Here is a 112,277-nt window from a genome sequence, read left to right as displayed (position 1 = left end):
TCTCCGAAAGGCCGGTGCGCCCCTGCGTCTTGAGGCGCCACCAGGCGTTCAGCCGGGGGCGGCGCGGAAGCCAGGCCGGCACGCTGTCCTCCTCGAAGATCTTGAGCAGGCGCGTCAGCAGCGAAGAGTCCGGCGGCAGCCGGAGGATCGCCGTGTTGATGATGCCGACATCCTCGAAGCCGAACAGGAAGCTGCGGTTCTCGGTGATCGGGCGCAGCAGGTAGATGTCCGAATCGATCCAGATCCCGGCGCCCTGGCGCTGGAGTTCGTAGCGGAACCAGTTCGAGAATAGCGACACGCTGCCGGTCCGATGCCGGATGATGCTTTCGCGCGGCAGGATCGTTGCCGCATCGCGTACTTCCACGCCCTCCGGAATTCCCGCCGGCTCGTCATAGCAATACAGGATCAGCGGATGTCCGGCGCGCATCACCGACCGGAAGCACGCCCTTTCCAGCGGGGAAAGGGAGGGGCCTATCCAGAGCGTGGTACAGGCCGTCATGCTTCTATGTGATCCTCCGGCGACACCGCCACCCTGGCCGTGCATCACGACACGGGCCTTAGCGTTGGCCATCCTTGATGTCTAAGTTGAACGCGGCGGTGAAGTGCCATTCGGTAGCAATGACGCACGGCGTTGGTTGAAAACCCGTGAAGCGACACTGCCGCCGCCAAGATCCCGGATGCGGGATCGCGCCGGCGCGTCGAATCGTTCGCGCGCGTCGCGATCGCATGTCCGGCTTCATCAAGCGCAACGTGCAAAGGGGCCCCGCCAGCGATCGTCGCTGCCAATAATGTGAGAATATACTGAGAGACAACGCGCCCGAACGCCACCCTGGTCGCCGACAGACTCAGAATGGTGACCCCTACGGGAATCGAACCCGTGTTTCAGCCGTGAAAGGGCCGCGTCCTAACCGCTAGACGAAGGGGCCATGCCGAAGCGTGGAGGCGGCCAGTTAGGGAAGGATCGGCACGCGGTCAAGCGCTTCATCGCACCATTTCCCGATTATTTGCTCAATCCGCCCAGGCCGCATCCTCGACATGCAATTCGGCGGCGGGACGCGAGCCCCAGTCGTCGATCCTGGCCCGCCCGGCGAGCCACAGCTTGCGGTGCCGCGGGGCGGAAAGCAGGGCCTGGCCGAGCTCGGTATCGGCCTGGCGGAAGGCTACCGCCTTGATGCTGCGCCCGTCCGGCCCAGCCACGATCAGGCGGACATGGCCGCCGCTGCCCACCACATCGGCCTTGATCACCGTAACCGGCCCGGCCGCCACGCGCGGGGCGGGCCAGCCCATGCCATAGGGGCCGCCGGCCTCCATCGCATTGACCAGGTCGGGGCAGACGCCGCCGGGCGCCACCACGGCGTCGAGCAGCAGCGCGCGCTCGCCCATCGCCTGGGTCACGCGTTCCGAGAGCCGCTCCTCGAGGAACTCGGCGAATGCGTCGAGCTTGTCCGCCTCGATCGTCACGCCGCACGCCATGGCATGGCCGCCGCCCGCCTTGAGCAGGCCGGCATCCTTGGCCGCGAGCACCGCCGCGCCCAGGTCGACGCCCGGGATCGAGCGGCCCGATCCCTTGCCGATGCCGTCCTCATCGAGCGCGATCACGATCGCCGGCCGGCCGAGCTTTTCCTTGAGCCGCCCGGCGACGATCCCGATCACGCCCGCATGCCAGCCCTTGCTGGCGATCACCGCGACCGAATGATTGGCCTTGAGCAGGCTGATTTCCTCGGCCTCGGCCTGCACGCTCGCCTCGATCGCGCGGCGCTCCTCGTTGAGGAGATTGAGCTCCTCGGCGATCTCGCGCGCCTCCTGCGGATCACGCGTCGTGAGCAGGCGCACGCCCAGGTCCGAACGCCCGACGCGGCCGCCGGCATTGATTCGCGGCCCCAGCGCGAAGCCGAGATCGGTGCAGGTCGGCGCCCGGGTGAGGCGCGAGGCCTTGATCAGTGCGTTGAGCCCGATGTTCCGGCGCTGGGCCATCACCTTGAGCCCCTGGGCAACGAACGCCCGGTTGAGCCCGCGCAGCGCCGCGACATCGGCCACGGTGCCGAGCGCGACGATGTCGAGCAGGTCGAGCAGCTTGGGTTCCGGCCGGCTGGCGAACCAGCCGCGCGCGCGCAGCACGCGGACCAGTGCCGCGCCGAGCAGCCAGGCGACGCCGACCGCAGCCAGATGGCCGTGCGCCGCGCCTTCGTCCTCGTCGAGCCGGTTGGGGTTCACCAGGGCGAGGGCGACCGGCAGCTCGGTGGTGCATTTATGGTGGTCGACCACGATCACTTCGGCGCCGGCGTCGCGCGCCATCTCCAGCGCCTCGAATGCCTGTGCGCCGCAATCGACGGTTACGATCAGGCTGGCGCCTTCGCCCTTCAATCGCACCAGTGCCTCGCCCGAGGGGCCATAGCCTTCCATCAGGCGATCGGGGATATAGGGCCGCGCCTCGAGGCCCAGGTCGCGCAGCAGCAGGATCAGCAGCGCGGCGGAAGTGGCGCCGTCGACGTCATAATCGCCGAAGATCGCGACCTGTTCGCGCTTCTCCACGGCGTCGGCGAGGCGCTCGGCCGCCTTGTCCATGTCGCGGAAGATCGAGGGATCGGGCATGAAGGCGCGGATGCTCGGCGCCTTGTGCATGTCGAGATCCTCGCGCGCCACGCCGCGCGCCAGCAGCAGCTGCGTCACCAGGTCGTCGGGCACCAGCCCGCCGCGCGAGTCGCCGGCAAGGCCCCGCCAGTGCCAGGGCTGGCCGGTGATCGAACGCTGGATATTGAGTACGACGGACATCGGAACAGCTATGGAACAGGGCAGGGGCCCTGTCCATCGCGTGCCGGGCGCTATTCGGCCAGCGGCGTCGCCTGCTGGGCGAGCCGGCGGGCATAGGCCGCGGCGAATTCGCCATGGATGCGGGCAATGCCCGGGTCGCTTGCGGTACGCGCCTTTTCCTCGCTCATGCGCTGGCGGCGTTCGAGATATTCTCGGTCATTCGGCGGGGGCATGGTAAAGCTCCGGCTTCAAGCGGCAGCTCTCCAGTTGCTGTCATTCGGCGCCATGCTCGGTTCCGGGGACGCCAATGCATTGTTTATACGCCAATCTGCAGATTTCGGCGACAACCTGCATCAAGAGCGCTGCTCGCTTCACCGCATTTCCGGCACGCCGTCGCTTCGTGCCGGACCGGGCTGGCGCTTCGTGCGTTCCGCGCCTACATCGCGCCTCTTATGGCCCGCCCACGTCCCGCCCAGGAAAAAGTGAAGACCGTCGCCGAGAACCGGCGCGCGCGGTTCGATTACTTCATCGAGCACACCTATGAGGCCGGCATCGCGCTGACCGGCACCGAGGTGAAGTCGTTGCGTTTCGGCGAGGGATCGATAGCCGAAGCCTATGCCGAAGTGACGGACAGCGGCGTCTGGCTGGTCAATTCGAACATCCCCGAATTCAGCCATGGCAACCGCTTCAACCACGAGCCCAAGCGCCCCCGTAAATTGCTCCTTCATGAGCGGGAGATAAACAAGCTCCATGGCGCGGTGGCGCGCGAGGGCATGACCCTGGTGCCGCTGTCCATCTATTTCAACGGACGGGGCTGCGCGAAGGTCGAGCTCGCGCTGGCGAAGGGCAAGAAGACGCATGACAAGCGCGAGTCGATCAAGGAACGGGACTGGAAGCGCGAGCAGGGACGCCTGCTCCGCGGCGGCCGTGACTGATCCCGCGCCCGTGCCCACGGCGCACACGTCGCGTTTCCGCCGCTGGCTCGACAAGGCGATGCCCAGCCGCGAGTCGGTCGAGACCAATCGCTGGCTCCGCCCGGTGGCGAACCGGGTGATGCATTCGTCGCTATGGCGCTTCACCCGCCGCTCGGTGCCGCGCGGCGTCGCGCTCGGCATGGTGACCGGGGTGCTGGTGCCGATGGGGCAGATCCCGGCCTCGGCCGTGCTCGCGCTGCCACTGCGCGCCAATATCCCGGCGGCTGCCGCGACCACCTTCGTCACCAATCCCTTCACCACGCCGCCCTTGTGGGTCGCGGCCTATTGGCTCGGCAGCTGGATGATCGGCCCGGGCGAAGTAGTGGCCAAGGCGCAGGTGATCGAGCAGAGCTGGAGCGACTGGCTGGTCCACCAGGCTGGCCCGGCGACGCTGACCGGGCTGATCACGATCACCTTCATCCTCGCGCTGGTCGGCTATTTCGGCACCGCGCTGGCATGGCGGCTGTGGATCGCGCGCAAATGGAAGCGGCGCCAGGCGGCGCGGGCAGGGGCTGCAGCCTGACAGGAAACTATTCCCCTCCCTGCAAGGGAGGGGTTAGGGGTGGGTTAGAAAAGGTTCGGGCTCGATGCCCGGCCTTTTCTTTTATCCCCGGCCAGTGGCTGAGCTCGCTGCGCTCGCAACCCACCCCCAGCCCCTCCCTTGCAGGGAGGGGAGGAGAAAGGGGAGAAACACAATCAGTCGCCAAAGCGTAACAATGTTGCGCCCAGTCGATTGACGAGGCGTATCGACGGTATAAGACAGCGCGCATTCAACCGACCCAGAGGTTTCCCATGCGCCTGTCGCTCCTGACCACTACCTTCCTTGCCGTGCCCGTGCTGCTCGCCGGCTGCGCGCACAACCAGCCGCTGCCGACCGCCCCGGTCGAAGCCGCGCCGGTCACCGAGGCCGAGGTGGCGCCGCCCGAAAAGCCCAAGCCCGTCTATGGCAGCTACGGCTTCGACATCGCCGGCATGGATAGCGCGATCAAGCCGGGCGACGATTTCTACAGCTACGCCAACGGCACCTGGGCGAAGAACACGCCGATCCCGTCGGACAAGTCGAACTACGGCGCGTTCAACATCCTCGCCGACAATGCCCAGAAGCAGACCCAGGAAATCCTCGAGGGCGTGAAGAACGATCCGTCGTCGAAGATCGGCACCGCCTATTCGACCTATCTCGATACCGCGGCGATCGACGCCAAGGGGCTGGCACCCGCCCAGGCCTGGATCGGCCAGATCAAGGGCCTGAGCACCAAGGCCGGCTATCCGGCGCTCACCGCCGCCGCCCGCCGCAACGGCGTCGGCGGCCCGTTCGCCGCCTTTATCGGCCAGGACGACAAGAACCCCGAAGTCTATGCGGTGAACCTGTCCCAGTCGGGCCTCGGCATGCCGGATCGCGACTATTACCTCTCGAAGGACGCCAAGTTCGTCGAGACCAAGGCCGCGTACGAGAAGCATCTCGCTACCCAGCTGACCAATGCCGGCGAGCCCAATGCCGCCGCCCGCGCCAAGGCGATCGTCGAGTTCGAGACCAGGATCGCCGCGGTCCAGTGGACCCGGGTCGAGAGCCGCGACAGCAACAAGACCTATAACAAGATGACCGTCGCCCAGCTGCAGAAGCTGGCGCCGGGCTTCGACTTCAAGGCGATGCTCGCCGCCGGCAAGATGAACGTCGACACCGTCATCGTCGCCCAGCCCAGCGCCTTCACCGGCATCGCGAAGGCGATCCAGCAGGCGCCGCTCGCGGTGCTCAAGGACCAGCTGCTCGTCCGCACGCTCGACGGTTTCGCCGATGTGCTGCCCAGCGCCTTCGACAAGGAGCAGTTCGCCTTCTACGGCACCACCCTGTCGGGCACGCCCGAGCAGGAAGCCCGCTGGAAGCGCGCGACCGACTTCACCACCGGCGCGCTGTCCGACGACCTGTCGCAGCTCTATGTCGCCAAGTATTTCCCGCCCGAGACCAAGGCGGCGGCGGACCAGCTGGTCAAGAACGTCATCGCCGCGATGGACCGCCGCATCGATCAGCTCGACTGGATGGCGCCCGAGACCAAGGTCAAGGCGCATGCCAAGCTCGCCGCCTTCACCCCGAAGATCGGCTATCCGGACCGCTGGCAGGACTATTCGGCGCTGACGATCACCGCTGGCGACGCGTTCGGCAACAATGTCCGCGCCAACAACTGGCAGTATGACGACAATGTCTCGAAGCTCGGCCAGCCGATCCGCCGCTGGGAGTGGGGGATGACCCCGATGACGGTGAACGCCTATGCCAATTTCGGCATGGTCGAGATCGTCTTCCCGGCCGCGATCCTGCAGCCGCCCTTCTTCGATCCCAACGCCGATCCGGCGGTCAACTATGGCGGCATCGGCGCGGTGATCGGCCACGAGCTGAGCCACCATTTCGACGACCAGGGCGCCAAGTACGACAAGGAAGGCCGCCTGACCGACTGGTGGACGCCGGCGGACGTCAAGGCGTTCAAGGACCGCACCGACGCGCTCGTCGCCCAGTATGACCAGTATGAGCCGCTGCCGGGCATGCATGTGAAGGGCGCGCTGACGCTCGGCGAGAATGTCGCCGACCTGGCCGGCCTCACCGTCGCCTATGACGCCTACAAGCACTCGCTGAACGGCCAGGCCGCGCCGGTGCTCGACGGCTTCACCGGCGACCAGCGCTTCTACCAGGGCTGGGCCCAGGTGTGGCGCCGCAACTATCGCGAGGCCAATCTGCGCCAGCGCCTGCTCACCGACCCGCACTCGCCGTCGCAGCAGCGCGCCTGGGTCGTGCGCAACCTCGATCCCTGGTACGGCGCCTACAACCCCGATCCGACCACCAAGCTGTTCCTGACGCCCGAAAAGCGCGTCCGGATCTGGTAAAGTGACGTACGGCGCCGCTTGACCCGCAAGCGGCGCCGCCTCACACGGGCGCATGGCCACGCTGCCCGTTCACACCCCCGTATCGCCGTCCCGCCGCTGGCTGCCCTATGCCGGCGCGATCCTGGCCGGCATCCTCGCGGGCGCGGTGATCCTGCTGACGCTGAACGACCGCGCCGTCGCGGTGGGTTTCGTCGCGGCGGGCGTACTTGCCGCCGGCGTCCTGCTCGGCGCGCGCAGGCTCTTCCATAGCGACACCGCCGCCGAGCAGCCGGTCGACTGGTCGGTCGCCCAGGCGCTCGCCGCCGCCAGCGACGATGCGCTTGCGGTCACCGACCGCGCCGGCCGCCTGGTCTGCGCCAACAACCGGTTCGAGGCGCTGTTTGCCGGCTGGCCGACCCCGCCCAATCTGCCGATCAGCGACGCCGCGGTCGCTGCGCTCGGCACCGCCGCGCGCACCGCCTGGCGCGATGGCGAGGCGCGCGAGGACGGCATCCAGGTGTTCGGCGCCCCCGTCTCCGTCCGCGTCCAGCGTGTCGGCGACGAGTCGCTGGTCTGGCGCTTCATCGGCGTCCAGGCGCTCGACCTCGCCAGCCAGGTCCGGGCGCTGATCGACGGCCATACCGGCGACCGGCTCGGATCCTCCGGCATCATGACCGCGATGGTCTCGCCCGAGGGGCGGGTCCGCGCCGCCAACCGCGTGTTCCGCCTGCGCGCCATGGGCAGCGGCGAAGCGGCGGTGGAGGGCAGGGACTTCGCCCGCTTCCTGATCACCGACAGCCTCGGCCTGGTCCGCTTCGAGCGCGAGGGGCTGGAGGGCAATCCGCTCCGCGTCCTGCAGATCCCGTTCCTCGACGGCGAGGATGCGCCCTTGCTCGTCGCCCTGCTCGACGAGGAGGAGCAGGGCCATGCGCCGACGCCCGCGATCGGCGCCAGCGCCGGCGCGCATGTCCGCTCGCTGATCGCGCTGCTGCCGCTCGGCCTCGCGCTGGTCGACCGCGACGGCCGCTTCGTCAGCATGAACGACGCGTTCGTCCGCGCCACCCGGGTCAACGCCGCCGCCCCGCCGCTCTACCCGGGCGATCTGGTCGTCCGCGAGGACAAGTCCGCCCTCGCCGACGCGGTCCGCCGCTTCGCCGGCGGCGCGCCGCAATCGGCCGAGATGACCGTCCGCATGGCCGATGCGCCCGAGGAGCCCGTCTCGATCGGCATCGCCGGGGCGCGCGGCCTCGGCGACGCCGCGGTCCTGATCAGCCTCAAGGATTCGGGCGAGGAGTCCAAGCTCAAGCGCCAGGTCGCCCAGGCGACCAAGATGCAGGCGGTCGGCCAGCTCGCCGGCGGTGTCGCGCACGACTTCAACAACATCCTCACCGCGATCATCGGGCATTGCGACCTGATGCTGATGCGTCATTCGCCCGGCGACAGCGATTATGACGACATCCAGCAGATCCGCGCCAACTCCAACCGCGCCGCCTCGCTGACCCGCCAGCTGCTCGCCTTCTCGCGCCAGCAGACGCTGCGCCCGCAGCTGCTCCAGCTGCCCGACGTGATCTCCGAAGTCTCCAACCTCTTGAAGCGCCTGCTCGGCGAGACGGTCCGGCTCGAGGTCAAGCACGGCCGCAACCTCGGCCCGGTCCGCGCCGATCCCGGCCAGCTCGAGCAGGTCGTGGTCAACCTCGCGGTCAATGCCCGCGACGCGATGCTCTCGAAGAGCCCCAATGGCGGCGGCACGCTCACCATCGAGACGATGGCGGTGCCCGCATCCGAAGTCCGCCAGATGGACGACGATGTCCTGCCCGTCGGCGACTATACCGCCGTGCGCGTCTCCGACACCGGCACCGGCATCCCGCCCGAGATCCTCGCCAAGATCTGGGAGCCCTTCTTCACCACCAAGGAAGTCGGCAAGGGCACCGGCCTCGGCCTCTCCACCGTCTACGGCATCATCAAGCAGTCGGGCGGCTTCATCTTCGCCGACAATGGCCGCCACGGCGGCGCCGAGTTCACCATCTACCTCCCGGTCCATGCCGCGACCGAGGCGCCGGTGACCGCGCTGGTGCCGGGCATCAAGGAAAAGCCCGCCGACACCTGGGGCACCGGCACGATCCTGGTCGTCGAGGACGAGGACATGGTCCGCGCCATCGCCGAGCGCGCGCTCACCCGCCAGGGCTATACCGTGGTCACCGCCGACAATGGCGAGGCGGCGCTCGAGCTGATCGAGACGATCGACCGGCCCGACCTGCTGATCTCCGACGTGGTCATGCCGGTGATGGACGGGCCGAGCATGGCGCGCCGCATCCGCGCCAAATATCCGGACCTGCCGATCCTGTTCATGTCGGGCTATGCCGAAGAACAGCTCCGCAAGTCGATTGATCTGGAGCAAGTTGCATTCCTGCCGAAACCCTTTTCGGTCCAGCAACTTGCCGAAGCCGCCCGCGATGTGCTTGGTCCGAAATAAGCTCTTGGCGTCCCGGAACTTTTTTGCGATTGAACGCGCATATGTCGGGGCCCCAGAAAGTATTGATCGTCGAAGACGAGCCGCTCATCGCGATGATGCTCGAGGATTTCCTCGACGCGCTCGACCGCGTCGTCGCGGGCACCGCGGACAGCGTCGCCTCGGGCCTGGCGCTGGTCGAGGCCGGCGGCATCGACGCGGCGATCATGGACGTCAACCTGCGCGGCGGCGAGACCAGCTGGCCGATCGCCGACGCGCTCGCCGCGCGCGGCATCCCCTTCGTCCTCGCCACCGGCGGGGCAGGGGACATGATCCACGAGAGCTACCGCAACCGCCCGATCCTCTCCAAGCCCTTCACGATGGACAGCGTCGAAAAGGTCCTCGACAGCCTCGTCGCGGCGGACTGAGCTTCTTTCCAGCCTTTCCTGGCGCCATTACCGTTCCTGTTGCCATTCAAGTTCCCCGGCGAAGGCTGGGGCCCAGTCTCGGCGCAGGAGGTGAGGCGGGTAAACTTCTCTAACGGCATGGTAACTGGACCCCGGCCTTCGCCGGGGAACCGCAGAGATTGCCGGCATTCGGCAACGCCGCTTCCGTAAGGGGCATGCGGCTCTTCCCCGCGGCTTCACCTGAGATCCCGGCGTTCGCCGGGATGACGACATGGGGAAGCGCCGCTCCCATCCGGCTCCCCGGCGAAAGCCGGGGCCCAGGGTTTCCCTGCCGGATCGCTTGTAACCCACGCCCCTGGCTTCCGCCGGGGAACCATCGAACCAACCACCGTCGCCGAGAATGCCGATACGCACGGGGCATGCCGCAAACCGGGCATTAGCCTCATGAAAGCGGACTGTCGGCTAACGCCCCACTTGCGGACAATAACGGCGCTCTGCCATTACGCGCATTGAAGGGGCGCGCATGGAAGATCATCATCTGAGCCAAACCATTGTGACGACGCTCGGCGATCTGGAACGAGAAGGCGAGTTGGTAGATACCTCCTCAAGCATCGAGCGTGTCGCTGATCGCATAGCGGAAGCCGTCCTCGGCGTGGTCCCAAATACCTCATTGTCGCTCGAAGAACTCTACGGCGTTCGTAGCCTCATTTTACACGCCGTAGAGAGCAAGTCGTTTTTCGATTGGGAAATGCCGACACTCACTGGCTTTACTGCGGAAGAGTTCAAACGGATCGCTGACAAGCTACCGCGCTAACGGCAGCTAACCACCCATTGTCGGTCATTCAGCCCGTTTGCATCCGATCGGAAAGCAGCCTGTCGGCTCACGCCCCAATAGCGGTCGTTGCGTCCGACTGATAACGTAGGCCTATGAAGCTCGGCATTGGCCCCTACGAAGAAGTGCGCGGCATGCTCCGAACGGGATCGTCGCGGCATGCGGCGGAGCTCGTCCGCCTTGGATGGACGTTTGTCAGCCAGTATCCCGAAGATGAACCTGCCGAAATTAGGTTGCGCTGGACAGGCGACGGCGAACCCGCACAACCGCATCCTGATCCGAGCGCTTGGGGAACGCCGCCGGGCGAATACGATCTTCGCCACGTGAGCCCGCCTGATCCCGGCGGCGACCTTACGACCTGGACCTTCTCTTTGAAGGAGACGTCGCCGGGTTGCTATCAGGCGGTGGGGATTGGACCTCGGCGCATGACTGTCGAGCATAACAGCACGGACCACGAGGAAGCACTGGAACGTGCCCGAGAATACGCTGCCGAGATGTCGCGGCGTATCCGGAACGACAGGTAACCACCCAATAGCGGCCGCTCGGCGGAAACGGCCGATCCGAAAACGGTCTGGCAGCAAACGCCCCCAGTGGCGGACGCGCGAGCCTTGTGGCAGAATCGCCTCATGGATGGCTTCAAGGACAGGTTCGGCCGTTTTATACCTCCGCGCGCGTGGGAGCTCTGCCTGTTCGGCCTGGCGCTGTTCACTCTCGCAAGTGTGCCGATAGCGTGGCTTTTGCATGGATTCAGTGGGGTGAACGGCGCTTGGAACGTAATTCCGCTAGCTGCCTTCCTGATTGGCGCTGGATGGTGGCTCAGGCGCAAGCGCGGGAGGTGCAGCAGGCCATTCCCGGGCAGCATTGACGACCGCTAACCACCCAATGTCTGCCATTCAGCCCTTGCGCTGAAAGCGAGCGTTCAGGCCTCCACGCCTAATCCACCACCCGCACAACATCCCCAACCCGGATCAACCCGGGCCGCGCCGGCCCCGCATAGATACCGTAACAAGCCCCGAAATCCCGCGCGACCGTGCGCAGCACCCGCGGCTCCTTCGCGCCGGTCACCGGGTCGATCGTCACGATCACGCAGCGCTGGATCGGGTCGGCGCATTGCATCACCGCGCCGTCCTCGTCCTTGCCGAACGCCAGCTGGCGGCCCTGCCACTCGGTCGCGGGCAGGTCGCTCTCCACGATCACGTTGATCCGGAACCGGTCGATGGCGAGCGCGCAGCCATGCGCCGCTTCCAGCGCGGCATGGCCGGCGCTGGTCTGGATCGATACCGGCATCGAATCATAGCAGCCGCGCGCCACCTGGATCAGCGATGCCGGCTCGCCCGCGGCGGCCTCCAGATGCGCCTTGAGCAGCGGATCGTGGAGCGAAGTGACCGCGCCGTCCGGCGTCTCCACCAGGATCGCGCTGGTCTTGGGTCGCGCCGGGTCCTCGAACCGCGCATGGTGCAGCACCATCGCCGGCACTTCGCGCGCGGTCAGCCAGGGGAAGCGCGTGCCGTTGGCGGCGCGGACGAAGGCATATTGCCGGTCGCCTTCGATGCCCTGCCAGTCGAGCTCGGCCGTGGTCAGCCGCTCCCCGGCCATCGACTTGACCGGGAAGCGGTTGAGCGCGCTGACATGGCCGACGATGCGGGTCATGGCGCGGCGCTAGCGGCTGTCCGCTTCCATCGCAATCGCCTCGCCGAACAGTCGCTCCAGCTCGCGCGTCGCCGCCTTGCCCCAGAAATCGCCCGGCATCGCCTCGCACAGATTGACCAGGCAGCTCTCGAGATCGGAGGCGCCGTCGCTGGCAGCCACCACCACACGGCTTTCCTCCAGCGCCATCCGGGCAAAGGGCGCGGGCTCGATCACGCCGGGCGCCGCCGCGAACAGGCCATGCCAGCGCTTCTCATAGGAAACCGTCTGCCATTGCTGGAGGAAGAACCACAGGCCGAAGCGCAGCGCCTCGGGCGTCGCAAAGCGCGTGCGCCGCGCGAGGATCGGAAACAGCTTTTCCGAGGCGATCTGGTCATGTTCCTGATCGAGCGCGGCGATCCATTCGCGCAGATACAGGAAGGCATTTTCGTCCAGCTCGGCCAGTGCCAGCGCGGCTTCGGCAAGCGCGCCGGGGGCAGTGTCCGAACTGCCCGAGGAGAGCCAGGACGAGCCCGCCGCCCTGCCATAGCTGGTCAGCAAGGCCCGCAGGGCCGGCAGCAGCGGCGCCTGTTCGCTGGCGGGCAGGTCGCGCACCGCCTGGAACAGCGCCTTCTCGCCGATCGACTTGCCCCCCGTCTTGAAGCGGAAGGCAAGCACCCCGGCAAAGGACAGCGCCTCCGGCCCCTGCGTCTCGATCCGCTGGCGCATCTCGTCCAGCGCGGCCGCGATGGCGGGGCCGCTCAGGTCGGCCAGCGCCACCTGCTGGCTCGATCGTCCCTGCACGATCGGCTTGCCGGCCTTGCGCGCGTAATCCGCGGACAGGGACGGCAGCTTGTTCCGATTGCGCCAGTCCGTCACCGGCTCGAGCGGGCCGATCTCGCCGTCGATCGTCACATGGCGCTGCACTTGGGCGAAGAACACCGTGAACCCCTGGCTGTCCGCGTCCCATGCCACGTCATGCAGATGGTGCAGCAGGTGCAGCAACAGCTTGTCTTCTATCGGCTCCTCGCTGCCTTCGCGCAGCGGAAGCAGGGGGGCGCCGCTGCTGGCCAGCGCATCCAGCACTTCGCCAAAGCTGGGCAGTCCCTTGAACTCCGCGAGCGACATATAGCGGATGACGATGGTGCGTTTTGCTCCCTCGGGATCGAGCGGGATCAGGTCCAGCGCGATCCCGAAGCGCCGCTCGCCATCGCTCAGGTCCGGGTGGCGCGCCTTGTCGGCGGGGGCGCTGCGCAGGAAACGGGAAAGCAGGCCGGTGCGCCCGCTGGCGCGGGGCAGGGTGTCGAGATGGTTGCGCAGCGCCCAGCGCCCGTCGGGGCTCAGCCAGCGCAGACGGGTTTCGGGTTGGCTCCCCTGCGGCGGGTGCGGGAGATGGGTCAGTCGCACTTCGCCGGTCGCGGGATCGAGGATCGCTATCCGGTCCTCGTGCAGGCCTTGTTCCACGCAGACGATCGTACCGTCGTCGCGGGCCCCGAATTCGCTGATCCGGAAGCCATCGATACGATGTTTCCGATCGATCTCCCCGTCGATCGATCGCTCGTAAAGGCTGTGGCAGAGCCAGTCTTTCTCGCGCTGGGCGAAGAAGAACGCGCGCTGCGCCGGCGAATAACACCAACGATGCGAGGAAAGCCGCTTTCTGCGAATCTCGAAGACGCGTCGGCGCTCCACCAGGTCGAACACGGCAACCGGATCCACCTCGGGCGCGGCGCGGCAGCCGAGCACGAGCAGGTAGCGCGCATCCAGCCGGATGATTTCCTGCGCCTCGACATCCTCGAACGCCAGGAAATGCCACGGGTCGGCGCCGGGCTCGCCCGCTTCGACAAGCGTGAGCGATTTCCTGCCGAACAGCGTTCCCGTCGCCACGCGCATTGCATTCCCCCCTGTATTCGGGCCCAGCCTATTGAAGCGAAGGGGGCAGGGAAAGCTCGGCGCGGCCCCGTTGCCGGGCAGGTGGAACGATTATGGAACAAAAATTTCCGTTCCGCTCTTGTTCTTGTGGAACAAAGGCGATACACGGCGTTCCAACACAGGTTGATGCAGCGTGCTAAACCTTCTAGCGACGGGGACTTCCAATGGCAGCTTCGCTCAAGGTGATTGACGGCAACATGGCGATTTCTTCGGACAAGCAGAAGGCGCTCGACGCCGCAATGGCGCAGATCGACCGCGCCTTCGGCAAGGGCTCGGCAATGAAGCTCGGCTCCAAGGAGGCGATGCAGGTCGAGGCGATCTCGACCGGTTCGCTCGGGCTCGACATCGCGCTCGGCGTCGGCGGCCTGCCGCGCGGTCGCGTGATCGAAGTCTATGGGCCGGAAAGCTCGGGCAAGACCACGCTGGCGCTCCATGTGATCGCCGAGGCGCAGAAGACCGGCGGCGTCGCCGCGTTCGTCGATGCGGAGCATGCGCTCGATCCGGTCTATGCCAAGAAGCTCGGGGTCAATATCGACGAGCTGATCGTCTCGCAGCCGGATACCGGCGAGCAGGCGCTCGAGATCGTCGATACTTTGGTCCGCTCGAACGCGATCGACGTGCTGGTGGTCGATTCGGTCGCCGCGCTGGTGCCGCGCGCCGAGATCGAGGGCGAGATGGGCGACAGCCATGTCGGCCTCCAGGCCCGTCTGATGTCGCAGTCGCTGCGCAAGCTCACCGGCTCGATCAGCCGCTCGCGCTGCATGGTGATCTTCATCAACCAGCTGCGCATGAAGATCGGCGTGATGTACGGCAATCCGGAGACGACGACCGGCGGCAACGCGCTGAAGTTCTACGCTTCGGTCCGTCTCGACATCCGCCGCACCGGCCAGATCAAGGACCGCGAGGACATCATCGGCAACACCACCCGCGTGAAGGTGGTGAAGAACAAGGTGGCGCCGCCGTTCAAGCAGGTCGAGTTCGACATCATGTATGGCGAGGGTATCTCGAAGATCGGCGAGATCCTCGATCTCGGCGTCAAGGCCGGGCTGGTCGAGAAGTCGGGCGCTTGGTTCAGCTATGACAGCGTCCGCATCGGCCAGGGCCGCGAGAATTCGAAGAACTTCCTGCGCGACAATCCCGAGCTGCGCGAGCGTCTCGAAAAGGCGATCCGCGCGCGCACCGAGAAGGTCGCCGAGGGACTTATGGCGGGTCCCGACGCCGAGGACGGCGACGACGATCTATAATGGAATATCAGGCCGCGCCCGCGTGCGACGCGTGTGGCAGCGGTCACGGGCTCAGCCCCATCGGAAGACCCGGCGCGTTGCCCCGCGCCGGGTCTTTCCCGTTTCCGGGGAGGGCGGTTCGAATCCCTCGCCTGTCGCGCCGAGCGGCGAATTTTGAGAACTGTGCACCGGCGCCGGGCGCGCTAAGGTGCGGGCATGAAGGCCGTTCTCGATCCCGATTGCGTGCTGGCCCATGGCCTTGCCGCGATTCGCAGCCAGTATCAGGTTCCGCCTGCCTTTCCGCAGCCGGTACTCGAAGCCGCCGAAATCGCCGCCAGGCGGATACCAGGCGAGCATGTCGACCGAACCGATATTCCCTTCGTCACCCTGGACCCCGCCAGCGCCACCGACCTCGACCAGGCACTGGCGATCGAGACCAGCGGCAATGACCTGCTGCTGCGCTACGCCATCGCCGACGTGGCCTGGTTCGTCACGGACGGCGATCCGGTCGACGCCGAGGCCTGGCGCCGGGGCACGACGCTCTACCTGCCCGACGGCAAGGCCAGCCTCTATCCGCCGGTGCTGAGCGAAGGCGCGGCCAGCCTCCTCCCCGATGGCCCCCGTCCCGCCGTGATCTTCACCGTCCGCGTCGCTCCCGATGGTGCGGTGAAGCTCGAGGAAGCAGAGCGCGCGCTGGTCCGCAGCCGCGCCAAGCTCGCCTATGAAACAGTGGCTGACAGCGAGCTGCCACCCCAGTTCGCCGAACTGGCACGCCGTATCGCGCTGGCCGAAGCAGCGCGCGGCGCGTCGCGGGTCGATCCGCCGGAGCAGGAAGTCGCCCGCCGCTCTAATGGCGGCTATGCGCTGGCCTTCCGCGCGCGGCATCCGTCCGAGGACCAGAATGCTGCCTTGTCCCTCGCGGCGAACCTGGCGATCGCGGAGGTGCTGCAGGCGCATCACACGGGCCTGTTCCGGGTAATGGCCGAGCCCGATGCCGCGGCGGTCGCCAGGTTGCGCAACAGCGCCCGGGCGTTCGGCATCGCATGGCCCGAGGCTCTGCCGCTCGAGCGCTTCCGCGACGGTCTGGATGCGGCCGATCCGCATCAGGCGGCGCTGATGCTTGCGATCCGCCGGGCAGGGCAGGGCGCGAGCTATGCGCCATGGAGCGCCGATGCGGCGCCATGGCATGCCGCGGTCGCCGCGCCCTATGTTCATGCCACCGCGCCGCTTCGCCGGCTCGCCGATCGCTATGTGATCCGTGCCACGCTCGCGGTGATGAACGGCCAGCCGGTGCCCGGGGCCGTCAGCGACGCCTTTGCACGCCTGCCCAAGGTGATGGGCCGGGCCGATGCCCTGGGCGGCCAGATCGACCGCGCGGTGATCGACCTTGCCGAAGCCGTGATCCTTGATGGCCGCGAAGGGGAGACCTTTGCCGCCGTTGTCACCGATGTCGACATGCGCGGCGCGCGGATGCAGCTCTCCGACCTGCCGGTGGTCACGCGGATCGATGCGCCCGGCGCGGCGCCCGGCACCGCGTTGCAGGTGAAGCTGGTCGATGCCGATCCGGCGAAGCGCGCGCTCCAGTTCGAAGCAGTCGGGGGTGGGGCATGACACCCGCCGATCCTGGGGATTCCGCGGCGACTGCGGCCCAGGTGGAGGTCTTCATCGATCGCTTCACATCGGAGATTGCCGACCGTGTTCGCGCCGCCCGGACGGTGTTGCGGAGCCGGCTGCCCGGCGCCACCGAACTCGTCTACGATAATTACAACGCGCTGGCGATCGGCTACGGCCCCGGCGATAAGACGTCGGAGGCCGTGTTCAGCCTCGCCATCTATCCCCGAAACATCCTGCTCTATTTCCTCCCAGGCGTCGGCCTGCCCGATCCGGAAGGGTTGCTGCAGGGCGAAGGCAAGGTGGGACGCTATGTCTGCCTCAAGAATGTGGCGCTGCTCGACGAACCGGCGGTGATCGCGTTGATCGACGCAGCGCTCGATCGCGCGAAGCGCCCCTTGCCGCCACAGGGCGGGCGGACCATCGTCAAGTCGATCTCGGCCCGGCAACGCCCGCGCCGTCCAGGGGAAGCTGCATGACCGTAATCGTCCACCATCTCGAGAATTCCCGTTCGCAGCGCGTGCTCTGGCTGCTTGAGGAACTCGGCCTGCCCTATGAGGTGCGGCGCTACGAGCGGAACAAGGCGACGATGCTGGCGCCGCCCGAGCTCAGGCACGTGCACCCGCTCGGCAAGTCGCCGGTGATCGAACATGGCGGGCAGGCGATTGCGGAGACCGGGGCGATCGTCGAATATCTGGTCGCGCTGGGCGACGGGAAGCTGGGCGCGCCGGGACACCGCGAAGACGCGCTGCGCTGGCAGCATTTCCTGCACTATGCCGAGGGCTCGCTCATGCCCCCGCTCTTCACCAAGCTGGTGCTGAGCCGGGTGCCGCTGTTCGGCAAGATGGCGCAGAAGAAGTTCCAGCCGATGATCGACGTCCATCTCGACTATGTCGAGGGCGAGCTGGGCGCGCGGCCCTGGTTCGCCGGGGCCGAATTCACCGCTGCGGACGTGATGATGAGCTTCCCGCTGGAAGCCGCGGTCAGCCGTGCCAATGCCACCGAAGGCCGCCCGCACATCGCTGGCTGGATCGCGAAGATCCACGCCCGCCCGGCCTATCAGGCGGCGCTGACCGCCGGCGGGCCCTATGCCTATGCGTGATCCCGGAAGGCCAGATCGTCACAGGCAGGGCAGGGCGTATCCTCACAGGCGATGAGGCCCTGGCAGCGTGGGCAGAGGCTGCGGTTGCGTGGCTGCAGCGCATGATCGACGGTGATGCGCTGGTCGAACACGAAGCACTCGCCCTGCCAGCGGCTCTGCTCGGGTGGGACCTGCTCCAGATAGGCCAGGATGCCGCCCTTGAGGTGATAGACCTCGTCGATGCCCTCCGCCTTGAGGAAGGCGGTCGACTTCTCGCAGCGTATGCCGCCGGTGCAGAACATCGCGACGCGCGGCATCGGACCGTCCGCCTCGCGCGCGGCGCGGAACTTGCGGAACCACTCGGGAAACTCGCGGAAGCTGCGCGTCTCCGGATCGATCGCGCCCTCGAACGTTCCCAGCGCGACTTCATAGGCGTTGCGCGTATCGATCACGATGGTGTCCGGCGCGTCGATCAGCGCGTTCCAGTCCGCGGGCGCGACATAATGGCCGACATCGGTGAGCGGATCGATGTCCGGCTCGCCCATCGTCACGATCTCGCGCTTGAGCCGGACCTTCATCCGGTCGAACGGCATCGCCGCCGCGCGCGAATATTTTACGTCGAGCCCAGCGCAGCCGGGCAGGGCGCGGACATGGTCGAGCAGTTGCGCGATCGCGTCGTCGCTGCCGGCAATGGTGCCGTTCAGCCCTTCATTGGCGAGCAGCAGCGTGCCCTTGATGCCCAGCCCCTCGCACAAGGCGAGGAGCGGAGCCTTCAGGCTCTCGACATCGGGAAAGCGCGTGAACTGGTAGAGGGCCGCGACGCGGACGGGCAGGTCCGCGCCGGGCACTGCCGCGGGATCAGGACTGGCCATAATCCTCGAAGCTGTCGGTCTTGGTGGTGGTGCCGTGCATCGGCAGGACAGCCGGCTCGGGATCGCCCGGCGCGTCGAGCTTGCCTTCCCAGCGGGCGACGACGACGCTGGCGACGGCATTGCCGATCACGTTGGTCGCGGTGCGGCCCATGTCGAGGAAATGATCGACGGCGAGGATCAGCAGGATGCCGGCCTCTGGGATGTTGAAGTGGCTGAGCGTGCCGGTGATGACGACCAGGCTGGCGCGCGGCACGCCGGCGATGCCCTTGCTGGTGACCATGAGGATCAGCAGCATCTGGATCATCGTCATCCAGTCGAGGTGGATACCGTACGCCTGGGCGATGAAGATCGACGCGAACGTCATGTACATCATCGAGCCGTCGAGATTGAACGAATAGCCGAGCGGCAGCACGAAGCTGGCGATGCGCGGGGGCACGCCGAACCGGTCGAGCGCGTCGAGCGTGCGCGGATAGGCGGCTTCCGACGAAGCGGTGGAGAAGCCGAGCAGGATCGGGTCGCGCAGATAGCGCAGCAGCGTGCCGGTACGCGGGCCGACGATCAGGAAGCAGGCGCCGAGCAGCACCGCCCAGAGCGCAAACAGGCCGAGGTAGAAGCTGCCCATGAAGAAGGCGAGGTCGCCCACCACGCCGATGCCCTTGGTCGCCAGCGCCTTGGCCACCGCGCAGAACACCGCGACCGGAGCGAACAGCATGACATAGCCGGTGACGGTGAGCATCACCTGGACGAGCGCTTCGAGGCCCTTGACCAGCGGCTCGCCCTTTTCGCCGATCGCCGCGAGGCCGACGCCGAAGAACAGCGAGAAGATCACGAGCTGGAGGATGTCGTTGCTTGCCATCGCATCGATCCCGCTGGTGGGGATGATGTGGATGAAGAATTTGGCGACATCGAAGCTCGAGCGATCGACGCCGCTGGACGTCGAGGCCGCCGGGATCGGCAGGTTGAGGCCGACGCCGGGCTGGAGCAGGTTGACGAAGATCAGGCCGAGGGTGAGCGAGACGAGGCTGGCGCAGACGAACCAGAAGAATGCCTTCAGGCCGACGCGGCCGATGGCGCCGCCGCCGCCCATATGCGCGATGCCCACCACCAGGGTGGAAACCACCAGCGGCGCGATGATCATCTTGATGAGGTGGAGGAACATCTGGGTCGGAATGTCGAGCCCATATGCCCAGTTCTCGATCGCCTTCGCCCCTTCCGGCGTGCCCGAGAGCGAGATGTTGAGCACATAGCCCAATATGCCGCCGAGCAGCAGTGCTGCCAGAATGAACCAGGTAAGTCGCTTGCCCAAAACAGGGTCCCCCTAAAATCCTTTGGCGCAGGCAAAGGGGATTGCGGGCCCCGGGTCAAGCCCTGCGCGGCCAGCCGATGCGCGCTGCCCTATGCACAGGGGGTATTGCAGCGACCTTGGAAGCGGCCCTATCGCATGCGCCGTCCTGTCCGGAGAATGCCGATGCGCCTCGACCGCCGTACCCTCGTCCGCGCCGCCGCCGCCGCGCCTTTGCTGGCCCTGCCGGGCGTGCTGCGTGCCGCCGAGCCGGACCTTTCGGCGCTGCAGGACATCACCAAGGGGGCGGTGCCGATCGGCAATGAAGAGCGCGCCGCGCGGCTTGCCCGGGCGCAGAAGCTGATGCAGGCGAACGGCATCGGCGCGGTGCTGATCGAGGGCGGATCGTCGCTGGTCTATTTCACCGGGTTGCGCTGGGGGCGGAGCGAGCGGCTGACCGCGGTCGTGCTGCCGGCCGAGGGCGAGCCGTGCATCGTCACCCCATTCTTCGAGGAGGCACGCACCCGCGAGGGGCTGGCGATCCCGGCCGAGGTGCGGGTGTGGAACGAGGATGAGGACCCACTCAAGACCGTTGCCGGGTTCCTCAAGGACCGCAAGCTCGCGCATCTGCCCGTCGGCATCGAGGAAACCGTTCGATATTTTGCAGTCGGGGGGCTGCAGAAGGAGGGATTCGAAGTGGTCTCCGCCAATCCCGTGGTTCGGGGCTGCCGGATGATCAAGACGGCCCCGGAAATCGCACTGATGCAGCTCGCGACCGACGTGACCATCGCCGCCTATCGCTGGGTCCAGCCGCGCGTCGAGAAGGGGATGAGCCAGCGCGACGTCTCCGCGCTGATGGACGCCGCCACGAAGAAGCTGGGCGGCAGCCCCGAGTTCAGCATGGTGCTGGTCGGCGAGGGCGCGGCCTATCCGCACGGCACCAAGACCCCGTCGCCGGTTGCCGATGGACGAATCATCCTGATGGACTGCGGGTGCACGGTGCAGGGCTACCAGTCCGACGTGTCGCGTACCTGGGTGCATGGCAGCGCCAATGCCGAGCAGCGCAAGGTCTGGGACCAGGTCGCCAAGGGCCAGCAGACCGCCTTTGCCGCCGCCAGGCTCGGCGCGACCGCAGGCAGCGTCGATGACGCGGTGCGCCGCTACTATGCCTCGCTCGGCTGGGGACCGGACTACAAGCTGCCGGGCCTGTCGCATCGCACCGGCCACGGCATCGGCCTGGACGGGCACGAGCCGGTCAACCTGGTACGCGGCGAGGCGACGAAGCTGGCGCCGGGCATGTGCTTCTCGAACGAGCCGGGCATCTACATCCCGGGCAGCTTCGGCGTGCGGCTGGAAGACTGTTTCCACATGACCGAGAACGGGCCGAAATGGTTCAGCGAGCCGCCCCGCTCGATCGACGCGCCGATGGGCTGAGTTTCCCGCGCCGGCGAGAACCTGTTCTCCTTCCTACGGATCAAAGAGCGGCGGGAATGAAACCCGGCGGCGCGAGCGAAGCAGGTGAAATCCTACATTGCAATCCGGGCCGGTGCTGACAGGGTACCTGCAGCAGGGGACGGGACGATGCGGGCGCTGGCGATAGTGATCTTCTTCCTCACCGCCTTTGGCGTGATGGGGGTGCTGAGCGAGCATTTCCGGGGCGATGCCGGACTGCCCGCGCGGTTGATCGTCGACGCGCTGCTCTGCCTCATCGCGGTGCTGGTGCACGAGCTGGGCCATGCCGCCGCGGCGCACCGGCTGGGCGCCGATATCCGTTCGATCGTGGTGCTGCCCTTCGAATACAGCATGCGGCAGCGCCGGCTGCGGCTGAAATGGCGGGCCGGGATGGGCGACCTGGGCGGCTATGTGTCGTATGTGCTCGACCGGATCGATGCGCGCCGCAAGCACATGATGATCGCCGCCGCCGGGCCGATCGCGAACCTGCTGCTCGCGCTGCTGGCCGGCACCGGCGCCACCCTGATCGGCAGCGCGACTCTGGCCGGCGCGCTGCTCGGCGCGCTCGCCTTGCTCTCGGCGGGGATGGGAATCGCCAATCTCGTGCCGTTCAGGGGCAGTGACGGCCACCATATCCTGCAAGGCCTGCGCGCCGGCGCCCGCAACAAATCGGTGAGATAGCGGACCTTTTACCCTGATCGAAGTGTTTCGCTTGAGCGAAAGCCTGTCCGCAACTAAGTCGGCGGCTTATGACTTCGACCAACGATATCCGCCGTTCGTTCCTCGACTATTTCGAGGGCCAGGGACATGCCCGCGTTCCCAGCGCTCCGCTGGTGCCGCACAACGACCCGACCCTGATGTTCGTGAACGCGGGCATGGTGCCGTTCAAGAACGTGTTCACCGGCCTGGAGAATCGCCCTTACTCGACCGCGACCAGCTCGCAGAAGTGCGTCCGCGCCGGCGGCAAGCATAACGACCTGGACAATGTCGGCTATACCGCGCGCCACCACACCTTCTTCGAGATGCTCGGCAACTTCTCGTTTGGCGACTATTTCAAGGAGCAGGCGATCACGCATGCGTGGACGCTGCTGACCAAGGAATGGGGCATCCCGGCGTCGAAGCTGACCGCCACCGTCTATCACACCGACGACCAGGCGTTCGAGCTGTGGAAGAAGATCGCGGGGCTCCCCGAGGAGCGGATCATCCGCATCCCGACCAAGGACAATTTCTGGGCGATGGGCTCGGACGGTCCGTGCGGGCCGTGCTCGGAGATCTTCTACGACCATGGCGACCATATCTGGGGCGGCCCGCCGGGATCGCCGGAAGAGGATGGCGACCGCTTCGTCGAGATCTGGAACCTCGTCTTCATGCAGTTCCTGCAGGAGAATGACGAGATCATCGGCGACCTGCCGCGTCCCTCGATCGATACCGGCATGGGCCTGGAGCGCGTCGCGGCGGTGCTGCAGGGCGTCCATGACAATTACGATACCGACACGTTCAAGGCGCTGATCGCCGCCTCGGGCGCGCTGACCGGCGCCTCGACCACCGGCGAGAACCAGGCGAGCCACCGCGTGATCGCCGATCACCTGCGCTCGGCCGGTTTCCTCGTCGCCGACGGCGTGCTGCCGGCCAATGAAGGCCGCGGCTATGTGCTCCGCCGCATCATGCGCCGCGCGATGCGCCACGCGCACCTGCTCGGCGCCAAGGATCCGCTGATGCACCGCATGGTGCCGTCGCTGGTCGCCGAGATGGGCGCCGCGTTCCCCGAGCTGGTCCGCGCGCAGCCGCTGATCGAAGCGACGCTGCTGCAGGAAGAGACGCGCTTCCGCCAGACGCTGGCCAATGGCCTGCGGCTGCTCGACGAGGCGACTGTCGGCATGGCGGCGGGCGACACGCTGCCCGGCGAGACCGCGTTCAAGCTCTACGACACGTTCGGCTTCCCCTATGACCTGACCGAGGACGCCCTGCGCGCGCAGGAGATCAACGTCGATCGCGCCGGCTTCGACACCGCGATGGCCGCGCAGAAGGCCGCAGCGCGCGCGGCCTGGAAGGGCTCGGGCGAGAAGGCTTCGGAAGAGCTGTGGTACGACCTGGCCGACGAGCTGGGCGGCACCGAGTTCACCGGCTATGCCGGCACCCAGGGCGAAGGCCAGGTGGTGGCGATCGTCAAGGACGGCGCCAAGGTCGACAAGGCAGTTGCCGGCGACAGCGTGACGATCCTGACCAACCAGACCCCCTTCTACGCCGAGAGCGGCGGCCAGATGGGCGATGTCGGCGTGATCTCGAACGACAAGCTGAGCGCGGCGGTGAACGACACCTCCAAGCCGCTTGGGCGGCTTCACGCGCATCATGCCAAGATCGAGACCGGCGAAGTCGCGGTCGGCGACGCGGTGCAGCTCACCGTCGATGCCGATCACCGCGATCGCGTGCGCGCCAACCACTCGGCGACGCACCTGCTGCACGCGGCGCTGCGCAAGCGGCTGGGCGGGCATGTGACGCAGAAGGGCAGCCTGGTGGCGCCCGATCGCCTGCGCTTCGACTTCTCGCACCCCTCGGCGCTGTCGGCCGAGGAGATCGCGGACATCGAAGCCGATGTGAACGCGCAGATCCGCCACAACGGCGCGGTCGAGACCCGGCTGATGACTCCGGACGACGCGATCGCCGCCGGCGCGATGGCGCTGTTCGGCGAGAAGTACGGCGACGAAGTTCGCGTGCTGTCGATGGGGCTGGGCGAGGATGCGTCCTATTCGGTCGAGCTGTGCGGCGGCACGCACGTGAACGCCACCGGCGACATCGCGATCTTCAAGATCGTCTCGGAAAGCGCCGTGTCGAGCGGCGTGCGCCGGATCGAGGCGCTGACCGGCGAAGGCGCGCGGCTGTGGCTCAACGGCCGCGACGCGCAGCTGCGCGAGGCGGCGGCGGCGCTCAAGACGTCGCCGGATGAAGTTGTGGGCCGTGTGGCTGCGCTGGTCGAGGAGCGCCGCAAGCTCGAGCGCGACCTGGCCGAGGCCAAGAAGGCACTGGCGCTGGGCGGCGGCGGTGCCGCGCAGGCGGCTGGGCCGGAGCAGGTCGCGGGCATCAACTTCATCGGCCAGGTGATCGACGGGCTCGAGCCCAAGGAACTGCGCGGCGCGGTCGATGAGGCCAAGCAGCGGGTTGGTTCGGGCGTGGTGGCGCTGGTTGCCGTGAATGACGGCCGGGCCTCGGTCGCGGTCGGCGTGACTGCCGGTGTGGCGGCGAGCGCGGTGGACCTGGTCAAGGTCGCCGTGGCGGTGCTGGGCGGGCAGGGCGGCGGCGGCCGTCCCGACATGGCCCAGGGCGGCGGCCCGGATGGCGACAAGGGCGCCGAGGCGCTCGAGGCGGTGAAGGCTGCGCTGGCCGAGGCGCTGGCGGGGGTTTGAGCTTCCCAGTTCCTCCTCCAGCTTGCTGGGGGAGGGGCGATTGATCCCACTGCTCCCCGGCGAAAGCCGGGGCCCAGGGTAACAGAGCGACACAGCAGAGAAACCCTGGGCCCCGGCTTTCGCCGGGGAGCGGCTATTTGAGCGGTGCTTCCAAACCCGCTGATCGCGCTTCTGGCGCAACCCCTCCACCATCGCTGCGCGGTGGTCCCCCTCCCGGAACGGGGAGGAGTTTTAGAGATCACATCCCCGGCGCCCAGCCGTCCTCGGGCGAGACCCAGAGCGCGCGCTGGGTCATGTCGCTGCGGACCAGGCCGTCGATCGTCACGTCCGAGATGATGCCTTCGCCGTCCGCCTTGTCGCGGTAGCAGCGCTTCCTGCCGGCGAGCGGCTGGAGCGCGAGCATCAGGCGTTGGCGGACCGAAGTCTCGACCGCGGTCGCGAGCGGGGCGCCGTCCTTGGTGAGCTTGCCCGAGCTGAAGTCGATCGGGCGGACGGTGGAGCAGGCGGCGCCGTCCTCGATCTGGCCCGACATATGATATTCGAGCAGGATCGTCGGTTCGGTGGAGACTACGCCGGTGACGGTCGCGTCGAAGGTCCCGTTCTCATGGACGGTGTAGCGGACCATGGTGGTGCAGGTGCGCTGCCGGGTATCCGGGCTGACGCAGCGGATCTTGCCGGTCCGGGCCGGGTCGAGCAGATCGGGGGCAGGCGCCGGCTGCGGCGCCGCGGTGGCGAGGAGGAGCAGAGTGGCGATCATCGTCAGTTCCCCAGCTTGTAGCCGTCCTTGTCGCTCACCCAGACGAACTTCTGGCTGAGATCGGGGCGCACCGCGCCATCGACGCTGAGCTCGTTGAGGAGCAGGCCGTTCTCGGCCGGCTTGATCGTGGTGCAGGTGTTCTTGCCGTCGAGCGGCGCGACTGCGGCGGTGAGCTGGCTCTTCACGGCGTTGGCGGTGGCGTCCTCGGCAGGCTTGCCGTTCATGTAGACGGTGCCGGCCTGGAAATCGGCCAGCTTGATCGTCTCGCAGAGCTGGCCGTCGCTGACCGTGCCCCGGGTGCGGATCTCCATGGTGATCAGCGGCGTGGGCGCGAGGAACAGCCGCGTGGTCGCCTCATAGCTGTTTCCGCTGATCTTGTAGCTCGTCGTGCCGACGCAGGTCTTCTTCGCCTGATCCGGCACGACGCACTGCGTCTTGCCCGCCCGGGCGGGAGCGACCGGATCGTCGGCCTGCCCTCCGGCGGCAGCGGCGGCGAGGAGAAGCAGGCTGGTCAACATCATCGAAACTCCCGAACAGGATGTAGCCCATGAGATGCGCCGGGGCCGCGCGGCGGGCAAGCGGAGTCTGTCCGGAAATGCGCATTTCGAGACGGTGCCCGCCGATCAGGCCGGCGCGTCGGCGTCCTCGTCGGCCCCGTTCCGATCGAGCTTCACGCGGCGGAAGCGCGGTTCGCGATCGAGCCCGGCGACGTCCTTTATCTTCTTGCGCATCTCGTCGCGCTTCTCATGGATCGAGGCGATCACCGGGCCGACGGCCATGCCGAGATCGACCAGTACCACTTCGGAGAGCTGGAGCGAGCTTTCGAGCGCCTCGGGCACCGCTTCGCTGGCGCCGGCGCGGTAGAGCTCGGCGGCGTGCGCGGTGTCGCGGGCGCGGGCGATGATCGGCAGGCCAGGCACCCAGCCGCGCACCCGGCGGGTGAGGCGGACGGTGAGGACGGGATCGTCCATCGTCAGCACCAGCGCCTTGGCATGGCCGAGGTTGAGCTTGTCGACCAGCTCCGAGCGGGTGACGTCGCCGAACAGGACGTTGTAGCCGCCGCGGCGGGCGGCGTTGACGTTGTCGATGTCGGCGTCGACGCCGATATAGGGCAGGCCGTGGCGGCGCAGCATGTCCGCCACCGTGCGGCCGACGCGGCCGAAGCCGATAACCACCGTGCCGGCCTGGACATGGGCGAGGTCGGCGTCCGGCGCCTCTTCGCCCTTGGTGCGCTCGATCAGCTGGGCGATCATCCGCCCGGCCTTGGCGAGCACCGGGGTGGCGGTGAGGCCGATCGCGGTGACGGTGGTCCAGAAGGCGCCGGTGCTCGGGCTGATCAGCCCTGCCGCGCCGGCGACGCCGAGCACGATCAGCGTGGTCTCGGACGGGCTGGCCATCAGCACGCCGGCCTCGGTCGCGGTGCCGGTGCGCGCGCCGGAAAGCTTGAGCAGGCCGGTGGTGACCGCGGCCTTGACCAGCATCACGACCAGCGAGGCGCCGAGCAGGGGCGCCCAGTTGTGGACGATGAAGCTGAGGTCGAGCCGCATGCCGACGGTGATCAGGAACACACCGAGGGCGAGACCCTTGAACGGTGCGGTGATCGCTTCGACTTCGCCGTGATATTCGGTCTCGGCGATGAGCAGGCCGGCGATCAGCGCGCCGACGATCGGCGAGAGGCCGGCCGCGCTGGTCGCGAGGCTGGCGGCGATGACGACGAGCAGGCTGGCGGCGAGGAAGAGCTCGGGGCTCTTGGTGCGCGCGGCCTGGGCGAACATGCGGGGCAGGAGGATGCGGCCGCCGACGAACAGGATCGCGACGGTGACGATGCCGAATCCGAGCGTCTGGCCGAGCTTGATCCAGCCGTCCTCGCCGCCGGCCGCCGGGGCCAGCGCGCCGAGCAGGAAGATGATCGGGACGAGCGCGAGGTCCTCGAACAGCAGCATGGCGAAGGCCGAGCGGCCGACCGCGCTGGTGGTGCCGGCGATCGGCAGCACGATCGCGGTGGAGGAGAGCGCGAGCGCCAGGCCGAGGCCGATCGCCCCGCCCGTGCTGAGGCCGGTGAGGTAGAGCACGGCGGCGAGGATCAGGCCGGCGCCGAGCAGCTCCGCCGCGCCGACGCCGAACACCAGGGTGCGCATCGACCAGAGGCGCTTGAACGACAGCTCGAGGCCGATCGAGAACAGCAGCAGGATGATACCGAACTCGGCGAACGGCTCGATCGAATGCGCGTCCGAGATGGTGATGTGGTAGAGCCAGGGGTAGCGGGGCACGAGGCTGCCGAGGCCGAACGGGCCGACCAGCGCGCCGACCAGGATGAAGCCGATCACCGGGCTTATCCGGAAGCGCGCGAAGGCGGGGATCACCAGCCCGGCGGCACCGAGGATGACGAGCGCGTCGGAAAGGCCGCTATTGCCGAGGTTCACGCGCGAAACCTTGCGATGCGTGCCATTGCGAAGTTCAAGCCCTGTCCCCCTTTTCGAAACCGATATGTGCCCGGAACTCTTTTCCGGTCCCGCGCCGCCATGCGCAATGGGCAATGTCACCCGCGCATAAACTATTGCTGCGTCGCGGAACTGTCGTGTTTCCGCAACGCCATCGTCATCGCCGTCCCCGATGGGCGCGGCGGGGGCATGCTGCGACTGCGAAGCCCCCGCTGCGCGCGCCGCCTGGCGCCTGCCAAGGATTGGGGATCGACAAAATGCATACGGTACGCACGCTGGGAATGCTCGGCATTTCGCTGCTTTCCTTCACCATCGCCAACGCGGCGCACGCGCAGAGCGCGGTGAGCGAGGGAAGTGACGGGGAAGAGATCGTCGTCACCGGCCAGCGCGCCAGCCAGAAGCGCGCGATCGAGGCCAAGCGCGACGCGATCGGCATCCTCGACGTCGCCGCCGCCGACGAGATGGGCCGCCTGCCGGACCGCAACGTCTCCGAAGTCGTCGAGCACCTTCCGGCGGTGGGCGTCACCTATGACCAGGGCGAGGGCCGCTATGTCGCCATTCGCGGCGTGCCGTCGAACCTGAACGGCTACACGCTGAACGGCATGGAGATCGGCAACCCCGACGGCACCACCCGTTCGCTGCCACTCGACATCGTCTCGGGCCAGCTGCTCAACCGGGTCGAGGTCGCCAAGGTCAAGACCGCCGACATGGACGGCCAGGGCATCGGCGGCGCGATCAACCTGGTCTCGCAGACCGCGTTCGACTTCAAAGAGGCCTTCGCCTTCTCGGCCAGCGCCAAGGCCGGCTATCAGGAGCTGAACAAGAAGGTGCCGGTGCAGGGCGACGCCAGCCTCGCGGCGCGCTTCGGCGCCGACGAGCAGTTCGGCCTGGTGCTGGGCGTCAGCTATTCCTATCGCGACTTCAACAGCGAAGGCTTCTACCCGGACAACTGGAAGCCCGATGCGCGGTTCGCGCGCGGCGGCACGCCCGACAACATCAAGTACACCGAATATTCGCTGGCCCGCCGCCGCCTGGGTGGCACCGGATCGTTCGACTGGCATCCCAGCGATCGCCAGACCTTCTATGTCCGCGGCTTATATTCGAAGTTCACCGAGGACGAGATCCGTCCGCGCTACCGACTGGACTTCACGACCACGGCCTTCACCGTCAATCCCGACGGCCTGACCGGCTTCACCAACGGCGTGGCGAGCAGCGCCACCGGCACGCCCGGTTCGGGTCCGGAGCGCCGCGAGGACCTCCGCCTCGACTACAAGGCCAAGTGGCTGGCCAGCGGCATGGTCGGCGGCACGACCGATTTCGGCGGCTTCAAGCTGGCTTATGAGGGCGGCTACAGCCGCAATCAGACGCTCGACCAGTTCCCGATCTGGCAGTTCCGCTGCAACCCGGGCCGCGTCACCTTCGACTTCAGCGAGCCGCTGTACGTGGCAAAGCCCGATGCCGAGTGCACCGCGAACCAGCTGCAGTTCCGCCAGTATCAATATTCGCACCAGCTCAACGACGAGACGATCTGGCAGGGCAAGGTCGACGGCACGATCGATGTGCGCGACATCGGCTTCATCAAGTTCGGCGCGAAGTACCGCAATACCGACCGCAAGTTCGACCAGGACACCCCGACCTGGGTGCGTGCTTCGGCAACGGCGAACCGCTGGACGCTGGGCCAGTACAGCCTGGGCGGTGCGGCGGTGTGCGTATATCCCGACAACACCGGCCGCTGCTTCAGCAACGGCCCGACCTTCAACATCCCGGCGCTGCAGGCGTTCACGGCCCAGCATCTGGGCGACGCGCTGATGCCGCTCGACGCCGCGACCACGCTCGCCAACAACAGCCTGTCCGACTTCCGCCTGAAGGAAAAGGTGTGGGCCGGCTATGTGATGGCCAATCTGACGTTCGGCGCGGTCACCGTGACGCCGGGCGTGCGCTACGAGCGCACCAGCCTGGACGATCGCGGCAATGCGCTGCGTGGCGGCACCGCGATCGTGCCGGTGACGGTCAGCAACAGCTATGACGACTTCCTGCCGTCGCTGATCGTCAAGATCGCGCCGTCGGACCAGGTGATCGTCCGCCTGGCCTATTCGCGCAGCCTTGGCCGGCCGGAATATTCGAGCCTCAACCCCGGCGGGTCGATCAGTGCGCTCGGCACCGACAACAGCGCCTCGTTCGGCAATCCGGACCTGAAGCCCTATCGCGCAGACAATCTCGACGCGACGGCCGAGTGGTATTTCGCGCCGGGCGGCCTGTTCAGCGTCGGCGCCTTCGCCAAGTTCATCAAGAACCCGATCTTCAGCAAGGCCACGGCGCTGACCAACGCGACGATCCTGGGCGTGACCTATCCCACGATCAGTGTGAGCCAGCCGTTCAACGCCGATCGCGGCGACATCATCGGCATCGAGGCGCAGTACCAGCAGCAGTTCACCTTCCTGCCGGGCCTGTTGTCGGGCCTGGGCGTGCAGCTGACCGGCACGCTGACCGACTCCAACCTGAAGCTGCCCAACGGCCGCACCTCGACCTTTCCGAGCCAGTCGCGCTACCTCTACGGCGCCGAGCTGTTCTATCAGCGCGGGCCGGTGGAAGCGTCGATCGCCTATCACAATACCGGCCATGCGCTGCTCGCCGTCGGCGATCCCAGCTACAACGACCAGTATAATGACGATCTGCGCCGCCTGGATGCCAAGGCCAGCGTCGCGATCCTGAAGGGCGTGCGCATCTTCGCCGAGGCGCAGAACCTGACCGACGAGCCGACCCGCCAGTATCAGGGTGGCAACACCAACTGGATCATCCAGAACGAGCGCTATGGGCGGACGTTCTACATGGGCGTGTCGGCGAAGTTCTGATGCTGATCGCCTCGATCCTGCTCCTGGCCGCCGCACCCGGCGGCCAGGACGCATCGCCGCCGGCGCGCGAAGCCCCCATGCTCGCGTCGGCCGAAGTCACCGCGCGCTGGGATGCCGAGGAAGCCAAGCAGGGCGTCGTCGCCGATGCGCGGCATTTCTACGCGATCAGCAACAACCTGATCGGCAAGTACGACAAGAAGACGGGCAAGCGCATCGCCCGCTGGGAGGGCGACAAGCGGCTCTACCCGCACATGAACTCCTGCGTCGTCGATGGTGTGATGCTGGTATGCGCCGCGTCCAACTATCCCGCCGTGCCGATGGCGAGCGCGGTCGAGTTCTTCGACACCCGCACGATGCGGCATGTGAGGAGCGTTGCGCTGGCACCGTTCCCCGGCTCGCTCACCTGGATCGAGCGCAAGGGCGACAAATGGTGGGCGATGTTCGCCAACTATCCGGCCGATCACGGCGGCGAGGGCGGGCGCGACCATCGCTGGACGGTGCTGATGGAGCTGGATGCGCGGTTCCAGCCGCTCCGCTCCTGGCATTTCCCGCCCGAGCTGCTCGCCCGCTTCGCACCGATGAGCAGCTCGGGCGGTTCCTGGGGCAAGGACGGGCTGCTCTATGTGACCGGGCATGATCGCCCGGAGCTCTACGCGGTCAAGCTGCCCGAGGCGGGCACCTTGCTCGAATGGGTGGCGACGGTGCCGATCCCGACCAATGGCCAGGCGGTGACCTGGGATCCGGTGCAGCCGCGCACGCTCTGGTCGATCGAGCGCAAGGCCCGGCAGGTGGTGGCGAGCCGGGTGCCGGTGGTGCGCTGAGCTTTCCGTTCCCCGGCGAAGGCCGGCGCCCAGGGTAACAGAGCGAGACGGCAGAGAAACCCTGGGCCCCGGCCTTCGCCGGGGAGCGGTAGGGCTCTGGGAGGCAACGCTTGGGCACCATCTCTGGCAGGCAAAAGAAAAGGGGGAGCGTTGCCGCTCCCCCTTCGCATTTCCGATGATGCCGAAGGCTTATGCCCAGGCGGCCATCTTGGCTTCGAGGTTCTCGCGGATCGCCTCGAAGAACTGCTCGGTGGTCATCCAGGGCTGGTCCGGACCGATCAGGATCGCGAGATCCTTGGTCATCTTGCCGCTCTCGACGGTCTCGATGCAGACCTGCTCGAGGGTCTCGGCGAACTTGGTGACGTCCGGGGTGTTGTCGAACTTGCCGCGGAACGACAGGCCCTGGGTCCAGGCGAAGATCGACGCGATCGGGTTGGTCGAGGTCGCCTTGCCCTGCTGGTGCATACGGTAGTGACGGGTGACGGTGCCGTGGGCGGCTTCCGCCTCGATCGTCTTGCCGTCCGGCGACATCAGGACCGAGGTCATCAGGCCGAGCGAACCGAAGCCCTGGGCGACGGTGTCCGACTGGACGTCGCCGTCATAGTTCTTGCAGGCCCAGACGAACTTGCCCGACCACTTGAGCGCCGAGGCGACCATGTCGTCGATCAGGCGGTGCTCGTAGACGATGCCCGCGGCCTTGAACTTGTCGGCGAACTCGGCGTCGAAGGTCTCCTGGAACAGGTCCTTGAAGCGGCCGTCATAGGCCTTGAGGATCGTGTTCTTGGTCGAGAGATACAGCGGCCAGCCGCGGTCGAGCGCATAGTTCATGCTCGCCTTGGCGAAGTCGCGGATCGACTCGTCGAGGTTGTACATGCCCATGGCAACGCCGGCGCTCGGGAAGTCGAACACTTCATATTCGAGCTCGTCGCCATTGGTGCCGACCCACTTCATCGTGAGCTTGCCGGCGCCGGGGACCTTGAAATCGGTCGCGCGATACTGGTCGCCGAACGCGTGGCGGCCGACGACGATCGGGTCGGTCCAGCCCGGAACCAGCCGGGGAACGTTCTTGATCACGATCGGCTCGCGGAACACGACGCCGCCCAGGATGTTGCGGATCGTGCCGTTCGGCGACTTCCACATCTTCTTGAGGCCGAATTCCTCGACGCGGGCTTCGTCCGGGGTGATCGTGGCGCACTTCACGCCGACGCCGTACTGCTGGATCGCCTTGGCGGAATCGATCGTGACCTGGTCGTCGGTCGCGTCGCGATTCTCGACCGAGAGGTCGTAATATTTCAGGTCGATGTCGAGATAGGGCTTGATCAGGCGCTCACGGATCCATTCCCAGATGATCCGCGTCATTTCGTCGCCGTCGATCTCCACGACGGGCGTTGCAACCTTGATCTTCGCCATTGCTCGCTGTTCCTTTTAAGGGGTTTGGCGAGCGTCTAGGAGGATGGGGCGGGGGGATCAAGCCCGCCCCGGCAACCGGTATCAGTCGTTCCAGGCCCACCACAGCTGCGCGGGCGGAATATTGATCCACTCCATCGCATGATCGATGTGCGACCAATGCGGGGTGAGGAAGTTCTTCACGCGCGGGTTGTACTGGTAGACCAGGAATGCGCCGCCCTTGCGGATCACCTCGCGGGTCGCCTTGGCGATCGCGTCGCCCACGCCCGGGGGCAGGGTCGAGAAGGGCAGGCCCGAGGCGATATAGTCGGCATGCTCGAAGCCATGCTCGGCGATGATCTGCTTCACGTCGGCGGCCGAGCCCTGGACCGCGATCAGGCGCGGATCGGGGATGCTCTGCTTCAGGTAGCGGATGAAATCGGGATTGGTGTCGATCACGATCAGCTTGCCGTCGGCCGACAGCTTGTCGAGGATCGGGCGGGTGAAGGTGCCGACGCCGGGGCCGTACTCGACGAAGAGCTTGGTGTTCTCCCAGTCCACGGGCGCGAGCATCTTGTTGATCGTGAAGCGCGACGAGGGCGCGACCGCGCCGACCATCACCGGGCGCTTCAGGAAACCGCGGAAGAACATGCCCCAGGGCGACGGCGTGCCGGCAGGGCGGCGGTTACGCGTACGGGCCTTCGCGGCGGTGGAAGCGGGCATGGGCGACCTTATTACAATTTCAGGACAGTCGCCCGCATTTGGGCAATTCGAGCGAACATGCAAGCGCAGCGACTGCATTTCACCGCATCCGCAGGCGTTCAGCTGTGGGCAAGTCCCGGTTCGGCACGATGGAGGCGTAACGAAGGAGGGTGGCGTGATCGGATCGGCGATGATGTTGTGGCTGGCCGGGCAGAGCGTCGCCGCGCCCGAGCTGATCAGCAGCGCGGACAGGTTCGCACCCATCGGCGACGCCGCGCTGGTGGCGCTGGCGAAGACGCCGTTCGATCCGAAGAGCGATCGGCGCAAATGGGTGCTGGCCGTGGGCCTGCACCGGGGCGTGCAGGTGGTGGCGAGCTATGTCTGCTCGGACGTCTGCCCCGACTATACGAAGCGAATCATCCGCTACAACCTGCGCGCCGGGCCGGGCTGCGAGGCTGCGGGCGGCGTCTCCAAGGCGCTTGCCGTGCCAATGGGGATCGGCGTGGGGCAGCGGCTCTACTGCCTGCCGGCAGTGATCGCGGCGCTCCAGGACTAGTCGGGCTTGCCGCATCGATACGCGGCATATTTTCCGGGAAATAGGCGACGGGATGCGCGTTTTGTCAGGTGCGTTGTGTTCGCTGCAACAGGGAGCTAGAGCCTGCCGATGGCATCCATGGACAAGCCCCCGCTCGGCACTCCCACGATCAAGTGGCGTTTTCCCGACATCCACCCCGAGGGCCGCAAATATGTGGCGATCGCGGCGGCGATCGCGCTGCTCAGCCTCTTCGTGTTCGATTTCATCACCTGGCCCCTGGTGTTCCTCACCTTCGGCGTCGCGGCATTCTTCCGCGATCCGATCCGGGTGACGCCGCAGGCCGAGGGCGTGCTGGTCGCGCCGGCGGACGGCCTCATCACGATGATCCAGCGGGTGGAACTGCCGCCCGAGCTCAAGGGCGCGCAGGCGCTGGGCGAGGCGCCGATGGTGCGCGTGTCGATCTTCATGAGCGTGTTCGACGTCCATGTGAACCGCACGCCGATCACCGGCACGATCCGCCACGTCATCTATATCTCGGGCCGTTTCCTCAACGCCGACCTCGACAAGGCGAGCGAGGAGAATGAGCGCCAGCACTTCATCGTCGAGGACAAGAACGGGCTGCGCATCGGCTTCACCCAGATCGCCGGCCTGGTCGCGCGGCGCATCGTCAGCTTCACCAAGCCGGGCGACATGGTCGTGGCCGGCCAGCGTGTCGGCCTGATCCGCTTCGGCAGCCGCGTCGACGTGTTCCTGCCCGAGGATTATGTGGCGCAGGTCACGCTCGGCCAGCGCACCATCGCCGGCGAGACGATCATCGCGAAGAAGGGCGGCGCGGCCGTCACCGGCATCTCGCAGTGAGTGACCGGCGCGGCGACACACGGTTCCCGCGCACGCTCCGGCCCCGTCGCATGCGGCGGATGCGGCCGGTGCGGGGCATCCCGCTGCGCGCCATCGCGCCCAATACCGTCACTGCGCTGGCGCTCTGCTCGGGCCTGACCGCGATCCGCTTCGCCATCGACGGCAAGTGGGAGCTGGCGGTGCTGATGGTCCTCATCGCCGGCCTGCTTGACGGGATCGACGGCAAGATCGCCCGGATGGTGCGCGGCGAGAGCCGGTTCGGTGCCGAGCTGGACAGCCTGTCCGACGCGATCTCGTTCGGCGTCGCGCCGGCGCTGATCCTGTATCTGTGGTCGCTGCAGACGCTGGGCCGGTTCGGCTGGATGATCGCGCTGATCCACGCGCTGTTCTGCGCGCTGCGTCTCGCTCGCTTCAACGCGCAGATCGACGCAGAGGAACAGCCGCACAAGTCCGCCGGTTTCCTGACCGGCGTGCCGGCGCCGGCTGCCGCGGTGCTGACGCTGCTGCCGCTCTATCTCTGGCTGTTCACCGACGAGCCGCATCTGCGGATGCCGGTGGTGGTGGCGCCCTGGACGGCGTTCATCGCGGTGCTGATGATCTCGAGCGTGGCGACCTTCGCGCCGCATGTCCGGCTCAAGCAGCGCATCCGCTTCGAGGCGATCGCCGTGCTGGTGGTACTGGTCGCGGCCCTGGTCGCAGCGCCCTGGCCGACGCTGGCGGGGATCGCGATCCTCTATCTGGTCTCGATCCCGTTCAGCATGTGGAGCTATCGCCGGATCAAGCAGCTTCGCGCAGCGGGAACGCCGCGGGGCGGCGCACCGGAGTCGCATAGCGGACAGTGACGCGGCTCGGCACCAGCTCGGGCAGCGGCTGGACGAGATTGCCGCCGATCAGCTCGCGCATGCGGGGAAGCGCGGCGACGATCGAGGAGACGATCGTCCAGCCGGCAACGGCGAAGGCGGCGGCGAACAGCAGAACGATAAGCAATGCAGTCATCACTTGGCTCCCAAAACGCGCCGAACTTGGCGAGAACCCTGCGATTCCAACCTTTTGGCGCCCGCTGACGTTCCCTGTCCGCGTTGTGAACTCGTTATGTTCCGTTAACGTTCCATTGTCAAGCGCATGTTCTTCGCTTGTTCCAATGCCGCGAAAGCGCGTGCTTGCCAGCATGTCCGGCTTGCCGATAGCATCGTGGGAATAAGGGGGAGGGACATTGCATGCGACTGAAGATCCTGGCCGCGATGGCGGCTGTGACGACGCTATATGCCGATGCCGCCGCGGCGCAGGCGATCAACCTCCAAAGCTGTCCGGCGACGAAGCTCGAGGCGAGTTCGCTGATCTCGAAGCTCAAGCAGAATGGCGAGGCGCCGGGCGGCACGCTTTCCTTCGATACCGGCAATCTGCGCTTCCAGGGCGATCCGGTGCAGGGCCTGTACACCAACCGGGATACGGGCTGGCTCCATATCCGCCTGCCGCGCGGACCGTCCGCCTATGCGGCGGTGGTACGGGCGGCGCATGCGGCCGACGCCGCGCGGGTCAATTGCGACGAACCTGACAAGGGCTGCTATATCCGCATGAACGACAAGCGTGCCTGGGGGCTCTACAGCCTCGACTTCTCGACCTTCGAGGGGCGGTTCGTGAAGGAAGGCGAGCCGGACGGGCGCTACCTGATCTGCTTCTATTGATCTGATTCACTCCTATATGAACAGCCTGGTTGCGTTCCTGCGCGCTTTCGCGTAGGGGCGCCGCCTCAACCCCGCATGGGAAGCATCATAACCCGGTGCCGAACGCCGTTCGGTCACTCGCTTCCCAGAGGAACAACCGGAAGGAGTTATCCCTATGGCGGCACCTGTCGTCTCTCTGCAGCAGCTGCTCGAATCGGGCGCGCACTTCGGTCACCAGACCCACCGCTGGAACCCGAAGATGAAGCCCTACATCTTCGGCGAGCGCAACGGCGTTCACATCATCGACCTCTCGCAGACCGTGCCGCTCTTCGCGCGCGCGCTTGAGTTCGTGAACTCGACCGTCGCCGCCGGCGGCAAGGTGCTGTTCGTCGGTACCAAGCGCCAGGCCCAGGAGCCGATCGCCGAGGCAGCTCGCCGCGCCGGCCAGCACTTCGTCAACCACCGCTGGCTGGGCGGCATGCTCACCAACTGGAAGACGATCTCGCAGTCGATCAAGCGCCTCAAGACGCTCGAAGAGCAGCTCGGTGGCGACACGCACGGCCTGACCAAGAAGGAAGTGCTGCAGCTCACCCGTGAGCGCGACAAGCTCGAGCTCTCGCTCGGCGGCATCCGCGACATGGGCGGCCTGCCCGACGTGATGTTCGTGATCGACGCGAACAAGGAAGAGCTGGCGATCAAGGAAGCCAACACGCTCGGCATCCCCGTCGTCGCGATCCTCGACTCGAACGTGAGCCCGGACGGCATCGCCTTCCCGGTTCCGGCGAACGACGACGCCTCGCGCGCCATCCGCCTGTACTGCGAAGCGATCGCCATCGCGGCGACCCGCGGCAACCAGGACCGCCAGGCGAGCTTCGGCGTCGACCTGGGCGCCCAGGAAGTCGCTCCGGTCGAGCCGGCGCTGACCGAGGCCGCCGAGCAGGCAGTCGAGGGCGAGCGTCAGATCGACGCGTAAGCTTGTAACTGATTGTCTCCGAACTGACATAGGCGCGCATTAGGCGCCCGGTCAGTTCGGGGCGTCATCCCATCCCCGTTCGGGCTGCGCGTGTCGAAGCCCCGTACTTCTTCTCCCGTGCCGGGCCAAAGAAGGCGGCCCTTCGACAAGCACAGGGCGAACGGGGATTGATTTATCGGCCGTGCCACGGCGCGGCCTAACCAAGAGGAAAGAAACATGGCCGAGATCACCGCAGCAGCCGTGAAGGAACTCCGCGAGAAGAGCGGCGCGGGCATGATGGACTGCAAGAAGGCGCTGACCGAGACCAACGGCGACATCGAAGCCGCAACCGACTGGCTGCGCACCAAGGGCCTCGCCGCCGCCGCGAAGAAGTCGAGCCGCACCGCCGCCGAGGGCCTGGTCGGCCTGGCCGTTGCCGGCACCAAGGGCGTTGCCGTCGAAGTCAACTCGCAGACCGACTTCGTCGCCAAGAACGACATCTTCCAGACCTTCGTTCGTGACGTGACCGCGGTTGCGCTCGAGCTGGGCGACGACATCGAGGTGATCAAGGCGGCTCCGCTGCCGGCCGGCACCGTCGAGGAAGTGCTGACCAACAACATCTCGACCATCGGCGAGAACCAGGTTCTGCGCCGCGCCAAGCAGGTGCAGGTCTCGCAGGGCGCGGTGATCCCGTACGTCCACAACGCGCAGGCCCCGGGCCTGGGCAAGATCGGCGTGCTCGTCGCGCTCGAGAGCGATGCCGGCGTCGATGTGCTTGAGCCTCTCGGCAAGCAGATCGCGATGCACGTCGCGGCTGCCTTCCCGCTGGCGCTGTCGGTCGAGGACCTCGATCCGGAAGTCGTCGAGCGTGAAGCCGCGATCCTGCGCGAGAAGAACGCCGAGAAGATCGTCGGCAAGTCGGCCGAAGTCGCTGAGAAGATCCTCAACGGCCCGATCGAGAAGTTCAAGAAGGAGAACGCTCTCCTGACCCAGCTTTTCGTGATGGACGGCAAGACCCCGGTTCAGGACGTGATCGCCAAGGCGGCCAAGGACGCCGGCGCTTCGATCGTGCTGAAGGACTATGTCCGCTTCCAGCTCGGCGAAGGCATCGAGAAGGAAGAGAGCGACTTCGCTGCCGAAGTGGCTGCGACCGCCGGTCTCACCAACTAAGGTCTTCCCGGACCTGATGCGCGGGCGCTGTCACCCCAGGGTGGCGGCGCCCGTTTGCGTTTCGGCGATTATCCGTCGTCCGCGGCAGGGGGGCGGGCTGCAATGCACCCGTCGATCTTGCGGTGTCGGATGCTGGCGGTAAGCTCGTCTACGTTGTGTAACGCGGAGTATTCGGCAATGCGGTTGGGGTGGGGCGCGGTTCTTGTCGCCATGGCGCTTGCCGGCTGCGACGGTGGCGGGAGCACATCTTTTCCCGCGCCGACACCAACGCCCACTACCACGCCGGCGCCCACACCTACCCCCAGTCCCAGCCCCACACCGACTCCCACGCCGGCGGCCTATGAGACCGCGTTCGATTTCTCGCGGAATCGCACCATTCCGATGTTGTTCTTCAATTATCCCCAGGGCTTCGAGTATGAGGTCGGCAAGAAGCCGCAGCCCTACATCGTGGATGATTTCCATTTCTCCCAGGATCCTGCCGCCGGAACGGTCGAGATAGGATATGGATATGGCGCTGTGGGAATGTCCTTGGGAGATTTCCACTTCTTCTATCGGGCAAATCCATACAACGGTGTTTTGTATAATTCTCGGGCCGATATCCTGCGTGCGGATACCAATACCGGCCCCTATTCGCGCCGTGCCGTAGTCATTTTTCCCGTCGCCGGCATCCAGTACGCCGCCACGGGCGAGGGGAATAAGCCCGTCGCCGGAGCGGGGGGATATTTCGAGAGAATGCTCCTGGGCGCCCGAACCCGGCCGGGGGATGCGCCCGCAGCCGCCACGCTGACTTATCCCATTGCTCCGGACAGCTACAAGACGCTGGGCAGCTCGGGCGTCGAGACGCTCCTGTATCCTTCAGGCAACCTGGTCGTGAACACGGCGACCAGGGCAGTCGGCGGTACGATAACCGTTCCTTCGCTGAGCGGCGGACCCGCAGTGCACCTGACCATCTCCGGAACGCTCAATGCAGCGGATCTGAGCCTGTCCGGTGACGTGACGAATGATGCATCGATGCCGGCGGGATCCTTTGCGGGCTGGCTGTTTGGTCCGTCCGCGACGGAAGCCGGCATCCTCATTCAAGTTGCCAACACGAAGACCGTTCAATCCTATTTCTTTCCGGTGGTGGGCAAGCGCGCGTCCTGAGCGGGGCGTTCCCGATCGGTGGCGGCCCTTTGCGTTTCACATTGTTGCGCAGGGGCGGGTGCTGCCGCAATCTCTCGACATTGTGCGCTTGGTTTCCTACCAATCTAATACCTTTCACCGGCAGGAGCCTGTTCAATGCGAGAATCCCGTTCCCTTCGTGCTGCTGTTCTGGCCCTGGCGATGGGAAGCGCGATGCCGGCATTGGCCCAGGTCTCGACCGCGCCCGCGATCTTCCCCGCGCCGGTGTCGCTGCGCCTGTCGGGCCCGAGCGTCGCGCTGGGCGATGCGGTGGTTCTGGTGCGCGAGGCGGGTGCGGATGCAGCGACCGAGAAGCTGGTGCGCGCGGTCCTGACCGAAGCCGGCGTGAAGAACATCCGTGTCGAGACGGTGCTGCCGAAGCGGCTCTATCTCACCCATGTCGTGATCGGCGGCGCCGGGGGCGCGGCGGTACGTGACGCGCTGGCGCGGACCGGCGGCGAAGTGCCGGCCAAGGCCGAGGGTTATGCGCTGGCGAGCGCCGCGCAGGGCGACGGCGCGCTGATCGTGCTGGCGGGCAGGGATGGCGACGGCCTCTACCATGCCGCGCAGAGTCTGCGGCAGATCGTGGCGCGCGGGCGCGTCTCCTCGGTGGTCGTCTCCGACTATCCGGCGATGCCTGTGCGCGGCTCGATCGAAGGCTTCTACGGCAAACCCTGGTCGATGGCCGAGCGCGAGGACCACATCGCCTTCCTCGCCCGGTTCAAGGCCAATACCTATATCTACAGCCCGAAGGACGATGTGTTCGCCCGCGACAAGTGGCGCGATCCCTATCCGGCCGACACGCTGAGCGCGCTGGGCAAGGTGGTCGACGTTGCCAATCGCGAGCATGTCAACTTCGTCTATGCGATCTCGCCGGGCCCCTCGATCTGCTACAGCGACGCCGCCGACCTGGAAGCGGTGCGCCGCAAGTTCGCCGCGCTGCGCGGGCTGGGCGTGCGCAGCTTCTATGTCGCGCTCGACGACATCGAATATACCAAGTGGAACTGCCCAGCCGACGAGGCGACGTTCGGCGCGCCCGGCCAGAAGGCTGCCGCAGCCGCGCAGGCGAAGCTGCTCAACGCGGTGCAGGCGGACCTGACGGCGGCGGGCCATGGATCGCTGACCATGGTGCCAACCGAATATTACAACACCACGGAATCGCCCTACAAGGCGGAGTTGCGCAAGGCGCTCGATCCCCGCGTGGTGGTGCAGTGGACCGGCACCGATGTTGTGCCCGCCTCGATCTCGGTGTCTGATGCGAAGAACGCCACCAAGGCATTCGGCCGCAAGACGCTGCTCTGGGACAATTACCCGGTGAACGATTTCGGCGAGACCACCGGGCGGCTGCTGATGGCCCCTTATGACCGCCGCCAGGCCGGGCTTTCGGCGGAGCTGAGCGGTATCGTCTCCAACCCGATGAACCAGGAAGTGGCGAGCCGTCCCGCGGTGGCCGGCCTGCTGGCCTTCTCGTGGAACGACCGCGACTATGACGTCCAGCGCACCTGGCGTGCGGCGGCGCTCGACCTGGCCGGCGGCGATGCCGGGACCGCCGAGGCACTGCTGACCTTCTTCGATACCCAGCATGTCGCGCCGACCTTCGGTCACCTGCCCTGGCAGCCCCAGGCGCCGAAGCTCCGGGCGTTGATCGATACCGCGCGCGACGCGCTGGCCGACAACGACCCGCACGCGATCGAAACCGCGCTCATCGACCTGGGCGAGGCGGCGGACGCGCTGGCGGCGGCGCCTGACCGGATCCGTGCCGGGGTGGTCGTGCCCGGCTTCGTGCACGAGACCGGGCCGTGGCTCGATGCCGCGCAGCTCTGGGGCCGTGCCCTGCGCCTGACCGTGGACGGCCTGGCTGCTGCCCGCGCCGGCCAGCCGGGCGCCGCGCGCTATTTCGCCGAGGCGACGGAACTGACGAAGAAGGCTGCGGCGATTCGCTCGATCGCCGGCGCCACCCGCTTCGAAGGGCCGGTAAAGGTGGCGGACGGCGTGCTGGACAGCTTCATCAGCGACGCGCCGGGCCTGATCTACGTCGCTCCGGCGCCTTCGCCGAAGGACTGATCGCGCCGGAACCGGCATCGTCCACAGCTGTTACCGTTGTCACGAGCGGACGCATGGCAAATAGGCCGTGCGCCCGCTTGTCCCTTTGGGCGCGCTCCTCTAGGGTCCGCGCCGCTTCCCCGTATCCGGCGTAACCAAAAGGCTTTCATGACCGCTCCTCGATTCAAGCGCATCCTCCTCAAACTCTCGGGCGAGGTCCTGATGGGGCAGGGGCAGTTCGGCATCGATCCGGAGACCTGCGAGCGCGTGGCGCTCGAAGTGAAGGCGGCCAAGGAGAGCGGGCTTGAGATCTGCATGGTCGTCGGCGGCGGCAACATTTTCCGCGGCCTGGCCGGCGCGGCGCAGGGCTTTGACCGCGCCTCGGCCGATTACATGGGCATGCTGGCGACCGTGATGAACGCGCTGGCGATGCAGAACGCGCTGGAGAAGGTGGGTGTCGACACCCGCGTCCAGTCGGCGATCCCGATGGCATCGGTTTGCGAGCCCTATATCCGCCGCCGTGCCGAGCGCCACATGGAGAAGGGCCGCGTCGTCCTGTTCGCCGCCGGCACCGGCCTGCCGTTCTTCACCACCGACACCACCGCGGCGCTGCGCGCGGCCGAGATGCAGTGCGACGCGCTGTTCAAGGGCACCAGCGTGGACGGCGTCTATGATGCCGATCCGAAGAAGGTGAAGACGGCAAAGCGTTACGATACGCTGAGTTACGATCGTGTGCTCGCAGATAATCTTAAGGTGATGGACGCCTCTGCCGTGGCGCTGTGCCGCGATAACAATATCCCGATCGTCGTGTTCAACATCCGCGATGCCGGCAACCTGACCAAGGTGCTGGGCGGCGAGGGCACCTCGACGATCGTCCAGAACGAAACCCAATCCGCATAAGAAGGAGCCGATAATGGCCGCTTACGACAAGGCCGACCTCGAGCGCCGCATGAACGGCGCGGTGGAGTCGCTGAAGCATGACCTGCAGGGCCTGCGCACGGGCCGCGCGAGCACCACGTTGCTCGAGCCGGTGACCGTCGAGGTTTACGGCGCGCACATGCCGCTCGCCCAGGTGGCGACGGTTGCGGCGCCCGAGCCGCGCCTGCTCTCGGTCACCGTGTGGGACAAGTCCAACGTCGGGCCCGTCGAGAAGGCGATCCGTTCGGCCGGTCTCGGACTCAACCCGATCACCGACGGCCAGACGCTGCGCCTGCCGATCCCGGACCTGACCGAGGAGCGCCGCAAGGAGCTCGCCAAGCTCGCCAGCAAATATGCCGAAGCCGCCCGCATCGCCGTGCGCAACGTGCGCCGCGACGGCAATGACAGCCTGAAGGCCGACGAGAAGAAGGGCGTTTTCTCAGAAGACGAGCGCAAGCGCCACGAGACCGAGGTGCAGAAGCTCACCGATGCCACGATCGCCGACATCGATGCGGCGGCCGCTGCCAAGGAAAAGGAAATCCTGGGCAAGTGACGTCGTCGCGCGCCCTGCCTGTTTCTTGCCGGAATGACGTCAGCGGTGCGTTCTATGGCTGCTAAGCCCGTTCCCGAGGCGGAAGGTGCGGCGCCCCCGCGCCACGTCGCCATCATCATGGACGGCAATGGCCGCTGGGCGAAGAAGCGGTTCCTGCCGCGCATCGCCGGGCACAAGCAGGGCGTCGAAGCCGTGCGGCGCATCAGCCGCGCGGCGCGCACCCTCGGCATCGAGGTACTGACGCTCTACGCCTTCTCCTCGGAGAACTGGCGGCGCCCGGAGGAGGAGGTGCGGGACCTGATGGGCCTGCTCCGCCACTTCCTGGCGAGCGAGCTCGACGAGCTGGTTTCCGAAGGCGTCAAGCTCCGGGTGATCGGTGCGTGGCGCAAGCTCTCGCCCGATCTGGTCGCGATGATCGAAGGCGCGATGGCACGCACCGCGAACAATCCCGGCCCGACCCTGGTGATCGCGCTTAACTATGGCGCCCAGGCCGAGCTGGCCGAGGCGGCGCGCGCACTGGCCGAGAAGGCGCGGGCAGGGGAGATCGATCCCGCATCGATCGACGAGGCGGCGTTCGAGGCCGCGCTCGATACGGGCGACCTGCCGCCGCTCGACCTGCTGATCCGCACCTCGGGCGAGCAGCGCCTGTCGAACTTCCTGCTCTGGCAGGCAGCCTATGCCGAATTCCTGTTCGTCGACACGCTGTGGCCGGACTTCGACGAGAAGGCGCTGGCCGCCGCGCTCGACCAATATGGCCGCCGTCAGCGCCGTTTCGGGGGCCTGTGAGCAAGAACGGTTCCGAACTCGCCACCCGGCTGGGTGTCGCCTTCATCCTGATCGGCCTGGCCTTTGCCGCGCTCTATTCCGGCGGCCTCGGCTTCTGGGTGGTGGTCAGCGTGGCCGGCGTGCTGATGATGGGCGAATGGGCGTTGCTCGCCGGCGCCAGCGACAAGGGCAAACGGCTCGCGCAATATGCGATCTCGGTGCCGCTGGCGGCGATGGCCCCGGGCCTCGCGGCCGGGCCGGGTTTCCTGGCGCTGGGCCTGATCCTGGGCGCCTTCTTCTTCCTGGTTATCATCACCCGCGGGCTGCAGCTGGCGCTTGGCGCCTTCTATGTCGGCCTGCCGATCCTGGCGCTGGTGCTGCTCCGCGAGCAGCCGCAACAGGGCCTGCTGCTTACCTTCTGGGCGATGGCGCTGGTCTGGGCGTGCGACAGTGCCGCCTATTTCGCCGGTCGTGCGATCGGAGGCCCCAAGCTTGCCCCGGCGATCAGCCCGAACAAGACTTGGGCGGGGTTCCTCGGCGGCGTTGCGGGTGCGACGCTGTTCGCCTTTGTGCTGGTCTGGCTGTTCCACCTGCCGGTCGCGCTAGCTTGGGCGACGCCGGTGCTCGGCGTATTGTCCCAGCTCGGTGACCTGTTCGAGAGCCATCTCAAGCGCTGCGCCGGCGTGAAGGATTCGGGGAACCTGCTTCCCGGCCATGGCGGCGTGCTCGATCGGCTCGACGGGCTGGTCACGGTCGCGCCGGTGGCGGCGCTGCTGGTGCTCTGGCTGGCCCGATGAAGCGTAGTGTCACGATCCTGGGCGCCACCGGATCGGTAGGCGGCTCGACGCTCGACCTGATCGAGCGCGAACCCGATCGCTTCGAAGTGCTCGCGCTGACCGCCAACAGCGATGTCGAGAAGCTTGCCGCGGCCGCGATCCGCACCGATGCGCGCCACGCGGTGGTGGCGGACGAGAGCTGCCTCCCGGCGCTGCGCGACAGGCTTGCCGGCACGGGCATCACCTGCGCCGGCGGCGCGGAAGCCGTTTGCGACGCGGCGCGGATGGGCGCCGACTGGACGATGGCGGCGATCGTCGGCCTGGCCGGGCTCGGCTCGGCAATGGCGGCGATCGAACGGGGCGGCACGGTGGTGCTCGCCAACAAGGAGCCGCTGGTTTCGGCCGGCGATCTGGTCACCGCGGCGGCACGACGCCACGGCGCCACGATCCTGCCTGCCGATTCGGAGCATAATGCGATTTTCCAGTGCTTCGATTTCGAGCGCCCGGAACGCGTGCGGCGGATCATCCTGACCGCGAGTGGCGGTCCGTTCCGTGATTGGGACCTGGAAGCGATGCGTGGCGTCACGCCGTCCCAGGCATGCGCGCATCCCAACTGGTCGATGGGCGCCAAGATCTCGGTCGATTCGGCGACGATGATGAACAAGGGTCTCGAGCTGATCGAGGCGGCGCGGCTGTTCCCGGTCGCTAATGACGCACTTGAAATATTGGTGCATCGCCAATCGGTTATCCACTCAATGGTGGAATATGTCGATGGATCGGTGCTGGCCCAGATGGGCCCTTCGGACATGCGCGTGCCGATCGCGCACACGCTCGCCTGGCCCGACCGGATGGCGACGCCGATGCCGCCGCTCGACTTTGTGGCAATGGCAAGGCTGGACTTCGAGGCGCCCGACGCGGTGCGCTTCCCTGCCTTGCGGCTGGCCCGCGAGGCGCTGGAGGCCGGGGGCGCTCGGCCAGCGATCCTCAACGCGGCCAATGAAGTGGCTGTCGCGGCCTTCCTTGCGGGCCGTCTCAACTTTCTTGAAATTGCCGCAATCTCTGCCGATACGCTTGACCGCTATGACCCGGTCGCTCCGGAAAGCCTCGAAGCCGTTTGGGCAATCGACGCCGAGGCTAGGCGGATCGCGGGCGAGCGTGTGAAGGACGGCGTCGCTTGATTCAATCTCCCGGCATCCTGGTCACCATCCTGGCGTTCGCGCTGGTGCTCGGGCCGCTCGTGTTCCTGCACGAGCTGGGTCATTACCTCGCCGGGCGCTGGTTCGGCGTGAAGGCCGACGAGTTCTCGATCGGCTTCGGCCGCGAGGTCGCCGGCTTTACCGACAAGCGCGGCACCCGCTGGAAGTTCGGCTGGTTGCCGCTCGGCGGCTATGTCCGCTTCGCCGGTGACATGAACCCCGCCGGCCAGCCCTCGCCGGAATGGCTCTCGCTGCCGCCCAGGGAACGGGCGCAGACCTTCCAGGCCAAGCCGTTGTGGCAGCGCGCGATCATCGTCGCCGCGGGCCCCATCATGAATTTCCTGGTCGCGATCGCGATCCTCGGCGCCTTCGCGGTCGCCTATGGCAAGGTCGTGACCCCGCCGGTGATCGGCAGCATCGCCCCCAAGAGCGCGGCCGAGAGCGCCGGGCTCAAGCCGGGCGACCGGATCCTGTCGCTCAACGGACGCCAGGTCGAGGATTTCGTCGATATCGGCGTCTTCGCGATGATCCGCTCGGGCGAGGCGGTGAACATCGAATATCAGCGTGGCGGCCAGACCGCCCAGGCCAGCGCGACGATCGGCTCGCTGACCGAGAAGGACCGGTTCGGCAACATCACGCATCGCGGCGTGCTCGGCATCGGCCGTGTCGCGTCGGAGATCCGCCCCGTCGCGCTCTGGGAAGCGCCGGGCGAGGGGATCAGGCAGACGATCGGGATCGTGAAGACCACGATCGAGGGGCTCCAGCGGATCATTCTGGGACGTATCCCGGTGAGCGAACTGGGCGGCCCGCTCAAGATCGCCAAGGTCTCCGGCGAATTTCTCGCCATGGGACCGGTCCAATTGGTCTATCTGATCGCGCTGATCTCCATTAATCTGGGATTCATCAACCTGTTGCCAGTCCCCGTGCTGGATGGCGGCCATCTCCTGTTCTACGCAGTGGAAGCCGTTCGTCGCCGCCCGGTGGAGCCGCAGGTTATGGAATGGGCTTATCGTGGCGGTTTGGTCGCAATTCTCGCGCTCATGCTGTTCGTTACGTTCAACGACCTCGGCACGTTCGGCGTGTGGAGAAATCTGGCCGGGTTGATCGGCTGATGTGGTTCGTGCAGGGCGGTGCAAGCCGCGTGGCTGACGGCCGGGTATTTTGATTCCGACTGGGGTGGGATGGTGACTGCGATCAAGGCAACGAAAATCGGCGCGCGCGCCACGGCGACCCTCCTCGCGGGCACGGTGCTCTCGGGAGCTGCGTTCGCGCAGACCGCGCCCCAGGCGACCCCTGCGCCCGCTCCCGCGGCGGCCCAGGCCACGCCTGTCCCCGGCCTGCCGGCCCCGGTGACGCGCACGATCAAGTCGATCCGCGTCCAGGGTTCGCAGCGCATCGAGCCGGAAACGGTGATGAGCTACACCCGCCTGCGCGTGGGCGACGCCTATACCAACGAGACGCTCGACCAGGCGATCAAGGACCTGCTCGCGTCCGAGCTGCTCGCCGACGTGTCGATCGAAGGCGCCGAGACTGGCGAGCTGGTGATCCGCATCCGCGAGAACCCCGTGATCAACCGCGTGATCTACGAGGGCAACAAGCGGCTCAAGGAAGACAAGATCAAGAAGGAAGTGAAGCTGGCGCCGCGCCAGATCTTCACCCGCACCGCGGTGCGCGCCGACGTCGCGCGCATCATCGAGCTCTATCGCCGCCAGGGCCGCTTCGCCGCCGTGGTCGAGCCGAAGATGGTCAGCCTCGACCAGAACCGCGTCGATGTGATCTTCGAGGTCCATGAGGGCCCGAAGTCGAAGGTCCGCCAGATCAACATCATCGGCAACGAGGTGTTCTCCGACGGCAAGCTGCGCGGCGAGATGGCGACCAAGGTGGCGAGCCTCGCCCACCTGATGAGCTCGAACACGTCGTACGACCAGGACCGCCTGGCCTATGACCAGCAGAAGCTGCGCCAGTTCTACCTGACCAACGGCTATGCCGATTTCCGCGTGATCTCGGCCGTGGCCGAGCTGACGCCGGACAAGAAGGACTTCATCATCACCTATGTGGTGGAGGAAGGTCCCCGCTATAAGTTCGGTCCGGTCACCGTCGACAGCGCGATCCGCGACTTCGACGACAAGAAGCTCGCCAGCGCGCTGAGCATCAAGGAAGGCGACTGGTACAATGCGAAGGCCGTGGAAGACACGGTCGAGCAGCTGAGCGAGACCGCCGGTATCGCCGGCTACGCCTTTGCCGATGTCCGTCCGGACTTCCAGCGCGACAAGGAAGCGCTGACGATGGGGATGAACTTCCACATCGCCGAAGCGAACCGCACCTATATCGAGCGCATCGACATCACCGGCAACCGCCAGACCCAGGACAAGGTGATCCGTCGCGAGTTCCGCGTGGCCGAGGGCGACGCCTTCAACACCTTCCTGGTCAAGCGCTCGCAGGACCGCATCAACTCGCTGGGCTATTTCCAGGACAAGTTCGAGATCGAGCGTGTCGAGGGTTCGGCGCCGGACCGTATCGTGCTCAAGGCGAACGTCGAAGAGCGTGCCAACGGCGAACTGACCCTGTCGGCGGGCTTCTCAAGCCTCGAGCAGTTCATCCTCCAGGCCTCGATCCGCCAGCGCAACTTCCGCGGCATGGGCCAGACCGTGTCGGCCTCGGTCGATTATTCGAGCTACTCCAAGTCGGTCGAGCTGGGCTTCACCGAGCCCTATCTGTTCGACAAGAACATCGCGCTCGGCGGCACGATCTTCCGCCGCGACTATAACGCGTTCAACTATATCGGATCGGATCGCTCGACCACCTACAGCCAGGTCTCGACCGGCTTCCAGGTCGTCGCCGGCGTGCCGCTGACCGAGTACTGGACGCTGTCGGGCCGCTACTATCTCGCGCAGGACGACGTGACGCTCGACAAGTCGAGCTTCTACACCGACGGCCAGTGCGATCCGCTCAAGGCCGGACGCTACTATTGCGAGGCCGTGGGCAACCGCATCACCTCGCTGGTCGGCGTGACGCTGACCTATGACAGCCTGAACAGCCGCCTGCGTCCGTCGCGCGGTCAGCGCCTGTCGCTGAGCGGCGACTTCGCCGGTGTCGGCGGCGACGTGCGCTATCTGCGCGCGCGCTTCGATGGCGACAAATACTGGAATGTCGGCAGCGGCTTCATCGCCTCGGTCTCGGTCGAGGGAGGCTATATCCACAGCCTCGAGAAGAGCCGCGGTGCGGGCATCGATCCGGTGCGCATCACCGATCGCTTCTATCTGGGTGAGCCGCAGTTCCGCGGCTTCGACATCCGCGGCGTCGGTCCGCGCGTGCAGCGCATCAGCTACACCGGCTCGGTGGCAACCGGCGACCAGCTGCTGGTCACCGATCGCGACCAGATCGTCGACGACGCGATCGGCGGCAAGGCCTATTACCTTACCAAGGCCGAGCTCGAGATCCCGCTGGGCGCCGGCGCTGCCGAAATGGGCCTGCGTCCGTCGATCTTCGTGATGGCGGGCAGCCTGTTCAACATCACCCGCCCGGGCAAGACGATCGAGTTCGAGCAGGCGCGCGACAGCGGCGGCAAGCTGCTGTTCAACGCCGACGGTTCGCCGTCGCTGCTCCCGAAGGACAATTTCATCAAGGATTCGGCGGGCAACCAGCTCTACATCGTGAGCGCGTCCGACCCGACCTATTCGGGCTATTACACCACCTGTAAGGTCGGTTACTCGGCGAGCGCGACCACCGCCTGCTCGGGTACCTCGATCAACGCTATCGCCAATTCGCCGATCACGCCCTTCTACGAGCGCTATGTGGGCGACAGCCCGTCGCCGCGCCTGTCGGTCGGCTTCGGTGTGAACTGGAATTCGCCCTTCGGCCCGCTGCGTATCGACGTGGCCAAGACGTTGCTCCACGCCAAGGGCGACGACACCAAGCTTGTAACCTTCAACGTAGGGACTCAATTCTGATGATTACCAAGAAGCGCATTCTCGCCGCGCTGCTCGCGGCGCCTGCCGCGCTCGCAGTTGCTGCTCCGGCACACGCGCAGGTGAGCGGCAGCATTGCCACCGCGAGCCCGGTTCGCGTCGTCGATTCGTCCAAGGCGTTCACCGCTGCCCAGCAGCAGATCCAGACGACCTACAAGTCGGCCTTCGAGCAGATCAACGCACGCCGCCAGGCCGCGCAGAAGGAAGCCGAGCCGCTTCTCGCCCAGCTCGACACCAACAAGGACAAGAAGGTCGACGACGCCGAGCTCAAGGCTGCCCAGGCTGCCAAGAACCCGGTCCTCGACAAGATCGCCGCGCTGCAGAACACCGCCAATGCGGACGTCCAGAAGCTGAGCAACCCGGCCGCCCGCGCCGAGCTGTTCGCGATCGAATCGATCCTGCGCCAGTATGACGCCGCCCAGCTGCGTGTCGTCACCGCTCGCAAGATCGGCGTGATCCTGTCGCCGGAAGTGTTCATGTACGCGCCGGATTCGGCCGACATCAGCGACGCGATCACCGCCGAGCTCGACAAGACCACCCCGACCGTCAGCATCCAGCCGCCGGCCGAGTGGCAGCCTGCCCGCGAGACGCTGGCGATGCAGCAGCAGCTGGCCCAGCTCGAGCAGATCCGCGCCTATCAGGCGGCTGCCCAGCAGCAGCGCGCTGCCCAGGGTGCCGCTCCGGCCCCGGCAGCTCCGGCGCCCGCCGCTCCGGCTGGCGGCAAGAAGCCTGCTGAGCCGCGGTGAGCGAGGAAGTAACGGCACGCGCCGACATCGGCCCGCTTGATATCAAGCGGGTGATGGCGGCGCTGCCGCATCGCTACCCGATGCTGCTTGTCGATCGCGTCGAGGAACTGGTCCCGGACCAGCGCATCGCCGCGATCAAGGCGGTCTCGATGAACGAGGAATTCTTCCAGGGGCATTTCCCCGGGAGGCCGATCATGCCCGGCGTCCTCCAGGTGGAGGCGCTGGCGCAGGCGGCGGGTGTGCTCGCGGTCGAGAGCCTCGGCCTCGCCGGTTCGGGCAAGCTCGTCTATTTCATGTCGATCGACGGGGTGAAGTTCCGCAAGCCGGTCGAACCCGGCGTGCTGCTCCGCCTCGAGGTCGAGTTTATCCAGAAGCGTAGCCGCGTCTGCAAGTTCGCAGGCAAGGCGCTGCTGAACGGCGAGGTCGCCACCGAGTGCGAATTCACCGCGATGATCGCGGATCCGCCTTCGGATTGAGCCTCACGGCCATGGATTTGGAACGCCGGCGGGCAGGGCAACCTGCCTGGCCGGCGTTTCGCTGTCTGGCCGGATCGATGGGCTTTTGGGTGCTTCAGCTCCCCGGCGAAGGCCGGGGCCCAATTGCCATGTCGGTCGAGAGGCTCCGCCGCAATTATCGATGGTGCGCCGAAACTGGGCCCCGGCCTTCGCCGGGGAATTGAAGATGTCTTAGCCCGCCGGGCCCTCCGCTTGCTTCTTCTCGCGTTCAGCACGGCGCGCCGCAGCCTTCTCCTGCCGCTCGATCCTGCGAGCCTCGCGTTTGTAGTGGGCCCGCTGCGCCGGTGTCAGGATCGGTGCACCACCGACAACGATCTCCTCATCCATCGCCGCCGCATTCGCGGGGGCCGCCTGGGCTGTCGGCGCATCCTGCGCGGCCGCGGGCATGGCCATGATGCCGGCCGCCAGAGCGGTCGCTGCAATCAGGGCCTTCGCCGCCGGATGCTTGTAGCTTACGCAAAGCTCCTCTCGGGCTTCGGCCAGCGTGCGCAGCCGCGCTGCCGTGCCGAGCTCGTCCAGATCGACCACGCGCTTGCTGCATTGCCGGCAGAAATCGCCGTCCATCACCTCATCCAGGCGATCGGCAACGGGGCAGGGGCGACTGATCCTGGGAAAACCATCCATGACGCTTCACTCCTCTGTTTATGCCCGCAGCCTATAATGTGCGCGGGCCGTTGCCTAGCGGCCACGTCTCTGCTAGGCGCGCGCCTTCCGCTGCCGGTCGGAAACCGGCGGCTTTCCAAGGAATTCGATGTGAAGAACGATACGCATCCCGATTACCACATGATCAAGGTCCAGATGACCGACGGCACCGTCTTCGAGACTCGCTCCACCTGGGGCAAGGAAGGCGATCTGATGACGCTCGACATCGACCCGCTGGCGCACCCGGCCTGGACCGGCGGTTCGCAGCGTCTTCTCGACCAGGGCGGCCAGGTCGCGCGCTTCAACAAGCGCTTCGGCGGCCTCAACCTCGGCAAGAAGTAATCTTGTGGGCTTTCGGCGCGTTACGTTGTTAACGCGCCGTTAGCCAGCAGGGTCTAGCTTGCCCGGCATGGCAAGCGCAGCACGAGCATTCGCAGCGGAATTCGAACCGGCCGAGGAACTTGGCCGGCGCAGGTCCATGCGCGCACCGGTCTCGCTCGATGCGAAGATCGGGCGGGGCGGCCTTGACCGCGCGCTCTGCAAGGTGGTGGACGTTTCGCTCCACGGCGCCCGCATCCACACCTATTCGGTGGTGAAGGCCAACTCCATGATCTGGCTGGCGCTGCCCCGGATCGGGCATGTCGCCGCTCGCGTCGTCTGGTCGGACGATTTCGAGGCCGGCCTCGAGTTCCAGACGTCGCTCACGCCCGAAGCGTTCGAGATACTTACGGCATAATGATGGCCCTGTGCGCCGAAAGGATGCACGGGGTGATTGCGCATGGGCGCAAACTAAGACATCCTCCACGAACTTCACCTGCTGGGGAAACTGGTGATGCTCAAGGGTCTGCTGCTTTGCGCGGCGGCATGTGCCGCGCCCACGACGGTACTGGCAGGCGATAAGGACCTGCCGATCGTTCCGAACCTGAAGGCGATGCTCGCCGCCGATGGGGCTGCGCGCAATGCGCCGGGCCGCAAGGCCGCGATGGCGCGGCCTGCCAGCTTCGTGCCGATCGCCTATCGTGGTCTCGAACGTGCCGATCTCTCGACCACGACTGTCTCGCAGCCGCCGGTGCGGTTGCAGTCCGCCACCTCCGTCGCCGAGCTCAAGGCGGCGCGGGACTGGCATCTGTCGGTCGTGGAGAACAGCCAGAACACCACCAGCGCCCGTGGCGGCAGCTGGGCCGTGTACGATACGCTCTCCGATCATCGCAAACCGCGATTCCGCCGTTCGGCGCTGAGCACCATGCTGGTGCTCAAGATCGACGGGAAGGAAAACACTTCGCCGGTCAGCGTCGGCGGTGGCGGTGTCGCATCCGCCCTGTGGAAGGCGATGCCGGGGGACTGATCCCCCGGGCGGCCGCTTAGCCCAGCCAGTCGATCCAGTTGCCATAGGCATGGCAGGTCGCGAGCCTGCGGGTCTCGCCGCTCGGCCAGCAGGTCAGCGTCAGCTGCACTTCGCTGCGCGTCGGCGTCCATTCGAAGCCGATCCAGGCAAGCGGCCGTTCGGCCGTGGCGCGGGCACCGGCGCCGTGGATCGCGTTGAGTACCGTCGCGCGGTCCTCGCCGGTGAAATATTGCAGCACCATCGAGTGGAAGACGACCCGGCACCGCCCGGCCAGCTGCGGCTCGGCGAGCCGCTCGACCAGCCAGGACGCGGCGTCCTGCCGGTCGATCCGCGGCGGGTGGCGCAGCGCCAGGTCGAGCGCGCGTTCCAGCCGGCGGGCGCGGCCGGGCTGGTCGGCCCAGACATAGGAAAGCAGCCGCTCGCGCGTCTCCGCATCGCCCGGGTCGAGCGGGTTGAGATCGACTCCGCGCGCCGAGGCGACCTCGATCGGGGCGGGAAGGGGCTCCGGCCCCGTCCATAGCGGCACCACCTGCACCGGTGAATCGACCTGACCGGCGGAAATGCCGCCCAGATCATAGCCATAGCGCGCAAGGTTGAGATTGAGTCCGCAGCTCGATCCCAGCTCGAGCAGTTCGAAGGGCAGCCCGAACCTGCGGCGCGCGACCATCAGCGCGGCGCCGATCGCGGCGGCCCGGCCGACTTCGTTGGTCTGCGGCGTATCCTCCATCCAGCGCGCGATGAACGCGTCGGAGGCGGCAAGCGCGGCGCCGATCGCGCCGTCATAATCGTCATGCTCGCGGCGATAGAGCGCGCGCAGCGCCTCGGGCTCGCCGCGGCGGGCCAGCGCGTGGAGCGCGGCGTTGAAGCGCATCGCCAAGGCCGAGGCGGAAGGGTCGCGCGGCCAGCCGGCGATCAGCTCGGCGGTCCTCGGCGCGAGATAGAGCTGGCGATGCCCGGCCTCGAGCACCGCCGCGACGAAGGGCGAGCCGAGCCGGCGGGCGACCCGGGACTGGCGGTGGAGCTCGCCCACCGGCGTGGGCACCATCATGCGCATTCTGTTTTCCTTGCCACCCGAAGGCGGAGACATGCGGGTATCCCGGGGGCCGGCCCGGCGGCATGACGCCGCCGGGCCGGTGCGCCTCAGAAGGACTGCCAGTCGTCGAGCGCGGCGCCGTTGGCCGGACGCGTCAGCGCCGATACCGCGGCCGCCGGCAGCGGCTTGGCCGAGATGTCGAACCCGCCCCGCGCAGCCGCGCGCGGCGTCGCCCGGCCGGTCTCGCCGACCTTGAAGCGGCGCGCCTGCTCGGAGAGCGTGGTCACTTCGCTGGCCAGGTGACGCGCGGCGGCCGAGGTCTGCTCGACCATCGCGGCATTCTGCTGGGTCGACTGGTCCATCGCGCCGATCGCGGTGCTGACCTCGCTGATCGCGGTCGCCTGGGCCTGGTTGTCGCTCGCCATCTCGCCGAGCAGCGAGTGGACCTCGCCCACGCCGGTCGAGATGTTGGCCAGCGCGCCATCGACCTTCTGCACCGCATCGACGGCCGAGACGATGTCGGTCTGCGTCGCGGTGAGCTGGTCGCGGGCACGGCCCGCTTCTTCTTCCGCGCGCATCGCCAGCGCCGAGACCAGGTCGGCGACCACGGCGAAGCCGCGGCCCGCTTCGCCGGCGCGACCGGCTTCCACCGCCGCGTTCATCGCGAGCACCCGGGTCTGGAAGGCGATCTTGTCGAGGCCCTCGATGACCGAGTCGATGCCCTTGGCGCTGTCCGCGACGCGGGTCATCGCCTGCATCGCCTCGTCGGCGGTCTCGCGGCCGTCGGTGACCGTGGCGATCGTCTCGTCGGCGCGGGCAACCGTGCGGTTCGCGGCATCGGCGGTCGCGCGCAGGCGGCCGTTCATCTGCGTCACCGCGGCCGCCGTCTCCTCGAGGCTGGCGGCATTGGCTTCGGTGCGGCGCGCCAGATCCTCGGAGGCCTGGGCGATCTCGTTCGAGCCGGTGTTGATCGCCGCGGTCGATTCCATCACCGAGGCGATCAGGCTGCGCAGCTCGCTCACCGCCGCGTTGAAGTTGGTCTTCACCGCTTCATATTCGCCCGGGAAGGCCTGGCTGATCTCGGCGGTCAAATTGCCGCCCGCCAGTTCGGAGAGCTGCGCCGATACGGTCTCGACGACCATCTTCTGCGTGGCTTCGGCCTTGGCATTGGCGGCATCGGCCGCCTGCTTGGCCACCGCGGCGTCGCGGAACACCAGCACGGCGCGGGCCATGTCGCCCAGCTCGTCGCGACGATCGGCGTCGGGCACGGTGATGTCGTTCCGGCCGGCGGCGAGATCCGCCATGGTGCGGGTGAGGCCCGAGATCGGGCTGGCGATCAGCCGGGTGAGCACCACGGCGAGGGTGATGGCGATGCCGATCAGCGCGATCGCGCCGATCACCAGCACGAACAGGGCAGTGCTGATCGCCGATTCCTGGCGGGCGCCGTTCTGCTCGATCGCGGCGGTCTGCGCGTCCTTGATCTCGCGCAGCGGCAGCACGGCGGCGCTGGTCAGCACGGCCTTGCCGGCGGCGCGCACCTCGGCCTCGGCAGCGTCACGCTGGCCGGCCTTGACCTTGGCGATCAGGCGATCGCTCCAGTCCTTGCGCCACTTGAGCGTTTCCTCGCGCGACTTGACCAGCGCGTCCTTCAGCTTGGGATCCTTGAGCAGGGTCTCCAGCTCGGCCGAGGTCTTGTCATAGTCGTCCCGCCCCTCGTTGTACGACTTGAGATAGGTCTCGTCGGCGGTGACGAGGAAGCCGCGCATCTGGCTGTTCTGGCGCAGCAGCGCGGTCTCCAGCGCCTGCGCCTTGGCGTAGATCGACTGGCTGAGATTGTTGGCGTCGGTCGAGCCGCGAATCGACGAGATGCTGGAGTAGAACACCAGCATCACGATCGCCGCCGTCGCGCAGATCGTCAGGAACGACAGGCCCAGCTTCCTGGGGATCTTCATGGCCTTGAACATATTTCCTAGCCTTGATCGGGATGGTGGCGCCTGCGGCCGCAGGGCGCCGCCACCTCAGGGGTGCCTCCGATACGGAGCGGGGCCCGGACCATGCCCCCCGGCATGGCCCGGACCCGCGCCGGATCAGAAGTCGAAGCGGACCGCCGCCGAGATGGTGCGGCCGTTGAGCACATGCGCACGCGCCACGCCCACCGCCGGGATCACTGCGTCGTCGATCGCGGTGATCGCGATGACGTCGAAGAGGTTCGCGGCGTTGACCGACAGCGTCACGCGGTCGAGCGGGCGGAACTGCACGAACGCGTTGGTCGTCGTGTAGCCCGGCACCTTCAGCGTGTTCGCGGCCGTGGCCCAGCTGCCGGTGGTGCCGATGACGACGGCGCCGACGCTGAACTTCTCGGTCGTGATCTGCGGGGTCACCTGGTAGATCAGCTTCGCCTGGTGCTGCGGCGTGTTGCCGCTGTTCGCCGGGGTGAACACGTCGTTCGTGATCTCCGCGTCGGTATAGGTCGCACCCGCGGTCAGGCTGAAGATGCCCATGCGGTAGCTGCCCTCGAACTCGGCGCCGATCGCCTTGTAGTCGCGCAGCAGCGGCAGGCCGGTGGTCGAGTCGAGGTTGCTGTCCTCGGCCTTGGCCCAGAAGCCGGTCAGGTTGAGGGTCAGCTTGTCGTTGCGGTACTTCACGCCCGCCTCGGCCTGGTGGACGACGTCGACCGCATTGTCCTTGTCGACCATCTTGCCGGTGTTCGGGTTGACCAGCGGGCTGAACTGGATGCGGTCGCCATTGGCGCGGCCGCCACGGCTGTAGCGCGCGAACACCGCGAGCGGTTCGGCGATGCGCCAGTTGATGCCGGCCGAATAGCTCAGATAGCCATAGGTATAGTCGACCACGCCCGGGGTGGCCGGGGTGATCGCCACGGCCATTTCCGGAACCGAGATCACGCCGTCGCCATTGACGTCGCGCGGGGCGACGCCGACGCGGCCACCGCCCAGATCGGCGCCGAACACGGTGCCTTCGGCCTTGCCGAAGTCATAGCGCAGCGAGCCGCCGATCGAGACGCCGCCGACCTTGAGGTTGACCGAGGCGAACGGAGCGTTGGTGGTGTAGCCGAGCTTGTAGCCGCGGCGGAACTGGCCCGGGGTCGGCGCGCCATAGCGCAGCGTGCCGTCCTGGGTGACCTTGACGCCGCCGGCGGTGGCGACGTCGAGCAGCTGGGCATCGCCATTGTCCGAGATGCCGCTGAGCACGGTCGCCCAGTTCCAGTCGGAATCGATGTTCTGGTGCGAGCTGTAGAGGCCGACGGTGGTCGTCAGGTCATGGCCGCCAAGCTTCCACACCTTGCTGGCGCGGATGTCGTTGGTGACGTTGCTCAGGTCGTTCAGGTCGGTATCCGCGAGCATCATCAGCGCGCCGAGGCCGTTGCCGTTGAGCGTCGTCGGGTTGGCGACTGCCTGGCCGGTGTTCGGGCCGCTGGCATAGCGCAGCGTGCCACCCGGGGCGCCGAACGCCGCCGGCATCGCCGCGGCGGGCACGAACTGGGTGTAGTAGATGCCCATGTAGTGGTTGGTCATGTTCGAGTAGCGGAACTTCTCGGTCACGTCCCAGCCGGCGATCTCGAACTTCGCCTCGAGGCCCACGGACTTCTGGATCGGGTGCTGGCCGGCGGTCACGTCGTCGCGCACCGGCTGGTTGTTGCCGTCCAGGGTCAGCTGGGTCTGGTAGAACTTCGAGAACAGCGAGTCATGACGCACGTCATAGCCGGCGATGTTCTTGTAGGTCGGGTTGGTGTTGGTGCCGCTCACCGCGATCGGGGTGATGTCGTACGCGGGCGTGCGGTCATCCAGATACTTGGCGTAGAAGCGGATATAGCCGCCGTCGAACTCCTTGGTGACGTTCAGCTTGATCTGGCCGCCGCGGGTCGAGGTGAAGCCGGTCGCGCGCGGGCCTTCGCCGTCGCGGTAGAAGCCCCCGACATGGAAGCGCAGCGTCGGGGTGATCTTCGCGCCATAGTCGAAGTCGATGCGGCGCATGCCATAGTCGAGGCCGGCCGAGAGCTGCACGGCGCCGCCTTCGGTGTCGCCGGTCTTCGAGATGAAGTTGACGATGCCGCCCGGCGAGTTCGACGCGAAGGTCGAGGCCGAGCCGCCGCGGATCGCTTCCACCGCTGCCAGGTTCAGGTCGGCGCGCAGGAAGGTGTCGGCGGTGGCGAAGGCGATGTCGCCGAATTCGAGCACGGGCAGGCCGTCTTCCTGCAGCTGCAGGAACTTGGCGCCGGTCGAGGCGATCGGCAGGCCGCGGATGGTGATGTTGGCGCTGCCTTCACCGGTCGATGCTTCCGAGCGGATGCCCGGGATGTCGCGCAGGATCTCGGAGATCGAGCGGGCGCCGATCTTGTCGATCTCGGCGGCACGCAGCGCGCTGGTCGAGGTGGCGCTGTCCAGGCGGTCGCGGCCCTTGGCGACGCCGGTCGAGAAGACTTCCTCGGTCTTCTTGGCGGCCGGGGTCTTCTGGGCCTCGCCCTCGGGCTTCGGTGTGGTGTTGCTGGTCGCCGGAGCGGCCGGCGCGGTCTCCGACGCCATGGCAGGGGCGACGAGTGCGAACGGCGCGGCAGTGATCAACAGGAAATGCTTCTTCATGATTAGACGATCCACCTTTGAAAATTTTGTGACCCTCGGCGGGGTCGTTCCTTCCCTGGAAACCGGCGCTGCCGGTGCTGCCTCGGCGATGGCGGGCCCCCGTTGCGCGGGACCGGGCCAGCCATGCGGACGAAGCGGAATTTCTGCGGTCTGGATGGTTCCGGCCTGGGGCTGCACCCGAGGGCATCGACCGGCGATGGCTTGCGAACGTCGGGCACGCGCAGGCTCTCGGCCCGACGCGACGGGATCGCGCAGCCGGTGGCGAGATGATTGCGGGTGATGCGTTCGCGGAGCCGCCCCCCTCCCGGAGCTTTCCGCATCGATGCGCCGAACGGCAGAAACGCTGCCGTGGCCGCCAGAACTTCCCTGGCCTCTTGCGAGGCTCTTGTACCGCTGCGCTCCTTTCCCCCTCAGCGGGCCGGTGGGCCCATCGGTTAATATAGTCGGGTCGGGAGAAGCGCGGTCAGACTACGCAAAATTTATATTATCTGACAAATCAGAGCATGACTCTGAGAAGCAAGGCTTTCTTCCAATACAGGGTGTGTACGGGTCGCGGTTCTTCGGCGGGTGTTGCGCCGGAACCACAGTAACCGAAGCTCGTCTTAGTTCGGCTTGGTCTGGCGTTGCGCGACGAGCTTGCGCACCAGCTCGGCATATTCGTTATTTGCGTCCAGCGTCTTTGCCTGGTTCGCGGCGTTGGTTGCGCCGGCCATGTCGTTCTGCGCGACCAGGGCGATGCCCTTCGCGGCGATCAGGTTGGCGCGCTCGGCGCCGGCCAGGTCCTTGTCGCTGGCCAGGAACCGGTCGACGAAGGGCGGCATCTCGCCATAGGCGGACAGGCTCAGCAGCGTCGCGACATATTCCTTGGTCAGGTCATGCTGGTTGGGGGAGATGGCGAGCCCCTTGGCATAGCTTGCCTTGGCGCCTGCGAAATCCTGCATCTCATACTGGATCCAGCCGACCGCATAGGCGAGCTCGGCATAGTGGAGGTTGGTCAGCACGAAGTTGGAGCCGGCCGGGAAGCCGTCGATCGCCTTGCCTGCCTTCTTCGCGGCGTCATAGGCGAGATACTGGTGTTCGTCATAGACGCGCACCTCGGTGCCGCAGCGTTCGGCCGCGGGCATCGCGGCGGGCAGGGTGGCATAATGCTTCTGCAGCACGGGAAGCAGGGCGGTGAAGCCCGGCTTGTCCTGCGCTTTCATCAGCGCGAACGCCTTGTCGATATCGGGCTGGACCCGGGCCGCGAAGGCCGCCTTGTCCTCGCAGGACCCGGCCAGGGCGGCGGCGGGCGAAAGCAACGCGATGGCGGCGACAGTTGCGACCCAATATCCACGCATGCCCATACCCCTTTGAAGAATATGGCGGAAAGGGTGGGATTCGAACCCACGGTGCGCTTCCACGCACGGCGGTTTTCAAGACCGCTGCCTTAAACCACTCGGCCACCTTTCCGCGTTGCGACTCGCGCTATCCGGATTGGCGACGATCCGCCACAATTTGTTGACGAAAACCGCCGCTGGGGGGTTCAGGATCGAGTCTCGCTGTGGCACAAAAGGCGCATGCGGGGATCGAGTGGTGTGATGCGTAGCCTGTTGGCGCTGGGTGTTGCCGTGATCGCGGCGGCGCCCGTCGGTGCGCCCGCGATCGCGCAGGATGAAAGTGGCTTCCAGACCTATCTGGGCGAGCTGTCGCGCCAGGCGGCGGCGCAGGGCGTGAGCCGGCGGACGATCGACCTGGTGATCCCGACGCTCACTTATAACGCCCGGGTGGTGCAGCTCGACCGGCAGCAGCCCGAGACCGCGCCCAATGCGCCGATCTCGAACTTCGAGCCCTATCGCCGCAGCCATGTCGATGCCGCGCGGATCGGGCAGGGGCGGGCGGCCTATCAGCGCCAGCGCCCGCGCCTGCAGCGGATCGAGGCGGAGACCGGGGTTCCGGAATCGGTCATGGTCGCGATCTGGGGGCATGAGACCAATTACGGGCGGGTGATGGGCAATTTCGACCTGCCCCGAGCGCTTGCCAGCCTCGCCTATGAGGGGCGCCGGCGCGACCTGTTCGCCGGCGAGTTCATCGCCACGCTCAAGATGATCGACCGCGGGGTGCCGCGCGAGAAGCTGATCGGCAGCTGGGCGGGGGCGTTCGGCGGCCCGCAGTTCCTGCCCTCGGTCTATCTCCGCCTGGCGCGCGACGGGGACGGCGACGGCATGGCCGATATCTGGACGAGCGAGGCGGACACGCTGACCTCGATCGCCAATTATTTCGTCAATGCCGGCTGGCGCAAGGGTCAGCCCTGGGGCTTCGCGGTGAGCGTGCCGGCCAGTCTCGACCGCGCCGCGATCGCCAACAGGACCGTCGCGCCGCGCTGCCCGCGCGTGTTCGACCGGCACAGCCGCTGGAAGACGATGGCGGAGTGGCGCGCGCTCGGCGTGGTGCCGCAGACCCGTGCCTGGCCGGCCGACAATGTCCAGGCGACTTTGCTCGAGCCGGACGGCCCGGGGAAGACCGGCTATCTGCTCACCGGCAATTATCGCGTCATCCTCGACTATAATTGCTCGAATTTTTACGCTTTGTCGGTAGGCCTGCTCGCCGATGAGGTCGAACGCTAGCATCTTCGCGCTCACGCTCACGGTTGTCGCCGTAGCCCCGAGCCACGCCCACGCCCTGCAGCAGCGGGGTTCCGTCGCCGCGCAAGCCTATGGCGGCGCGCAGGACGCCCAGTCGGGCGAGACCTGGCGCGCGGCCGACGGCACGCTGCGCTCGCGCCCCGCGCCGGCCCGGCCGGCCGCGCCGGAGCCCGAGCCCCAGCCGCAATGGAGCGAGCCCGCCCCGCAGGCGAGCACCCCCGGCGCGTCCTATGCCGTGCCCGGCGCCCGGTCCGCGCCGGCGCAGCGCCAGCCGCAATACCAGCCCCCGGTCCAGCAGCAGCAGGCGCCCGCCGACTATGCCGACCCCACCGCCGGCGCTCAGGGCCCAAGCGGCTCGTCGCAGCCCGCCCCGGGCGAGACGCCGCGCTATGACGAGATCGGCTATGCGGGCATCCGCCCGGTCAGCGGCTCGGCCGACCAGGCCGTGGTCGCCGTCCACCGCGCGCTGCCCGCCAACTCCTATGTCGAGGTCACCTCGCTCGACACCGGCAAGACGATCCTCGTGCTCGTCACCGGCACCGATCCCGGCGCCGACCACCCGATCGACCTCTCCGCCGGCGCCGCCCGCCTGCTCGGCGCCAGTGGCGACACGATCGGCGTCCGCCTGCGCAGCGTGAACCCGCCCGCGATGGACAAGGCCGCGCTCCAGGCCGGCCGCCCCGCCGGCGACCGCGCCGACGCGCCCCAGGTGCTGCTCACCGCGCTGCGCAAGCGCCTGCCGAACCGCCCGAGCTACGCGTCGGCACCGAGCTACGCGCCGCCCGCCTACACCCCGCCGCGCACCGCCGCGCCGCGCCCGGCCCCCGCACGCACCGCCCCGCCGCCGGCCCGGCCCGCCGCGAATGGCAGGTTTATCGTCCAGGTCGCCGCACTTTCTAACGCCCAGCGCGCACAAGCGCTTGCCCAAAGCCTTGGTGGGTTCGTAAAGCCGGGTGGCGGGCTCCATCGCGTCCAGCTCGGTCCCTTCGCCACGGCGGGCGAGGCCGAAGCGGCACGGCGGCGCGCCGCGGGCGCGGGCTATGGAGATGCACGCGTCCAAGCCAACTGAAAGGCCGGACGAATCACATGAAGAAGTTGCTGCTCGCCGCATCGTTCCTGGCGCTTGCCGCCGCCCAGTCGACGAACGCCGCCGGCCCGCCGCCTTTCGACACCCCGGCGCCCGTCGCCTATATGGAGGACCTGTCCTCGGGCGCGGTGCTCTATGCCAAGGATGCCGACCGGCGCATGCCGCCGGCATCGATGGCCAAGATGATGACGGTCTATGTCGCGTTCGACCTGATCAAGAAGGGCGAGCTCAAGCTCGACAAGCAGATCGAGGTGCAGCCCGAGACCTGGAGGAAGTGGCACAGCCAGGGCTCGACCATGTTCCTCGCGGTGGGCGAGAAGCCGACCGTGTCCGACCTGCTCAAGGGCATCGTCACGCTGTCGGGCAACGACGCCTGCGTCGTCCTCGCCGAGGGCATCTCCGGCAGCGAGGAAGCCTTTGTCCAGCGGATGAACGAGGCGGCGAAGAAGCTCGGCCTCACCAACAGCCATTTCGGCACGTCGAACGGCTGGCCGGACGAGGGCCGCACCTATGTCACCGCGCGCGACCTCGCGCACCTCGCCAAGGCGACGATCCAGGACCATCCGGACCTCTACAAGCAGTTCTACTCGCTCCCCAGCTTCACCTGGGGCAAGACGCTCGGCGCCGGTGCCGACATCAGCCAGTCCAACCGCGATCCGCTGCTCGGCCGCGTCCAGGGCGCCGACGGCCTCAAGACCGGCCACACCGATGAGGCCGGCTATGGCTTCACCGGCTCGGCCGAGCAGAATGGCCGCCGCCTCGTCATGGTCGTCGCCGGGCTCACCACCTACAATGGCCGCGCCGATGAATCGGTGAAGTTCATGAACTGGGGCTTCCGCGCCTGGCAGGCCAAGGCACTGGTCAAGAAGGGCCGCAAGGTCGGCGAGGTCCAGGTCCAGGGCGGCACCTCGGGCAGCGTCGGCGTGGTCGCCCCGCGCGACCTGAGCGCCACCGTTCCGGCAGGCACCGCGCCCGAGATGCAGGGCCGCATCGTCTATAACGGCCCGGTCCCGGCCGGCTTCAAGGCAGGCGACCATATCGCCGACCTGATCATCGACTCGCCCGGCCTGCCGTCGCAGACCGTGCCGCTGGTCGCCGAGAAGGACGTCGCCGAAGCCGGGTTCTTCGGCCGCGCCTGGCGCGGCTTCTGGTCGCTGTTCGGAGCCTGAGACTGAACTCCCCTCCCTGAAAGGGAGGGGTAGGGGGTGGGTTGCGCCCCCGGCCTTCCGGGGGCGCCCAGCTACCGGCCTGTGAGAAGAGAAAAGGCCGGGCATCGAGCCCGACCTTTTCCAACCCACCCCTTGCCCCTCCCTTGCAGGGAGGGGAATAAGAGAAGCCATGCCCCTGATCGGCAACGACTCCGCCCGCGAGGCACTCGCCGCCGCCATGCATGGCGGAAACCTGCACCATGCCTGGCTGATCGCCGGGCCCGAGGGGGTGGGGAAGGGCATGTTCGCCCGCCAGGCGGCGCTACGTTTGCTCGCCGAGGCGGCCGGGCGCGATCATCTCGCCCCCGGCTGGGACGTGCCCGCCGAAAGCCAGACCGTCCACCTGGTCGATGCGGGCGCGCATCCGGACTATCGCGAGCTGGTCCGCCTGCCCAAGGATCCGGACAAGCCCGATGAGGCGCTGGCCCGCTCGATCACGATCGCCCAGGTCCGCTCGCTCCAGCCGCTGTTCGCGACCAAGCCGAGCTTCTCCTCGCGCCGGGTCATCGTGATCGATGCGATCGACGATCTCGAGCGCGGCGGCGCCAATGCGCTGCTCAAGAATCTCGAGGAGCCGCCGGCCGGTACCATCTTCCTGCTGGTCAGCCACGCCCCCGGCCGGCTGCTGCCGACGATCCGCTCGCGCTGCCGGCTGCTCCGCTTCGAGGCGCTGCCCGATGCCGATGTGACCGAGGTGCTGCACCAGCAGCTGCCCGACGCGACCGGCAGCGAGATCGCGGCGCTGGTCAGGGCGGGCGAGGGCTCGCCGGGCCGCGCGCTGGGCTTTGCCGGTCTCGATATCGCCGCGCTGGAAAGCGATATGGCGGCCCTGGTCGAAACCGGCGACCCTTCCAACCAGGTTCGCGCCCGTCTCGCCAAGCTGCTCGGCACCAAGGCCGCGCAGCCGCGCTACGAGGCCTTTCTCGAGCGCGCGCCCAGCTTCATTGCCGAGCGCGCCAGGCTGCTGTCGGGCGACGAGCTGCGCACCGCGCTCGACGCCTATGGCGCCGCCCGCGAGCTTGGCGGCGCCGCGACCGGCCTGTCGCTCGATGCCGCGGGCACGGTGTTCGAGATGAGCGGCATCCTCGCCCGGCTCGGCCGCGCTTAACCCGGCCTTAGCCATAAGCGGTTATTCCGCCCCCGAAACAGGGGAGATATCATGACCGCGATCACCGGCATTTCCGGCATCGGCGCCGGCACCACGACGCAGGCCGCCGAGACCAACGGCTCCAGCGACCTCAATTTCGACGCGATCCTGGAGGCGTTCAAGAAAGCCGCCAGCGAAACCCCGGAACAGCGCGCCCGCGACGCGGTGCTCAAGAAGCACGATCTCTCCGAGGAGGACTACAAGAAGCTCCCGCCCAAGGAGAAGGAAGCGATCGACAAGGAAATCGCCGAGGCCGTGCGCAAGGTCCACGAACGCAAGACCGGCGTCGCAATGCCCGACTCCCCGGTCCCGACGGAAAAGCTGTTCGGGTAATCGGTATCGCCAATACCCTGAACGGTTCCCCGGCGAAGGCCGGGGCCCAGGGTTTCTCTGCCGTGTCGCTTGTGACCCTGGGCTCCGGCCTTCGCCGGGGAACTGCCATGGCTCTTGCCATATCACATTGTTCCGTATATGTTCCATTCATATCCGGAGGCCGCCGATGGAAAAGCACGGCTTCGTCTACATCATGGCGAGCGGCCGCAACGGTACCCTGTATATCGGTGTGACCAGCGACCTGCCCAAGCGCGCCTGGGAACATCGCACCGGCGCGGTCGAGGGCTTCACCAGGAAGCATGGCTGCACGCTGCTCGTCTGGTACCGGGCCTATGAAGATCTCGACGCCGCAAAGCTGCACGAACGCCAGATGAAGGAATGGAAACGGGCCTGGAAGCTCGATCTGATCGAGACGACAAACCCGCGCTGGCACGATCTCGCCGCTGATTTGGGGCTGATGTAATGCCCTGATGGCTCCCCGGCGCCCATGTTCCCCGGCGAAAGCCGGGGCCCAGGGTTTCTCTGCCGTGTCGCTTGTGACCCTGGGCCCCGGCGTTCGCCGGGGAGCAGCAGGTCGCGCTAAGCGCCATCCAGTCCCAACCCATCCCGTGGACCAGACCAGAACCCCCTATTTCTCCCCCCAGCCCAGCAGTTCGTTGGGATCGGGCGTATCCTCCATCCACACCACCTTGCTCGGCTTCTTGCTCTTCTTCTCGAGGATCGGGTCATAGGCGGCATTGCCGCCCTTCTTGTTGAGCTTCATCTCGCGGTTGATGTAGTCGCCGGTGAGCAGGTTCCAGCTGATCTCCGCGCCGTCATGGGCATAGGTGCGGCTGTAGAGCGTCGCGTCGATCCCGATCAGCCGCATGCGCGGCCTGGGGCCGGGGATCAGCCGGTAGCGATAGACCGCGTTCACCGCGGTGGTGCCGCCGGTCAGGTCGGTGATCTTGAGCACGCCCTTGGCGATGCTGACCTCGGCGGCGCCGAGCGGATAGCTGTCGAGCTTGAGCGTGCCCACCGGCGTCAGGTCGATGTCGAACTCGCCCTTGTGGAGCAGCAGCACCTTCAGCGTGCGCGTATCGTCGCCCCGGCCGATCAGCACCGTATCGGGCTGGCCGTCGCCGTTCAGGTCGCCATTGGTGCGGCTCTCCACTTCCTCGCCCTTTTCGAGGAAGCTCTTGATCGCCTCGTCGTTGATCGGTGAAGCCGTCTGCGCCGCCGCCGGTGTGGCGATCAGCAGTGCCGCGAGTGCCCAGATCCGCATGGGTTCGTCTCCCTGTTCGTTCGCATTGATACTCTCTTTCGTCATCCCCGCGAAGGCGGGGATCCAGGGTTTCTCTGCCGGACCGCTCTTGGTTGTCATCGCTTCCCCGGTGAACTCCTGGAACAAGGAAGGGAAAACGTCGAACCACTCCCCAGCTGATCCCCGGCCGACTGGACGGGGAGGGGCTAAAACCAACCCATAGCCGGGGTGACGCAGCGAAACGGATCGCCTAAAGGGCCGCAATGGCCGACCCCTTCTACATCACCACCGCGATCCACTATCCCAATGGCCGCCCGCATATCGGGCATGCCTATGAGATGATCGCCGCCGACGCGATCGCCCGTTTCCAGCGCCAGCAGGGCCGTGACGTCTTCTTCCAGACCGGCACCGACGAGCATGGCCTCAAGATGGTCAAGACGGCGCGCGACCGCGACATGACCGCGCGCGAGTTGGCGGACGAGATGTCGAGCTATTTCAGTGAAATGGCCGAGAAGCTTGATATTTCGTGCGATCGTTTCATCCGCACCTCCGAGGCCGATCACTACAAGGCCAGCCAGGCGATCTGGCAGGCGATGGCCGATGCCGGCGATCTGTACCTCGATCGCTACGAGGGCTGGTATTCGGTGCGCGACGAGGCCTTTTACGAGGAGAAGGAACTGGTCGAGGGGGAAGGGGGCGTGAAGCTCTCGCCCCAGGGCACGCCGGTCGAGTGGACCGCCGAGGAGACCTGGTTCTTCAAGCTCTCCAAGTATGAGAAGCCGCTGCTCGACTTCTACGCCGCCAACCCGGACTTCATCCGTCCGGAATCGCGCCGCAACGAGATCCTGCGCTTCGTCGAGGGCGGGCTCGCCGATCTCTCCGTGAGCCGCACCAGCTTCGACTGGGGCGTGCCGGTGCCGGGTTCGCCCGGCCATGTGATGTATGTCTGGGTCGATGCGCTGACCAACTACCTGACCGGCGCGGGCTATCCCGACGACCAGGCGCGCCTGGCGAAATACTGGCCGGCGGATATCCACCTGATCGGCAAGGACATCGTCCGCTTCCACACCGTCTACTGGCCCGCCTTCCTGATGTCGGCGAAGATCGCGCTGCCCAAGCAGGTCTTCGGCCACGGCTTCCTGCTCAACCGCGGGGAGAAGATGTCCAAGTCGGTCGGCAATGTCGTCGATCCGATGGCGCTGGCCGATTATTACGGCGTCGACGCGCTGCGCTATTTCCTGCTCCGCGATGTCAGCTTCGGCAATGACGGCACGTTCAGCGACGAGGCGATCGTCACCCGGGCGAACGCCGATCTCTCGAACAGCTTCGGCAATCTCGCCCAGCGCACGCTCGCCTTCATCGCCAAGAATTGCGAGGGGCATGTCGAGACCGGGCGCGTGGAAGAGGCGGACGGCGTGCTGATCGCCGAGGTCGAGAATGCCTGTGGCGGGTTCATCCGCGCGTTCGAGGATCTGGCGCTGAGCCAGGGCGTCGAGCTGTGGATGGCCGGGGTGTTCGCCTGCAACGCCTATATCGATGCCCAGGCGCCCTGGGGCCTGCGCAAGACCGATCCCGAGCGGATGCATGCGGTGCTGAACACGCTGCTGCGCGCGATCCGGCGTCTTGCCGTCACGATCGCGCCGGTGGTGCCGGGTTCGGCCGAGAAGCTGCTCGCGCAGCTCGGGCCGGAAGGGGATGCGGACTTCCGGATCGCGCCGCCGACCCCGATCTTCCCGCGTCTGGAACTCAAGGAAGAAGCGTGAACCTCGCCGACAGTCACTGCCATCTGATCTACAAGGGGCTGGGCGAGCAGCAGCCCGAGGTGCTGGCGCGTGCGCGTGCCGCCGGCGTCGCGGCGATGCTCAATATCTCGACGCGCGAACGCGAATGGGACGAGGTGATCGCGGTCGCCGAGCGCGAGCCCGATGTCTGGGCCTCGGTCGGCATCCATCCGCATGAGGCGGACGAGCATCCCGATGTCGGTGCGGCGAAGCTGATCGAGAAGGCGCGGCATCCGCGCGTGGTCGGCATCGGCGAGACCGGGCTCGATTATTATTACGATCACAGCGACCGCGATCGCCAGCGGGCGAGTTTCCGCGCGCATATCGCGGCGTCGCGCGAGACCCAGTTGCCCTTGATCGTCCACACCCGCGATGCCGAGGCGGATACCGCCGAGATCCTGCGCGACGAGATGGGGAAGGGGGCCTTTCCCGGCGTCATCCACTGCTTCACCGCGAGCCGGGAATTTTCGGAGATCGCGCTTGATCTGGGCTTCTATATCTCCATTTCGGGGATCGTGACCTTCAAGAACGCGAAGGATCTGCAGGATACCGCGGCGCAGCTGCCGCTGAACCGGCTGCTGATCGAGACCGACGCGCCGTTCCTGGCGCCGGTGCCGCATCGCGGGAAGACCGGCGAACCGGCCTTTGTCGCGGACACCTGCCGCTTTCTTGCGGGGCTGCGCGGAGAGAGCTTCGAATCCCTCGCCTTGGCCACCCAGGCCAATTTTCACGCGCTGTTCGCCAAGACCCGCGCATGAAAATCCGGATCCTGGGCTGCGGAACCTCCTCCGGCGTGCCAAGGATCGGAAACGACTGGGGCGATTGCGATCCCCTGGAACCTAGGAACCGGCGGACCAGGGCCTCGGTCCTGGTCTCGACGGAAACGACCCGGATCCTGGTCGATACCAGCCCCGATTTCCGCGAGCAGGCCCTCGCGGCCGGGTTGAGCGACCTCGATGCGGTCCTCTGGACCCACGACCACGCCGATCACTGCCACGGCATCGACGACCTCCGCCAGATCATGCACGCAAGGAACGGCGAGCCGGTGCGGGGCCTGGCGAGGCCCTTCACGCTCGAGCAACTCGACCTGCGCTTCTCCTATGCCTTTCACGGCCGCGCGCTTTACCGGCCGACGATCGCGATCGAGCCGCTGCCCGATACAATCACGATCGGCGATATCCACATCCGTGTAGTCGATCAGCCGCACGGCGGCATAACCTCAGCCGGGCTACGCTTCGACGCTAATGGAAGATCAATAGCTTATGCTATAGATTTCAACGAGATGACGATGAATATGCGTAGTCTGTATCAGGATCTGGATCTGTGGGTGGTCGATTGCCTCCGCCGCGAACCGCATCCTACGCACGCGCATCTGGGCGAGGTGCTGCAATGGGTGAGGGACCTCCAGCCGCGCCGGACCCTGTTGTCGCACATGGACAATTCGATGGATTATGCCACGCTCGTCGCGACGCTGCCCGAGGGCGTGGCGCCGGGATTTGACGGCATGGAGGTCGTGCTGTGACCGATGATCGCATCATCCAGCTGATCTTGCTGCTCGGCGCGCTGATGCTGGCGCTCCGGGCGCTGTCGGCGCAGCGGATCAGCCTGCGCGGGTTGCTCCAGACGGTGCTGCTCTGGGGCATCATCGGCGTAACGATGGTGATCGTGCTCTATCATCGCCAGGAACTGGGCGGCCTGTTGGCTCGTGCGTCCGAAAAGCTCGGCTACGAGCAGCAGAGCGTCGTTGGCGATACGGTGCGCATCAAGATGAGCCCGGACGGGCATTTCTGGGCGCGCGTGCAGATCAATGGCGTTGAGCGACGCATGCTGGTCGACAGCGGTGCCACGATCACCGCAATCTCGCGCGACACGGCCGAGGCCGCCGACGTCAAACCCGCATTGGCACCACCTGTGCTCATCGAGACAGCCAATGGCACCGTCCAGGCGCAGTCGGCGCGCGCCGAGGAAGTCGCGATCGGGCCGCTTTCGACGCAAGACCTGCCACTGGTGGTGGGCGAGAGCTTTGGCGACCTCGACGTGCTCGGCATGAACTTCCTGTCGCGGCTGAAGTCGTGGCGCGTCGAGGATCGCACGCTGATCCTCGAGCCGCGCAAGCAAACCGAAGCCCAGCTCGTTATCCCGCGTTCGCGAGACCGGGAATAGGTCGAGGGGCCAGATCGCACCCGCAGAACTGCTTTCTATTTTACATAATGTATATTATCGATCTAGCGCGGAGCGCGTTCCGGACCTCTCTCCGAGGCCCTCTGCCGCTGTTTTCCGGCGGTTTTTGCCCAATGTGCCCAATGAGAATGCCGCACCCTTGGCGCGATCGACCCTGAGCCTTTCCTTCGCGTGATCGCCTGCCTAGGCTCGCGGAGCATTTCCTGGAGGCCCAATTGACCAACCCTGCTCCGGCCATCGACCGCCTTGTCGCCATCATGGCGCGGTTGCGCGACCCGAAGACGGGCTGCGAATGGGATACGGTCCAGACCTTCGCCACGATCGCGCCTTATACGATCGAGGAAGCCTATGAAGTTGCCGATGCGATCGAGCGCGGCGACATGGCGGATCTGAAGGACGAGCTTGGTGACCTGTTGCTCCAGGTCGTGTTCCACAGCCGCATGGCCGAGGAAGCCGGCGACTTCGTCCTGGCCGATGTCGCCAACGCGATCAGCGACAAGATGGAGCGTCGCCACCCGCACATCTTCCTGGGCGCGACCGAGGGCGGCCATCACCTTTGGGAACAAATCAAGGCCGCGGAGCGGGGCGAAAGGGGCCATGAAAGCGCGCTGGACGGTGTGGCGATCGGCCTCCCCGCCCTGCTCCGCGCCGAAAAGCTCCAGAAGCGCGCCGCCCGCACTGGCTTCGACTGGCCAGACCCCAGTGGCGCCCGCGCCAAGGTCGACGAGGAGCTGGCCGAGGTCGAGGCTGCGGTCACCCCGGCAGAGGTCGAGGAAGAGGTCGGTGACCTACTGTTCGCGGTGGTCAACTGGGCACGCAAGCTGGGTGTCGATCCCGAGGCTGCATTGCGTGGTGCTAACAAGAAATTCGAGAAGCGTTTCAAGGCCATGGAGGATGAAGCTGGGGATGCGTTCGAAGGACTGAGCCTCGATGCCAAGGAAGAACTCTGGGTGAGAGCAAAGATCACCACACGATGAAGAATGTTCTGTTCGTCTGTAGCCAGAACAAGCTGCGAAGCCCGACGGCGGAGCAGATCTTCGCCGATCATCCGGCGATAGAGACGAGTTCCGCCGGGACCAACAACGACGCCGAGAATCCACTCGATGCCGAACTGATCGAATGGGCGGATTTGATCTTCGCGATGGAACGCGAGCATCGCAGCAAGATCCGGAAGCGCTATCGGTCGGCGCTGAACGGCAAGAACATCGTCGTTCTCGACATCCCCGACGAATATGCGTTCATGGATCCCGAGCTGATCGCACTGCTGCGCGCGCGGATGGCGCGCTACCTGCCGCCCGCCTGAGCCTCAGCTCCGCGTCAGGAACCGCTCATAGTCCCGCGGTGCCATGCGAACCTCATAGACCGCCTGATTGCCGTCCATCCCCTGCTCGATCACTTCGCCATGCTGGTGGAGCCAGGCAGCGGCGGCGCCGTCGGCGGGGTCGAGGTGGAGAGTGTAGCGACGGTGGCCTTCGGTGAGGCGGGCGGCGACCGCGGTGATGAGGGCGTCTACCCCTTCCCCGGTCACGGCCGAGACAGGCATCACGTCTTCGCGCTTCGCGGCCTCGGCGAGTAGCGCCTCACGGTGCTCGTCGTCGAGCAGATCAACCTTGTTCCAGGCTTCGAAGCGCGGCGTGGCCTCCGCGACGCCGATATCGGCGAGCACGGCCTCGACATCGTCCTTCTGCGCTTCGCTGTCCGGATGCGCGATATCGCGGACATGGATCAGCAGGTCGGCCGAGACCACCTCTTCCAGCGTTGCCTTGAAGGCGGCGACGAGCTGGGTCGGCAGTTCGGAGACGAAACCCACCGTGTCCGAGAGGATCGCCTTGTCGATGCCGGGCAGCGAGATCTGTCGCAGGGTCGGATCGAGCGTGGCGAAGAGGAGGTTCTCCGCCATGACGTCACTTCCGGTCAGGCGATTGAAAAGCGTCGACTTTCCGGCGTTGGTATAGCCCACCAGCGCAATCACCGGCCAGGGTGCGCGCTGGCGGCGGTCGCGGTGGAGCGTGCGGGTGCGGCTGACCGAATCCAGCTCGCGGCGCAGGCGCGCCATGCGGTCGCGGATCAACCGGCGGTCGGCCTCGATCTGGGTTTCGCCCGGGCCGCCAAGGAAACCGAAGCCGCCGCGCTGGCGCTCGAGGTGGGTCCAGCTGCGGACGAGACGACCGGCCTGGTAATCGAGGTGCGCGAGCTCGACCTGGAGCCGGCCCTCAGCGGTGCGTGCGCGCTCGCCGAAAATCTCGAGGATCAGGCCGGTACGGTCGATCACCTTGCAGCTGAGCCCGGTTTCGAGGTTGCGCTGCTGGACGGGCGTGAGGCTCGCGTCGAACACGGCGAGCGTCAGTTCGCTGTCACGGACCGTCTCGGCCAGGGCTTCCACCTGGCCCGAGCCGATCAGCGTGCCGGGCTTGGGCGCGCGGATGCGCAAGGCTACCCGCTCGACCACCTCGACGCCGATCGCGGCGGCAAGGCCGGCAGTTTCCTCCAGGCGCGCATCCGCATCACGCGAGCTGCCGCCGAGGTCCGGATAGACTACGACCGCTCGCGCGCCCCGGGTGAATTCATCGGGGTCGCGCTCGAAACCGGTGCTCATACGATCGCTCAGTCGTCGCTATTCTGTTCCTCGGCGAGGTTCAGCGGGTGCGCCGGCTGGATCGTCGAGACAGCATGCTTGTAGACCAGCTGGGCCATGCCCTCGCGCTGGAGCAGCATGCAGAACAGGTCAAAGGCCGCGATCTGGCCCTGGAGCATCACGCCATTGACTAGGAACATCGTGACATTTTCCTGCTGGCGGCGGACCGCGTTCAGGAAAATCTCCTGCAATACCGGGATCTTGGACTGATATTCTCCCACCGCTTCGAGGAGCGGCGCAAGATCGACCGGGCCCGAGGGCATGATCGTGGAGATCGCGTGCTTGTAGATGAGCTGCGACTGGCCGTCGCGGCGGAGCAGCACCGAAAAATTGTCGAACCAGGTGACAATGCCCTGGAGCTTGACGCCCTTCACGAGGAACATCGTGACCGGGGTCTTCGACCGGCGCAGCGAGTTGAGGAACAGATCCTGAAGCGAGGTCTGCTTTTCGGCCATCGTACGTGACTCTCTTTGTTGGCGGGAGTTTCCCGCTTGGCGCCGTTCTCCGGCGTCGGGTCCGTGCACCCGTGTGGTGCGCAGCGGCGCCCTTTTATGCTTTGGCGGCCGAATCGTCCAGCCGGGGAATGTTTCAGACTTTGGTTGGGGGCGCTGCGCGCGGGGCAATCGCCGGCATTGCACGGATTTTGCCTTTCCACCTGGTCAAAGAGCGGCCTGGTGTTTGCCCGGCTTCGCAAGGGAAGCAGGCGAAATCCTACATTGCAAGCGTAGCTCCCTTTGCCCGTCATCCCCGCGAACGCGGGGATGACGAACATAAGTGAGGGATACCCCTATTCTTCCCGGCTGTCGGTGATCCCGAGGAGCTTGAGCTTCCGATGCAGCGCCGAGCGCTCCATGCCGATGAAGCTCGCCGTGCGCGAGATGTTGCCCGAGAAGCGGCGGATCTGGACGCGGAGATACTCGCGTTCGAAGCTCTCGCGCGCTTCCTTGAGCGGGGCACCCATGATCGCGCTGGTGCCCATGCTGCCGCCGGTATCGGCGGGGCGGCCGAGCACTTCGGGGGGCAACAGGTCGATGTCGATACGGCCGATGCGGTCGCCCGGCGCCAGGATCACGGTGCGCTCGACGACGTTGCGGAGCTGGCGGACATTGCCCGGCCACTCATAGCTCTGCAGCGCGACCATCGCATCGGGTGCGATCTCGGGCGTCGGTACGCGGCGTTCGTTCGCATAGTGCGCGACGAAATGCTCGACCAGGACCGGGATGTCCTCGCGGCGATCGGTGAGCGGCGGGATCGTCACCGGCACGACGTTGAGCCGGTAATAGAGGTCCTCGCGGAAGCGGCCCTCGGCGATCTCGCTCATCAGGTCGCGCGCGGTCGCCGAGACGACACGGACATCGACCTTGACCACCCGGGTGCCGCCGACGCGGGTGAAGCTCTGGTCGGTCAGGACGCGCAGGATGCGCGCCTGGGTGGCGACCGGCATGTCGGCGATCTCGTCGAGGAACAGCGTGCCGCCATGTGCCTGTTCGAGCAGGCCGGTGCGGACCAGATCCCCGCCCTCTTCGACGCCGAACAGCTCCTCCTCCACGCGCTCGGGCTGCATGCGCGCGGCGCTGACGATGACGAAGGGCGCGGTAGCGCGCTGGCTCCAGCCATGGAGCAGCCGGGCGGCGACTTCCTTGCCCGTGCCGGCGCCGCCGGTGATCAGCACGCGGCTGCCGGTGGAGGCGACGCGCTTGAGCGTGGCGCGAACGGTGTTGATCGAGCCCGACTGGCCGGTGAGGTCCTCCTCGCGGCCTGCCGAGGCACGCAGCGAGGCGACTTCACGCTTGAGCCGCTCGGTCTCGGTGGCGCGTTCGACGAGGAACAGCAGGCGCTCGGCCTCGAACGGCTTCTCGATGAAATCCGAGGCGCCGCGACGGATCGCGGCGACGGCGGTGTCGAGATTGCCATGGCCCGAGATCACCAGCACCGGGATCGAGGGATCGCGGCGCTTGATCTCGTCGAGGATCTCCAGCCCGTCGAGCCGCGAGCCGTGCAGCCACACGTCGAGCAGCACGAGGCTGGGACGCCGTTCCGCGATCGCTTCCAGCGCCTCGTCGCTATTGGCGGCGCCGCGCGTCGAATAGCCCTCGTCCTCCAGCACGCCGGCAACCAGTTCACGGATGTCGCGCTCATCGTCGACGACCAGGATATCGAGACTCATGACTTGGAACTTCCAGTACGGGTAAGCACGGCGGGACGCGGTTCTTCGCCGCCCTCGCCCTCAGGGGAACTCACCATCTCGGCGAGCTGATCGGTATCGAAGCAGAGCGTCACCAGCGTGCCGCCGCCCGGACGATCCGAGAAGGCGATGGTGCCGAAATGCTCCTCGACGATCTTCTTCACGATCGCGAGGCCAAGGCCGGTGCCGCGGCTGCGCGTCGTCATGTACGGCTCGACGATCCGGTCGCGCTCGACCGGCAGGCCGATGCCGTTGTCGGCCAGCGTCAGGGTGATCCTGCCGCCTTCCTCCGGGCTGATCGTCATGACGACCTGGCCCTGGGGCAGTGCCTCCCCTTCCCCGCGCGCCTCGATCGCCTCGACGGCGTTCTTGACGATATTGGTGAAGGCCTGGCCGATCTGGCGGCGATCGCAGATCAGGCCGGGAGCCGGATCGGGCGCGTCCATCTCGAAGCGGATCGTCGGATGCGCGACTTCGTGGAGGAACATTGCCTGGCGCGCGATGTCGAGCAGCGATTCCTGGCGGAACATCGGCTTGGGCATGCGCGCGAAGGAGGAGAATTCGTCAACCATGCGGCGCAGGTCTCCGACCTGGCGGACGATCGTGTCGGTCAGCTGGGCGAAAGTGCCGTCCTCGGGCTCGATCTTCTTGCCATAGCGGCGCTTGAGGCGCTCGGCGGCGAGCTGGATCGGGGTGAGCGGGTTCTTGATCTCATGCGCGATGCGGCGCGCGACGTCGGACCAGGCGGCCCGGCGCTGGTCGTTGAGCTGCTGGGTGATGTCGTCGAAGGTGAGCACCTGACCCGCCTCGTCGCTGGTGACCTTCACGGCGAGCGTGCGCGCATCGCCGCCGGTGCCGAGCTGGATCACTGCTTCGCGGTCGCCGGTGTCGAGCAGGTCGTTGAGTTCGGGCGCGAGCTCGGCGAGCGGGTGGCCGACCAGCTCCTGCTCGCCCTGGTGGAGCAGCTCGATCGCGGATTCGTTGATCAGTCGGACGTTGCGCTGGGCGTCGATCGAGATGACGCCCGCCGAGACGCCCGACATCACCGCTTCGATCAGCACGCGGCGGCTTTCGAGCTGGGCGTTGGCGGTCCTGAGCGCCCCGGTCTGCTGCTCGAGACGCTCGGTCATGCCGTTGAAGGCGTCGCCCAAGGTGCTGATCTCGTCGCCGGTCTGCGGGATATCGACACGCGCGGCGAGGTCGCCGCCGGCGACGCGGCGGGCGGCGGTGACGAGCTGCTCGACCGGCTTGACCAGGCGATCGGCCACCGCGAGCGCAATCCAGGTGGCGATGCTGACGATCAGCAGCGCGACGCCGAACAGGACGGCGTTGAACTGGAGCTGGAGCGCCCGCGAGCGTGCCTGCAGGGCGTTGAACTCGGCGACGATCCGGTCCGCGCCCGAATTCTGCCGGTTCATGAAGTCTACGTTCACGCTGTTCGCGACGTAGAGGAAGATGTTCTGCGAGCGATCGAGCGGGGTGACGACCCACTGCTTCTCGGCATCGAAATTGGTGTAGCTCTGCTCGTCCTTGAGCAGGTTGAGGACCTGGCCCGAGACACGCGCGGCGAAGGTCTTCGCGGGAGGTGCTTCCCAGGCGTACATCGCCTCGACCTGCTTGCCGCCGACGACGCGGAACACGACCGCCTGATCGAAAGAGCGGTAATAGAGCTGCTGGAGGAGGCTGCTCTGGAACGCCTGCGAATTGACCGGGATCTTGGGGAAATCGCCGGTGAGGTCATCGACCATGGTGCGCGCTTCGGTGGCCCAGCGCTGGGCGACGAGGCCGCGGCCCTCCTTGGCGAGGTCGGTCGTCGCGTCGAAGGCGTTTCGCGCGCGCTCCGAGCCCCAGAGCTGAACGCCCGACTGGAACATCACCGATGCCGCGATCACGGTCAGCACGATCGGGATGCTCGCCATCAGGGTGAACACCGCGACGAGACGGACATGGAGGCGTCCGCCCCCCGCCAGCGCCGATTTGGCGGCGCGGTGGATGGCGATACGGCGGCCGATCAGCACGATCAGCGCGACATAGGGCAGCAGGTTCGCCAGCAGCAGCGATGCGGCGACGCCGGGATTGAAGACCTGGTGCGAGAAGTTGCGGACGAACAGGAATGTGGCGACTGGCGTGGCCACGGCCAGCGCCAGCACCACGATCTCCAGCAGCCGGATAGGCGCCAACTGCCGCCCTTTCGGCGTTACCTCGATCAGGGAATCGGCGGTGACGGCATCCATCGTGGCCAAGCTAGATCGAGATTGTGGCAAAAAGAACACATAATCGTGCGCAGTCTGTCGCTATTCGGCACCATCCGGGCGATTGGGGCCGACATCGATGCCGAGCGTATCGAGCCGTTTCCGCAGCGTATTCCGGTTGATCCCCAGCGCGCGGGCGGTGCGGAGCTGGTTGCCGCCGTGGCGCGCGAGCATCGCCTCGATCAGCGGGCGCTCGACCTCGCCGATGATGCGATCGTAGAGCGTGCCGTCGTCGAGCGCGCGGGGCTCCTCGATGGCGATGCGCTCGAGCCGGGCGCGGACGGCGGCCTCGATGCCTTCGTCTCGAGTCGCCTGGACCGGTGCGGCACTGGCCTCGCCCAGGGCGCGGCGCAGGGCGTCGCCGTCGATCACTTCGTCACGGCTGAGCGCGGCAATGCGGCGCATGAGGTTCTCGAGCTGGCGGACATTGCCCGGCCAGTCATAGGTTTCGAGCACCCGTATCGCGTCGGCGGCGAGGCTCTTGCGCGGCAGGCCGTCCTCGGCGGCGCGATCGAGGAAGTGGCGGGCGAGCAAGGGCACGTCGTCGCGGCGCTCGCGCAGCGACGGCAGCGCGATCGGGACGACGTTGAGGCGGTAGAACAGGTCCTCGCGGAACTGCCCGGCCTGGACGAGCGCGGCCAGATCCTTGTTGGTGGCAGCGACGATGCGGACGTCCGCCTTGATCGCGCGGGCACCGCCGACGGTGGTGAATTCGCCCTGCTGGAGCACGCGGAGCAGGCGGGTCTGCGCGTCCATCGGCATGTCGCCGATCTCGTCGAGGAACAGCGTGCCCCCGGCCGCCTGCTCGAACTTGCCGGCGACGCGGGCGGCAGCGCCGGTAAAAGCACCCCGCTCATGCCCGAACAGCTCCGCCTCGATCAGCTCGCGCGGGATCGCGGCCATGTTGAGCGCGACGAAGGGCGCGCGGCGGCGCGGGCCGAGATCGTGGATCGCCTTGGCGACCAGCTCCTTGCCGGTGCCCGATTCGCCCGAGATCAGCACCGTGAGGTCGTTCGAGACGACGCGGGCGATGACCCGGTAGACCTCCTGCATCGCCGGCGAGCGGCCGATCAGCGAAGAGCCGCCACTCAGCTCTTCATCGGGCTGCTCGGCGGGGGCATGGCGGCCGCGGGCGATGGCGCTGCGCACGGCCTGGCCGAGCACGTCGAGGTCGAAGGGCTTGGGGAGGTAGTCGAAGGCGCCGACCTCGGTGGCGCGGACTGCCGTCGCCAGCGTGTTCTGCGCGGAGAAGACGATCACCGGCAGGGCGGGATGCTCGGCGGTGAGCCTGGCGACTTCGTCGAGGCCGTTGCCGTCGGGCAGCACTACGTCGGTGACCAGCACATCGGGTAGTGCCGCACCGATCGCGCGGCGCAGCTCGGCGAGGCTGGCTGCCGTCGTGACGGCATGGCCTTCGCGGCGCAGCGCGGCGGCGACCACGGTGCGGATCGCGCTGTCGTCGTCGACGACCAGGACCGAGCCGCTCATGCCTTGGCTCGCGGGAGCAAAATACGGAAGACTGTCATTTCAGGGGGGCGTTCCCGGGCATATTGGATGATCCCGCCCATGTCGCGGACCAGCTTCTCGACGAGCGGGAGGCCGAGCCCCTTCCCCTCCGGCTTGCCCGATACGAAGGGCTCGAACAGGTGCTCGGCAATGTCCTCGGGCGCGCCGGGGCCATTGTCCATGACGCAGATCTCGATCGGCAGCGGCACGCGCGGACGGCCGGCGCCGGTGCTGACCGACATGCCGTGGCGATAGGCGGTGGTCAGCACGATGCGTGGCTGGGCCAGCCCGCCCAGCGCCTCGGCGGCGTTCTTGAGCAGGTTCATCATCACCTGCTGGAAGGCGTCGGGATCGATCAGCACCTGCGGCAGCGAGGGATCGAAGCGCTCCTCGATCACCATGCCGCGGGCGAAGCCGGCCAGCGCGACGCGGCGGGCATGGTCGAGCAGCGGATAGACATTGGTCGGCTCGAGCTTGAGCGGCCGCGTGTCGGTGAAATCCTGCATCCGGTCGATCAGCGCGACGATGCGATCGACTTCGGTGGTGATCAGGCCGGTGAGCTCGCGGTCCTCGCCCGAGCTGGCGAGCAGCTGCGCGGCGCCGCGGATGCCCGAGAGCGGGTTCTTGATCTCATGCGCCAGCATCGCGGCGGCACCCACCGCGGCACGGGCGCCGGCGCTACGGTCGGCGCCCTGCGCCACCCGGCGGGACTGGGGCGCGTGATGGAGGGTGACGATGCGCCAGCCCGGATGATCGGCGACCATCGTCTCGACGAAATCGACACGGATGCGCGGGCCGCGGATCGCCTCGATCTCGATGTCGAAGGCAGCGAAGCCGTGCCCGTCACGCCGATCGACATAACCATCGGGCGGGCTCAGCACCGCGTCATAGGGCTGGCCGATCATCGTGGTCTCGGCATGGTTGAGCATCGCCTCGCACGCCGCATTGGCATGGGCGATGCGACCGTCGGGATCGATGACGAGGACCGCGACGGGGAGCGCGGCGAACATCTCCGCGAAGCTGGGGCCAGTGGCGGGCGGCGCAGGCCGCAGCCGCCTCAGGCCGCCGCGCGGGAACGCCACGGCGCGTAGAATTCGTCGAGCATCGCCAGCACCGTCTTGGCGTCGGCTATCTGGTTGACCTTGTTACGGAATTCCGCCGAGCCGGTGAGGCCCTTGGTGTACCAGCCGAGATGCTTGCGCATCATGTTGACGCCGGTCATCTCACCATAATGTTCGAGACTATCGACGTAATGCTCGATAATCACACGATATTGTTCGTCGATGCTCGGGTCGGTGCGCTCGCCCTTGCCCGTCAGCGCATCCATCACCTGGCGCAGCACCCAGGGCTTGCCGTACGCGCCGCGGCCGATCATCACCCCGTCCGCGCCCGACTGGCGCAGCGCCTCGCGGGCATCCTCGACCGAGCAGATGTCGCCATTGACGATCACCGGGATCTTCACCGCGTCCTTGACCGTGCGGACGAACGCCCAGTCGGCCGAGCCGCGATACATCTGGTTGCGGGTGCGGCCATGCACCGTGACCATCTTCACCCCGAGATCCTCGGCGATGCGGGCCAGTTCCGGCGCGTTGAGGCTGTCGTGGCACCAGCCCATGCGCATCTTGAGCGTGACCGGCACGTCGACCGCCTTGACGCAGGCGTCGATCAGCGAGGCGGCATGCTTGAGGTCGCGCATCAGCGCCGAGCCGGCATCGCCATTGGTGACCTTGCGGACCGGGCAGCCCATGTTGATGTCGATGATTGCAGCGCCGCGATCCTCGTTGAGCTTGGCGGCCTCGGCCATCTCGGCGGGCGAGCAGCCGACGAGCTGCATCGACACCGGCTCCTCGATCGGATCCCAGGCGGCCTTCTGGATCGACTGGCGCGTGTCGCGGATCGCGGCGGCGCTGGCGATCATCTCGGTGACGTTGAGGCCCGAGCCGTAACGGCGCACGGCGCGGCGGAACGGCAGGTCGGTCACGCCGGTCATCGGCGCGAGAATGACCGGGTCTTCGACCGTCACCGGGCCGATCTGGATGGGGGCGAGTTCGCTCATGACAATGCCTGAAAAATAGGCAGCGGCACCTACAGGTACAAGCAGATATTGGCAAGTAGACGGTTCCGGACGCGGAAGCTGGCGTTGGTTGCGCGCCAGGCGGGTTGCGCGGTGGCGCTCCGGGGAATGGAAATCAGCCAGGAATGGCGGAAACGCGCGGGTTTCCGCGGAGTCGATGTCCGCATTGCCTGACGCCTTGAACGCGGATGTTGGCGCGGTGCCCTCGCAGCGTTGCGGCAAGCCGTTGCGCGAGTGCGGGAAATCCTGTGCTCGCTTCGGCGTATCGACAGTTCAAAGAGCGGCCGGCGGGAACCGGCTGAGCTTCGAGGCTGCCGGAGGATTTCCTACATTGGAAGGCTATTCAGGCTCGCCTGGTTTTGGCGGCCAATGGATGATCATGCGAAACTCCGTGGCAAGATTGCCCATCGGCGTGATGGCGGGCGTGAACACGGCGCGCTTCAGCAGCAGCCTGCAGGTCTCGCGATCAAGCCATCGCGATCCGCTGGACCTGGCAACCTTGCATCCCCCCACCTGCCCCTGCTCGCCGACGGCCAGGGCCACCTTGACGCTTCGGCGCCCGAGCTTTCGGCGGATTTCCGCTGGATAGTCGTGATCGGTGATCCAGCTTTCGGAGTGAAGGGGGCTCGCGCCGGTCGAGATCATCTCGCTCCGCCCATAGTCCTGCTCGGGGACATCCTGTTGGGCGAGGAGTGCGGGCAAGGTGAGGATGAGCATGCGGGCCTCCAATGCCGGCAGATACTATGCGCGTAGTTGGGGAAATCAAATGGTGGCAGCGCTACGGGGCATACGCTAGGCGACTGGCGATGAGGACTGTCGCCATTATCGTCGCCGCCGGGAGCGGTACCCGGGCCGGGGGGAGCGTGCCCAAGCAGTTCGCGCCGCTGGCCGGCAAGCCGATGCTCCGGCACAGCTTCGACGCCTTGACGTCCCATCCTGAAGTGGACGCTGTGGTCGTAGTTGTTGGCGAAGGCCAGGAATCGGCGCTGCACGCGGTGCTGGGGGATGTGCCCCTTGCGATCGGCGGGGCGACGCGGCGGGAAAGCGTACAGAACGGTCTGGTGCTGGCGGGGGATGCGGACCGCGTGCTGATCCACGATGCCGCCCGTCCCTTCCTGTCGCACGCCGTTATCGACCGACTGCTGGCGGCGCTGGACGATCATGCCGGAGCCATTCCGGGCCTGCCGGTGGCGGATACGCTTGTTTCCGCGTCCGGAGCGTCTGTTCCGCGCGAAGGGCTGGTGCGGGTGCAGACGCCACAGGCGTTTCGCGGGGCCGATATCGCCGAGGCGCATGCGGCGTGGCCGCCGGATCAGGAAGCGACCGATGACGCGCAGATGGTGCGCGCACTCGGCAAGACGGTTGCAGTCGTGGAAGGGAGCACGATGCTCGAGAAGATCACCCACCCCAATGATTTCGCCGCCGCCGAGGCGCGGTTCGGGGCTTCGATGCGGGTACGGACCGCGACCGGCTATGACGTGCACCGCTTCGCCGAGGGCGAGGAGCTCTGGCTGGGCGGGGTGAAGGTGCCCTATTCGCGCGGGCTTTCCGGGCATAGCGACGCCGATGTGGTGCTGCACGCGATCACCGACGCGCTGCTCGGCACGATCGGCGCGGGCGATATCGGCATGCACTTCCCGCCGAGCGACCCGAAATGGCGCGGGGCGGCCTCGGCGCAGTTCCTCCAGCATGCGGCGGGCCTGGTGGCGGCCGAGGGTGGCGTGATCGATTTCGTCGACGTCACGATCATCTGCGAGGCGCCCAAGGTGGGCCCGCACCGCGAGGCGATCCGGGCGAGTATTGCCGCGATCCTGGGGCTGCGGGTGTCCGAAGTGAGCGTGAAGGCGACGACCACCGAGCGGCTGGGGTTCACCGGGCGCGGCGAGGGCATGGCCGCGCAGGCGGTGGCGACGGTGCGGGTGCCTGCCTGAGTGATGGTCTTGCGGCTCCCCGGCGAAAGCCGGGGCCCAGGGTCACAAGCGAAACGGCAGAGAAACCCTGGGCCCCGGCCTTCGCCGGGGAACTGCCGAGCATTGGGGGCGTGGGACACTCTCCCCGCCGCCTCAGGGAACGAACTGACTCGCGTCGGCAACATTACGGTGGCACATGCCCCGCCCTATGGACACGATTCTCCCGCCGGAGCTGGTCGCCGCAGCGCGCAAGGTGCTTGAAGCCAATCGCGCAGCCGGGCGCCGCGTCGCCGTGGCCGAGAGCTGCACGGGCGGCCTCGTCTCGGCCGCGCTCACCGAGATCCCCGGCTCCTCCGACGTCTTCGACGCCGGGTTCGTCACCTATTCGAACGAAGCCAAGCACGATGTGCTCAAGGTCGGCAGCGACGTGCTGGAGACCTTCGGCTCGGTCTCGATCGCGGTCGCCTGGAGCATGGCGCAGGGCGCCCTCGCCCGCACCCATGCCGATGTCGCGGTGGCGATCACCGGGATCGCCGGCCCCGATGGCGGCAGCGAAAAGAAGCCGGTGGGCACGGTGGTGTTCGCCCAGGCGGTGCGCAACGCCGATCCCGATCACATCGTCGCGGATGCCCGCCATTTCGAGAATAACGGCCGTGCCGGCATCCGCCTTCAGGCGGCGTTGTGCGCGCTCGAGCTGCTGATGCCGGGTGCCGCGGCGCCCGAGGCGGACGAAGCCGACGTCGAATCGCCGTAGAGCCGGGCAGCGCGTTCCTCGAACGCGTTGATCATCTTGCGCAGCGCCCGGTCGAACATCTGGCCGGCGAGCATCTCGAACACGCGGTTCTTGAAGGCGAAGTCGACGGTGAAATCGACCAGGCAGCCCCCCTGCCCGTCGCTGCGGAAGCCCCAGTCATTGTTGAGGTGCTTGAGCGGGCCATCGACATATTCGATGTGCAGGCTGGCCGGGCGCGCCTTGGTGACGCGCGAGGTGAAGGTCTCGCGCAGGCCCTTGAAGCCGACGATCATGTCCGCGAGCATCTGCGTATCGCTGTTCGAGCGGACACGGATCGCGCTGACCCAGGGCAGGAATTCCGGATATCTGGCGACGTCGGCGACGAGGTCGAACATCTGCTCCGGCGTGTAGGGCAGCGGGCGGGTTTCGGAATGCTTGGGCATTGTCTCTTCTGGTTCGAAACGCTTCCTATTGCCGTCATTCCCGCGAAGGCGGGAATCCATTGGCGGTGCCGTCGCCCATCTATCCCGATTTCAGGATGAATGGATCCCCGCCTTCGCGGGGATGACGATGGTGGAATACCCTCCCCGCTCCGGGGAGAAATTTCACTTGGCCCCCTTCGCCAGCTTCGCCTCGCGCGCGGCCTTCATCTCGGCGAAGTCCTCGCCGGCGTGATAGCTCGAGCGGGTCAGCGGCGAGGAGGCGACCTGGAGGAAGCCCTTGGCCCGGCCGATCGCGCCATAGGCCTGGAAGGCGGCGGGGGTGACGAACTCCTCGACCTTGGCGTGGCGCGGTGTGGGCTGGAGATACTGGCCCATCGTCAGGAAATCGATGTCGGCCGAGCGCATGTCGTCCATCACCTGGTGGACCTCCAGGCGCTGCTCGCCCAGGCCGAGCATGATGCCAGACTTGGTGAAGATCGTCGGGTCGAGGCGCTTGACCGTCTCCAGCAGGCGCAGCGACGCATAATAGCGCGCGCCCGGGCGGATCGTCGGGTAGAGCCTCGGGACGGTCTCCAGGTTGTGGTTGTAGACGTCCGGGCGGGCAGCGACGATCGCTTCGATCGCGGCTTCATGCTTGTTGCGGAAGTCCGGCGTCAGGATCTCGATCGTGGTGGTCGGGTTGGCCTTGCGGATCTCCTCGATCACCTTGACGAACTGGCTGGCGCCGCCGTCGGGCAGATCGTCACGATCGACCGAGGTGATGACGATGTGCTCGAGGCCCATCTGCGCGGCGGCTTCCGCGACGTGCTGCGGCTCCAGCGGATCGACCTTGCGCGGCATGCCGGTCTTGACGTTGCAGAAGCGGCAGGCGCGCGTGCAGACGTCGCCCAGGATCATCACCGTGGCGTGTTTCTTCGTCCAGCACTCGCCGATGTTCGGACAGGCCGCTTCCTCGCAAACGGTGACGAGGTTCTTCGAGCGCATCAGCGCCCGGGTTTTCGCGAAACCTTCCGAGGTCGGAGCCTTTACGCGGATCCAGTCGGGCTTGCGCTGACGCTCGGGACGCGGTGCTGCGGAGAGATCGTTCATGGGGGCCAGATAGAGCGGCTGGGCCGGCGTTTCCAGCCCTGGTTGCACTTTCGTCAAGCTGTGGCCTCCGCAACACTTCGATACAAACCTTGGCAGTCGGAAAAGCGGACGCTAGGGCATCCGCCATGACCGACTTCACCGACCTGCTCGACGGCTATCAGCGCTTCCGGACCAGCGAATATCGGCGGCATCGCGACCGCTGGTCGGGGTTGAGCGAAGGCCAGAGCCCGCGGGTGATGGTGATCGCCTGTTCGGACAGCCGGGTCGATCCGGCGCAGATCTTCGATACCGTGCCCGGCGAGATCTTCGTGGTGCGCAACGTCGCCAACCTGGTGCCGCCGTTCGAGGATGATGCGAGCCGCCACGGCGTGTCGGCCGCGCTGGAGTTCGCGGTGAACCAGCTCGAGGTGCCCGAGATCCTGGTGCTCGGCCATGGCGCGTGCGGCGGTGTCGGCGCGGCGCTGTCGCAGCGCTTCAAGGGCGCGGCGAACGGTGAAGGCGGGTTCATCGCCCACTGGGTCGACATGCTCGATGCGGCGCGCGAGCAGGTCGTCGCCAAATATGGCACCGGGCCCGAGGCGGTGCGCGCGCTCGAGCTGGAGACGGTGCGGGTGTCGCTGACCAACCTCACCACCTTCCCCTTCGTCAGCAAGCGGCTGGCCGAGGGACGGCTGAAGATCCACGGCGCCTATTTCGCGATCGCGGACGGCGTGCTGCACGTGATGGGCGACGACGGCGAGTTCGCGCCGGCCTAACGCGCGGCGGCGCCGAGTTCGGCGACTTCCTCCAGATAGCGTTTGCGCGGGGTCCAGCCGCCATCGACGCTGCCGATGATCTTGTGCCGGACCGGGCCGAGCCCGCAGAAGCGCAGGATGTTGCGCTCCAGGCTCTTGAGGCTGTGGGCGCGGTAGAGCCAGCTATAGACCGGCGCGGGCGTCTGCATCGTCACCACCACGCGCGCCGAGCGGCCCTGGAGCAGCGGCTCGGGAAAGCCCTGCTTGACATAGCGGAAGGCGAAATCGGGGCGGAGCAACTGTTCGAGGAACGCCTTGAACCACGCCGGCACGTCGCCGAGCCAGAGCGGATAGAAGATCGCGACATGCTCGGTCCAGAGCAGGTCGCGCTGGATCGCCTCGATCACCGGGAGGACCGGCTCCTCGCGATATTCGGCCTGGGTGCGCAGGACCGGGAAATCGAGATCGGCGATGCGGACGCGGCGGACTTCGTGCGCCGCGCCTACCGCCCCCTCGGCATAGGCATCGACCAGCGCATGGCCGTAGCGGGCGGGATCGGGGTCCGGATGGCCATCGAGCAAGAGGATGCGGGTCATGGCATGACTCTGCCCCGCCCTGTCCCACCTCGCCTTGCGCAGGGTCAAATGGCTGGGGTGGTCAGAGCCCGGCGTCGGTCTTCAGCGTGCCTTCCGGATCGGCGATCGCGTCGGCGCGCTCCTGTTCGGACTTGGGCGTAGCGACCAGTGGCTTCGCGGCGGCGAGCGCACGGCGATAGGCCTCGACCAGTGCGGCGCGCGGCTCGGTGCGGATATCGGGCTGGACGCCCTTGCCTTCCCAATTGTCATGGGTGGTCGGATGCTCGACCCGGCCGTTGGGGACGAAGGCGCTCATGCCGGCACCGAGCTCGACCGGGCGGTTCTGCGGATTGGCGCCGCCGCGGGTGGGCTCGCCGACCAGCACGGCGCGGTGGGCGGCCTGAAGGTCATAGGCGAAGCCCTCCGCCGCCGAGAAGGTGCGGTTGGCGGTGAGCACGAACACCGGCTTGTCGAGATAGAGCGAGCCGCCGGCCGGGATATCGGCGTGGCGCTGCTCGACTTCGGTGGTGCCGTCCCGGTTGCGCCAGGTGATCTTCGCCATCGGGATCGGGGTGGCCGAGAGATGGCCGAGCAGGCGCGAATCCGTGGTACCGCCGCCGCCGGTATTCTCGCGCAGGTCGATGATCAGCGCGTTGGTGTCGCGGAGCATCTCCATCGCGCGATCGATCATCACCGCGCCATCGGCGTCCTGGGCGAAGTAGCGCAGCTTGAGATAGCCGATATTGCCCGGCAGGCGGCGCACGCCCATCAGCCCGTGAGCGATATGCTTCTCGAGCAGCGCGGCTTCATTCGGGACCGGCGTGCGATCCGGCGTGATCGTGTTGATCCTGATCTTGAGATGCAGGTCGTGGCTCTCGGCGAGGAGCGCGTTGACCCGCGTGACCAGGGCCTCACGGTCGCGGATCGCGATCAGGCGGCCCCGTTCCTTGCGGAGGAGCGCCTGGATGCGCGTGCCGACATCGGGATAGGAATAGGTGTCGAGCCCGGTGATCAGCGCATCGACCGCGCGGGTGGCCGCGGCCGGCGTGAGGTCATCGGGTGCCGCCGAGACGGGAGCGGCGAGCAGAAGCAGGGCAGCGGCGGCAAGGGTGCGCATCGGGGTTCCGAACCTGTGAAGTGTGTTGCTTGAACAAACCACTTCGGCGCGGAACGCGATTTCCTTGCGACGAAACTCAACTTTGCCGCGACCGGATCAAAGGTCGAGCGCCTTCTTTGCGACCTTCTCCACCTCGGGATCGAGCTCGGGCGGGGTCATCGGCACATGCTTTTCCAGCGCATCGGCGATCGCGGTGAGCGCGGTGATGCGGGCGGACTTCTTGTCGTTCCCGTCGATCACGATCCAGGGCGCATGCTCGGTGTTGGTGCGCTTGAACATCTCGTGCATCGCCTCGAGATAGTCGGGGCGCTTCGCCCGGTTGCGATAATCGTCGAGCCCGGTCTTCCAGCGCTTCCAGGGATGTTCGAGCCGGTCCTTGAGCCGCTTGTCCTGGGTCTTCTGGGTGACGTGGACGAAGACCTTCACGAGGGTGGTGCCGGCCGTGACCTGCTGGGCCTCGAAATCGTTGATCTCGGCATAGCCGCGTTCCCACTCGGCCTTGCCGGCAAAGCCCTCGACCCGCTCGACCAGGACGCGGCCGTACCAGGTACGGTCGAAGATCGCGATATTGTGCTGGGCGGGCAGCCGGCGCCAGAAGCGCCAGAGGAAATGATGGGCTAGCTCCTCCTGGGTGGGCGCGGAAATCGGCCAGACTTCGTAGTAGCGCGGGTCCCATTCGGCGGTGAGGCGCTGGATGATGCCGCCCTTCCCTGCCGCATCCCACCCTTCGAACGCGACGATCGCGCGGCGGCGGTGGACGATATGGGCGTAGTGGATGTGGCTCAGCCGCTTCTGGACCTTGGCCAGCGCCTTTTCATAGTTGCCGTGGAGCTTCTCGCCCTTCTCATAGTCCGACAGATCGATCGTCACGCCGTTCCTCCATTCAATGGGGGAACGATAGAGGCACGATAAGGCTGCGCCAACCGCCTCAGTCGGGGTTTTCGGCCGCGACCTTCGCGGTCTCGGCGCGCAGGGCCTTGAGTTCCTCGAGCGACATCGGCGCGTCCGGACCGGAGCCGCTGTCGCCGCAGCGATTGTGCAGCGCCTGCGACGCGGTGAGCATCCGCTCGCTGAGCGCGAACTGGCGGTCCATCGCTTGATCCATCTCCTTGGACATGCCGTTGCTGCCCATGCCGGCGGTCGCCGCGCTCGACATCAGCGAGCCACCCATCGACACCGCCGTGCCGACGCCGGGGATAAGTCCCGCCAGGCTGGAGAGCAGGCCACCGGTACGCGCAGCCTTGGATCGCGCCTGCATCTTCTTGCGCATGTCCTCGGCCATCCTGGTCATGCCGATGCTCTCGACCTGCATGTCGCGCTCGACCTGGGCGACTTCGGCGCGCAGCTTGGTGCAGACCGGATCCTCGGCGGGCGGCCCGGCGGGCGCCGGCGGCTGGGGCACATCCTGCGCGACGGCCGCGCCCTGAACGAGCAGCAGCGAGGCGGCAAAGGCGAGAATGGGGGGATGGCGAGTCATGGCAAAGCTCCCGGTCAGTCGTCCGAAGGCGGGTGGAGGTCGGTGATCCTGCCGGCGGCATCGATGCCGAAGCGCCAGGTCATCGACTGGTTCTGGAAGGCGATCGCATAGAGGCGGACATGCTCGTCCTTGCCGGGCGTATCCGCGACCAGGGTGACGCGCTGGACCGGGCCGAGCGCGGCGAGCAGCGGCTGGCCGTAATCCTCGAGGAACGGCACCGGCCCCTTGAGTGCGCTTTCGGCATAGCGCTTGCGATCGAGCTTGCCCGCCGCCGCTTCGGCCATCGCTTCGCGCATCAGCGCGGTGAGTTCGGGCTTCGTATCCGGCATCGCCCTGGGCGCGGCCGGCCTGGGCAGGTAGAAATCGGCGATGCCACGCGCGAGCAGCGGATAGTAACGCTGCTGGTTGGTGAGGACGATCACCGTCAGCCCTTCGGCATCGGCATGGAGGATGTCGGCGAGCGCGGGGCCGCCGCTGTGCCCGACGACCTTTACGCCATGATAGGTGCCGGCGGTCCAGCCCACGCCGAAGCCGGCGGGCTTGCCGGTCTTGAGCAAGGGGGGCGTCTCGAGCAGCTGCTGGCTTTCGGGCTTGAGCAGCTCCCCGCGATCGAGCGCGGCGAACAGGGCGGCGAAATCGCGCGCCGAGCTGTGCAGGCCACCGGCGGCATAGCCGGTCTCGCCATAGACGAAGCTGCTCATCCGCTGCTCGCCGTCGCGCCAGGCATGGATGGCGGCGCGGTGCGGGAGCGGCAGCGACGAGCGGAACGGTCCACCCTGGCGCTCGAAGTTGAAGCCGGTGTCCTTCAGGCCGAGCGGAACGCAGATCTCGTCGCGAAAGATCGCGGCGATGTCCTTGCCCGCCACCTTCTCCATCACCGCGCGCAGCACGACGAAATCGGTGAAGCCATAGCGGCTCTCGGTGCCCGGCGCATAGGCCAGCGGCGCCTGCATCGCGGCTGCGAGCGTGTCCGCGACGTTGTCCTTATGCTCGGGCAGCTTCTCGGACAGGCCGGAGCTGTGGCTGGCGAGGTTGAGGATCGTGATCTCGCGCCAGCTGGCGGGGGCATCGGGGAAGAAGCGATCAAGCGTGTCGTCGAGGCGGAGCTTGCCGGCCTCGACCAGCCGCATCAGCGCGATGCCGGTGAAGATCTTGGTGGCGGACGCGGTCTGGAAGCGCGTGTCCGGCCCCACGGGTGCGTTCCATTCGAGATTGGCGAGCCCGTAACTGCGCACCGTCTCGACCTTGCCCTTGCGGACCACGGCGACGGCGATCCCGGGGATGTGCCCGGCTTCCATCTGGGTGCGGACATAGTCATCGACGGCATCGGCGCTTGCGGGCGCCGCTGCGAACAGGGCCATGGCGGCCACACCAGCCAGGTAACGCATCCAACTCTCCCGACACGAGCAAGACTGCCCGAAATCGGGCTAGCCGCGCCGGGAACCTGCCGGGAATGGCTATGCGATGAAAGTCGACCTGCTCACTTCGAAGCCGCGATCCGATCGGCATCGACGCGGTTCTGGAGCATCTTGCCCGCTTCGGCATCGGCGGCGCTGCGCAGTGTCGTCTCGGCGATGGCGGCCAGCGCTTCCTCGGTGAGGAAGGCCTGGTGGCCGGTAACCAGCACGTTGGGGAAGGTCAGCAGGCGCTGGAAAAGGTCGTCCGAGATGATCTCGTTCGACAGGTCCTCGAAGAACAGATCGGCTTCCTGTTCATAGACGTCGAGCGCAACGGCGCCGATCTTGCGGGACTTGAGCCCCTCGATCAGCGCGGCGGTATCGATCAGTGCGCCGCGGCTGGTGTTGACGATCATCAGGCCGTCACGGGCGGCGTCGATCGTCGCGGTATCGATCAGGTGGCGGGTGTCCGGGGTGAGCGGGCAATGGAGGGTGACGATCTCGGCGGTGCGCAGCAGTTCGTCGCGGGGAAGGTAGCGGACGCCGATGCGCTCCAGCTCGGGGTCGGGATAGAGGTCGGCGGCCAGCACCTCGCAGCCAAAGCCGAGCCTGAGGCCGCGGGCGACCAGCGCGCCGATCTTGCCGGTGCCGATCACGCCGACGGTGCGCCCGTGGAGATTGCGGCCGATCAGGCCGTCGAGCGCGAAATTATTGTCGCGCACCCGCGCCCAGGCGCGCGGGATATGGCGATCTACCGCAAGCAGGAGCCCGATGGTGAACTCGGCAACGGCATGGGGGGAATAGGCGGGCACGCGGACCACGGCGATCCCGAGCCGATGCGCGGCGGCGAGATCGACATTGTTGAACCCGGCACAGCGTAGCGCGACCAGCCGCGTCCCCTGCCCGGCCAGCACTTCCAGCACCTCGGCATCGACGACATCGTTGACGAAGACGCACACCGCCTGGTGCCCGGCGGCGAGCGATGCGGTGGCGGGCTCGAGGCGGGGCTCGAGGAAATGCAGGTCATGGCCGAATGCCGCGTTCGCTTCGGTCAGGAAGCGGCGGTCATAGGACTTGGTGTTGAACACCGCGATACGCATGCATGTCTCCCGCCGGATGTGCCGGCCATTTCGGATACCGCAGCGGCCCGGCGGCGGCCAGTGGTGCCCGGACATGCGCCCTTCATGCGTCAACCACACCATTTCGGATGAAATTGGACGCGTGACGAATGAAAATCGTCGCAACTTCCCTTGAATAATAGCTGAATTATATGCTTTTTCCGCTGCGGAGCTGGGCTCCGGGTTTCAGCGTTCTTGGGGGATTTCATGAAAATCGGTTCGATGTGGCGTCTGGGCGCAGGCCCTTGCGCGTGCGTGATGGCGCTTGCCGCCTGCAGCGGTGGTGGCGGCACCGGCTCCGGACCCAGCGGGGGCGTTGCCGGCCCGACCCCGGCGCCGACGGTAAGCCCGACGCCGACTCCGACCCCCACGCCGGTGCCCAAGGAAACCGCCACCACCAGCGACGGCGTGACCGTCGACATCGCGCCGATCGCGGCTTTCGAATATCCTTGGGCGATCAACTTCATTCCCGACGGGCGCCTCCTGGTGACCCAGGCCTTTGACGGGATCCGGCTGGTTGCCCAGAACGGGTCCTATTCCGCGCCGCTTGCCGGGCTGCCCAAGGGTTTCCGCGCGTTCGACATCATACTGAGCGCCGATTACGCCACGTCGCACAAGGTGGTCATCAGCTTCGACGAGCCGGGTACCAACGGAGCGGAAGGGCTCGCCGTGGCGACGGCGGAGCTGGTGTTGCCGACCGATGGCGAGCCGCGCTTCGAGAATTTCAAGACCATCTGGAGCCAGACCAAGACGACCACTGCCGGCCAGTTCGGCGGCAAGCTCGCCTTCTCGCCGGACGGCAAATATCTGTTCATCACCACCGGCGAGCGCGCGACCTTCGATCCGGCGCAGGACCTGTCCAATACGCTGGGCAAGACGATCCGGCTGTTCGCCGACGGCACGATCCCGCCGGACAATCCCTTTGTGAAGACGCCCGGTGCGATGCCGGAGATCTGGACGCTCGGGCATCGCAATCCCTATGGCATCGCGTTCGATGCCGCCGGGCGCCAGTGGCAGCACGAAATGGGTCCCAAGGGCGGCGACGAGCTCAACCTGATCGTTCCCGGCGGCAATTATGGCTGGCCGAAAGTCTCCTGGGGCAACAATTATGACGGCGGGCTGATCCCCAAGCCGGCGACCGGCGACGGCTATGTGGCGCCGGTGACCTATTGGGACCCGGTGATCGCGCCGGCGGGCATGATCATCTATTCGGGCAAGATGTTCCGGCAATGGGCCGGCTATGCGATCATGGGCGGCCTGCAGTCGCAGGGGCTGGTGTTCGTCAAGTTCAACGGGACGAGCGCGGCCGAAGTCGCCCGGTTGCCGCTCCACGCGCGCATCCGCGATGTCCGCGAAGGCTCGGACGGGGCGATCTGGGTGCTCGAGGATACCGGCACCGGGCGCGTGCTGCGCGTCTCGCCCCGGCCGAACTGAGCGGCCTCAGCAGGCGACGACGTTCACCGCCAGACCGCCCTGGGCCGTCTCCTTGTACTTGGAGCGCATGTCCTCGCCGGTCTGGCGCATCGTCTCAATCACCGCGTCGAGGCTGACGACATGGCTGCCGTCGCCATGCATGGCGAGATAGGCGGCGTTGATCGCCTTGATCGCGCCCATCGTGTTGCGCTCGATACAGGGGATCTGGACGAGGCCGCCGATCGGATCGCAGGTGAGGCCGAGATTATGCTCCATGCCGATCTCGGCCGCATTCTCGATCTGGGCGTTGGTGGCGCCGAGCGCCGCTGCCAGCCCGGCCGCAGCCATCGAGCAGGCGACGCCGACTTCGCCCTGGCAGCCCATCTCGGCTGCCGAGATCGAGGCGCGCTTCTTGTAGAGGAAGCCGATCGCCGCGGTGGTCAGCAGGAAGGTTCGCGAACCCGCGGGCGTGGGGTTGGCGCAGAAGGTCTCGTAGTAGCGCAACACCGCCGGGATCACCCCCGCCGCGCCATTGGTGGGCGCCGTGACGACGCGGCCGCCGGCGGCGTTCTCCTCGTTCACGGCGAGCGCCCAGAGGCTGACCCAGTCGAACACAAGCGACGGATCGCTGCGCGGTCCGCGCGCCATCAGCCGCTGGTGAAGATCGCGGGCGCGGCGCTTGACCTTGAGGCCGCCGGGCAGCTCCCCCTCCCCGCGCATGCCGCGATCGATACAGGCCGACATCGCGGCGCGCAGGCTGTCGAGGAACGCGTCGGTCTCGGCGTCATCGCGCCAGGCGGCTTCGTTGGCGCGGACGATATCGGCGATGCTGGCGTCCTGCGCGGCCGCCACGGCGAGCAGCTCGGCGCCCGAGGTGAAGGCGAAGGGCAACTTGACGTTGGTCTGCGGCGCCTCGCAGCCACCCTCGACGATCGCACCGCCGCCGATCGAATAGTAGAAGGTCTCCCAAGGCTCGCCCTCGGGATAGTGCGCCACGAAGCGCATGCCGTTCGGGTGGGCCGGCAGGAACTTGTCGTCGCGGAAGATCAGGTGGCGGCCCTCGACGAATGGCACCACGACGTGGCCGCCCAGCGCCAGCTGCTGCTCGGCGCGGATCGTGTCGACGATCGTGTTCACCGCGTCGGGATCGACGCTCTCGGGCTGGTAGCCGGCAAGGCCGAGGATCGTCGCGATATCGGTCGCGTGGCCGCGCCCGGTAAGGGCGAGCGAGCCATAGAGTTCGCAGGAGACGGCGGTCGGCGTTCCGCGATCGAGCGCCGCTTCCGCAAAGGCCGCGGCGGCGCGCATCGGGCCGACGGTGTGCGAGCTCGACGGGCCGATACCGATCGTGAACAGGTCGGCGAGCCCAATGGTCGCCTCCGCCCGGGCACGCGCCCGCGCGGTGTTGTCTTCAGACATTGCTACTCCTGCGTCCCGACTCTGTCGGCCGGATTGCTGATCTTGGTTGTAGTTTTATGTCTGTAGGTTGAAGTTTTATAACTTCAAGCGGGCGAGAGGCCCCTTGTAATTCTGTTCCCCGGCTTTCGCCGGGGAACAGAGAGGGCGGTTGCGCGACCGCGAAACTCAGCCCGCCGAGGGATCGACGATGCCGTCGGTGCCCTTCTTGGCGAGGTCTGCCGCGACCTGCGGCGCCAGGCGGATGTTGAGCTCCTTGAGCTGCTTCTCGCTGACATAGGACGGGGCCTGCATCATCAGGTCCTCGGCCTTCTGCGTCATCGGGAAGACGATGACTTCGCGGATGTTCGGCTCGTCGGCGAGCAGCATGACGATGCGGTCCACGCCCGGGGCCGAGCCGCCGTGCGGCGGGGCGCCGAACTTGAAGGCGTTGATCATGCCGGCGAAATTGGTGTCGACATCGGCCTGGGTGTAGCCGGCGATCTCGAACGCCTTGTACATGATCTCCGGACGGTGGTTCCGGATCGCGCCCGAGGACAGCTCGATGCCGTTGCAGACGATGTCATACTGGTACGCCAGGATGTCGAGCGGGTCCTTGGTCTCCAGCGCTTCCAGCTCGCCCTGCGGCATCGAGAAGGGGTTGTGGCTGAAATCGACCTTCTTGGCGTCCTCGTCATACTCGAACATCGGGAAGTCGACGATCCAGCAGAATTCGAAGCGCTTCTTGTCGATCAGCTCGAGCTGCTCAGCGGCGCGGGTGCGCGCAAGGCCGGCGAGCTTGGCGGCCTGGGCTTCCTTGCCGGCGGCGAAGAAGATGCCGTCGTTCGGACCGAGGCCCATCGCCTCGGCAATCGCCTTCATGCCTTCCTGGCCGTGGTTGTTGGCGATCGGGCCGCCGAACACGCCGTCCTTCTGGGTGGCATAGCCGAGGCCCGGGAAGCCTTCCGACTGGGCCCAGCTGTTCATGTCGTCGAAGAACTTGCGGCTCTTCTCATGCGTGTTCGGCGCCGGGATGGCGCGGACGACATCGCCGCCCTCGACGATCGAGGCGAAGCGGCCGAAGCCCGAGCCCTTGAAGAACTCGCTCACGTCGGTGATCAGCAGCGGGTTGCGCAGGTCGGGCTTGTCGTTGCCGTACTTCAGCATCGATTCGCGGTACGGGATGCGCTTGAACGGAAGCGCCGAGACGCTGCGGCCCATGCCTTCCCAGTCGGCGAATTCCTCGAACACGCCGTGCAGCACCGGCTCGATCGCGGCGAACACGTCGTCCTGGGTGACGTAGCTCATCTCGAAATCGAGCTGGTAGAACTCGCCAGGCGAGCGATCGGCGCGGGCGTCCTCGTCGCGGAAGCAGGGCGCGATCTGGAAATACTTGTCGAAGCCGGCGACCATCAGCAGCTGCTTGAACATCTGCGGCGCCTGGGGGAGCGCGTAGAACTTGCCCGGGTGGACGCGGCTGGGCACGAGATAGTCGCGGGCGCCCTCGGGGCTCGACGCGGTGAGGATCGGCGTCTGGAACTCGGTGAAGCCCTGGTCGATCATCCGGCGGCGCAGCGACGCGATGACGCTCGAGCGCAGCATGATGTTCTTGTGGACCTTCTCGCGGCGCAGATCGAGGAAGCGGTTCCGCAGGCGGATTTCCTCGGGATATTCTGCGTCGCCGAACACCGGCAGCGGCAGTTCCTGCGCCTGGCTCTGGATCTTCGCGTCGGTGACGCGGATCTCGATTTCACCGGTCGGCAGGTTCGGGTTCACCGCCTCGGCCGAGCGGGCGACGACCTTGCCGGTCATCGTCACGACCGATTCGCTGCGCAGCGACTCGATCACCTGGAAGGCCGGACCGTCCACTTCGGTGACGATCTGGGTGATGCCATAATGGTCGCGCAGGTCGATGAAGACCAGGTCGCCATGGTCGCGCTTGCGGTGGACCCAGCCCGAAAGGCGGACTTCCTGGCCGACATGTTCGGCGCGGAGCTGGGCGCAGGTGTGCGTGCGATAGGCGTGCATTTCCGGTCTTTCCCTTGCTCGTCACCCCCGCGAAGGCGGGGGTCCAGGGTCACGAGCCGTGCTGCCTGGGGCTCTGGATCCCCGCCTGCGCAGGGATGACGAATAAATTAGCGTGGGCGCGCATTCCTTGCAGACCCCACTTTTGTCAACCCGAAGACCGGTCTATGGGCCTAGGATGCATATCCATGGTCTGATTGAAGACAGCGCGACTCTCGCCAACCTCTGCGCCCGCCTCGCCAACAAGCCTTACGTCTGCGTGGACACCGAGTTCATGCGCGAAAACAGCTATTGGCCCGAACTTTGCCTGATCCAGATCGCCGACGACGAAGAAGCCGCGGCGATCGATCCGATGGCACCGGGAATCGATCTCACCCCCCTGCTCGACCTGATGGTCGACAATGAGGAGGTGCTGAAGGTCTTCCATGCCGGCGGCCAGGACATCGAGATCGTCTACAACCTGACGGGCAAGACCCCGCACCCGCTGTTCGACACCCAGGTCGCCGCGATGGCGCTCGGGCTTGGCGAGCAGATCGGCTATTCCAACCTGGTCGACACCTATCTGGGCTTCACCATCGACAAGGGTGCCCGCTTCACCGACTGGAGCCGCCGCCCGCTCGACAAGCGCCAGATCGACTACGCCATCGCCGACGTGACCCACCTCTCCAAGATCTTCCCCAAGATGCTGGAGAAGCTGAAGAAAACTGGTCGCGGTGCCTGGCTCGACCAGGAGATGGAGCGGCTCGCCGATCCCGAGAACTATCATAACGACCCGGACGAGGCCTGGCAGCGCGTGCGCGTTTCCAGCCGCAAGCCGGAAGTGCTCGGCCGCCTGAAGGCGCTCGCCCGCTGGCGCGAGCTCGAGGCGCAGGGCAAGGACCTGCCGCGCGGCCGCATCGTCAAGGACGAGACGCTGGCCGACCTCGCCGGCAACCCGCCGCGCAAGCAGAGCGACCTGGGCAAGGTGCGCGGGCTCTCCGCCGCCTGGGCGGGCAACGATATCGGCGGGCGGCTGATGGCGGCGCTCGACGGTTCCGAGCCGATGTCCACCGCCGAGATGCCGCCGCGCGACGATCGCAAGCCCTCGCTCGGCAAGGACGGCGCGCTGGTCGCGGACCTGCTCAAGCTGCTGCTCAAGATCCGCGCCAAGGAGATCAACGTGGCGCCGCGCCTGCTCGCCCGCTCGGACGATCTCGAGTCGCTGGCCGCGGGGGTGCGCGACGGGCTCGCGATCCTGGAGGGCTGGCGCTACGAGCAGTTCGGCCGCGACGCGCTCAACCTGGTCGAGGGTCAGCTGGGGTTCACCGTCAAGAATGGTAAGCTCAAGATGACCCGTACCGAGGAACCCACCGCATGATTCGCCTCGTCCTGCCTGCCGCTGTTGCCCTGGTGATGACCGGTGCCTGCACCCCGAAGACGCCGCCCGAGGCGATCCCGGGCGTGGAGTGCAATGCGTCGAAGCTGGGCGACCTGGTCGGCAAGACGCGCAGTCCCGAAGTCGAGGCCGAGGCGCTCAAGCTGTCGGGCGCGAAGACGGTGCGCTGGCTGACGCCGGAATCGATGATGACGATGGATTTCCGCCCCGACCGGCTGAACCTGCATCTCGGCACCGACGGCAAGATCGGCTCGGCCCGCTGCGGGTAAGCGACGTCCTTCTTACCTGCTCCCCGGCCTTCGCCGGGGACGGCTATCATCAGGGCCGAGGTTTCGCATCGAACCGTGCCCCGCGGGTAAGCACCGGGTTAAGCACCTCGTGCCCTCCCCTTCGTTACGCATCCGGGTTATAAGCCGCGCCGCGGGGGGGCGACCGAGGAGAGAGACATGCGCGCCATCGGAACGATCGCGACTGCCCTGCTGGTTGCCGGCTGCATGAACGACGGCAGGCCCACGCCGATGCCGGGGCCGCGCATCTGCAATGCCGGTGTGGTACAGCGCTTTATCGGCGCGCCGATGTCGCCGCAGCTCCAGCCACGGCTGCGGGCACGCAGCGGCGCCTCGAGCGTGCGCGTGGTGCGTCCAGGCGAGGCCGTGACGATGGATTTCCGCCGCGACCGGCTGACGGTGGACGTCAACCAGCGCGGGCGGATCAGCGGGCTGCGCTGCGTCTAGAGGCGCTCAGACCCTGGGCGCGGCGCCGAACAGGTCGTCGGCGAACAGGTCGATCGCCTTTTGCGAGATGCCGGTATTGTTGAGCAGGACGATGCTTTCCTGCGTGTCGTAGCGGTGCGCGAGCAGGCTGCGATAGCCGGCGGTACGGCCGGTTTCCCACGCCGCCTCGACCGGCTTGCCGGCGATCGTCATCGTCCGCACCCGGCCGCCGAGCGAATAGTCCTGCTCGGCGACGCGCACCGTGCGCAGCGCCCTGAGCGAGGCGGGCGAGACGAACCCCTTGTCGAACACTGCATGACCGGCGCGCAGCAGGTCGGCCGCGTTGCTGAAATAGCCGCCCGAGGCCGCCATCACCGGCGTCCGCGGATTGGGCCATTCGACCACCGGATCGACGGTGCGATAGGACAGGGCCGAGCCGGGCTGGTTCTCGGTGCCGAGCGCGGCGGTGGTATGGGCAAGGCCGAGCGGATCGAGCGTGATCTCGCGCATCGCCTGCTGGAAGGGTTTGCCGGTCGCCGTCTCGACGATCGCGACGACGATGAACCAGTTCGTCAGCAGATAGTCGAACTTGCTGCCCGGCTCGAAGATCAGGTCGCCCGAGCAGAAGCGGCGGACCGATTCCGCAGTGCCGATGTCGCGGGTGACCAGGTCGGGCTCGGTCTTGAGCTCGGGCATGAATCCATTGGGTATGCCGCTGGTGTTGGACAGAAGATGCGCGAGCTGAACCTTGGCGCCGGTATCGGCGCGATAGCCGGGAAGCAAGGTCGCGATGGGCGCGTCAAGCGCGACCTTACCTGCCTCGGCCAGCTTGAGGATGGTCACCGTGGTGAGGAATTTCGAGATCGAGGCGATACCGTAGACCGTGTCGGTGGTCACCGGCGCCTTGGTGGCGATGTTCGCCAGCCCGAAATTGCGGACATAGACTTGCTTGCCGGCCTTGGCGCGAAGGATCGTGCCGGCAAAGCCATTGGCCTTAACGAAGGCGTCGATCTTCGCGTCGTCCGGATGGCCCTTTGCCCAGCCGGGCAGCGGTGCCAGTGCGGTCATCCCAATGGCCGCGCCACCCTGCAGCAGCGCGCGTCTGTCGATCCTCATCAAGTCGTCCCTCCCTACGCCTTACACAGCGCTGATTCATTGCGGGGGCGACATGAACGCCATGTTACTAGACTTCGAGGATCGGCTCCTTGCCGAACGCCGCGGCCAACGCCTTGTGGCGTTTCTCGACCGCTTCGCCGTAGAGGGCCTCATCCTCGGGATCGAGGCATAGCGCCAGCGTCTCTTCGTCCATGTGCAGCTCCGAGCGCTTGATCGGCGCAGCGACGCCGCCCGACAGGCGCTGGCCGAGGCGGATGGCGAGCCCCCAGAGCTTGGCGCGCCAGAGCGTATCGTCATCGGCGAGCTGGGGGAGCGGCGCCGGCGTGTCGAGCCCGCCGCCGAGGGCGGTGTAGAGCGCCTGGCCGAGTGCGGCGCGGCCCATCGAGTCGATCGCCACCCAATTGCCGTGCAGCGCCGCGTCGAGGCCGCGTTCGGCACGGAATTCGGGATTGGCGTGCCAGCCGACATCGACGAGCTGGCAGGCGGCGTGGCGCAGCCGGGCCATCTCGGGCGGCTCACCGGCGAAGAGCGGAGCGATCCACTGGTCGAGCAGGTCGCCATGCTCGGGGAAGCGGCCGAGCCGCTCGCCTTCGTCGCGGGTAGCGGCGATCAGCGGGTCCTGCTGGCGCAGTTCGGGCGAGAGGCGCTGGTAGAGCAGCCCCTCGCGCAGGCCATAGGCCGAGACGATCGTGCCCTTGCTGCCGAGCTGCTTGAGCACCTGGGACAGGAGCAGAGCGGCGTCCTCCAGCGAGCCGGCGCGGGCGCTGGAGAGATTGGGGATCGCCTTGAGGTCCGCCTTGGGCATGGCGGCGATCGAGCTGGCCAGCTCGCCGATCCGCGCGACGGCCATCGGGTACTGGTGGGCGATCGGCAGCGGATAATGCTTCAGGTGCATGTCGAGCCGGGCAAGGCTGCGCCAGGAACCGCCGACGAGATAGAAGGGCAGCCCCTTCCCCCGCCCCTTCCAGCCGGCATCGCCGAGCAGCTTCGCGACCTTGCGCTCCAGCGCGCTCTTGCCCTCCGCGCGGATCGCGCCGAGGCGAAGGACGCCGAGCGGGAAGGATACGCGATCGGTGACCGTGCCGGCGACGACGCGGACGAGCTCGAGCGAGCCGCCGCCGAGATCGCCGACGATGCCGTCCGCCTCGGGAATGCCCGAAAGCACGCCGAGGCCGGCGGCCATCGCCTCTTCCTCGCCCGACAATGTCTCGACCTCGAGCCCGAGGTTGCGCGCCGTTTCGATCAGCTCGCGTCCGTTGGAAGCATCGCGGACGGCGGCGGTGGCGACAGTTCGCAGCTCACCGACCTGCATCTCGCGGGCGAGCGCCGAGAAGCGCGACAGCGCGCCGCGGGCGGCGGCCATGCTGGCGGGCTCGATCGCCCCGGTCTCGGCCAGGCCGCGGCCGAGGCCGGCCATCACCTTCTCGTTGAACAGCGTCGCCGGTAGGCGCGCGGAGCCCTGATAGACCACGAGGCGCACCGAGTTGGAGCCGATATCGATGATCGCGGTACGATCCTCGACAACGGATGGCTTCGTGCGCGCCTTGCGGAACGGCAATGTCGTCATGCCTTGGCCCTGGTCCTCGCCTTGCGCTTCAGCTGGAGCTTGGGGACCGGCTTGCGTGCGTCGAGCGCGGCGCCGCGGCCCGAAAGCGACGGGTTGGTCATGAAATAGCGGTGCAGGTTGAAGTTCGCATCCTCGCCGGGGGTGATGCGGGTATAGTGCCCGTCGCTGCCGAGCACCCAGCTCTGCTCATTGTCCAGCAGGTTCGCCACCATCACCTGATCGAGCACCTGATCGTGCACCGTCTTGTTGAGGATCGGGAGCATGAATTCCACCCGGCGATCGAAGTTGCGCTGCATCCAGTCGGCCGAGGAGATGTAGACCTTGGCGCCGTCATTGGGCAGCGCCTTGCCGTTGCCGAACGCCCAGATGCGGCTGTGCTCGAGGAAGCGGCCGACGATCGACTTGACCTTGATGTTCTCGGACATGCCGGGAACGCCGGGGCGCAGGCAGCAGATGCCGCGGATCACCAGCTCGATCTCCACTCCGGCATTGCTCGCCTCGTAGAGCTTCTCGATCACGGCGGGGTCGACCAGCGAGTTCATCTTGGCCCAGAGCTGGCCCGGGCGGCCGGCGCGGGCATGGGCGATCTCGTCATCGATCAGCCCGACCAGACGGTTGCGCAGGTCGCGCGGGGAGATGCCGATCAGCTCCAGCCCGTGCGGCTCCACATAGCCGGTGACATAGTTGAAGATCTGCGCGGCATCGCGGCCCACCCGCGGATCGGCGGTGAAGAAGCTGATGTCGGTGTAGATACGGGCGGTGATCGGGTGGTAGTTGCCGGTGCCGAAGTGGCAATAGGTGCGATAGCCATTGCCCTCGCGCCGTACGACCATTGAGACCTTGGCATGGGTCTTCCAGTCGATGAAGCCATAGACGACCTGGACGCCGGCCCGCTCGAGCGCGGTGGCCCAATAGAGATTCTGCTCCTCGTCGAAGCGGGCTTTCAATTCGACCACCGCGGTGACCGACTTGCCGGCCTCGGCCGCGGCGATCAGCGCGTTGATCACGGCGGGCTGCTTGCCTGCTCGGTAGAGCGTCTGCTTGATCGCCACCACGTCCGGATCGGATGCCGCCTGCTGCAGGAACGAGATGACGACGTCGAAGCTCTCGTACGGGTGGTGGACGACGATGTCCTTGGCCTTGATCGCCGCGAAGCAATCGCCGCCATATTCGCGGATCCGTTCGGGGAAGCGCGGCGTATAGGGGGTGAACTTCAGGTCGGGCCGGTCCTCGTCGACCAGCATCGCCAGGTCGCCGATGCCGAGGAAACCGCCGGTCTCGGTGAGCAGCGCTTCGCTGCCGCCCAGCTCCTCCTTGAGCACCGCCTCCAGCTCGGGCGAGATGCTCTCCTCCATCTCGAGACGGATCACCCGGCCGCGCCGGCGGCGCTTGATCGCCGAGCGGAAGGTCAGGACCAGGTCCTCGGCCTCTTCCTCGATCTCGATGTCGCTGTCGCGCAGCACGCGGAATGCAGCCGCCCCACGCGATTCATAGCCCGGGAAGAGCAGGTGCGAGAAATGCTTGAGCACCGCCTCGACCGCGACATAGCGCGCCGGGTTGCCGGGAAGCCGGACGAAGCGCTTGATCGCGGTGGGCAGCAGGACCAGCTCGCGCACCGGCTCGCGATCCGACTTGCGGACGAGATCGAAGATCACGCTCGATCCCTGGTTGGGGATGAACGGGAACGGGTGCGCGGGATCGAGCGCCTGGGGCGTCAGGATCGGGAAGATCTGGTCGCGGAAATGGGTTTCCAGCCAGGCCTCGGTCTCGCCTTCGATCGCATTGGCGTCGAGGACATGGATATCGGTCTCGAGCAGATCGGCGCGGATGCTGGTCCACACCGCCTGCTGGTTGTCGGCCAGCGCCTCGGCCTCGGCCGAGATGGCGTCGAGCTGCTGGCCCGGGGTGAGGCCATCGACCGAGCGGGTCTCCACCTTCTGGAGCTGCTGCCCCATCAGGCCGGCGACGCGGACCATGAAGAACTCGTCGAAGTTCGAGCCGGAGATCGACAGGAAGCGCAGCCGCTCGAGCAGCGGATGGGCGGGGTTGGTCGCCTCTTCCATCACCCGGCGGTTGAAGGCCAGCCAGCTTAGCTCGCGATTGAAGTAACGTACGGAAGTATCCGGCAATTCGGTCATCGAAACCCCTTCATCGGCGCGCTGTTTCGCTGCCTTGACCATGCCGTTAGTCGCCCTCCGTTGCGGTTATGAGACCAGCTTCGATCAATGTGGCGCGCACGCTCGGGATCGACAAGCGCCGGCTTTCCTCCAGCTCCAGCGCATCGGCAACGCGCAGGATCGCGATATGGCTGCGCTCGATGCGCTTCGCGATCCAGGCGATCACGTCGGGCTTGGCGTGGAGCAGGTGCCGCTCGAAGGCACGTTCGAGCAGCTGGGGAATGAGTTCGTCGTCGGGCGGGCCGATCTCGAGCAGCGGCGAGGCGGCGAGGCGCGACTTGAGGTCGGGCAGCTTGACCGCCCATGCCGGCGGCGCGGCCTGCGCGACGATCAGCAGCGGGCGGTGATCGGCCTGGGCCTGGTTCCAGGCGTGGAACACCTCCGCTTCCTTGCCGAGATCGGCATCATCGAAGATGCGCGCGCCCGTCTTCGCCGCGAAGATGCGCGCGAGCAGGCTGCGGCCGGACTTGCGCGGCCCCACGAGCAGCGCCGACATGACGGGCCAGGTGCCCCAATGTTCGAGCTGATGGACCGCGCGGGCGTTGGAGTCGCTGACCAGGAATTCCGTCTCGCGCGCCTCGGGCAGTCCAAGCGGCAGGCGAAGCTGCGTCATCCGCCGTTCGGAGCTGGTGTGCCGGTGCCGGTGGGGGCCGGTATCGGCTGTTGCCCCGCCCCGCCCCCGCCATTGCCCGGGCGGCGGATGCGGAGGACCCCCGCCCCTTCCTGGACACTCCAGCCGCGCGCCTCAAGCTGGGCGCGCAGCGACGCGATCTGGCCGTCGAACGAGACGCGCATCACCGAGATGCCGCCCAGCGCGAGGCTGGAGGTGACCGCCGAGCGCACGCCCGGAATGCCGCGCAGCGCCGCCTCGCCGGCATTGACCGCACCGACATTGGGCGTGTCGAACTGGATATTCACGCCGCTGGTGCTGGCAGCGTTGATCGCGCCGGCGTCGGGCGTGGGCGTCGCGACTTCGGTCGCTTCGTCCGTGGGCTTCTCTTCCTCGGTCTTGGGCGCGGGCGGACGGGTGGCAAGCAGCCGGTCCGTGCCGAGCAGGCCGAGCGCCAGCGCCTGCTGATAGGCCTTGTCGAGGCGCTGCACGCCGGCGTCCATCAGCGTGTCGAGCGAATCGCCATTGTCGACGCGCAGGGCGAAGTCCGCGATCTTCTGGCGATCGGGACCATGGGTGGCGGAGAAGATGCCGATGATCGGCCCACCCGGATATTCGCGGCGGATCTGCACTTCGGCGATGAGCACGTCGGCGGCGCCATATTGGTCGAGCACCGAGCGCCACCAGTTGCGGCCGCGGCGCAGCACCTGGCCGGCGTTGAGCAGCATCGAATCGGGGCCGTTGCCCTGGACGCGAACATAATCGACCGTGCTGCCGCCGCTCTTGAAGCGGTTCCACGCCTTGGCCCAGGCGGTCTCGCGTTCGAAGACCAGGCCCGATCCGCCCGAATATTCGAGCGGGACGATCAGCATCGGCGGCGACTGGTTCACTGCGACCGACACACCGAGGATGCTGCCCGCCTTGTTGCGATCGAACAGCACGCTGAGGCGCGCGATATAGCGCGTCGGTCCGATCTGCTCCTTCTCGACAACGATGCCGGTTACCAGCGAATCGAGCGCCGAATCGGACATGCTGGAGGGCTTGCCGGTCAGCTTGCGCGACAGCATCTCCCAGCCCTTGCGCTGGGCGAGCCGCCAGCCGCCATAGCGCGCGGCATCGGCATCCTTGCCCTTGACGTCGACATCGACGCCCGAGACTTCGAAGCTGCCCGAGGCGTCGATCGGCACGGCGCTGCCGCCCGCGGCCTTCTCCCCTTCGGCGAGCACGGCACCGAGCCCCGCAAGCGCGAGCGCGGAGGCAATGCCGATGGTGAGGGATTTGCGGGCAAGGGTCATGCGACGGCCCTTTTGGCGAAGGGCGCGGGGAAATCCAAGCGTCATGTGCAGGGTGCGGCCCTACACTCCTTTTCTGTCATCCCCGCGAAGGCGGGGATCCAGGGTCACAAAGGTCTGCGCTGCCTGGCTCTGGATCGCCGCCTTCGCGGGGATGACGCTTATTGGGTGACGGTTGCGGTACTGCCGGGGTGACGCGGGGCGAAGTCGGCGCTATGCGCGCCGCATGAGCGACCAGAAGAACTATACCTACGCCCAGGCGGGTGTCTCGATCGCGGCCGGCAACGCGCTGGTCCGGGCGATCGGCCCGCTCGCCAAGTCCACGCGCCGCGCCGGTGCCGATGCCGATCTCGGCGGGTTCGGCGGCGTGTTCGACCTGAAGGCGGCCGGGTTCACCGATCCGCTGCTGGTCGCGGCGAACGACGGCGTGGGCACCAAGCTCAAGCTCGCGATCGATTACAACGCGCATGACGGCGTCGGCGTCGACCTGGTCGCGATGTGCGCCAACGATCTGATCGTCCAGGGCGCCGAGCCGCTGTTCTTCCTCGACTATTATGCCAGCGGCAAGCTGGTGCCCGAGACCGCCGAGCGCGTGATCGCCAGCATCGCCGAGGGCTGCCGCCAGGCCGGCTGCGCGCTGATCGGTGGCGAGACCGCCGAGATGCCGGGCATGTACGCCGATGAGGACTATGACCTGGCCGGTTTCTGCGTCGGCGCAGTCGAGCGCGACCGTCTGCTCGACGGTTCTGCGATCCGCCCGGGAGACGTGCTGCTCGGCCTGGGCTCGACCGGCGTGCACTCGAACGGATTCTCGCTGGTCCGACGCCTCGCCGCCGACAAGGGCTGGAAGATGGACCGCCCGGCGCTGTTCGATCAGGAAGTGATCCTGCTCGATGCGCTGATGGCGCCGACCCGCATCTATGTGCAAAGCCTGCTTCCGCAACTTCGCAAGGGCACGATCCACGGCCTGGCGCACATCACCGGCGGCGGCCTGCTCGAGAATGTCCCGCGCGTGCTGCCCGAAGGCTGCCATGCACGGATCGACGCCGGTTCGTGGCCGCTGCCCCGCCTGATGGCCTTCCTCCAGGCGCAGGGGAATATCGAGCCCGAGGAAATGGCGCGCACCTTCAACTGCGGCATCGGCATGGTCGCGGTGGTCTCGCCCGACGTGGCGGAAGCGGTGAAGGCGGAACTCTATGACGCGGGCGAGGAAGTGTTCGTGATCGGCGAAGTCGTCGAGGGCGAACGCGGCTGCACCGTGTTCGGCGGTGGCGAGACCTGGAGCGCGCGCGGGGAGTGGTCCGCCACCCACAATGCGTAAGAAGCTCGGCATCCTGATTTCCGGGCGCGGTTCGAACATGGCCGCGCTTGTCGAGGCCGCGAAAGCTGCCGACTGCCCCTATGAAGTCGCGCTCGTCGCCAGTGACAAGCCGGCGGCCGAAGGCCTTGCCTGGGCCGCCGAGCAGGGGGTCGCCACCTTCGCGCAGAGCCCCAAGGGCATGCCCAAGGCCGAATATGAAGCGAAGATCGACGCGGCGCTGCGCGAGGCCGGGGTCGAGGCGATCGCACTCGCCGGATACATGCGCCTGCTCGCCGACGATTTCGTCGCGCGCTGGCGCGGACGGATCGTCAACATCCATCCCTCGCTGCTGCCCAAGTACAAGGGCCTCGATACCCATGCCCGTGCGATCGCGGCGGGGGACAGCCATGGCGGCGCATCGGTGCATATCGTCACCGAGGAGCTCGACGCCGGCGAAGTGCTCGGCCAGGCCGAAGTGGCGATCCTGCCCGGCGACACGGTTGAAAGCCTTGCGCAGCGCGTGCTGAAGGAGGAACACCGGCTCTACCCAAGGGTAGTCGCCGAGTTCCTATGCCGCTGAACCGACACTCGATCCGGATTCTCTTCGCTATCGGCACTGCCGCCGCTCCGGCCGTACCCGCCGCCGCGCAAGCCGTTCCGCCCCGGACAACCGGCGACGACAGGAAGCCCGGCGGCTTCGTCGCCGTCCCGACCAGGGCGCCGGAACCGTTCAAGCCCGCCCCCCTGCCCGCGCGACCGGCGGTGCCGCCGCGGCTGCTCACCGCTATTGTCGGGCCGGACGATTATCCGGCCGCCCTGATCGCGGCGGGCGCGCAGGGGCGCATCGTCGTCACCATCCAGATTTCGGCATCGGGTGAACCGACCGCGTGCGAAATCAGGCAGAGCACCGGCTTTCCCGCCCTGGACAGCCACACCTGCGGGCTGGTGATGCAGCGTGCCCGCTTCGAACCAGCCCGCAACGAACAGGGAGACCCGGTACGAAGCTATGTCCTCGCGCCCATCACCTGGCAGATTCCCACGGAGTGAAGGAAAAGCGATGCCGCTGAGCCCCGACCAAGACGCTGTCCTCGTCCAGGTCCGCGCGATCGCGCTGGAGCTTCCCGAGACCGAGGAACGCCCCAGCCATGGCCAGCCGACCTTCTTTGTCGCCGGCAAGCAGTTCGCCCAGTTCCGCCATGATCATCATGGCGATGGCCGCACCATCGTCGCGGTGAAGACCGCCGATGACGAGGAAGGGCCGAACCTGATCGGCATCGCGCCGGAGACCTATTCGAAGGTCGCCTATTTCGGGGTGGGCTGGGTCGGCATTGCGCTCGGCGGGCCCGATGTCGATTGGGACTTTGTCGGCGACCGGATTGCGCGGAGCTGGGAACTGGCCGCTCCACGCCGGTTGCTCGAAGCCGGCGGGCGCTGAAAAAACGGCGCTTTTTCGTCGCTTGCCCCGGATATTTTCCTGTTCACCTTTGTTAGTTCCCCATTCATCCTCCTGTGCCGGGCACGGCGGACAAGGAAGAAGCATGGGACAGAAGATCTCGCCCGCAGAACCGGAAGAAGTGGCCGGCGTGGCCACTGCGGAGCAAGGCGTGGTGTTGCTCGACGGGCCGAATGGCGTTGCCATTTCGATGACGCCCCAGGCTGCCGAGGAGACCGGTCGCCGCCTCGTCGCGGCGGCGCAGGAAGCGGCCAGCCAGGGAAGCGCGCAGGCGCATCCGAGCTGAACCCCTTGCGCTACTTCCCCCGCCCCCGCGATAAGGGGCGCCGATGATCAAGGTCGCCAGCTACAATATGCGCAAGTCGATCGGTACCGACCGCCGTCGACGCCCGGAGCGCACGCTGCAGGTGCTTTGCGAGATCGGCGCCGATATCGTTGCGCTCCAGGAAGCCGATCGCCGTTTCGGCGAGCGTTCGGCTGTGCTCACCCAGCATCTGCTCTCCGAGCATAGCGACTACAAGCCCGTGCCCTTCGGCACCAAGGCGCGATCGATGGGCTGGCATGGCAATGCCCTGCTGGTCCGCAAGGACGCGACGATCCTCGATTGCGAAGCGATCCACCTGCCCGCGCTGGAGCCGCGCGGCGCGGTGATGGCCGATGTGCGGCTCGCCGGCGGAACGGTGGTGCGGGTGGTCGGCATGCATCTGGATCTGTCCGGCCTGTGGCGGCGGCGTCAGGCGCATGCGATCATCACGCACCTCCAGGCGAGCACCCACCAGTATCCGACGATCCTGATGGGCGACCTGAACGAATGGAGCGCCCAGTCCGGCTGCCTTCGCGATTTCTCCAGCCATTACGCATTCGCCAGCACCGGCAAGAGCTTCCATGCCCGCCGCCCGATGGCGCGGCTCGACCGGATCATGGCCAGTCCGGAGTTGACCATAACCGATGCCGGGGTGCACGACAGCCTGCAGGCGCGCACCGCGTCCGACCACCTGCCCATCTGGGCGACTATAAAGGTCTAATGGCCGAAACGCGCGACAAGGAACTGCGGCTCGCACTGGTCTGCTACGGCGGGATCAGCCTGGCCGTGTACATGCACGGCATCACCAAGGAGATCTGGCGCCTCGCCCGGGCGAGTTGCGCCGAGCGCGACGGTGCCAATGGCGGCCCCGATGTCTATCGCGAATTGCTCGAGGAGATCCGCGAGAGCTGCGGGGTGAACCTGCGCGTTTTGGTCGATATCCTGGCCGGCGCCAGCGCAGGTGGGATCAACACGGTGTTCCTGGCTCAGGCGATCGCCACCGGCCAGTCGCTCGATCCGCTGACCGACCTGTGGATGGACAATGCCGATGTCGAGGCGCTGCTCGAGCCGCGCCAGCGCCCGTCGCACCGCTTCGCCAAGCTATGGGCGGTGCCGATCGCCTGGCTGGTCGCCAATCGCTCCAAGACGGTCGACGAGACGGTGGAAGCCGGCGCGCGTGAGGAAGTGCGCACCAAGCTCGAGCATTTCGTCCGCTCGCGCTGGTTCGAGCCGCCCTTTGGCGGCAAGCGGCTGGCCAACACGATCCTCGACGCCTTTGGCGCGATGGCCAAGGGGCCGAAGGAGAAGCGTCTGTTGCCCGAGGGGCAGCCGCTCGACCTGTTCGTCACCGTCACCGATTTCCGCGGCCATCCCGAGGCGCTGCGGCTCAATTCGCCGGCCAGCGTCATGGAGAATGAACACCGGCTGGTCTTCTCGTTCACCGATCGCGGCTATCCGGACGAGAAGTTCGCCGACGCGCCGAGCCTCACCTTCGCGGCGCGCGCCACTTCCAGCTTCCCGGGCGCCTTCCCGCCGATGACCCTGGCCGAGATGGACGACCTGCTCGCCGAGCGGAAACAGGCCTGGCCGCAGCGCAGCGCGTTCCTCGAGCGGGTGCTGCCGCGCCAATGGGCGGAGAACAAGGCCGAGAAGGCGGTGCTGATCGACGGATCGGTGCTCGCCAACGCGCCCTTCCGCCCGGCCATGGAAGCACTGAAGGAACGCCCCGCCCGTCGCCAGGTCGACCGGCGCTTTGTCTTCGTCGATCCCTTCCCCAATTTCCGCTTCGACTTTTACGGCGGCGACGAAGGGACGCCCCCCGGCTTCTTCGCCACGATTATCGGCGCGCTGTCCGAGCTGCCGCGCGAGCAGCCGATCCGCGACAATCTCGACGAGATCGCACGGCGTTCGCACCGGATCGAGCGGATGCTGGGTATCCTCGCCGAGATCCGCGCCGATGTCGAAACCCAGGTCGAGGCGCTGTTCGGCTACACGCTGTGGCTCGACTATCCCAACCCCAAGCGGCTCGCCGCCTGGCGCAAGCGCGCCCAGGTCTCCGCGGCGGCCAAGGCGGGCTATGGGCACACGGCCTACGGCCTGCTCAAGGTCGAGGGCGCGATCGATCGCACCGCGCGGCTGCTCTATACGGTCGGCGAGCAGCATGGTCCTGAGCGGCTGCACGAGATCCGCGAAGCACTGGCCGCCGCGGTCCAGTCGCGCGGGGCGGACCGGTTCGGCGCGATGCATTCCAATGGCGCTTCGCCCGAGACACTGGAGTTCCTGCGCGCGCACGACCTGGGCTTTCGAATCCGTCGGCTGCGCCTGCTCGCCCGGCGCCTGACCGAGATCGACTTGCCGACCAGCCACGGCGAACTCAGGCCGATGCGCGAGGCGATCTATGATTCGCTTGCCAGCTATCTCGAGCTCAAGCGCGCCGACACCTATGCCGATCTGCGCGACGAGATCCGGATGATGACCGACGATGCCGGCCCGATCCTCGATCGGCTGGCGGAGCGGATGCAGCTCAAGAAGCTGGATGGCGAGACCGATGCGCGGCTGGCCGAGGGGCTGAGCACGCTGTCGAAGGAGCTGCGCCGGCCGATGTTGCTCGCGCATCTCGGCTTCCCCTTCTACGACATCGCCACGTTGCCGTTGCTCCAGGGCGAGGGCGTCGACGAGTTCGACCCGATCCGGGTGGACCGCATCGCCCCCGACGACGCCACGGCGATCCGCACCGGCGGCGCCGAGGCGACGCTCAAGGGCATCCAGTTCAACAGCTTCGGTGCCTTTTTCAGCCGGGCATACCGCGAGAACGACTATCTCTGGGGCCGCCTGCACGGCGCGGACCGGCTGATCGACATCGTCCTTTCCACCCTCGACCCCGCGGTGCGGCTGTCGGAGGAGCGGACGGCGGCGATCAAGCGGCGGATGTTCCATGCGATCCTCGACGAGGAGGAGCCGCGGTTGACCAGGATCCCCGGGCTGTTCGCGGAGCTGCGGGCGGAGATCGGCTGAGGCTGGCCAAATCGTGCTTCCCGGCATAGAACCGCCTCGACCTAACGCGGGAAGGGAGACGGATGCGGTTTCTGAAGGTGCTGTTCTGGCTGTTGCTGGGCGGCCTTGTCGCGGGCTTCGTGATCTATAATGGCGACGAGCGCGTGAACGTGCACCTGTGGAGCGGGTTGATCGCCGATTTCAGCCTGCCGCTGCTCCTGATCCTCGTCTTTCTCGCCGGGCTGCTGCCCGTGCTGCTCGCCTATCATGCGCTGCGCTGGCGGATGCGGCAGCGGATCACCGGACTGGAGCGCGCGCTGAACGATGTGCGCGCAATCAATGCGATGCCAGAGCCCGCGCCGGTCACGCCCGAGCCCGTAGCTGCCCTCCCCGCTTCGCCCCAGGGCGGCCTGCCGCTGGGAGACGCATGATGAGCCCCATCTACGTCGCGATCGACACGCCCGACTTGGAGCGCGCCAAGAGCATCGCCCAACGCGTGAAGGCGCATGTCGGGGGCATCAAGCTCGGCCTCGAATTCTTCATGGCGAACGGTCGCGCCG

Annotated in this window: 106 protein-coding genes and 2 tRNA genes (2 of these 108 cut by a window edge); 64 read left to right on the top strand and 44 right to left on the bottom strand. The window is 67.0% G+C overall.

Translation table 11 applies throughout. From position 1 onward, the window contains the following. The 4 genes from O3305_RS05385 to O3305_RS05370 all read right to left on the bottom strand — a co-directional run. On the bottom strand, positions 1-427 hold the 5' portion of the coding sequence (locus tag O3305_RS05385; RefSeq protein WP_269575470.1) for a hypothetical protein. It extends 266 nt beyond the left edge of the window; the window shows 427 of its 693 coding nt (coding positions 1-427); the start codon lies at positions 425-427; the stop codon falls past the left edge of the window. A gap of 424 nt (positions 428-851) precedes the next feature. Further along, positions 852-926 (bottom strand) — tRNA-Glu (locus tag O3305_RS05380). An 82-nt stretch (positions 927-1,008) separates the two neighbouring features. Continuing rightward, on the bottom strand, positions 1,009-2,772 hold the full coding sequence (gene recJ / locus O3305_RS05375) for a single-stranded-DNA-specific exonuclease RecJ (RefSeq protein ID WP_269575469.1): 1,764 nt from the start codon (positions 2,770-2,772) through the stop codon (positions 1,009-1,011). A 50-nt stretch (positions 2,773-2,822) separates the two neighbouring features. Continuing rightward, entirely contained in the window at positions 2,823-2,984 is a 162-nt protein-coding gene (locus O3305_RS05370; protein WP_269575468.1) for a hypothetical protein, read from the bottom strand. Positions 2,985-3,203: 219 nt separating this feature from the next. Here O3305_RS05370 and smpB point away from each other — a divergent pair, with 219 nt between their 5' ends. From smpB to O3305_RS05335, 7 genes are all read left to right on the top strand, one after another. Continuing rightward, positions 3,204-3,686, top strand: coding sequence for an SsrA-binding protein SmpB (gene smpB / locus O3305_RS05365; RefSeq protein WP_269575467.1), 483 nt, complete (start codon positions 3,204-3,206; stop codon positions 3,684-3,686). 58 nt (positions 3,687-3,744) lie between these two features. After that, entirely contained in the window at positions 3,745-4,248 is a 504-nt protein-coding gene (locus O3305_RS05360; RefSeq protein WP_269576461.1) for a DUF2062 domain-containing protein, read from the top strand. A 269-nt stretch (positions 4,249-4,517) separates the two neighbouring features. Beyond that, on the top strand, positions 4,518-6,596 hold the full coding sequence (locus tag O3305_RS05355) for a M13 family metallopeptidase (RefSeq protein ID WP_269575466.1): 2,079 nt from the start codon (positions 4,518-4,520) through the stop codon (positions 6,594-6,596). A gap of 52 nt (positions 6,597-6,648) precedes the next feature. Next, positions 6,649-9,048, top strand: coding sequence for a hybrid sensor histidine kinase/response regulator (locus O3305_RS05350; RefSeq protein WP_269575465.1), 2,400 nt, complete (start codon positions 6,649-6,651; stop codon positions 9,046-9,048). A gap of 41 nt (positions 9,049-9,089) precedes the next feature. Next, positions 9,090-9,452 carry a response regulator gene (locus O3305_RS05345; RefSeq protein ID WP_269575464.1) on the top strand — a complete coding sequence of 121 codons (363 nt, stop codon included), beginning with the start codon at positions 9,090-9,092 and terminating at the stop codon, positions 9,450-9,452. Between the two features lie 502 nt (positions 9,453-9,954). Beyond that, the gene (locus tag O3305_RS05340; RefSeq protein WP_269575463.1) at positions 9,955-10,245 is read left to right on the top strand and encodes a hypothetical protein; all 291 of its coding nucleotides are present in this window, start codon (positions 9,955-9,957) and stop codon (positions 10,243-10,245) included. 113 nt (positions 10,246-10,358) lie between these two features. Next, positions 10,359-10,787 (top strand): hypothetical protein, encoded by a 429-nt coding sequence (locus O3305_RS05335; protein ID WP_269575462.1) that lies wholly within the window; start codon positions 10,359-10,361, stop codon positions 10,785-10,787. Positions 10,788-11,196: 409 nt separating this feature from the next. On the opposite strand, the gene O3305_RS05330 is transcribed toward O3305_RS05335, so the two are convergent. Continuing rightward, on the bottom strand, positions 11,197-11,913 hold the full coding sequence (locus tag O3305_RS05330) for an MOSC domain-containing protein (RefSeq protein ID WP_269575461.1): 717 nt from the start codon (positions 11,911-11,913) through the stop codon (positions 11,197-11,199). A gap of 9 nt (positions 11,914-11,922) precedes the next feature. Further along, a complete protein-coding gene (locus O3305_RS05325) occupies positions 11,923-13,779 on the bottom strand; it encodes a hypothetical protein (protein ID WP_269575460.1) in 1,857 nt (618 codons plus the stop codon). A 203-nt stretch (positions 13,780-13,982) separates the two neighbouring features. On the opposite strand from O3305_RS05325, the gene recA reads away from it, so the two are divergent. From recA to O3305_RS05305, 4 genes are all read left to right on the top strand, one after another. Continuing rightward, a complete protein-coding gene (gene recA, locus O3305_RS05320) occupies positions 13,983-15,062 on the top strand; it encodes a recombinase RecA (RefSeq protein ID WP_269575459.1) in 1,080 nt (359 codons plus the stop codon). Between the two features lie 195 nt (positions 15,063-15,257). Next, on the top strand, positions 15,258-16,652 hold the full coding sequence (locus O3305_RS05315) for an RNB domain-containing ribonuclease (RefSeq protein WP_269575458.1): 1,395 nt from the start codon (positions 15,258-15,260) through the stop codon (positions 16,650-16,652). Continuing rightward, the gene (locus tag O3305_RS05310) at positions 16,649-17,131 is read left to right on the top strand and encodes a DUF1801 domain-containing protein (RefSeq protein ID WP_269575457.1); all 483 of its coding nucleotides are present in this window, start codon (positions 16,649-16,651) and stop codon (positions 17,129-17,131) included. The genes O3305_RS05315 and O3305_RS05310 overlap by 4 nt, the downstream gene beginning before the upstream one ends. Next, positions 17,128-17,754 (top strand): glutathione S-transferase family protein, encoded by a 627-nt coding sequence (locus tag O3305_RS05305; RefSeq protein WP_269575456.1) that lies wholly within the window; start codon positions 17,128-17,130, stop codon positions 17,752-17,754. Before O3305_RS05310 ends, O3305_RS05305 begins: the two co-directional genes overlap by 4 nt. On the opposite strand, the gene trhO is transcribed toward O3305_RS05305, so the two are convergent. Together trhO and O3305_RS05295 are read right to left on the bottom strand one after the other, a co-directional pair. After that, positions 17,745-18,605, bottom strand: coding sequence for an oxygen-dependent tRNA uridine(34) hydroxylase TrhO (gene trhO, locus O3305_RS05300; RefSeq protein ID WP_269575455.1), 861 nt, complete (start codon positions 18,603-18,605; stop codon positions 17,745-17,747). The two genes, O3305_RS05305 and trhO, sit on opposite strands and share 10 nt — an antisense overlap. Continuing rightward, the gene (locus O3305_RS05295; RefSeq protein ID WP_269575454.1) at positions 18,592-19,911 is read right to left on the bottom strand and encodes a dicarboxylate/amino acid:cation symporter; all 1,320 of its coding nucleotides are present in this window, start codon (positions 19,909-19,911) and stop codon (positions 18,592-18,594) included. Before O3305_RS05295 ends, trhO begins: the two co-directional genes overlap by 14 nt. A 156-nt stretch (positions 19,912-20,067) precedes the next feature. Between O3305_RS05295 and O3305_RS05290 the strand changes: the two genes are divergently transcribed. From O3305_RS05290 to alaS, 3 genes are all read left to right on the top strand, one after another. Then, positions 20,068-21,321, top strand: coding sequence for a M24 family metallopeptidase (locus tag O3305_RS05290; protein WP_502958197.1), 1,254 nt, complete (start codon positions 20,068-20,070; stop codon positions 21,319-21,321). 147 nt (positions 21,322-21,468) lie between these two features. Then, entirely contained in the window at positions 21,469-22,020 is a 552-nt protein-coding gene (locus tag O3305_RS05285) for a site-2 protease family protein (protein WP_269575452.1), read from the top strand. Between the two features lie 68 nt (positions 22,021-22,088). Then, positions 22,089-24,740, top strand: coding sequence for an alanine--tRNA ligase (alaS, locus tag O3305_RS05280; RefSeq protein WP_269575451.1), 2,652 nt, complete (start codon positions 22,089-22,091; stop codon positions 24,738-24,740). Positions 24,741-24,978: 238 nt separating this feature from the next. Here alaS and O3305_RS05275 read toward each other — a convergent pair whose 3' ends face one another. From O3305_RS05275 to O3305_RS05265, 3 genes are all read right to left on the bottom strand, one after another. After that, on the bottom strand, positions 24,979-25,497 hold the full coding sequence (locus tag O3305_RS05275) for a hypothetical protein (RefSeq protein ID WP_269575450.1): 519 nt from the start codon (positions 25,495-25,497) through the stop codon (positions 24,979-24,981). A 2-nt stretch (positions 25,498-25,499) separates the two neighbouring features. Continuing rightward, entirely contained in the window at positions 25,500-26,018 is a 519-nt protein-coding gene (locus tag O3305_RS05270) for a hypothetical protein (protein ID WP_269575449.1), read from the bottom strand. A gap of 102 nt (positions 26,019-26,120) precedes the next feature. Beyond that, positions 26,121-27,920 (bottom strand): cation:proton antiporter domain-containing protein, encoded by a 1,800-nt coding sequence (locus O3305_RS05265; protein WP_269575448.1) that lies wholly within the window; start codon positions 27,918-27,920, stop codon positions 26,121-26,123. Positions 27,921-28,195: 275 nt separating this feature from the next. Here O3305_RS05265 and O3305_RS05260 point away from each other — a divergent pair, with 275 nt between their 5' ends. Beyond that, complete coding sequence (locus O3305_RS05260; RefSeq protein WP_269575447.1) at positions 28,196-30,790, top strand: TonB-dependent receptor; 2,595 nt, start codon at positions 28,196-28,198, stop codon at positions 30,788-30,790. Next, positions 30,790-31,611, top strand: a complete 822-nt coding sequence (locus O3305_RS05255) for a hypothetical protein (RefSeq protein WP_269575446.1) — start codon at positions 30,790-30,792, stop codon at positions 31,609-31,611. The genes O3305_RS05260 and O3305_RS05255 overlap by 1 nt, the downstream gene beginning before the upstream one ends. A 189-nt stretch (positions 31,612-31,800) precedes the next feature. On the opposite strand, the gene O3305_RS05250 is transcribed toward O3305_RS05255, so the two are convergent. Together O3305_RS05250 and O3305_RS05245 are read right to left on the bottom strand one after the other, a co-directional pair. After that, complete coding sequence (locus tag O3305_RS05250; protein WP_269575445.1) at positions 31,801-33,021, bottom strand: NADP-dependent isocitrate dehydrogenase; 1,221 nt, start codon at positions 33,019-33,021, stop codon at positions 31,801-31,803. Positions 33,022-33,102: 81 nt separating this feature from the next. Continuing rightward, positions 33,103-33,720 carry a class I SAM-dependent methyltransferase gene (locus O3305_RS05245; protein WP_184165816.1) on the bottom strand — a complete coding sequence of 206 codons (618 nt, stop codon included), beginning with the start codon at positions 33,718-33,720 and terminating at the stop codon, positions 33,103-33,105. Positions 33,721-33,874: 154 nt separating this feature from the next. Between O3305_RS05245 and O3305_RS05240 the strand changes: the two genes are divergently transcribed. From O3305_RS05240 to O3305_RS05230, 3 genes are all read left to right on the top strand, one after another. Beyond that, positions 33,875-34,255 carry a hypothetical protein gene (locus O3305_RS05240; protein WP_269575444.1) on the top strand — a complete coding sequence of 127 codons (381 nt, stop codon included), beginning with the start codon at positions 33,875-33,877 and terminating at the stop codon, positions 34,253-34,255. A gap of 108 nt (positions 34,256-34,363) precedes the next feature. After that, entirely contained in the window at positions 34,364-35,092 is a 729-nt protein-coding gene (locus O3305_RS05235; RefSeq protein ID WP_184165822.1) for a phosphatidylserine decarboxylase, read from the top strand. Between the two features lie 50 nt (positions 35,093-35,142). After that, positions 35,143-35,934, top strand: a complete 792-nt coding sequence (locus tag O3305_RS05230) for a CDP-alcohol phosphatidyltransferase family protein (RefSeq protein WP_269575443.1) — start codon at positions 35,143-35,145, stop codon at positions 35,932-35,934. On the opposite strand, the gene O3305_RS05225 is transcribed toward O3305_RS05230, so the two are convergent. After that, on the bottom strand, positions 35,870-36,088 hold the full coding sequence (locus tag O3305_RS05225; protein WP_269575442.1) for a hypothetical protein: 219 nt from the start codon (positions 36,086-36,088) through the stop codon (positions 35,870-35,872). The two genes, O3305_RS05230 and O3305_RS05225, sit on opposite strands and share 65 nt — an antisense overlap. A gap of 221 nt (positions 36,089-36,309) precedes the next feature. Here O3305_RS05225 and O3305_RS05220 point away from each other — a divergent pair, with 221 nt between their 5' ends. The 14 genes from O3305_RS05220 to fabZ all read left to right on the top strand — a co-directional run bounded on the left by O3305_RS05220 (position 36,310) and on the right by fabZ (position 51,480). After that, positions 36,310-36,777, top strand: a complete 468-nt coding sequence (locus O3305_RS05220; RefSeq protein WP_269575441.1) for a hypothetical protein — start codon at positions 36,310-36,312, stop codon at positions 36,775-36,777. 154 nt (positions 36,778-36,931) lie between these two features. Next, positions 36,932-37,729, top strand: coding sequence for a 30S ribosomal protein S2 (rpsB, locus tag O3305_RS05215; RefSeq protein ID WP_269575440.1), 798 nt, complete (start codon positions 36,932-36,934; stop codon positions 37,727-37,729). A 216-nt stretch (positions 37,730-37,945) separates the two neighbouring features. Further along, positions 37,946-38,878, top strand: coding sequence for a translation elongation factor Ts (gene tsf / locus O3305_RS05210; RefSeq protein WP_269575439.1), 933 nt, complete (start codon positions 37,946-37,948; stop codon positions 38,876-38,878). Between the two features lie 381 nt (positions 38,879-39,259). Beyond that, positions 39,260-40,021, top strand: coding sequence for a hypothetical protein (locus O3305_RS05205; protein ID WP_269575438.1), 762 nt, complete (start codon positions 39,260-39,262; stop codon positions 40,019-40,021). A 135-nt stretch (positions 40,022-40,156) separates the two neighbouring features. Then, positions 40,157-42,103 (top strand): glycoside hydrolase family 84 protein, encoded by a 1,947-nt coding sequence (locus tag O3305_RS05200; protein ID WP_269575437.1) that lies wholly within the window; start codon positions 40,157-40,159, stop codon positions 42,101-42,103. 147 nt (positions 42,104-42,250) lie between these two features. Next, a complete protein-coding gene (gene pyrH, locus O3305_RS05195) occupies positions 42,251-42,982 on the top strand; it encodes a UMP kinase (RefSeq protein ID WP_269575436.1) in 732 nt (243 codons plus the stop codon). Between the two features lie 13 nt (positions 42,983-42,995). Next, entirely contained in the window at positions 42,996-43,553 is a 558-nt protein-coding gene (gene frr / locus O3305_RS05190) for a ribosome recycling factor (protein ID WP_184165845.1), read from the top strand. Positions 43,554-43,586: 33 nt separating this feature from the next. After that, a complete protein-coding gene (locus O3305_RS05185) occupies positions 43,587-44,339 on the top strand; it encodes an isoprenyl transferase (protein WP_269575435.1) in 753 nt (250 codons plus the stop codon). Continuing rightward, positions 44,336-45,115: a phosphatidate cytidylyltransferase gene (locus O3305_RS05180; RefSeq protein ID WP_269575434.1), complete on the top strand. Its 780-nt coding sequence runs from the start codon at positions 44,336-44,338 to the stop codon at positions 45,113-45,115. Before O3305_RS05185 ends, O3305_RS05180 begins: the two co-directional genes overlap by 4 nt. Further along, positions 45,112-46,272, top strand: a complete 1,161-nt coding sequence (dxr, locus tag O3305_RS05175; protein WP_269575433.1) for a 1-deoxy-D-xylulose-5-phosphate reductoisomerase — start codon at positions 45,112-45,114, stop codon at positions 46,270-46,272. The genes O3305_RS05180 and dxr overlap by 4 nt, the downstream gene beginning before the upstream one ends. Continuing rightward, the gene (gene rseP / locus O3305_RS05170; protein WP_269575432.1) at positions 46,269-47,402 is read left to right on the top strand and encodes an RIP metalloprotease RseP; all 1,134 of its coding nucleotides are present in this window, start codon (positions 46,269-46,271) and stop codon (positions 47,400-47,402) included. Before dxr ends, rseP begins: the two co-directional genes overlap by 4 nt. A gap of 69 nt (positions 47,403-47,471) precedes the next feature. Continuing rightward, positions 47,472-50,240: an outer membrane protein assembly factor BamA gene (gene bamA / locus O3305_RS05165; RefSeq protein ID WP_269575431.1), complete on the top strand. Its 2,769-nt coding sequence runs from the start codon at positions 47,472-47,474 to the stop codon at positions 50,238-50,240. After that, on the top strand, positions 50,240-51,004 hold the full coding sequence (locus O3305_RS05160; RefSeq protein WP_269575430.1) for an OmpH family outer membrane protein: 765 nt from the start codon (positions 50,240-50,242) through the stop codon (positions 51,002-51,004). The genes bamA and O3305_RS05160 overlap by 1 nt, the downstream gene beginning before the upstream one ends. 53 nt (positions 51,005-51,057) lie before the next feature. Further along, positions 51,058-51,480, top strand: a complete 423-nt coding sequence (gene fabZ / locus O3305_RS05155; protein ID WP_221416320.1) for a 3-hydroxyacyl-ACP dehydratase FabZ — start codon at positions 51,058-51,060, stop codon at positions 51,478-51,480. A gap of 210 nt (positions 51,481-51,690) precedes the next feature. Here the strand turns inward: fabZ and O3305_RS05150 are convergent, their stop codons facing one another. After that, the gene (locus tag O3305_RS05150) at positions 51,691-52,143 is read right to left on the bottom strand and encodes a hypothetical protein (protein ID WP_269575429.1); all 453 of its coding nucleotides are present in this window, start codon (positions 52,141-52,143) and stop codon (positions 51,691-51,693) included. Positions 52,144-52,272: 129 nt separating this feature from the next. Between O3305_RS05150 and rpmE the strand changes: the two genes are divergently transcribed. From rpmE to O3305_RS05135, 3 genes are all read left to right on the top strand, one after another. Then, positions 52,273-52,503 carry a 50S ribosomal protein L31 gene (rpmE, locus tag O3305_RS05145; RefSeq protein WP_269575428.1) on the top strand — a complete coding sequence of 77 codons (231 nt, stop codon included), beginning with the start codon at positions 52,273-52,275 and terminating at the stop codon, positions 52,501-52,503. A gap of 136 nt (positions 52,504-52,639) precedes the next feature. Further along, entirely contained in the window at positions 52,640-52,897 is a 258-nt protein-coding gene (locus tag O3305_RS05140; protein WP_260396038.1) for a PilZ domain-containing protein, read from the top strand. 96 nt (positions 52,898-52,993) lie between these two features. Continuing rightward, positions 52,994-53,506, top strand: coding sequence for a hypothetical protein (locus tag O3305_RS05135; protein WP_269575427.1), 513 nt, complete (start codon positions 52,994-52,996; stop codon positions 53,504-53,506). A gap of 16 nt (positions 53,507-53,522) precedes the next feature. On the opposite strand, the gene O3305_RS05130 is transcribed toward O3305_RS05135, so the two are convergent. The 5 genes from O3305_RS05130 to O3305_RS05110 all read right to left on the bottom strand — a co-directional run bounded on the left by O3305_RS05130 (position 53,523) and on the right by O3305_RS05110 (position 60,586). Further along, positions 53,523-54,560, bottom strand: a complete 1,038-nt coding sequence (locus O3305_RS05130) for a DUF2332 domain-containing protein (RefSeq protein ID WP_269575426.1) — start codon at positions 54,558-54,560, stop codon at positions 53,523-53,525. A gap of 86 nt (positions 54,561-54,646) precedes the next feature. After that, a complete protein-coding gene (locus tag O3305_RS05125; RefSeq protein WP_353739221.1) occupies positions 54,647-56,491 on the bottom strand; it encodes a methyl-accepting chemotaxis protein in 1,845 nt (614 codons plus the stop codon). A 135-nt stretch (positions 56,492-56,626) separates the two neighbouring features. After that, positions 56,627-59,137, bottom strand: coding sequence for a TonB-dependent siderophore receptor (locus tag O3305_RS05120; protein ID WP_269575424.1), 2,511 nt, complete (start codon positions 59,135-59,137; stop codon positions 56,627-56,629). 602 nt (positions 59,138-59,739) lie between these two features. Next, positions 59,740-60,474 (bottom strand): hypothetical protein, encoded by a 735-nt coding sequence (locus O3305_RS05115; RefSeq protein ID WP_269575423.1) that lies wholly within the window; start codon positions 60,472-60,474, stop codon positions 59,740-59,742. Positions 60,475-60,496: 22 nt separating this feature from the next. After that, a tRNA-Ser gene (locus tag O3305_RS05110) sits at positions 60,497-60,586 on the bottom strand. Between the two features lie 128 nt (positions 60,587-60,714). Between O3305_RS05110 and O3305_RS05105 the strand changes: the two genes are divergently transcribed. From O3305_RS05105 to O3305_RS05080, 6 genes are all read left to right on the top strand, one after another. Beyond that, a complete protein-coding gene (locus O3305_RS05105; protein ID WP_269575422.1) occupies positions 60,715-61,740 on the top strand; it encodes a lytic murein transglycosylase in 1,026 nt (341 codons plus the stop codon). Then, entirely contained in the window at positions 61,724-62,827 is a 1,104-nt protein-coding gene (locus tag O3305_RS05100; protein ID WP_269575421.1) for an SPOR domain-containing protein, read from the top strand. Before O3305_RS05105 ends, O3305_RS05100 begins: the two co-directional genes overlap by 17 nt. 17 nt (positions 62,828-62,844) lie before the next feature. Continuing rightward, positions 62,845-64,014: a D-alanyl-D-alanine carboxypeptidase family protein gene (locus O3305_RS05095; RefSeq protein ID WP_269575420.1), complete on the top strand. Its 1,170-nt coding sequence runs from the start codon at positions 62,845-62,847 to the stop codon at positions 64,012-64,014. A 169-nt stretch (positions 64,015-64,183) separates the two neighbouring features. Beyond that, positions 64,184-65,161 carry a DNA polymerase III delta subunit-related protein gene (locus O3305_RS05090; RefSeq protein WP_269575419.1) on the top strand — a complete coding sequence of 326 codons (978 nt, stop codon included), beginning with the start codon at positions 64,184-64,186 and terminating at the stop codon, positions 65,159-65,161. A 51-nt stretch (positions 65,162-65,212) separates the two neighbouring features. Further along, positions 65,213-65,533, top strand: a complete 321-nt coding sequence (locus O3305_RS05085) for a hypothetical protein (protein ID WP_269575418.1) — start codon at positions 65,213-65,215, stop codon at positions 65,531-65,533. Between the two features lie 166 nt (positions 65,534-65,699). Further along, a complete protein-coding gene (locus tag O3305_RS05080; RefSeq protein WP_269575417.1) occupies positions 65,700-65,996 on the top strand; it encodes a GIY-YIG nuclease family protein in 297 nt (98 codons plus the stop codon). A gap of 165 nt (positions 65,997-66,161) precedes the next feature. Here O3305_RS05080 and O3305_RS05075 read toward each other — a convergent pair whose 3' ends face one another. Continuing rightward, complete coding sequence (locus O3305_RS05075) at positions 66,162-66,797, bottom strand: hypothetical protein (RefSeq protein WP_269575416.1); 636 nt, start codon at positions 66,795-66,797, stop codon at positions 66,162-66,164. A 242-nt stretch (positions 66,798-67,039) separates the two neighbouring features. On the opposite strand from O3305_RS05075, the gene metG reads away from it, so the two are divergent. The 6 genes from metG (at position 67,040) to O3305_RS05045 (ending at position 72,041) form a co-directional block, all read left to right on the top strand. Further along, complete coding sequence (gene metG / locus O3305_RS05070; protein WP_269575415.1) at positions 67,040-68,539, top strand: methionine--tRNA ligase; 1,500 nt, start codon at positions 67,040-67,042, stop codon at positions 68,537-68,539. After that, on the top strand, positions 68,536-69,315 hold the full coding sequence (locus tag O3305_RS05065) for a TatD family hydrolase (RefSeq protein WP_269575414.1): 780 nt from the start codon (positions 68,536-68,538) through the stop codon (positions 69,313-69,315). The genes metG and O3305_RS05065 overlap by 4 nt, the downstream gene beginning before the upstream one ends. Beyond that, positions 69,312-70,079: an MBL fold metallo-hydrolase gene (locus tag O3305_RS05060; protein ID WP_269575413.1), complete on the top strand. Its 768-nt coding sequence runs from the start codon at positions 69,312-69,314 to the stop codon at positions 70,077-70,079. Before O3305_RS05065 ends, O3305_RS05060 begins: the two co-directional genes overlap by 4 nt. Next, positions 70,076-70,720, top strand: coding sequence for a retropepsin-like aspartic protease family protein (locus O3305_RS05055; protein WP_269575412.1), 645 nt, complete (start codon positions 70,076-70,078; stop codon positions 70,718-70,720). The genes O3305_RS05060 and O3305_RS05055 overlap by 4 nt, the downstream gene beginning before the upstream one ends. Positions 70,721-70,995: 275 nt before the next feature. Continuing rightward, on the top strand, positions 70,996-71,715 hold the full coding sequence (gene mazG / locus O3305_RS05050) for a nucleoside triphosphate pyrophosphohydrolase (RefSeq protein ID WP_269576460.1): 720 nt from the start codon (positions 70,996-70,998) through the stop codon (positions 71,713-71,715). After that, positions 71,712-72,041 carry a low molecular weight protein tyrosine phosphatase family protein gene (locus tag O3305_RS05045; protein ID WP_184165913.1) on the top strand — a complete coding sequence of 110 codons (330 nt, stop codon included), beginning with the start codon at positions 71,712-71,714 and terminating at the stop codon, positions 72,039-72,041. Before mazG ends, O3305_RS05045 begins: the two co-directional genes overlap by 4 nt. 3 nt (positions 72,042-72,044) lie before the next feature. On the opposite strand, the gene hflX is transcribed toward O3305_RS05045, so the two are convergent. The 8 genes from hflX to O3305_RS05005 all read right to left on the bottom strand — a co-directional run bounded on the left by hflX (position 72,045) and on the right by O3305_RS05005 (position 82,107). Continuing rightward, a complete protein-coding gene (hflX, locus tag O3305_RS05040; RefSeq protein WP_269575411.1) occupies positions 72,045-73,334 on the bottom strand; it encodes a GTPase HflX in 1,290 nt (429 codons plus the stop codon). Positions 73,335-73,342: 8 nt separating this feature from the next. Continuing rightward, complete coding sequence (gene hfq, locus O3305_RS05035; RefSeq protein WP_269575410.1) at positions 73,343-73,828, bottom strand: RNA chaperone Hfq; 486 nt, start codon at positions 73,826-73,828, stop codon at positions 73,343-73,345. Positions 73,829-74,160: 332 nt separating this feature from the next. Further along, positions 74,161-75,540, bottom strand: coding sequence for a nitrogen assimilation response regulator NtrX (gene ntrX, locus O3305_RS05030; protein WP_269575409.1), 1,380 nt, complete (start codon positions 75,538-75,540; stop codon positions 74,161-74,163). Then, complete coding sequence (locus O3305_RS05025) at positions 75,537-77,792, bottom strand: sensor histidine kinase NtrY-like (RefSeq protein ID WP_269575408.1); 2,256 nt, start codon at positions 77,790-77,792, stop codon at positions 75,537-75,539. The genes ntrX and O3305_RS05025 overlap by 4 nt, the downstream gene beginning before the upstream one ends. Positions 77,793-77,852: 60 nt before the next feature. Further along, entirely contained in the window at positions 77,853-79,298 is a 1,446-nt protein-coding gene (ntrC, locus tag O3305_RS05020; RefSeq protein ID WP_269575407.1) for a nitrogen regulation protein NR(I), read from the bottom strand. Continuing rightward, a complete protein-coding gene (locus O3305_RS05015) occupies positions 79,295-80,398 on the bottom strand; it encodes a two-component system sensor histidine kinase NtrB (protein WP_446745977.1) in 1,104 nt (367 codons plus the stop codon). Before O3305_RS05015 ends, ntrC begins: the two co-directional genes overlap by 4 nt. Then, positions 80,374-81,372: a tRNA dihydrouridine synthase DusB gene (dusB, locus tag O3305_RS05010; RefSeq protein ID WP_269575405.1), complete on the bottom strand. Its 999-nt coding sequence runs from the start codon at positions 81,370-81,372 to the stop codon at positions 80,374-80,376. The genes O3305_RS05015 and dusB overlap by 25 nt, the downstream gene beginning before the upstream one ends. A 357-nt stretch (positions 81,373-81,729) precedes the next feature. Continuing rightward, positions 81,730-82,107: a TonB family protein gene (locus tag O3305_RS05005; protein ID WP_269575404.1), complete on the bottom strand. Its 378-nt coding sequence runs from the start codon at positions 82,105-82,107 to the stop codon at positions 81,730-81,732. Positions 82,108-82,196: 89 nt separating this feature from the next. On the opposite strand from O3305_RS05005, the gene O3305_RS05000 reads away from it, so the two are divergent. Together O3305_RS05000 and O3305_RS04995 are read left to right on the top strand one after the other, a co-directional pair. Beyond that, positions 82,197-83,321 (top strand): bifunctional 2-C-methyl-D-erythritol 4-phosphate cytidylyltransferase/2-C-methyl-D-erythritol 2,4-cyclodiphosphate synthase, encoded by a 1,125-nt coding sequence (locus O3305_RS05000; protein ID WP_269575403.1) that lies wholly within the window; start codon positions 82,197-82,199, stop codon positions 83,319-83,321. Positions 83,322-83,508: 187 nt separating this feature from the next. Then, the gene (locus O3305_RS04995; protein WP_260396040.1) at positions 83,509-84,054 is read left to right on the top strand and encodes a CinA family protein; all 546 of its coding nucleotides are present in this window, start codon (positions 83,509-83,511) and stop codon (positions 84,052-84,054) included. Here the strand turns inward: O3305_RS04995 and O3305_RS04990 are convergent. Further along, a complete protein-coding gene (locus O3305_RS04990) occupies positions 83,970-84,476 on the bottom strand; it encodes a type II toxin-antitoxin system RatA family toxin (protein WP_184165952.1) in 507 nt (168 codons plus the stop codon). The two genes, O3305_RS04995 and O3305_RS04990, sit on opposite strands and share 85 nt — an antisense overlap. A gap of 162 nt (positions 84,477-84,638) precedes the next feature. Continuing rightward, on the bottom strand, positions 84,639-85,565 hold the full coding sequence (lipA, locus tag O3305_RS04985) for a lipoyl synthase (protein ID WP_269575402.1): 927 nt from the start codon (positions 85,563-85,565) through the stop codon (positions 84,639-84,641). A 125-nt stretch (positions 85,566-85,690) separates the two neighbouring features. Here lipA and O3305_RS04980 point away from each other — a divergent pair, with 125 nt between their 5' ends. Further along, complete coding sequence (locus O3305_RS04980; RefSeq protein WP_184165958.1) at positions 85,691-86,320, top strand: carbonic anhydrase; 630 nt, start codon at positions 85,691-85,693, stop codon at positions 86,318-86,320. Here O3305_RS04980 and O3305_RS04975 read toward each other — a convergent pair. The 6 genes from O3305_RS04975 to O3305_RS04950 form a co-directional block, all read right to left on the bottom strand. Continuing rightward, the gene (locus tag O3305_RS04975) at positions 86,317-86,895 is read right to left on the bottom strand and encodes an NAD(P)H-dependent oxidoreductase (RefSeq protein ID WP_269575401.1); all 579 of its coding nucleotides are present in this window, start codon (positions 86,893-86,895) and stop codon (positions 86,317-86,319) included. The genes O3305_RS04980 and O3305_RS04975 overlap by 4 nt on opposite strands. Positions 86,896-86,956: 61 nt before the next feature. Then, positions 86,957-87,991 (bottom strand): S41 family peptidase, encoded by a 1,035-nt coding sequence (locus O3305_RS04970; RefSeq protein WP_269575400.1) that lies wholly within the window; start codon positions 87,989-87,991, stop codon positions 86,957-86,959. A 96-nt stretch (positions 87,992-88,087) separates the two neighbouring features. Beyond that, on the bottom strand, positions 88,088-88,861 hold the full coding sequence (locus tag O3305_RS04965) for a polyphosphate kinase 2 family protein (protein WP_269575399.1): 774 nt from the start codon (positions 88,859-88,861) through the stop codon (positions 88,088-88,090). 58 nt (positions 88,862-88,919) lie between these two features. Further along, positions 88,920-89,468 (bottom strand): hypothetical protein, encoded by a 549-nt coding sequence (locus tag O3305_RS04960; RefSeq protein WP_269575398.1) that lies wholly within the window; start codon positions 89,466-89,468, stop codon positions 88,920-88,922. Between the two features lie 14 nt (positions 89,469-89,482). Then, positions 89,483-90,856: a serine hydrolase domain-containing protein gene (locus O3305_RS04955; RefSeq protein WP_269575397.1), complete on the bottom strand. Its 1,374-nt coding sequence runs from the start codon at positions 90,854-90,856 to the stop codon at positions 89,483-89,485. A gap of 92 nt (positions 90,857-90,948) precedes the next feature. After that, a complete protein-coding gene (locus O3305_RS04950; RefSeq protein ID WP_269575396.1) occupies positions 90,949-91,965 on the bottom strand; it encodes a 2-hydroxyacid dehydrogenase in 1,017 nt (338 codons plus the stop codon). 276 nt (positions 91,966-92,241) lie between these two features. On the opposite strand from O3305_RS04950, the gene O3305_RS04945 reads away from it, so the two are divergent. Next, entirely contained in the window at positions 92,242-93,417 is a 1,176-nt protein-coding gene (locus O3305_RS04945; RefSeq protein WP_269575395.1) for a PQQ-dependent sugar dehydrogenase, read from the top strand. A gap of 6 nt (positions 93,418-93,423) precedes the next feature. Here the strand turns inward: O3305_RS04945 and O3305_RS04940 are convergent, their stop codons facing one another. After that, a complete protein-coding gene (locus tag O3305_RS04940; protein ID WP_269575394.1) occupies positions 93,424-94,815 on the bottom strand; it encodes an L-serine ammonia-lyase in 1,392 nt (463 codons plus the stop codon). 165 nt (positions 94,816-94,980) lie between these two features. Next, entirely contained in the window at positions 94,981-96,819 is a 1,839-nt protein-coding gene (gene aspS / locus O3305_RS04935) for an aspartate--tRNA ligase (RefSeq protein WP_269575393.1), read from the bottom strand. 175 nt (positions 96,820-96,994) lie between these two features. On the opposite strand from aspS, the gene rnd reads away from it, so the two are divergent. The 3 genes from rnd (at position 96,995) to O3305_RS04920 (ending at position 98,925) form a co-directional block, all read left to right on the top strand. Further along, positions 96,995-98,173 carry a ribonuclease D gene (gene rnd / locus O3305_RS04930; protein WP_269575392.1) on the top strand — a complete coding sequence of 393 codons (1,179 nt, stop codon included), beginning with the start codon at positions 96,995-96,997 and terminating at the stop codon, positions 98,171-98,173. After that, positions 98,170-98,460, top strand: coding sequence for an I78 family peptidase inhibitor (locus O3305_RS04925; protein ID WP_269575391.1), 291 nt, complete (start codon positions 98,170-98,172; stop codon positions 98,458-98,460). Before rnd ends, O3305_RS04925 begins: the two co-directional genes overlap by 4 nt. Before the next feature lie 177 nt (positions 98,461-98,637). After that, a complete protein-coding gene (locus O3305_RS04920) occupies positions 98,638-98,925 on the top strand; it encodes an I78 family peptidase inhibitor (protein WP_269575390.1) in 288 nt (95 codons plus the stop codon). A gap of 6 nt (positions 98,926-98,931) precedes the next feature. On the opposite strand, the gene O3305_RS04915 is transcribed toward O3305_RS04920, so the two are convergent. From O3305_RS04915 to O3305_RS04895, 5 genes are all read right to left on the bottom strand, one after another. Beyond that, positions 98,932-100,020: a serine hydrolase domain-containing protein gene (locus O3305_RS04915; RefSeq protein WP_269575389.1), complete on the bottom strand. Its 1,089-nt coding sequence runs from the start codon at positions 100,018-100,020 to the stop codon at positions 98,932-98,934. Between the two features lie 67 nt (positions 100,021-100,087). Beyond that, a complete protein-coding gene (locus O3305_RS04910; protein WP_269575388.1) occupies positions 100,088-101,587 on the bottom strand; it encodes a Ppx/GppA family phosphatase in 1,500 nt (499 codons plus the stop codon). After that, positions 101,584-103,725 (bottom strand): RNA degradosome polyphosphate kinase, encoded by a 2,142-nt coding sequence (locus tag O3305_RS04905; protein WP_269575387.1) that lies wholly within the window; start codon positions 103,723-103,725, stop codon positions 101,584-101,586. The genes O3305_RS04910 and O3305_RS04905 overlap by 4 nt, the downstream gene beginning before the upstream one ends. Before the next feature lie 46 nt (positions 103,726-103,771). After that, a complete protein-coding gene (locus O3305_RS04900) occupies positions 103,772-104,377 on the bottom strand; it encodes a P-loop NTPase family protein (RefSeq protein WP_269575386.1) in 606 nt (201 codons plus the stop codon). Beyond that, a complete protein-coding gene (locus tag O3305_RS04895; protein WP_269575385.1) occupies positions 104,374-105,669 on the bottom strand; it encodes a heavy-metal-associated domain-containing protein in 1,296 nt (431 codons plus the stop codon). Before O3305_RS04895 ends, O3305_RS04900 begins: the two co-directional genes overlap by 4 nt. 223 nt (positions 105,670-105,892) lie before the next feature. Here O3305_RS04895 and purM point away from each other — a divergent pair, with 223 nt between their 5' ends. The 9 genes from purM to pyrF all read left to right on the top strand — a co-directional run. Then, positions 105,893-106,987 carry a phosphoribosylformylglycinamidine cyclo-ligase gene (gene purM, locus O3305_RS04890; protein WP_269575384.1) on the top strand — a complete coding sequence of 365 codons (1,095 nt, stop codon included), beginning with the start codon at positions 105,893-105,895 and terminating at the stop codon, positions 106,985-106,987. Next, positions 106,980-107,546 (top strand): phosphoribosylglycinamide formyltransferase, encoded by a 567-nt coding sequence (gene purN / locus O3305_RS04885; RefSeq protein ID WP_269575383.1) that lies wholly within the window; start codon positions 106,980-106,982, stop codon positions 107,544-107,546. The genes purM and purN overlap by 8 nt, the downstream gene beginning before the upstream one ends. Next, the gene (locus O3305_RS04880) at positions 107,537-108,013 is read left to right on the top strand and encodes an energy transducer TonB (protein WP_269575382.1); all 477 of its coding nucleotides are present in this window, start codon (positions 107,537-107,539) and stop codon (positions 108,011-108,013) included. Before purN ends, O3305_RS04880 begins: the two co-directional genes overlap by 10 nt. Before the next feature lie 10 nt (positions 108,014-108,023). Beyond that, positions 108,024-108,401 carry an MmcQ/YjbR family DNA-binding protein gene (locus O3305_RS04875; protein WP_269575381.1) on the top strand — a complete coding sequence of 126 codons (378 nt, stop codon included), beginning with the start codon at positions 108,024-108,026 and terminating at the stop codon, positions 108,399-108,401. Between the two features lie 103 nt (positions 108,402-108,504). Continuing rightward, positions 108,505-108,705: a hypothetical protein gene (locus O3305_RS04870; RefSeq protein ID WP_269575380.1), complete on the top strand. Its 201-nt coding sequence runs from the start codon at positions 108,505-108,507 to the stop codon at positions 108,703-108,705. A gap of 43 nt (positions 108,706-108,748) precedes the next feature. Further along, entirely contained in the window at positions 108,749-109,444 is a 696-nt protein-coding gene (locus O3305_RS04865; RefSeq protein ID WP_269575379.1) for an endonuclease/exonuclease/phosphatase family protein, read from the top strand. Next, positions 109,444-111,738 (top strand): patatin-like protein, encoded by a 2,295-nt coding sequence (locus tag O3305_RS04860; protein ID WP_269575378.1) that lies wholly within the window; start codon positions 109,444-109,446, stop codon positions 111,736-111,738. The genes O3305_RS04865 and O3305_RS04860 overlap by 1 nt, the downstream gene beginning before the upstream one ends. Positions 111,739-111,800: 62 nt before the next feature. Next, positions 111,801-112,148 (top strand): lipopolysaccharide assembly protein LapA domain-containing protein, encoded by a 348-nt coding sequence (locus tag O3305_RS04855; protein WP_269575377.1) that lies wholly within the window; start codon positions 111,801-111,803, stop codon positions 112,146-112,148. After that, positions 112,145-112,277, top strand: the 5' portion of a protein-coding gene (gene pyrF / locus O3305_RS04850) for an orotidine-5'-phosphate decarboxylase (protein ID WP_269575376.1). The gene runs 542 nt beyond the window's last position; the window shows 133 of its 675 coding nt (coding positions 1-133); its start codon is at positions 112,145-112,147; its stop codon lies off the right edge, out of view. Before O3305_RS04855 ends, pyrF begins: the two co-directional genes overlap by 4 nt.

This window comes from Sphingomonas sp. NIBR02145 (assembly GCF_027359115.1).
Lineage (GTDB): Bacteria > Pseudomonadota > Alphaproteobacteria > Sphingomonadales > Sphingomonadaceae > Sphingomonas > Sphingomonas kyeonggiensis_A.
Note: the sequence above shows the minus strand (reverse complement) of the source record. Positions and strands in the feature narration are given on the sequence as shown.

Excerpts from the sequence above, each read along its gene's own strand:
- recJ (WP_269575469.1), bottom strand. The coding sequence starts at position 2,772 with ATGTCCGTCGTACTCAATATCCAGCGTTCGATCACCGGCCAGCCCTGG.
- O3305_RS05370 (WP_269575468.1), bottom strand. The coding sequence starts at position 2,984 with ATGCCCCCGCCGAATGACCGAGAATATCTCGAACGCCGCCAGCGCATG.
- smpB (WP_269575467.1), top strand. The coding sequence starts at position 3,204 with ATGGCCCGCCCACGTCCCGCCCAGGAAAAAGTGAAGACCGTCGCCGAG.
- O3305_RS05360 (WP_269576461.1), top strand. The coding sequence starts at position 3,745 with ATGCCCAGCCGCGAGTCGGTCGAGACCAATCGCTGGCTCCGCCCGGTG.
- O3305_RS05355 (WP_269575466.1), top strand. The coding sequence starts at position 4,518 with ATGCGCCTGTCGCTCCTGACCACTACCTTCCTTGCCGTGCCCGTGCTG.
- O3305_RS05350 (WP_269575465.1), top strand. The coding sequence starts at position 6,649 with ATGGCCACGCTGCCCGTTCACACCCCCGTATCGCCGTCCCGCCGCTGG.
- O3305_RS05345 (WP_269575464.1), top strand. The coding sequence starts at position 9,090 with ATGTCGGGGCCCCAGAAAGTATTGATCGTCGAAGACGAGCCGCTCATC.
- O3305_RS05340 (WP_269575463.1), top strand. The coding sequence starts at position 9,955 with ATGGAAGATCATCATCTGAGCCAAACCATTGTGACGACGCTCGGCGAT.
- O3305_RS05335 (WP_269575462.1), top strand. The coding sequence starts at position 10,359 with ATGAAGCTCGGCATTGGCCCCTACGAAGAAGTGCGCGGCATGCTCCGA.
- O3305_RS05330 (WP_269575461.1), bottom strand. The coding sequence starts at position 11,913 with ATGACCCGCATCGTCGGCCATGTCAGCGCGCTCAACCGCTTCCCGGTC.
- O3305_RS05325 (WP_269575460.1), bottom strand. The coding sequence starts at position 13,779 with ATGCGCGTGGCGACGGGAACGCTGTTCGGCAGGAAATCGCTCACGCTT.
- recA (WP_269575459.1), top strand. The coding sequence starts at position 13,983 with ATGGCAGCTTCGCTCAAGGTGATTGACGGCAACATGGCGATTTCTTCG.
- O3305_RS05315 (WP_269575458.1), top strand. The coding sequence starts at position 15,258 with ATGAAGGCCGTTCTCGATCCCGATTGCGTGCTGGCCCATGGCCTTGCC.
- O3305_RS05310 (WP_269575457.1), top strand. The coding sequence starts at position 16,649 with ATGACACCCGCCGATCCTGGGGATTCCGCGGCGACTGCGGCCCAGGTG.
- O3305_RS05305 (WP_269575456.1), top strand. The coding sequence starts at position 17,128 with ATGACCGTAATCGTCCACCATCTCGAGAATTCCCGTTCGCAGCGCGTG.
- trhO (WP_269575455.1), bottom strand. The coding sequence starts at position 18,605 with ATGGCCAGTCCTGATCCCGCGGCAGTGCCCGGCGCGGACCTGCCCGTC.
- O3305_RS05290 (WP_502958197.1), top strand. The coding sequence starts at position 20,068 with ATGCCGATGCGCCTCGACCGCCGTACCCTCGTCCGCGCCGCCGCCGCC.
- O3305_RS05285 (WP_269575452.1), top strand. The coding sequence starts at position 21,469 with ATGCGGGCGCTGGCGATAGTGATCTTCTTCCTCACCGCCTTTGGCGTG.
- alaS (WP_269575451.1), top strand. The coding sequence starts at position 22,089 with ATGACTTCGACCAACGATATCCGCCGTTCGTTCCTCGACTATTTCGAG.
- O3305_RS05275 (WP_269575450.1), bottom strand. The coding sequence starts at position 25,497 with ATGATCGCCACTCTGCTCCTCCTCGCCACCGCGGCGCCGCAGCCGGCG.
- O3305_RS05270 (WP_269575449.1), bottom strand. The coding sequence starts at position 26,018 with ATGATGTTGACCAGCCTGCTTCTCCTCGCCGCCGCTGCCGCCGGAGGG.
- O3305_RS05260 (WP_269575447.1), top strand. The coding sequence starts at position 28,196 with ATGCATACGGTACGCACGCTGGGAATGCTCGGCATTTCGCTGCTTTCC.
- O3305_RS05255 (WP_269575446.1), top strand. The coding sequence starts at position 30,790 with ATGCTGATCGCCTCGATCCTGCTCCTGGCCGCCGCACCCGGCGGCCAG.
- O3305_RS05250 (WP_269575445.1), bottom strand. The coding sequence starts at position 33,021 with ATGGCGAAGATCAAGGTTGCAACGCCCGTCGTGGAGATCGACGGCGAC.
- O3305_RS05245 (WP_184165816.1), bottom strand. The coding sequence starts at position 33,720 with ATGCCCGCTTCCACCGCCGCGAAGGCCCGTACGCGTAACCGCCGCCCT.
- O3305_RS05235 (WP_184165822.1), top strand. The coding sequence starts at position 34,364 with ATGGCATCCATGGACAAGCCCCCGCTCGGCACTCCCACGATCAAGTGG.
- O3305_RS05230 (WP_269575443.1), top strand. The coding sequence starts at position 35,143 with ATGCGGCGGATGCGGCCGGTGCGGGGCATCCCGCTGCGCGCCATCGCG.
- O3305_RS05225 (WP_269575442.1), bottom strand. The coding sequence starts at position 36,088 with ATGACTGCATTGCTTATCGTTCTGCTGTTCGCCGCCGCCTTCGCCGTT.
- O3305_RS05220 (WP_269575441.1), top strand. The coding sequence starts at position 36,310 with ATGCGACTGAAGATCCTGGCCGCGATGGCGGCTGTGACGACGCTATAT.
- rpsB (WP_269575440.1), top strand. The coding sequence starts at position 36,932 with ATGGCGGCACCTGTCGTCTCTCTGCAGCAGCTGCTCGAATCGGGCGCG.
- tsf (WP_269575439.1), top strand. The coding sequence starts at position 37,946 with ATGGCCGAGATCACCGCAGCAGCCGTGAAGGAACTCCGCGAGAAGAGC.
- O3305_RS05205 (WP_269575438.1), top strand. The coding sequence starts at position 39,260 with ATGTTGTTCTTCAATTATCCCCAGGGCTTCGAGTATGAGGTCGGCAAG.
- O3305_RS05200 (WP_269575437.1), top strand. The coding sequence starts at position 40,157 with ATGCGAGAATCCCGTTCCCTTCGTGCTGCTGTTCTGGCCCTGGCGATG.
- pyrH (WP_269575436.1), top strand. The coding sequence starts at position 42,251 with ATGACCGCTCCTCGATTCAAGCGCATCCTCCTCAAACTCTCGGGCGAG.
- frr (WP_184165845.1), top strand. The coding sequence starts at position 42,996 with ATGGCCGCTTACGACAAGGCCGACCTCGAGCGCCGCATGAACGGCGCG.
- O3305_RS05185 (WP_269575435.1), top strand. The coding sequence starts at position 43,587 with ATGACGTCAGCGGTGCGTTCTATGGCTGCTAAGCCCGTTCCCGAGGCG.
- dxr (WP_269575433.1), top strand. The coding sequence starts at position 45,112 with ATGAAGCGTAGTGTCACGATCCTGGGCGCCACCGGATCGGTAGGCGGC.
- bamA (WP_269575431.1), top strand. The coding sequence starts at position 47,472 with ATGGTGACTGCGATCAAGGCAACGAAAATCGGCGCGCGCGCCACGGCG.
- O3305_RS05160 (WP_269575430.1), top strand. The coding sequence starts at position 50,240 with ATGATTACCAAGAAGCGCATTCTCGCCGCGCTGCTCGCGGCGCCTGCC.
- fabZ (WP_221416320.1), top strand. The coding sequence starts at position 51,058 with ATGGCGGCGCTGCCGCATCGCTACCCGATGCTGCTTGTCGATCGCGTC.
- O3305_RS05150 (WP_269575429.1), bottom strand. The coding sequence starts at position 52,143 with ATGGATGGTTTTCCCAGGATCAGTCGCCCCTGCCCCGTTGCCGATCGC.
- O3305_RS05140 (WP_260396038.1), top strand. The coding sequence starts at position 52,640 with ATGCGCGCACCGGTCTCGCTCGATGCGAAGATCGGGCGGGGCGGCCTT.
- O3305_RS05135 (WP_269575427.1), top strand. The coding sequence starts at position 52,994 with ATGCTCAAGGGTCTGCTGCTTTGCGCGGCGGCATGTGCCGCGCCCACG.
- O3305_RS05130 (WP_269575426.1), bottom strand. The coding sequence starts at position 54,560 with ATGCGCATGATGGTGCCCACGCCGGTGGGCGAGCTCCACCGCCAGTCC.
- O3305_RS05125 (WP_353739221.1), bottom strand. The coding sequence starts at position 56,491 with ATGAAGATCCCCAGGAAGCTGGGCCTGTCGTTCCTGACGATCTGCGCG.
- O3305_RS05120 (WP_269575424.1), bottom strand. The coding sequence starts at position 59,137 with ATGAAGAAGCATTTCCTGTTGATCACTGCCGCGCCGTTCGCACTCGTC.
- O3305_RS05115 (WP_269575423.1), bottom strand. The coding sequence starts at position 60,474 with ATGCGTGGATATTGGGTCGCAACTGTCGCCGCCATCGCGTTGCTTTCG.
- O3305_RS05105 (WP_269575422.1), top strand. The coding sequence starts at position 60,715 with ATGCGTAGCCTGTTGGCGCTGGGTGTTGCCGTGATCGCGGCGGCGCCC.
- O3305_RS05100 (WP_269575421.1), top strand. The coding sequence starts at position 61,724 with ATGAGGTCGAACGCTAGCATCTTCGCGCTCACGCTCACGGTTGTCGCC.
- O3305_RS05095 (WP_269575420.1), top strand. The coding sequence starts at position 62,845 with ATGAAGAAGTTGCTGCTCGCCGCATCGTTCCTGGCGCTTGCCGCCGCC.
- O3305_RS05090 (WP_269575419.1), top strand. The coding sequence starts at position 64,184 with ATGCCCCTGATCGGCAACGACTCCGCCCGCGAGGCACTCGCCGCCGCC.
- O3305_RS05085 (WP_269575418.1), top strand. The coding sequence starts at position 65,213 with ATGACCGCGATCACCGGCATTTCCGGCATCGGCGCCGGCACCACGACG.
- O3305_RS05080 (WP_269575417.1), top strand. The coding sequence starts at position 65,700 with ATGGAAAAGCACGGCTTCGTCTACATCATGGCGAGCGGCCGCAACGGT.
- O3305_RS05075 (WP_269575416.1), bottom strand. The coding sequence starts at position 66,797 with ATGCGGATCTGGGCACTCGCGGCACTGCTGATCGCCACACCGGCGGCG.
- metG (WP_269575415.1), top strand. The coding sequence starts at position 67,040 with ATGGCCGACCCCTTCTACATCACCACCGCGATCCACTATCCCAATGGC.
- O3305_RS05060 (WP_269575413.1), top strand. The coding sequence starts at position 69,312 with ATGAAAATCCGGATCCTGGGCTGCGGAACCTCCTCCGGCGTGCCAAGG.
- mazG (WP_269576460.1), top strand. The coding sequence starts at position 70,996 with ATGGCGCGGTTGCGCGACCCGAAGACGGGCTGCGAATGGGATACGGTC.
- O3305_RS05045 (WP_184165913.1), top strand. The coding sequence starts at position 71,712 with ATGAAGAATGTTCTGTTCGTCTGTAGCCAGAACAAGCTGCGAAGCCCG.
- hflX (WP_269575411.1), bottom strand. The coding sequence starts at position 73,334 with ATGAGCACCGGTTTCGAGCGCGACCCCGATGAATTCACCCGGGGCGCG.
- hfq (WP_269575410.1), bottom strand. The coding sequence starts at position 73,828 with ATGGCCGAAAAGCAGACCTCGCTTCAGGATCTGTTCCTCAACTCGCTG.
- ntrX (WP_269575409.1), bottom strand. The coding sequence starts at position 75,540 with ATGAGTCTCGATATCCTGGTCGTCGACGATGAGCGCGACATCCGTGAA.
- O3305_RS05025 (WP_269575408.1), bottom strand. The coding sequence starts at position 77,792 with ATGGATGCCGTCACCGCCGATTCCCTGATCGAGGTAACGCCGAAAGGG.
- ntrC (WP_269575407.1), bottom strand. The coding sequence starts at position 79,298 with ATGAGCGGCTCGGTCCTGGTCGTCGACGACGACAGCGCGATCCGCACC.
- dusB (WP_269575405.1), bottom strand. The coding sequence starts at position 81,372 with ATGAGCGAACTCGCCCCCATCCAGATCGGCCCGGTGACGGTCGAAGAC.
- O3305_RS05005 (WP_269575404.1), bottom strand. The coding sequence starts at position 82,107 with ATGCTCATCCTCACCTTGCCCGCACTCCTCGCCCAACAGGATGTCCCC.
- O3305_RS05000 (WP_269575403.1), top strand. The coding sequence starts at position 82,197 with ATGAGGACTGTCGCCATTATCGTCGCCGCCGGGAGCGGTACCCGGGCC.
- O3305_RS04995 (WP_260396040.1), top strand. The coding sequence starts at position 83,509 with ATGGACACGATTCTCCCGCCGGAGCTGGTCGCCGCAGCGCGCAAGGTG.
- O3305_RS04990 (WP_184165952.1), bottom strand. The coding sequence starts at position 84,476 with ATGCCCAAGCATTCCGAAACCCGCCCGCTGCCCTACACGCCGGAGCAG.
- lipA (WP_269575402.1), bottom strand. The coding sequence starts at position 85,565 with ATGAACGATCTCTCCGCAGCACCGCGTCCCGAGCGTCAGCGCAAGCCC.
- O3305_RS04980 (WP_184165958.1), top strand. The coding sequence starts at position 85,691 with ATGACCGACTTCACCGACCTGCTCGACGGCTATCAGCGCTTCCGGACC.
- O3305_RS04975 (WP_269575401.1), bottom strand. The coding sequence starts at position 86,895 with ATGACCCGCATCCTCTTGCTCGATGGCCATCCGGACCCCGATCCCGCC.
- O3305_RS04970 (WP_269575400.1), bottom strand. The coding sequence starts at position 87,991 with ATGCGCACCCTTGCCGCCGCTGCCCTGCTTCTGCTCGCCGCTCCCGTC.
- O3305_RS04960 (WP_269575398.1), bottom strand. The coding sequence starts at position 89,468 with ATGACTCGCCATCCCCCCATTCTCGCCTTTGCCGCCTCGCTGCTGCTC.
- O3305_RS04955 (WP_269575397.1), bottom strand. The coding sequence starts at position 90,856 with ATGCGTTACCTGGCTGGTGTGGCCGCCATGGCCCTGTTCGCAGCGGCG.
- O3305_RS04950 (WP_269575396.1), bottom strand. The coding sequence starts at position 91,965 with ATGCGTATCGCGGTGTTCAACACCAAGTCCTATGACCGCCGCTTCCTG.
- O3305_RS04945 (WP_269575395.1), top strand. The coding sequence starts at position 92,242 with ATGGCGCTTGCCGCCTGCAGCGGTGGTGGCGGCACCGGCTCCGGACCC.
- O3305_RS04940 (WP_269575394.1), bottom strand. The coding sequence starts at position 94,815 with ATGTCTGAAGACAACACCGCGCGGGCGCGTGCCCGGGCGGAGGCGACC.
- aspS (WP_269575393.1), bottom strand. The coding sequence starts at position 96,819 with ATGCACGCCTATCGCACGCACACCTGCGCCCAGCTCCGCGCCGAACAT.
- rnd (WP_269575392.1), top strand. The coding sequence starts at position 96,995 with ATGCATATCCATGGTCTGATTGAAGACAGCGCGACTCTCGCCAACCTC.
- O3305_RS04925 (WP_269575391.1), top strand. The coding sequence starts at position 98,170 with ATGATTCGCCTCGTCCTGCCTGCCGCTGTTGCCCTGGTGATGACCGGT.
- O3305_RS04920 (WP_269575390.1), top strand. The coding sequence starts at position 98,638 with ATGCGCGCCATCGGAACGATCGCGACTGCCCTGCTGGTTGCCGGCTGC.
- O3305_RS04915 (WP_269575389.1), bottom strand. The coding sequence starts at position 100,020 with ATGAGGATCGACAGACGCGCGCTGCTGCAGGGTGGCGCGGCCATTGGG.
- O3305_RS04910 (WP_269575388.1), bottom strand. The coding sequence starts at position 101,587 with ATGACGACATTGCCGTTCCGCAAGGCGCGCACGAAGCCATCCGTTGTC.
- O3305_RS04905 (WP_269575387.1), bottom strand. The coding sequence starts at position 103,725 with ATGACCGAATTGCCGGATACTTCCGTACGTTACTTCAATCGCGAGCTA.
- O3305_RS04900 (WP_269575386.1), bottom strand. The coding sequence starts at position 104,377 with ATGACGCAGCTTCGCCTGCCGCTTGGACTGCCCGAGGCGCGCGAGACG.
- O3305_RS04895 (WP_269575385.1), bottom strand. The coding sequence starts at position 105,669 with ATGACCCTTGCCCGCAAATCCCTCACCATCGGCATTGCCTCCGCGCTC.
- purM (WP_269575384.1), top strand. The coding sequence starts at position 105,893 with ATGAGCGACCAGAAGAACTATACCTACGCCCAGGCGGGTGTCTCGATC.
- purN (WP_269575383.1), top strand. The coding sequence starts at position 106,980 with ATGCGTAAGAAGCTCGGCATCCTGATTTCCGGGCGCGGTTCGAACATG.
- O3305_RS04880 (WP_269575382.1), top strand. The coding sequence starts at position 107,537 with ATGCCGCTGAACCGACACTCGATCCGGATTCTCTTCGCTATCGGCACT.
- O3305_RS04875 (WP_269575381.1), top strand. The coding sequence starts at position 108,024 with ATGCCGCTGAGCCCCGACCAAGACGCTGTCCTCGTCCAGGTCCGCGCG.
- O3305_RS04870 (WP_269575380.1), top strand. The coding sequence starts at position 108,505 with ATGGGACAGAAGATCTCGCCCGCAGAACCGGAAGAAGTGGCCGGCGTG.
- O3305_RS04865 (WP_269575379.1), top strand. The coding sequence starts at position 108,749 with ATGATCAAGGTCGCCAGCTACAATATGCGCAAGTCGATCGGTACCGAC.
- O3305_RS04860 (WP_269575378.1), top strand. The coding sequence starts at position 109,444 with ATGGCCGAAACGCGCGACAAGGAACTGCGGCTCGCACTGGTCTGCTAC.
- O3305_RS04855 (WP_269575377.1), top strand. The coding sequence starts at position 111,801 with ATGCGGTTTCTGAAGGTGCTGTTCTGGCTGTTGCTGGGCGGCCTTGTC.